The sequence below is a fragment of the Kosakonia sp. WA-90 genome (genome assembly GCF_039871955.1).
GTDB lineage: Bacteria > Pseudomonadota > Gammaproteobacteria > Enterobacterales > Enterobacteriaceae > Kosakonia > Kosakonia oryzendophytica.
Genome location: NZ_JBDPLJ010000003.1, coordinates 345237 through 460152, shown reverse-complemented (window position 1 = coordinate 460152; position 114916 = coordinate 345237). Strand labels below are relative to the sequence as shown.

At 55.2% G+C, this 114916-nt stretch carries 107 protein-coding genes and 2 pseudogenes (2 of these 109 only partly in view); 51 read left to right on the top strand and 58 right to left on the bottom strand.

The window, feature by feature from the left end:
- The 8 genes from damX to ABGA49_RS08595 form a co-directional block, all read right to left on the bottom strand.
- Positions 1-106 carry the 5' end (the start) of a cell division protein DamX gene (damX, locus tag ABGA49_RS08630; RefSeq protein ID WP_061492878.1) on the bottom strand. It extends 1175 nt beyond the left edge of the window, so only the first 106 of its 1281 coding nucleotides appear in the window; the start codon lies at positions 104-106; the stop codon falls past the left edge of the window.
- A 91-nt stretch (positions 107-197) separates the two neighbouring features.
- The gene (aroB, locus tag ABGA49_RS08625) at positions 198-1286 is read right to left on the bottom strand and encodes a 3-dehydroquinate synthase (protein ID WP_347665433.1); all 1089 of its coding nucleotides are present in this window, start codon (positions 1284-1286) and stop codon (positions 198-200) included.
- A 54-nt stretch (positions 1287-1340) separates the two neighbouring features.
- Positions 1341-1862, bottom strand: a complete 522-nt coding sequence (aroK, locus tag ABGA49_RS08620) for a shikimate kinase AroK (protein WP_061492876.1) — start codon at positions 1860-1862, stop codon at positions 1341-1343.
- A gap of 290 nt (positions 1863-2152) precedes the next feature.
- Positions 2153-3388 carry a DNA uptake porin HofQ gene (gene hofQ / locus ABGA49_RS08615; protein WP_347665432.1) on the bottom strand — a complete coding sequence of 412 codons (1236 nt, stop codon included), beginning with the start codon at positions 3386-3388 and terminating at the stop codon, positions 2153-2155.
- Entirely contained in the window at positions 3300-3701 is a 402-nt protein-coding gene (locus ABGA49_RS08610; RefSeq protein WP_071889837.1) for a HofP DNA utilization family protein, read from the bottom strand. The genes hofQ and ABGA49_RS08610 overlap by 89 nt, the downstream gene beginning before the upstream one ends.
- Positions 3691-4152: a hypothetical protein gene (locus tag ABGA49_RS08605; protein WP_347665431.1), complete on the bottom strand. Its 462-nt coding sequence runs from the start codon at positions 4150-4152 to the stop codon at positions 3691-3693. Before ABGA49_RS08605 ends, ABGA49_RS08610 begins: the two co-directional genes overlap by 11 nt.
- Positions 4142-4675: a PilN domain-containing protein gene (locus ABGA49_RS08600; RefSeq protein WP_347665430.1), complete on the bottom strand. Its 534-nt coding sequence runs from the start codon at positions 4673-4675 to the stop codon at positions 4142-4144. Before ABGA49_RS08600 ends, ABGA49_RS08605 begins: the two co-directional genes overlap by 11 nt.
- The gene (locus tag ABGA49_RS08595; protein ID WP_088236870.1) at positions 4675-5460 is read right to left on the bottom strand and encodes a DNA utilization protein HofM; all 786 of its coding nucleotides are present in this window, start codon (positions 5458-5460) and stop codon (positions 4675-4677) included. The genes ABGA49_RS08600 and ABGA49_RS08595 overlap by 1 nt, the downstream gene beginning before the upstream one ends.
- A 119-nt stretch (positions 5461-5579) precedes the next feature.
- Here ABGA49_RS08595 and mrcA point away from each other — a divergent pair, with 119 nt between their 5' ends.
- The gene (mrcA, locus tag ABGA49_RS08590; protein ID WP_167352678.1) at positions 5580-8132 is read left to right on the top strand and encodes a peptidoglycan glycosyltransferase/peptidoglycan DD-transpeptidase MrcA; all 2553 of its coding nucleotides are present in this window, start codon (positions 5580-5582) and stop codon (positions 8130-8132) included.
- An 83-nt stretch (positions 8133-8215) separates the two neighbouring features.
- On the opposite strand, the gene nudE is transcribed toward mrcA, so the two are convergent.
- On the bottom strand, positions 8216-8776 hold the full coding sequence (gene nudE / locus ABGA49_RS08585; RefSeq protein ID WP_061492870.1) for an ADP compounds hydrolase NudE: 561 nt from the start codon (positions 8774-8776) through the stop codon (positions 8216-8218).
- A 318-nt stretch (positions 8777-9094) separates the two neighbouring features.
- Between nudE and ABGA49_RS08580 the strand changes: the two genes are divergently transcribed.
- The 5 genes from ABGA49_RS08580 (at position 9095) to pckA (ending at position 15233) form a co-directional block, all read left to right on the top strand.
- The gene (locus ABGA49_RS08580) at positions 9095-11230 is read left to right on the top strand and encodes an intracellular growth attenuator family protein (RefSeq protein WP_061492869.1); all 2136 of its coding nucleotides are present in this window, start codon (positions 9095-9097) and stop codon (positions 11228-11230) included.
- Between the two features lie 65 nt (positions 11231-11295).
- A complete protein-coding gene (gene yrfG, locus ABGA49_RS08575; protein ID WP_088238371.1) occupies positions 11296-11973 on the top strand; it encodes a GMP/IMP nucleotidase in 678 nt (225 codons plus the stop codon).
- Complete coding sequence (gene hslR, locus ABGA49_RS08570; protein WP_061492867.1) at positions 11973-12374, top strand: ribosome-associated heat shock protein Hsp15; 402 nt, start codon at positions 11973-11975, stop codon at positions 12372-12374. The genes yrfG and hslR overlap by 1 nt, the downstream gene beginning before the upstream one ends.
- Positions 12375-12398: 24 nt before the next feature.
- On the top strand, positions 12399-13277 hold the full coding sequence (gene hslO, locus ABGA49_RS08565; protein WP_088238370.1) for an Hsp33 family molecular chaperone HslO: 879 nt from the start codon (positions 12399-12401) through the stop codon (positions 13275-13277).
- 336 nt (positions 13278-13613) lie between these two features.
- Positions 13614-15233, top strand: coding sequence for a phosphoenolpyruvate carboxykinase (ATP) (gene pckA, locus ABGA49_RS08560; protein WP_061492865.1), 1620 nt, complete (start codon positions 13614-13616; stop codon positions 15231-15233).
- Between the two features lie 48 nt (positions 15234-15281).
- Here pckA and envZ read toward each other — a convergent pair whose 3' ends face one another.
- Together envZ and ompR are read right to left on the bottom strand one after the other, a co-directional pair.
- Positions 15282-16634, bottom strand: coding sequence for a two-component system sensor histidine kinase EnvZ (envZ, locus tag ABGA49_RS08555; protein ID WP_061492864.1), 1353 nt, complete (start codon positions 16632-16634; stop codon positions 15282-15284).
- A complete protein-coding gene (ompR, locus tag ABGA49_RS08550) occupies positions 16631-17350 on the bottom strand; it encodes a two-component system response regulator OmpR (protein ID WP_001157751.1) in 720 nt (239 codons plus the stop codon). Before ompR ends, envZ begins: the two co-directional genes overlap by 4 nt.
- A gap of 217 nt (positions 17351-17567) precedes the next feature.
- Here ompR and greB point away from each other — a divergent pair, with 217 nt between their 5' ends.
- The 5 genes from greB (at position 17568) to feoC (ending at position 23818) form a co-directional block, all read left to right on the top strand.
- On the top strand, positions 17568-18041 hold the full coding sequence (gene greB / locus ABGA49_RS08545) for a transcription elongation factor GreB (protein ID WP_061492863.1): 474 nt from the start codon (positions 17568-17570) through the stop codon (positions 18039-18041).
- Between the two features lie 99 nt (positions 18042-18140).
- Positions 18141-20483 carry a Tex family protein gene (locus ABGA49_RS08540; RefSeq protein ID WP_347665429.1) on the top strand — a complete coding sequence of 781 codons (2343 nt, stop codon included), beginning with the start codon at positions 18141-18143 and terminating at the stop codon, positions 20481-20483.
- 507 nt (positions 20484-20990) lie between these two features.
- Positions 20991-21218: a ferrous iron transporter A gene (gene feoA / locus ABGA49_RS08535; RefSeq protein WP_017459530.1), complete on the top strand. Its 228-nt coding sequence runs from the start codon at positions 20991-20993 to the stop codon at positions 21216-21218.
- A 30-nt stretch (positions 21219-21248) separates the two neighbouring features.
- Positions 21249-23567: a Fe(2+) transporter permease subunit FeoB gene (gene feoB, locus ABGA49_RS08530; RefSeq protein ID WP_061492861.1), complete on the top strand. Its 2319-nt coding sequence runs from the start codon at positions 21249-21251 to the stop codon at positions 23565-23567.
- 11 nt (positions 23568-23578) lie between these two features.
- Complete coding sequence (feoC, locus tag ABGA49_RS08525; RefSeq protein WP_061492860.1) at positions 23579-23818, top strand: [Fe-S]-dependent transcriptional repressor FeoC; 240 nt, start codon at positions 23579-23581, stop codon at positions 23816-23818.
- 28 nt (positions 23819-23846) lie between these two features.
- Here feoC and bioH read toward each other — a convergent pair whose 3' ends face one another.
- A complete protein-coding gene (gene bioH / locus ABGA49_RS08520) occupies positions 23847-24617 on the bottom strand; it encodes a pimeloyl-ACP methyl ester esterase BioH (RefSeq protein WP_061492859.1) in 771 nt (256 codons plus the stop codon).
- 38 nt (positions 24618-24655) lie between these two features.
- Here bioH and gntX point away from each other — a divergent pair, with 38 nt between their 5' ends.
- From gntX to gntT, 3 genes are all read left to right on the top strand, one after another.
- On the top strand, positions 24656-25339 hold the full coding sequence (gene gntX / locus ABGA49_RS08515) for a DNA utilization protein GntX (RefSeq protein ID WP_061492858.1): 684 nt from the start codon (positions 24656-24658) through the stop codon (positions 25337-25339).
- Positions 25340-25397: 58 nt separating this feature from the next.
- Positions 25398-25973 carry a Fe-S biogenesis protein NfuA gene (nfuA, locus tag ABGA49_RS08510; RefSeq protein WP_061492857.1) on the top strand — a complete coding sequence of 192 codons (576 nt, stop codon included), beginning with the start codon at positions 25398-25400 and terminating at the stop codon, positions 25971-25973.
- A 411-nt stretch (positions 25974-26384) separates the two neighbouring features.
- Positions 26385-27701, top strand: a complete 1317-nt coding sequence (gene gntT, locus ABGA49_RS08505; RefSeq protein ID WP_061492856.1) for a gluconate transporter — start codon at positions 26385-26387, stop codon at positions 27699-27701.
- Positions 27702-27758: 57 nt separating this feature from the next.
- On the opposite strand, the gene malQ is transcribed toward gntT, so the two are convergent.
- Both malQ and malP read right to left on the bottom strand, forming a co-directional pair.
- Complete coding sequence (malQ, locus tag ABGA49_RS08500) at positions 27759-29843, bottom strand: 4-alpha-glucanotransferase (protein ID WP_347665428.1); 2085 nt, start codon at positions 29841-29843, stop codon at positions 27759-27761.
- 9 nt (positions 29844-29852) lie between these two features.
- Complete coding sequence (malP, locus tag ABGA49_RS08495; RefSeq protein WP_347665427.1) at positions 29853-32246, bottom strand: maltodextrin phosphorylase; 2394 nt, start codon at positions 32244-32246, stop codon at positions 29853-29855.
- A gap of 109 nt (positions 32247-32355) precedes the next feature.
- Between malP and ABGA49_RS08490 the strand changes: the two genes are divergently transcribed.
- A complete protein-coding gene (locus ABGA49_RS08490) occupies positions 32356-32727 on the top strand; it encodes a hypothetical protein (protein ID WP_061492853.1) in 372 nt (123 codons plus the stop codon).
- Between the two features lie 134 nt (positions 32728-32861).
- Complete coding sequence (gene malT, locus ABGA49_RS08485; RefSeq protein ID WP_061492852.1) at positions 32862-35567, top strand: HTH-type transcriptional regulator MalT; 2706 nt, start codon at positions 32862-32864, stop codon at positions 35565-35567.
- Between the two features lie 33 nt (positions 35568-35600).
- Here the strand turns inward: malT and ABGA49_RS08480 are convergent, their stop codons facing one another.
- The 3 genes from ABGA49_RS08480 to glpE are packed head-to-tail and all read right to left on the bottom strand — an operon-like array spanning position 35601 to position 37581.
- Positions 35601-36359 carry a DeoR/GlpR family transcriptional regulator gene (locus tag ABGA49_RS08480; RefSeq protein ID WP_061492851.1) on the bottom strand — a complete coding sequence of 253 codons (759 nt, stop codon included), beginning with the start codon at positions 36357-36359 and terminating at the stop codon, positions 35601-35603.
- A gap of 17 nt (positions 36360-36376) precedes the next feature.
- Positions 36377-37207, bottom strand: a complete 831-nt coding sequence (gene glpG, locus ABGA49_RS08475; RefSeq protein WP_347665426.1) for a rhomboid family intramembrane serine protease GlpG — start codon at positions 37205-37207, stop codon at positions 36377-36379.
- 44 nt (positions 37208-37251) lie between these two features.
- On the bottom strand, positions 37252-37581 hold the full coding sequence (gene glpE / locus ABGA49_RS08470) for a thiosulfate sulfurtransferase GlpE (RefSeq protein ID WP_061492849.1): 330 nt from the start codon (positions 37579-37581) through the stop codon (positions 37252-37254).
- A 189-nt stretch (positions 37582-37770) separates the two neighbouring features.
- Between glpE and glpD the strand changes: the two genes are divergently transcribed.
- Positions 37771-39276, top strand: a complete 1506-nt coding sequence (gene glpD / locus ABGA49_RS08465) for a glycerol-3-phosphate dehydrogenase (RefSeq protein ID WP_061492848.1) — start codon at positions 37771-37773, stop codon at positions 39274-39276.
- 76 nt (positions 39277-39352) lie between these two features.
- Here the strand turns inward: glpD and glgP are convergent, their stop codons facing one another.
- The 6 genes from glgP to asd all read right to left on the bottom strand — a co-directional run bounded on the left by glgP (position 39353) and on the right by asd (position 50177).
- The gene (glgP, locus tag ABGA49_RS08460; protein WP_061492847.1) at positions 39353-41800 is read right to left on the bottom strand and encodes a glycogen phosphorylase; all 2448 of its coding nucleotides are present in this window, start codon (positions 41798-41800) and stop codon (positions 39353-39355) included.
- A 19-nt stretch (positions 41801-41819) separates the two neighbouring features.
- The gene (glgA, locus tag ABGA49_RS08455) at positions 41820-43253 is read right to left on the bottom strand and encodes a glycogen synthase GlgA (protein ID WP_061492846.1); all 1434 of its coding nucleotides are present in this window, start codon (positions 43251-43253) and stop codon (positions 41820-41822) included.
- Between the two features lie 92 nt (positions 43254-43345).
- Positions 43346-44629, bottom strand: a complete 1284-nt coding sequence (gene glgC, locus ABGA49_RS08450) for a glucose-1-phosphate adenylyltransferase (RefSeq protein ID WP_061492845.1) — start codon at positions 44627-44629, stop codon at positions 43346-43348.
- 14 nt (positions 44630-44643) lie between these two features.
- Positions 44644-46620 (bottom strand): glycogen debranching protein GlgX, encoded by a 1977-nt coding sequence (gene glgX / locus ABGA49_RS08445; protein ID WP_061492844.1) that lies wholly within the window; start codon positions 46618-46620, stop codon positions 44644-44646.
- Positions 46617-48803 carry a 1,4-alpha-glucan branching enzyme gene (gene glgB, locus ABGA49_RS08440; protein WP_061492843.1) on the bottom strand — a complete coding sequence of 729 codons (2187 nt, stop codon included), beginning with the start codon at positions 48801-48803 and terminating at the stop codon, positions 46617-46619. Before glgB ends, glgX begins: the two co-directional genes overlap by 4 nt.
- Positions 48804-49070: 267 nt before the next feature.
- Positions 49071-50177, bottom strand: a complete 1107-nt coding sequence (gene asd, locus ABGA49_RS08435; protein WP_134319038.1) for an aspartate-semialdehyde dehydrogenase — start codon at positions 50175-50177, stop codon at positions 49071-49073.
- Between the two features lie 172 nt (positions 50178-50349).
- On the opposite strand from asd, the gene ABGA49_RS08430 reads away from it, so the two are divergent.
- Entirely contained in the window at positions 50350-50943 is a 594-nt protein-coding gene (locus ABGA49_RS08430; protein WP_061492841.1) for a YhgN family NAAT transporter, read from the top strand.
- A gap of 172 nt (positions 50944-51115) precedes the next feature.
- Here the strand turns inward: ABGA49_RS08430 and gntU are convergent, their stop codons facing one another.
- From gntU to ABGA49_RS08405, 5 genes are all read right to left on the bottom strand, one after another.
- Positions 51116-52456, bottom strand: a complete 1341-nt coding sequence (gene gntU, locus ABGA49_RS08425) for a gluconate transporter (protein ID WP_061492840.1) — start codon at positions 52454-52456, stop codon at positions 51116-51118.
- Positions 52453-52986 (bottom strand): gluconokinase, encoded by a 534-nt coding sequence (gntK, locus tag ABGA49_RS08420; protein WP_061492839.1) that lies wholly within the window; start codon positions 52984-52986, stop codon positions 52453-52455. Before gntK ends, gntU begins: the two co-directional genes overlap by 4 nt.
- A gap of 137 nt (positions 52987-53123) precedes the next feature.
- The gene (gene gntR / locus ABGA49_RS08415; RefSeq protein WP_347665425.1) at positions 53124-54119 is read right to left on the bottom strand and encodes a gluconate operon transcriptional repressor GntR; all 996 of its coding nucleotides are present in this window, start codon (positions 54117-54119) and stop codon (positions 53124-53126) included.
- A 102-nt stretch (positions 54120-54221) separates the two neighbouring features.
- On the bottom strand, positions 54222-54917 hold the full coding sequence (locus ABGA49_RS08410; RefSeq protein ID WP_061492837.1) for a pirin family protein: 696 nt from the start codon (positions 54915-54917) through the stop codon (positions 54222-54224).
- A gap of 123 nt (positions 54918-55040) precedes the next feature.
- The gene (locus ABGA49_RS08405; RefSeq protein WP_134319039.1) at positions 55041-56078 is read right to left on the bottom strand and encodes an oxidoreductase; all 1038 of its coding nucleotides are present in this window, start codon (positions 56076-56078) and stop codon (positions 55041-55043) included.
- Between the two features lie 311 nt (positions 56079-56389).
- Between ABGA49_RS08405 and yhhY the strand changes: the two genes are divergently transcribed.
- Positions 56390-56881, top strand: coding sequence for an N-acetyltransferase (gene yhhY / locus ABGA49_RS08400; RefSeq protein WP_088238361.1), 492 nt, complete (start codon positions 56390-56392; stop codon positions 56879-56881).
- Between the two features lie 35 nt (positions 56882-56916).
- Here yhhY and ggt read toward each other — a convergent pair whose 3' ends face one another.
- Complete coding sequence (gene ggt, locus ABGA49_RS08395; protein WP_347665424.1) at positions 56917-58671, bottom strand: gamma-glutamyltransferase; 1755 nt, start codon at positions 58669-58671, stop codon at positions 56917-56919.
- A gap of 121 nt (positions 58672-58792) precedes the next feature.
- Between ggt and ABGA49_RS08390 the strand changes: the two genes are divergently transcribed.
- Positions 58793-59287, top strand: coding sequence for a DUF2756 family protein (locus ABGA49_RS08390; protein WP_347665423.1), 495 nt, complete (start codon positions 58793-58795; stop codon positions 59285-59287).
- Here ABGA49_RS08390 and ugpQ read toward each other — a convergent pair.
- The 12 genes and pseudogenes from ugpQ to livK all read right to left on the bottom strand — a co-directional run bounded on the left by ugpQ (position 59284) and on the right by livK (position 69827).
- The gene (gene ugpQ / locus ABGA49_RS08385; protein ID WP_061492832.1) at positions 59284-60024 is read right to left on the bottom strand and encodes a glycerophosphodiester phosphodiesterase; all 741 of its coding nucleotides are present in this window, start codon (positions 60022-60024) and stop codon (positions 59284-59286) included. The two genes, ABGA49_RS08390 and ugpQ, sit on opposite strands and share 4 nt — an antisense overlap.
- The gene (locus ABGA49_RS08380) at positions 60021-61094 is read right to left on the bottom strand and encodes a sn-glycerol-3-phosphate import ATP-binding protein UgpC (protein ID WP_347665422.1); all 1074 of its coding nucleotides are present in this window, start codon (positions 61092-61094) and stop codon (positions 60021-60023) included. The genes ugpQ and ABGA49_RS08380 overlap by 4 nt, the downstream gene beginning before the upstream one ends.
- A gap of 1 nt (position 61095) precedes the next feature.
- Positions 61096-61941: a sn-glycerol-3-phosphate ABC transporter permease UgpE gene (gene ugpE, locus ABGA49_RS08375; RefSeq protein ID WP_061492830.1), complete on the bottom strand. Its 846-nt coding sequence runs from the start codon at positions 61939-61941 to the stop codon at positions 61096-61098.
- Positions 61938-62825, bottom strand: a complete 888-nt coding sequence (ugpA, locus tag ABGA49_RS08370; RefSeq protein WP_061492829.1) for a sn-glycerol-3-phosphate ABC transporter permease UgpA — start codon at positions 62823-62825, stop codon at positions 61938-61940. The genes ugpE and ugpA overlap by 4 nt, the downstream gene beginning before the upstream one ends.
- 107 nt (positions 62826-62932) lie before the next feature.
- Positions 62933-64249, bottom strand: coding sequence for a sn-glycerol-3-phosphate ABC transporter substrate-binding protein UgpB (ugpB, locus tag ABGA49_RS08365; RefSeq protein WP_061492828.1), 1317 nt, complete (start codon positions 64247-64249; stop codon positions 62933-62935).
- 292 nt (positions 64250-64541) lie between these two features.
- Positions 64542-64700: a type I toxin-antitoxin system Hok family toxin gene (locus ABGA49_RS08360; RefSeq protein WP_061492827.1), complete on the bottom strand. Its 159-nt coding sequence runs from the start codon at positions 64698-64700 to the stop codon at positions 64542-64544.
- Positions 64651-64758: pseudogene (locus ABGA49_RS08355) on the bottom strand (DUF5431 family protein); the annotation flags it as partial. The pseudogene ABGA49_RS08355 and the gene ABGA49_RS08360, both read right to left, overlap by 50 nt.
- Positions 64759-64968: 210 nt before the next feature.
- Positions 64969-65682, bottom strand: a complete 714-nt coding sequence (livF, locus tag ABGA49_RS08350; protein ID WP_061492826.1) for a high-affinity branched-chain amino acid ABC transporter ATP-binding protein LivF — start codon at positions 65680-65682, stop codon at positions 64969-64971.
- Positions 65683-65698: 16 nt separating this feature from the next.
- A complete protein-coding gene (gene livG, locus ABGA49_RS08345; protein ID WP_061492825.1) occupies positions 65699-66466 on the bottom strand; it encodes a high-affinity branched-chain amino acid ABC transporter ATP-binding protein LivG in 768 nt (255 codons plus the stop codon).
- A complete protein-coding gene (locus ABGA49_RS08340; RefSeq protein WP_061492824.1) occupies positions 66463-67740 on the bottom strand; it encodes a high-affinity branched-chain amino acid ABC transporter permease LivM in 1278 nt (425 codons plus the stop codon). Before ABGA49_RS08340 ends, livG begins: the two co-directional genes overlap by 4 nt.
- Positions 67737-68663 carry a high-affinity branched-chain amino acid ABC transporter permease LivH gene (gene livH / locus ABGA49_RS08335; RefSeq protein ID WP_061492823.1) on the bottom strand — a complete coding sequence of 309 codons (927 nt, stop codon included), beginning with the start codon at positions 68661-68663 and terminating at the stop codon, positions 67737-67739. The genes ABGA49_RS08340 and livH overlap by 4 nt, the downstream gene beginning before the upstream one ends.
- A 54-nt stretch (positions 68664-68717) precedes the next feature.
- Positions 68718-69827 carry a high-affinity branched-chain amino acid ABC transporter substrate-binding protein LivK gene (gene livK, locus ABGA49_RS08330; protein ID WP_061492822.1) on the bottom strand — a complete coding sequence of 370 codons (1110 nt, stop codon included), beginning with the start codon at positions 69825-69827 and terminating at the stop codon, positions 68718-68720.
- 430 nt (positions 69828-70257) lie between these two features.
- Here livK and panM point away from each other — a divergent pair, with 430 nt between their 5' ends.
- A complete protein-coding gene (panM, locus tag ABGA49_RS08325) occupies positions 70258-70641 on the top strand; it encodes an aspartate 1-decarboxylase autocleavage activator PanM (protein ID WP_061492821.1) in 384 nt (127 codons plus the stop codon).
- 169 nt (positions 70642-70810) lie between these two features.
- On the opposite strand, the gene ABGA49_RS08320 is transcribed toward panM, so the two are convergent.
- From ABGA49_RS08320 to ftsY, 6 genes are all read right to left on the bottom strand, one after another.
- Positions 70811-71914 carry a branched-chain amino acid ABC transporter substrate-binding protein gene (locus tag ABGA49_RS08320; protein WP_061492820.1) on the bottom strand — a complete coding sequence of 368 codons (1104 nt, stop codon included), beginning with the start codon at positions 71912-71914 and terminating at the stop codon, positions 70811-70813.
- A 242-nt stretch (positions 71915-72156) separates the two neighbouring features.
- Positions 72157-73422 (bottom strand): 4-aminobutyrate--2-oxoglutarate transaminase, encoded by a 1266-nt coding sequence (locus tag ABGA49_RS08315; protein ID WP_134319043.1) that lies wholly within the window; start codon positions 73420-73422, stop codon positions 72157-72159.
- Positions 73423-73679: 257 nt separating this feature from the next.
- Complete coding sequence (rpoH, locus tag ABGA49_RS08310) at positions 73680-74537, bottom strand: RNA polymerase sigma factor RpoH (protein ID WP_061492818.1); 858 nt, start codon at positions 74535-74537, stop codon at positions 73680-73682.
- A 265-nt stretch (positions 74538-74802) separates the two neighbouring features.
- Positions 74803-75861 carry a permease-like cell division protein FtsX gene (gene ftsX, locus ABGA49_RS08305; RefSeq protein WP_061499729.1) on the bottom strand — a complete coding sequence of 353 codons (1059 nt, stop codon included), beginning with the start codon at positions 75859-75861 and terminating at the stop codon, positions 74803-74805.
- Complete coding sequence (gene ftsE / locus ABGA49_RS08300) at positions 75854-76522, bottom strand: cell division ATP-binding protein FtsE (RefSeq protein ID WP_061492817.1); 669 nt, start codon at positions 76520-76522, stop codon at positions 75854-75856. The genes ftsX and ftsE overlap by 8 nt, the downstream gene beginning before the upstream one ends.
- Positions 76523-76524: 2 nt before the next feature.
- Positions 76525-77913 (bottom strand): signal recognition particle-docking protein FtsY, encoded by a 1389-nt coding sequence (gene ftsY / locus ABGA49_RS08295; protein ID WP_088238356.1) that lies wholly within the window; start codon positions 77911-77913, stop codon positions 76525-76527.
- Positions 77914-78102: 189 nt separating this feature from the next.
- On the opposite strand from ftsY, the gene rsmD reads away from it, so the two are divergent.
- The 4 genes from rsmD (at position 78103) to zntA (ending at position 82008) form a co-directional block, all read left to right on the top strand.
- Positions 78103-78705 carry a 16S rRNA (guanine(966)-N(2))-methyltransferase gene (rsmD, locus tag ABGA49_RS08290; RefSeq protein ID WP_061499726.1) on the top strand — a complete coding sequence of 201 codons (603 nt, stop codon included), beginning with the start codon at positions 78103-78105 and terminating at the stop codon, positions 78703-78705.
- The gene (locus ABGA49_RS08285; protein ID WP_170933847.1) at positions 78695-78964 is read left to right on the top strand and encodes a DUF1145 family protein; all 270 of its coding nucleotides are present in this window, start codon (positions 78695-78697) and stop codon (positions 78962-78964) included. The genes rsmD and ABGA49_RS08285 overlap by 11 nt, the downstream gene beginning before the upstream one ends.
- A gap of 122 nt (positions 78965-79086) precedes the next feature.
- Positions 79087-79713, top strand: a complete 627-nt coding sequence (locus ABGA49_RS08280) for a lysoplasmalogenase (protein WP_061492814.1) — start codon at positions 79087-79089, stop codon at positions 79711-79713.
- Positions 79714-79788: 75 nt separating this feature from the next.
- Positions 79789-82008: a Zn(II)/Cd(II)/Pb(II) translocating P-type ATPase ZntA gene (gene zntA, locus ABGA49_RS08275; RefSeq protein WP_347665421.1), complete on the top strand. Its 2220-nt coding sequence runs from the start codon at positions 79789-79791 to the stop codon at positions 82006-82008.
- On the opposite strand, the gene tusA is transcribed toward zntA, so the two are convergent.
- Entirely contained in the window at positions 82005-82250 is a 246-nt protein-coding gene (gene tusA, locus ABGA49_RS08270) for a sulfurtransferase TusA (protein ID WP_061499722.1), read from the bottom strand. The two genes, zntA and tusA, sit on opposite strands and share 4 nt — an antisense overlap.
- A gap of 187 nt (positions 82251-82437) precedes the next feature.
- Between tusA and ABGA49_RS08265 the strand changes: the two genes are divergently transcribed.
- The gene (locus tag ABGA49_RS08265) at positions 82438-83103 is read left to right on the top strand and encodes a 7-cyano-7-deazaguanine/7-aminomethyl-7-deazaguanine transporter (protein WP_061492812.1); all 666 of its coding nucleotides are present in this window, start codon (positions 82438-82440) and stop codon (positions 83101-83103) included.
- A 72-nt stretch (positions 83104-83175) separates the two neighbouring features.
- Positions 83176-83733: a DcrB family lipoprotein gene (locus ABGA49_RS08260; RefSeq protein WP_088238353.1), complete on the top strand. Its 558-nt coding sequence runs from the start codon at positions 83176-83178 to the stop codon at positions 83731-83733.
- 70 nt (positions 83734-83803) lie between these two features.
- On the opposite strand, the gene ABGA49_RS08255 is transcribed toward ABGA49_RS08260, so the two are convergent.
- Positions 83804-85036, bottom strand: a complete 1233-nt coding sequence (locus tag ABGA49_RS08255; protein ID WP_347665420.1) for an MFS transporter — start codon at positions 85034-85036, stop codon at positions 83804-83806.
- Between the two features lie 112 nt (positions 85037-85148).
- Here ABGA49_RS08255 and ABGA49_RS08250 point away from each other — a divergent pair, with 112 nt between their 5' ends.
- The 20 genes and pseudogenes from ABGA49_RS08250 to acpT all read left to right on the top strand — a co-directional run bounded on the left by ABGA49_RS08250 (position 85149) and on the right by acpT (position 102412).
- A complete protein-coding gene (locus ABGA49_RS08250) occupies positions 85149-86198 on the top strand; it encodes an AI-2E family transporter (protein ID WP_347665419.1) in 1050 nt (349 codons plus the stop codon).
- Positions 86199-86696: 498 nt separating this feature from the next.
- Complete coding sequence (locus ABGA49_RS08245; RefSeq protein WP_061492808.1) at positions 86697-87086, top strand: hypothetical protein; 390 nt, start codon at positions 86697-86699, stop codon at positions 87084-87086.
- Between the two features lie 72 nt (positions 87087-87158).
- A complete protein-coding gene (locus tag ABGA49_RS08240; protein ID WP_347665418.1) occupies positions 87159-88217 on the top strand; it encodes a class I SAM-dependent methyltransferase in 1059 nt (352 codons plus the stop codon).
- A gap of 78 nt (positions 88218-88295) precedes the next feature.
- Entirely contained in the window at positions 88296-89018 is a 723-nt protein-coding gene (locus tag ABGA49_RS08235; RefSeq protein WP_088238351.1) for a beta-ketoacyl synthase chain length factor, read from the top strand.
- Positions 88997-89829 (top strand): annotated as a pseudogene (locus ABGA49_RS08230) (lysophospholipid acyltransferase family protein). The gene ABGA49_RS08235 and the pseudogene ABGA49_RS08230 overlap by 22 nt, the downstream one beginning before the upstream one ends.
- Positions 89810-90067: a phosphopantetheine-binding protein gene (locus tag ABGA49_RS08225; protein ID WP_061492806.1), complete on the top strand. Its 258-nt coding sequence runs from the start codon at positions 89810-89812 to the stop codon at positions 90065-90067. The pseudogene ABGA49_RS08230 and the gene ABGA49_RS08225 overlap by 20 nt, the downstream one beginning before the upstream one ends.
- 13 nt (positions 90068-90080) lie before the next feature.
- A complete protein-coding gene (locus ABGA49_RS08220; protein ID WP_061492805.1) occupies positions 90081-90332 on the top strand; it encodes an acyl carrier protein in 252 nt (83 codons plus the stop codon).
- Positions 90333-90338: 6 nt separating this feature from the next.
- The gene (locus ABGA49_RS08215) at positions 90339-90920 is read left to right on the top strand and encodes a hypothetical protein (RefSeq protein WP_088238350.1); all 582 of its coding nucleotides are present in this window, start codon (positions 90339-90341) and stop codon (positions 90918-90920) included.
- The gene (locus ABGA49_RS08210) at positions 90917-92275 is read left to right on the top strand and encodes an AMP-binding protein (RefSeq protein ID WP_347665417.1); all 1359 of its coding nucleotides are present in this window, start codon (positions 90917-90919) and stop codon (positions 92273-92275) included. Before ABGA49_RS08215 ends, ABGA49_RS08210 begins: the two co-directional genes overlap by 4 nt.
- Complete coding sequence (locus tag ABGA49_RS08205; RefSeq protein WP_090269444.1) at positions 92262-92615, top strand: hydroxymyristoyl-ACP dehydratase; 354 nt, start codon at positions 92262-92264, stop codon at positions 92613-92615. Before ABGA49_RS08210 ends, ABGA49_RS08205 begins: the two co-directional genes overlap by 14 nt.
- Positions 92606-94309, top strand: a complete 1704-nt coding sequence (locus ABGA49_RS08200) for a glycosyltransferase (RefSeq protein WP_347665416.1) — start codon at positions 92606-92608, stop codon at positions 94307-94309. The genes ABGA49_RS08205 and ABGA49_RS08200 overlap by 10 nt, the downstream gene beginning before the upstream one ends.
- Positions 94310-94312: 3 nt before the next feature.
- Positions 94313-94735, top strand: coding sequence for a thioesterase family protein (locus tag ABGA49_RS08195; RefSeq protein ID WP_061492800.1), 423 nt, complete (start codon positions 94313-94315; stop codon positions 94733-94735).
- The gene (locus tag ABGA49_RS08190) at positions 94732-95337 is read left to right on the top strand and encodes an outer membrane lipoprotein carrier protein LolA (RefSeq protein ID WP_061492799.1); all 606 of its coding nucleotides are present in this window, start codon (positions 94732-94734) and stop codon (positions 95335-95337) included. Before ABGA49_RS08195 ends, ABGA49_RS08190 begins: the two co-directional genes overlap by 4 nt.
- Positions 95306-97627 carry an MMPL family transporter gene (locus tag ABGA49_RS08185; protein ID WP_347665415.1) on the top strand — a complete coding sequence of 774 codons (2322 nt, stop codon included), beginning with the start codon at positions 95306-95308 and terminating at the stop codon, positions 97625-97627. The genes ABGA49_RS08190 and ABGA49_RS08185 overlap by 32 nt, the downstream gene beginning before the upstream one ends.
- Positions 97624-98208 (top strand): DUF3261 domain-containing protein, encoded by a 585-nt coding sequence (locus ABGA49_RS08180; protein ID WP_347665414.1) that lies wholly within the window; start codon positions 97624-97626, stop codon positions 98206-98208. Before ABGA49_RS08185 ends, ABGA49_RS08180 begins: the two co-directional genes overlap by 4 nt.
- A 1-nt stretch (position 98209) precedes the next feature.
- A complete protein-coding gene (locus ABGA49_RS08175) occupies positions 98210-99379 on the top strand; it encodes a beta-ketoacyl-[acyl-carrier-protein] synthase family protein (RefSeq protein ID WP_347665413.1) in 1170 nt (389 codons plus the stop codon).
- The gene (locus ABGA49_RS08170; RefSeq protein WP_061492795.1) at positions 99376-99867 is read left to right on the top strand and encodes a hypothetical protein; all 492 of its coding nucleotides are present in this window, start codon (positions 99376-99378) and stop codon (positions 99865-99867) included. The genes ABGA49_RS08175 and ABGA49_RS08170 overlap by 4 nt, the downstream gene beginning before the upstream one ends.
- Complete coding sequence (locus ABGA49_RS08165; protein ID WP_061492794.1) at positions 99864-100595, top strand: 3-ketoacyl-ACP reductase FabG2; 732 nt, start codon at positions 99864-99866, stop codon at positions 100593-100595. Before ABGA49_RS08170 ends, ABGA49_RS08165 begins: the two co-directional genes overlap by 4 nt.
- Positions 100592-101821 carry a beta-ketoacyl-ACP synthase gene (locus tag ABGA49_RS08160; protein ID WP_061492793.1) on the top strand — a complete coding sequence of 410 codons (1230 nt, stop codon included), beginning with the start codon at positions 100592-100594 and terminating at the stop codon, positions 101819-101821. The genes ABGA49_RS08165 and ABGA49_RS08160 overlap by 4 nt, the downstream gene beginning before the upstream one ends.
- A gap of 3 nt (positions 101822-101824) precedes the next feature.
- Complete coding sequence (acpT, locus tag ABGA49_RS08155; RefSeq protein ID WP_347665412.1) at positions 101825-102412, top strand: 4'-phosphopantetheinyl transferase AcpT; 588 nt, start codon at positions 101825-101827, stop codon at positions 102410-102412.
- Here the strand turns inward: acpT and arnF are convergent.
- The 8 genes from arnF to ABGA49_RS08115 all read right to left on the bottom strand — a co-directional run bounded on the left by arnF (position 102366) and on the right by ABGA49_RS08115 (position 110688).
- Positions 102366-102767: a 4-amino-4-deoxy-L-arabinose-phosphoundecaprenol flippase subunit ArnF gene (gene arnF, locus ABGA49_RS08150; RefSeq protein WP_347665411.1), complete on the bottom strand. Its 402-nt coding sequence runs from the start codon at positions 102765-102767 to the stop codon at positions 102366-102368. The two genes, acpT and arnF, sit on opposite strands and share 47 nt — an antisense overlap.
- Entirely contained in the window at positions 102764-103102 is a 339-nt protein-coding gene (gene arnE / locus ABGA49_RS08145; protein ID WP_061492789.1) for a 4-amino-4-deoxy-L-arabinose-phosphoundecaprenol flippase subunit ArnE, read from the bottom strand. The genes arnF and arnE overlap by 4 nt, the downstream gene beginning before the upstream one ends.
- Positions 103099-104757, bottom strand: a complete 1659-nt coding sequence (arnT, locus tag ABGA49_RS08140; protein ID WP_347665410.1) for a lipid IV(A) 4-amino-4-deoxy-L-arabinosyltransferase — start codon at positions 104755-104757, stop codon at positions 103099-103101. Before arnT ends, arnE begins: the two co-directional genes overlap by 4 nt.
- Complete coding sequence (gene arnD / locus ABGA49_RS08135; protein ID WP_347665409.1) at positions 104757-105656, bottom strand: 4-deoxy-4-formamido-L-arabinose-phosphoundecaprenol deformylase; 900 nt, start codon at positions 105654-105656, stop codon at positions 104757-104759. Before arnD ends, arnT begins: the two co-directional genes overlap by 1 nt.
- Entirely contained in the window at positions 105653-107638 is a 1986-nt protein-coding gene (gene arnA / locus ABGA49_RS08130; protein ID WP_347665408.1) for a bifunctional UDP-4-amino-4-deoxy-L-arabinose formyltransferase/UDP-glucuronic acid oxidase ArnA, read from the bottom strand. The genes arnD and arnA overlap by 4 nt, the downstream gene beginning before the upstream one ends.
- The gene (gene arnC / locus ABGA49_RS08125; RefSeq protein ID WP_061492781.1) at positions 107635-108618 is read right to left on the bottom strand and encodes an undecaprenyl-phosphate 4-deoxy-4-formamido-L-arabinose transferase; all 984 of its coding nucleotides are present in this window, start codon (positions 108616-108618) and stop codon (positions 107635-107637) included. Before arnC ends, arnA begins: the two co-directional genes overlap by 4 nt.
- A 1-nt stretch (position 108619) precedes the next feature.
- Positions 108620-109756: a UDP-4-amino-4-deoxy-L-arabinose aminotransferase gene (gene arnB, locus ABGA49_RS08120; RefSeq protein ID WP_061492779.1), complete on the bottom strand. Its 1137-nt coding sequence runs from the start codon at positions 109754-109756 to the stop codon at positions 108620-108622.
- Between the two features lie 425 nt (positions 109757-110181).
- Positions 110182-110688 (bottom strand): phenolic acid decarboxylase, encoded by a 507-nt coding sequence (locus ABGA49_RS08115; protein ID WP_061492777.1) that lies wholly within the window; start codon positions 110686-110688, stop codon positions 110182-110184.
- Positions 110689-110787: 99 nt separating this feature from the next.
- On the opposite strand from ABGA49_RS08115, the gene ABGA49_RS08110 reads away from it, so the two are divergent.
- The 4 genes from ABGA49_RS08110 to ABGA49_RS08095 all read left to right on the top strand — a co-directional run bounded on the left by ABGA49_RS08110 (position 110788) and on the right by ABGA49_RS08095 (position 114574).
- Positions 110788-111648, top strand: a complete 861-nt coding sequence (locus tag ABGA49_RS08110; protein WP_061492774.1) for a LysR family transcriptional regulator — start codon at positions 110788-110790, stop codon at positions 111646-111648.
- Between the two features lie 136 nt (positions 111649-111784).
- Entirely contained in the window at positions 111785-112819 is a 1035-nt protein-coding gene (locus tag ABGA49_RS08105) for an ABC transporter substrate-binding protein (protein ID WP_134319172.1), read from the top strand.
- Positions 112806-113807: an iron ABC transporter permease gene (locus ABGA49_RS08100; protein WP_347665450.1), complete on the top strand. Its 1002-nt coding sequence runs from the start codon at positions 112806-112808 to the stop codon at positions 113805-113807. The genes ABGA49_RS08105 and ABGA49_RS08100 overlap by 14 nt, the downstream gene beginning before the upstream one ends.
- Entirely contained in the window at positions 113804-114574 is a 771-nt protein-coding gene (locus ABGA49_RS08095; RefSeq protein ID WP_134319056.1) for an ABC transporter ATP-binding protein, read from the top strand. Before ABGA49_RS08100 ends, ABGA49_RS08095 begins: the two co-directional genes overlap by 4 nt.
- On the opposite strand, the gene ABGA49_RS08090 is transcribed toward ABGA49_RS08095, so the two are convergent.
- A protein-coding gene (locus tag ABGA49_RS08090; RefSeq protein ID WP_347665407.1) for a substrate-binding domain-containing protein crosses the window boundary here: on the bottom strand, positions 114536-114916 show its 3' portion. Its footprint extends 351 nt past the window's final position; 381 of the gene's 732 nt are visible here — the last part of the coding sequence; the start codon falls outside the window, past its right edge; the stop codon is at positions 114536-114538. The two genes, ABGA49_RS08095 and ABGA49_RS08090, sit on opposite strands and share 39 nt — an antisense overlap.

Below are 114916 nucleotides of genomic sequence, written 5' to 3'. Positions count from 1 at the left end.
AGTTAATCTGCGGCTCATCGACGCGATCGGAAGATTGACGAGAACGACCAGCACGACGATCGCTGGGATCGGGTTTCAGCTCGTCTTCTGGTTTGAATTCATCCATTTAACACCCCACTCAAAGGCGCATGCTACGACCTGCATAGCGCCCGAAGTTAAACGTCACGGCTTACCCGTGACCAGACCTTTCTAATTAGTTACGCTTGCTGGCAATCAGCAATAGCGGCCAGAACTACGTCGTGCGGCACTCCGCCGCGCACTTCACTCTTCCCTATGGCCAACGGGAGCACCAGGCGCATCTCCCCCGCCAACACTTTTTTATCGCGCATCATATGCGGCAAGTAGGCCTGTGCAGACATGTCACGAGGACCGTGCACCGGCAATCCTGCGCGTTCAAGCAGGGCGATAATACGCTGTGTATCGGCCTTGCTGAACTGCCCCAGGCGCTCTGATGTACGTGCCGCCATCACCATGCCAGCCGCAACGGCTTCGCCATGCAACCAGTTGCCGTAGCCCATTTCCGCTTCGATGGCATGACCGAAGGTATGACCTAGATTTAGCAAAGCACGCAGGCCCGTTTCACGCTCATCGGCAGCCACGACTTCTGCTTTCAGTTCACAACAGCGACGAATACAGTACGCCATCGCCTGGCCATCAAGACGCAATAACGCGTCCATATTCTCTTCAAGCCATTCAAAGAACGCGCTATCAAGAATAATGCCGTATTTGATCACTTCTGCGAGACCGGAGGACAATTCGCGGGCAGGAAGGGTATCCAGACAATCGAGATCCACCACCACACATGCAGGTTGATAGAACGCACCGATCATGTTTTTACCGAGGGGATGGTTCACCGCCGTTTTACCGCCAACGGAGGAGTCAACCTGGGAGAGGAGCGTGGTCGGAACCTGAATAAAACGCACGCCCCGCTGGTAGCTTGCCGCCGCGAAGCCGGTTAAATCACCAATCACCCCGCCGCCAAGCGCGATCAGCGTGGTGTCGCGCCCATGAGGTTTTTGCAACAGTGCGGTGAAGACCGTATCCATTACTGCCAGACTTTTGTATTGCTCGCCGTCCGGCAAAATAACACTGTCGACCTTCACCCCAGCCTGCTCAAGCACACGGCGAACGTTATCAAGATAGAGCGGAGCCAGTGTTTCGTTGGTGACCAGCATAACCTGATCACCAGACTTCAGCGGCGCGAAGGAAGCTGGATCGTTAAACAAACCAGCCGCAATGGTGATAGGGTAACTACGTTCCCCGAGAGTGACGGTAATCCTCTCCATGACGCGACATCCACCTTAGTTGCTTAAACCCGCAGGCCTTGTATTAAGCCAGAATTAGTTGCCTTCCAGCATATGAATAATCTGGTTTGCGACCACTTTAGCGCTCTGATCGTCGGTACGAATGGTCACGTCCGCAATCTCTTCGTACAGCGGATTACGTTCGTTGGCCAGCGCTTCCAGCACTTCGCGCGGCGGTGCGTCCACTTGCAGAAGTGGGCGTTTTTTGTCACGTTGCGTGCGAGCCAATTGCTTTTCGATAGTGGTTTCCAGATAGACCACTACGCCACGGGCGGAGAGACGATTACGGGTTTCGCGAGATTTCACAGAACCGCCGCCGGTTGCCAGTACAATGCCCTGTTTTTCCGTGAGCTCATTGATGATTTTTTCTTCGCGATCGCGGAAACCTTCTTCACCTTCAACGTCGAAGACCCAGCCCACATCAGCTCCGGTGCGTTTCTCAATCTCTTGATCAGAATCGTAAAATTCCATATTGAGTTGTTGAGCTAACTGGCGCCCAATAGTGCTTTTGCCGGCACCCATAGGCCCAACCAGAAAGATATTGCGTTTCTCTGCCATTTTTTTGGTACTACTAAGACTATTCGTTGATGATAAACCCGCTGCGCAGACACCTGGCGTAGCAGGACATGAACTGAAACCTCATATGCGATAGTGCGAGAGTCAGATCGAAAATTATCTCAGTACTCCGGCTTGTTTGGCAACACATTAAATTACCAGTCGGGCGCGGATACCTGTTCAGGCGCGACGGAGACCACTGACGCTCAAATCGGTACTCCTTGTAAGCTAAATCATCCCTCACGTCAAACACCTGAACTAAGTTCCGTAGAAAAAGGGGGGTAACGGTGGGATTAATGTACCGATGCCAGTCGCGGTGTAATAAACACCACCAACTCGCGTCGTTCATTATCCTTTGCATCGTGGCGAAACAACCGCCCGAACCCTGGGATGGTGCCGACTCCGGGAATCCGGCTTTCGCCAGCGGTCTGCTTTTGCGAGAAAATGCCGCCCAGCGCCAGCGTATCACCGCTTTTCACCTCTACCTGCGTTTCAATTTCCTGTTTATCAATCGCCATCGTTTCACCACCGGCCTGTTGCAGGATCTGGCCTGGCATATTCTGACTAATGCGCAGCTTTAAGCGCACACGCTTATCAGGCAATACCGTGGGCGTGACGTCCATACCCAGCACCGCCTCCTTAAATTCCACTGACGTCCGTCCGCTTTCGCCGCTGGAGACCTGATAAGGGATTTCACTACCTTGCTTAATGCTGGCGGGCTGGCGATGTGATGCCAGAAGCCTTGGACTGGCAATGATCTCCAGTTGCTGCTTTTGTTCAAGCGCGGACAGTTCAAGCTCCAGCAAACGGGCGTTGATACTGCCAATATTAAATCCCACCCGGGTCGAAGCCGCCGGTACAGACAAATCGGCAGACAGCGCGCCAACCTGCCCACGTGCCGTCGATTCCGCCTGTGCTAACCCCCACTTCACCCCCAGCTCGCGCAGGCTTTTTTCATTAATGGTGACGATATGTGCCGCCAGTTCAACCTGCTCAACCGGCAAGTCCATTTGCGCCACCCATTTTTCCAGCGCCGTCACCCCTTCTTTATTATCACGCACCAATAAACGGTTAAGGCGCGTATCCACTGTGATTGTCCCTTGCGGGCTCAGCATCGCTCCCCCGGCCTTTGCCAGCTCTCCGGCATCAGCATAGCGCAACACCACGCTGCGGCTCAGGACAGGGGCATTCTGTTTACGCTTTGCCTGCGCTGCCTCCCGTTCCGCCTGCTGTTGCTGTTGCCGCGCCGCTGTGTGCGCCAGCCAAATATTCCCTTGTTGGCTCAACGTGAGTCCAGCACTGGCGGCGACAGTTTGCAGCGCCTGCCGCCAGGGAACATCCACCAGATGCAACGACAACGTGCCGTTAACGTCCGGTGGGATCACCAAATTTTGATTTTCCAGTGCGACCAGCGCCTGCAGCACTTGCGCGACGGGCGCGTCATCCACCGTCAGCGTCACCGGATTCGGTGTTTGTGCGCAGACGATCGGCAAACTGAAGCACGCGGCGCTGACTATCCATTTTTTCATCCTGATCTCCTTCTCGTTTCCAGCGCCATTCTGCTGGCACACAGTGTTCTCCCAGGGCTATTCGTATGCCATGTTCGTCGACAGCAATAACACGCCAGCCGGTTGGCAGCCTGTCTCCCTCGACGACCCGGCGCCATCGCCCGCCGTCATCACGTAAAATGCCGATGCTTTCCTCCCCCGCTACCACCCCATGAACACGCCAGCTTGCAAGCTGCCCCGCAAGGCAGGTATCCCGAGGAGGCTGAAAGGGATCGCGCATTCCGCTAAGCAGCAAACAAAGCCCTCCGGCGCAGAGCAGGCGTTTAGCGGTCATGATCATGCTCCAGCCCCAATGTAAAGCGCAGCCCATTTCCCTCAGTCACCAGCGAGAAAGACGGAACCCGCATGTCGCGCTGCGCCAACATCAGGAACGTCCCGGTAACCCGCGACCACTGTGTTTGCAGCACCATTTCCCCACCATTTTGCGCAGGCTGCCAACGGACCAACTGTCGTTCGTGGGTATGAAAATCCAGCGGAGTAAACGGAGACGATGCGACCTCGGTAGCGCTTTGCTGCGGAGGCGTGATATCGCGTACTTTACGCCACTGCGCACGCAGCGCACTTTCATGCGTCTCCTGCTGAATGAGCAGTTGCACTTGCCTGTCTTTTAAAGGGGAAACCGCCAGCCACCACGCCAGCATTAGCCCGCAACAGGCCCCAGTAAGCCAGCACGCAAAGCGCAAGCGTGGCGTCAAATCAAACCAAAAATCAGCGTTAAGGGGCACGAAGAGGCTCCTTACTCAATTGGTAATGAAATTGCCATCGCCCTTGTGCATCGCGCACCGTTGTCCCCGAGGGCTGTAGATGGAACCCCGGGATAGCCCGCAGCATCGTTTCAAGGTCGTTTAATGCGGCAAATACTCTCGCCAGGCCCGACAGTTCCAAACGCCCCTGCTGCCAGCGAAGCTGCGTCAACCAGGCTTCCTGCGGCAGATTTTCCGCCAGCGCAGAGAGCATTGGCTGCCAGTCCCGCGTCTGCTGTCTCCGCTGCGCCCGTGCTTGCGCCTGCTGCCATCGTTGTTGCCTGAGCAGCAGCGGCTTCTCTCCGGCGACCAGCGCCGCCAGGACGTTTTCGTCCGATTGTCGCCAGATTGACGCCTGTCGAAGATCGGCAGCAACACTCACGCGCCAGACTATACTGCCAGCGACCAACAGGAATACCGTGCTTGTGAAGGTTACCGCCCATAGCCGCGCAATGCGCTGCCGCCTGCGCCGTCGCCAGGGTAAAAAGTTGACCAATTGCGACATCAGCACCTCCCGGCAAGCGCCAGCCCGAGCGCAACGGCATAGCTGGCCCCGGCTTTGGGCAGCGGAGGCTGGCGCCACGGAATAACTGACCAACAATCGAATTCGCCTTCCGCCTCGCCGCAAAGCGCGATTTCGCCAGTGGTCAGCCCAAGCAGCGTGGCCAATTGCGCGACACTGTCAGCCTCTTCCAGACCCCGTCGCCCCCAGCTCTCTTTTGTGGCCCACAGCCATTGTCGTTCATCACGCCAGGCGAGGCAGCGAACAGGAGGAGTAAGCCAGGGTAAAAGCGGTTGTAGCGCGGCCGCATCGGGCGTAATAAAGGAAAGATTCAACGAGAGCGACTGCCCCAGGCTCAGTAATGCCGCGACGTCTTTATTTTGCGCGGCGGTCACGCCATAGACATTTCCGGGTTCGTCTTCAGTGAAGTCGAAGCAGAGATCGCTTTCCACCATTTCCAGTTCCCGCGCAACGGAATGCGAAACCCAGCCGGACAATTCCCGTTCGCGCAGTGAGATAGCCAGTCGCGGCAACTTTCTTTGCAACGTTTGCCCGGCTGGAAATGCCATACGTACGCAGTGCCGCTGCGGAAGCGCGTGACGCCAGGGGCGCAGTACAGTCAAAAGCTGTTCGGGGGATTTAATGCGCCCTTGCACAATCACGCCGTGAGGCAGCGGTAAATGCCACCAACGGCGTAGCGTCTGCCCGCGCCGGCCAGCGGCGATGGCGACGCTGAAGATGCCATCTTGTTGAATATGCAGACCAATCTTCCATTGCCTGAATGCCATAAATTACGATCTCCTTATCGTCTCTCTGGATGACGCTATATCAATGCATCAGGCTTGCCTTTATACTACCGCGCGGTTGTTTATAAACTGCCCAAATGACACTAAATGGGAAATCTCCAGTGAAGTTCGTAAAGTATTTATTCATCCTTGCAGTATGTTGCATTCTGCTGGGAGCAGGCTCGATCTACGGTCTGTACAAATATATTGAGCCACAGCTACCTGACGTTGCGACGCTCAGAGATGTGCGGCTACAGATTCCAATGCAGGTGTACAGCGCCGATGGCGAATTGATCGCGCAGTACGGCGAAAAGCGCCGTATCCCGTTATCCCTCAGTCAGATGCCACCGGAACTGGTGAAGGCATTTATCGCGACAGAAGACAGCCGTTTTTATGAGCACCACGGTGTCGATCCGGTCGGGATTTTCCGCGCCGCCAGCGTGGCGTTGTTTTCCGGCCATGCGTCACAGGGGGCGAGTACCATCACGCAGCAGTTGGCGCGTAACTTCTTCCTGAGCCCGGAACGCACGCTGATGCGTAAAATTAAAGAAGTGTTCCTGGCCATCCGTATTGAGCAACTGTTGAATAAAGATGAGATCCTTGAGCTCTATCTCAATAAGATCTACCTCGGTTACCGCGCCTATGGCGTGGGCGCAGCGGCACAGGTCTATTTCGGTAAATCTGTCGATCAGCTGACGTTGAGTGAAATGGCGGTGATAGCCGGTTTGCCTAAAGCACCGTCGACGTTTAACCCGCTCTATTCGCTTGATCGTGCAACAGCCCGCCGCAACGTGGTGCTGGCGCGTATGCAGAGCGAAGGCTATATCACCCAGGAAGAGTACGATCAGGCGCGCGGCGAGGCCATTGATGCCAATTACCACGCGCCGGAAATCGCCTTCTCCGCGCCCTACCTTTCCGAAATGGTACGCCAGGACCTGGTGGCGCAGTACGGCGATAAAGCCTACGAAGATGGCTATCGCGTTTACACCACCATCACCCGTAAAGTGCAGCAGGGTGCGCAGGATGCAGTGCGCAATAACGTGATGGATTACGATATGCGCCACGGCTATCGCGGCCCCTCCAATGTATTGTGGAAAGTGGGTGAAGCAGCATGGAACAGCAAAAAAATCACCGACTCGCTGAAAACGCTGCCGACATACGGACCACTTTTTCCGGCTGTTGTCACCAGCGCGAATCCGCAAGAAGCCACCGCGATGCTGGCAGATGGCACCTCCGTGTCGCTGCATATGGAAGGTGTGCGCTGGGCGCGCCCGTACCGTTCAGATACCCAGCAGGGTGCAACCCCGCGTAAAGTGACCGATGCGGTACAGGCCGGTCAGCAGATTTGGGTGCGTCAGGTAGATAACGCCTGGTGGCTGGCGCAGGTGCCGGATGTGAACTCGGCGCTGGTTTCCCTTAACCCGCATAACGGCGCAGTGCTGGCGTTAGTGGGGGGATTTGACTTTAACCAAAGCAAATTCAACCGTGCGACCCAGGCACTGCGTCAGGTAGGGTCGAACATCAAACCGTTCCTTTACACGGCAGCGATGGATAAAGGCCTGACGCTGGCAAGCATCCTCAATGACGTCCCGATTTCCCGTTGGGATGCCGGCGCAGGTTCCGACTGGCGTCCCAAAAACTCACCTGACGAATATGCCGGACCAATCCGTTTGCGTCAGGGTTTGGGGCAATCGAAAAACGTGGTGATGGTTCGTGCCATGCGCGCAATGGGCGTCGATTATGCAGCAGAGTACCTGCAGCGATTCGGTTTCCCTGCGCAAAATATTGTGCATACAGAATCACTGGCGCTCGGTTCGGCTTCGTTCACGCCGATGCAGGTTGCCAGAGGATATTCCGTGATGGCCAACGGCGGCTTCCTGATTGATCCTTATTACATTGCCAAAATCGAAAACGATCAGGGTAATGTGCTGTTTGAAGCGCACCCGAAAGTGGCCTGCGCAAATTGCGATATCCCGGTGATTTACGGTGAAACGCCGAAGTCAAACGTGCTGGAAAATAAGGACATGGAAAATGTAGCTATCTCGCAGGAGCAGCAGAATACTTCCGTGCCCATGCCGCAATTGGAACAGGCGAATCAGGCTCTGGTGCAGAGAAGCGGCGGCGAAGAGTATGCGCCGCATGTGATCAGCACTCCGCTGTCGTTTTTGATTAAGAGCGCATTGAACAGCAACATCTTCGGCGAACCCGGCTGGCAGGGTACCGGCTGGCGAGCGGGTCGCGATCTCAAACGTACTGACATCGGCGGAAAGACCGGCACCACCAACAGCTCAAAAGATGCCTGGTTCTCCGGTTACGGTCCTGGTGTGGTTACCTCTGTGTGGATCGGTTTTGACGATCATCGTCGCGATCTGGGGCGTACCACCGCTTCCGGGGCGATCAAAGATCAAATTTCCGGCTATGAAGGCGGTGCGAAAAGCGCCCAGCCAGCCTGGGATGCCTATATGAAAACGGTACTGGATGGCGTTGCGGAAGATCCGTTAACGCCACCGCCTGGCATTGTGACGGTGAACATTGATCGCAGTACCGGGCAGTTGTCGAACGGGGGCAGTAGCCGTCAGGAATATTTCATTGAAGGTACGCAGCCCACGCAGCAAGCTGTACATGAAGTGGGCACGACAATCATCGATAACGGCGAGACCCACGAACTGTTCTGATCCCTCACCACTTCCCTGAGGAGTGGTGTAAAAATGGCAACAAAAAAGGGCGCAAAAGCGCCCTTTTTAATTTGCTTAGGTCGTTACAGCCGCCCCTGCCCCTTTAGCCATTCACGGACCAGAAACAGTGCGCTGACGTTACGCGCTTCATTGAAATCGGGATCTTCCAGCAAATCCATTAAATGCTTCAGCGGCCAGCGAACCTGAGGCAGCGGCTCTGGCTCGTCGCCGGGCAAGGATTCCGGATAGAGATCTTCAGCAACGATGATATTCATCTTACTGGAGAAATAAGAGGGCGCCATGCTGAGTTTTTTCAGAAAAGTAAGCTCATTTGCACCAAATCCTACTTCTTCTTTTAGTTCCCGGTTCGCCGCTTCGTATATACTCTCACCAGGATCGATAAGACCTTTGGAAAATCCCAACTCGTAGGACTCGGTTCCCACTGCATATTCGCGGATCAGAATGAGATGGTCGTCGACAATAGGCACAATCATCACGGCTTCGTGTGTGGATGGACGCATGCGTTCGTAGACACGGCGCACACCGTTGCTAAATTCCAGATCCACACTTTCAACGTTAAACAGTCGTGAAGAAGCGACCGTTTCAACATTAAGAATAGTGGGTTTTTGCAATGAATCGCTCATTATTATCGGTCTTTGCAGAGAAACTTGCGTTATTGTGCGACACTACACACGGTTTGGGCAATGTCATTCGCCGCTAATTTACATTTTTGTAACCTATCAGAAATCAATCCCCAAATAAACCCAAAAGTCAATAGCTTGAAATAAAACTAAGAATTTGCTGATATTCCCGTTAGGGTGGTTTTGCTATTCTTGTGTGTGATGGTATGCGCTTAAAATTACTCAAGTTAATTTCCTGCTTGCAGCGGCGAACCACGACACATTATTTACGGGAAGGGTGCAACTGACTACACCTGTTAGGAAAAGTAAGATGGGGAAAGCATGAGCACCATTTTGATTTTTTTCGCTGCTATGCTGGCCTGCGCATTCCTCGCTGGATGGATTTTCAGGTTCAGGTCGCAACGTCGCTACAGGCTGCCTTATTTGCAGGCCTTCGCTGGCGCGACGACCCGTAAACTGTTGCCAGAAGAGCGCGAAACTGTCGAAAACTATCTGGAGTCGCTCTCCCGTACACAAAATATCCCAGGCCCAACCGGTGCAACAACCGCCCCGGTTTCCATCAAATTAAATGCCCAGAGCAATACGGTTCTGTTTGTGGCGCACTCCATTACGCGCTATGGCATTACTACCGACGCCCCCAATAAGTGGCGCTACTATCTTGATTCTGTCGAAGTGCATCTGCCGCCTTTTTGGGAGCAGTACATTACCGATGAGAACAACGTCGAACTGATCCGTACCGACTCACTGCCGCTGGTGATCTCACTGAATGGTCATACCCTCAGTGAATATATGAATGAAGAGCGCAGTGGCGAACTGGAGCGGGTTTCTGCGGCGCACTCTGCCATCCGTGGTGAAGAAACGGAGCAGATCGAACTGCTGAATATTCGCCGGGAAACACAGGAAGAGTTCGCCTTAAGCCGACCTGACGGCATGCGTGAAGCCCTGCTGGTATCCACCGCTTTCTTACTGTTCTTCTTCTGCCTGGTGGCTCCCGAAGTTTTCGTTCCATGGCTGGCGGGCGGCGCTGTTATGTTGCTTGCCGCTGGGTTATGGGGCCTGTATGCGCCGCCAGCCAAAAACACCCTGCGAGAAATTCACTGTCTGCGCGGTACGCCAAAACGTTGGGGTTTGTTCGGTGAAAATAATCAGGAGCAGATGAACAATATCTCTCTGGGCATTATCGATCTGATTTATCCACGCCACTGGCAGCCTTTTGTCACGCAGGATCTGGGGCAACAAACGGATATCGATATTTATCTCGATCGCCACGTTGTGCGCCAGGGGCGCTTTTTATCCCTGCACGATGAGGTGAAAAACTTCCCGTTGCAACACTGGGTACGCAGCGCGGTCATCTCCACCGGCTCGCTCGTGGTACTGGCGATGCTGCTGATTTGGGTGCCGCTGGATATGCCAATAAAATTCACCGTTTCGTGGATCAAAGGCGCACAAACCATTGAGGCCAGTAGCGTCAACCAACTCGAAGCTGCGGGGTTGCGCATAGGCGACACGTTGCGCCTCAGCGGCACCGGGATGTGCAACATTCATACTCAGAATAACTGGGCTTCGCGTCAGACATCACCGTTTACGCCATTCGACTGTTCGCAGATTATCTGGAATAACGCACCACCACTGCCCTTGCCGGAGTCCGCGACGGTGACCAAAGCCACGGCGCTTGCCCAGGCGGTTAGCCGCCAGTTACACCCTACTGCAGAAGATGATTCCCGCGTTAGCCCTGTGTTGCGTTCCGCCATTCAGAAATCTGGCATGGTCTTGTTGGATGACTTTGCCGACATCGTCCTGAAAACCCAGGATTTGTGCTCAGCTGAAGACGAATGTTTACGGCTGAAAAATGCGCTGGTTAACCTGGGTAACAGCAAAGACTGGGACACGCTGACCAAACGGGCAAGCGAAGGGAAACTCACCGGTGTGAACGTTCTGCTGCGCCCGGTAAGCGCGGAGTCGCTGGATAATTTGGTCACGACCTCCACCGCGCCCTTTATCATGCGTGAAACAACCCGCGCGGCGCAGGCGCTGAACAGCCCTGCTCCAGGAGGTTTCCTGATTGTCAGCGAAGAGGGCAACGAGCTTGTCGACCAGCCATGGCCACCGATCGCCCTGTATGACTATCCTGCGCAGGAACAGTGGAATGAATTCCAACGGCTGGCACAAATGCTGATGCAAACACCATTCAGCGCAGAAGGGATCATCACCAACATTTATACAGATGCCAACGGCACCAAGCACATCAGTCTGCACCGGATGCCGGACACTACGGGCCTGTGGCGCTATGCAGGCACCACACTGTTGCTGCTGACCATGATCATCAGTACCGTCTACAACGGTGTCCTTGCGCTGCGTCGTTACCAGCGTAATCGCACGCGCCTCGAAGAGATTCAGCAGTACTATCAAAGCTGCCTGAATCCACAACTGCTCCCCACGCAGGAAAGCCTCAGCTGATAACGACCCGCTGAACGAGCTGTGTTAACCTGTCGCGCAGGTTTTCATCTGGCTGGAGTTTTCCAATGCATCTTGATATCGCATGGCAGAATATCGATACCGTTCTGCTGGACATGGATGGCACGCTACTCGATCTCGCTTTCGACAATTTTTTCTGGCAAAAACTGGTGCCAGAAACCTTCGGTGCGAAACAAGGCTTAACCCCGGATGAAGCGCAGAACGTCCTCCGCCAGGAGTATCACGCCGTGCAGCATACGCTAAACTGGTATTGTCTGGATTACTGGAGCGAGCGACTCGGTCTCGATATCTGCGCGATGACCACCCAGCATGGGCCACAGGCCGTGCTACGTGAAGACACCGTGCCGTTTCTGGATGCGTTGAAAAAATGCGGAAAACGCCGCATTTTGCTGACCAATGCGCACCCGCATAACCTGGCCGTCAAACTTGAACACACCGGACTCGCGTCGCACCTTGATTTATTGCTTTCCACCCACACATTTGGTTATCCGAAAGAGGATCAGCGTTTGTGGCAAGCAGTTACGCAAGAAACTGGCTTAACCCCCGAACGAACGCTGTTTATTGACGACAGCGAACCTATTCTGGACGCAGCGACCAAATTTGGCATTGGTTACTGCCTTGGCGTCACGAACCCGGATTCCGGTCTGGCGGAAAAAAGTTATTTACGCCATCCGGGAATGAACGATTACCGTCGACTGATCCCTTCTCTTCTTAAGGAGGCTTAATGAAACAACAGCCTGCGCAAGATGTCCGACTGGATAAATGGCTGTGGGCAGCGCGTTTTTATAAAACCCGCGCCATTGCCCGCGAGATGATTGAAGGCGGCAAAGTGCATTACAACGGACAGCGCAGCAAGCCGAGTAAAATCGTTGAGCTGAATGCCACCTTAACGCTGCGTCAGGGAAACGATGAACGCACGGTCATCATTAAGGGCATCACTGAACAGCGCCGTCCGGCCGATGAAGCGGTAGCACTTTACGAAGAGACAGCGGAAAGCATCGAGAAGCGCGAGAAAATGACGCTTGCCCGCAAGCTCAATGCCCTGACCATGCCGCACCCCGATCGTCGCCCGGATAAGAAAGAACGTCGCGATCTGATGAAATTTAAATACGGTGATAGCGAGTAACGCTCACCCGCAAGAGAGATAATTATGGCCCATCAAGACCAATTACACCGCTATCTGTTTGAAAACTATGCCGTACGCGGCGAGCTGGTGACCGTATCCGAAACCTGGAAACAGGTGCTGGAAAACCACAACTATCCGTTACCGGTGAAAACCATCCTTGGGGAACTGCTGGTCGCAACCAGCTTACTCACCGCCACGCTGAAGTTTGCCGGTGATATCACCGTTCAACTGCAAGGGGATGGCCCGATGAGTCTGGCGGTGATCAATGGCAATAACCGCCAGCAGATGCGCGGTGTTGCCCGCGTGCAGGGCGATGTGCCGGAAAATGCCGATCTGAAAACGCTGGTCGGTAATGGCTATCTGGTGATTACGATTACGCCAGAAGAAGGCGAACGTTATCAGGGCGTTGTGGGTCTGGAAGGCGATACGCTGGCGGCCTGCCTGGAAGATTATTTCCTGCGCTCAGAACAGTTGCCGACGCGCCTGTTTATTCGTACCGGCGATGTCGATGGCCAGCCCGCTGCCGGCGGTATGCTGCTACAGGTACTGCCTGCCCAGGACACCCAGGCTGCAGATTTCGAACATCTGAGCGTGCTGACGGAAACCATCAAAGCAGAAGAGCTTTTCACGCTGAACGCCGAAGACGTGCTGTGGCGTTTGTACCATGAAGAAGAGGTCACGCTCTACGATCCGCAGGATGTGGAATTTAAATGCACCTGCTCTCGCGAGCGTTGCGCTGGCGCGCTGAAAACCCTGCCGGATGAAGAAGTCGATAGCATTCTTGCCGAAGAGGGTGAAATCGATATGCACTGCGACTACTGCGGTAATCATTATCTGTTTAACGCGATGGATATTGCTGAAATCCGCAATAATGCCTCTCCAGCCGATCCTCAGGTTCACTGACAGACTATTTCGCGCCGCCTTCGGGCGGCGTTTTTGCAAATCTTGTCACGTTTCCGCTACAATCCCGCCTGAAACTCTTACGTAACTTTCTTTCATGAAAGCGATTACAGTCACAAAGTGACGGTTTAAAATGTTGCGTTATGGTGTTTTAAGAACATTTTCCCGATCATTATGATGTAATTTGCCATAATCCGTTCCGTTGCGTGACGGGTGTCACAGCGTTTTCCGTTAGTTTGGGTTTGTCGAGATACGTAAATCTATGAGCGTCGTCCCGGTTAACAAATGAAGAACAACCCTACAATTTCAGGCAGTACATCTTGGCTAAGGAGTAGTGATATGCGTGTTAAGAGCTTAACCCCGCAAGATCTCAAGGCTTATGGTATCAACGATGTTCAGGATCTCGTCTACAACCCCGATTACGATACGCTGTATCAGGAAGAGCTCCGCCCAGACCTGGAGGGATATGAGCGTGGTGTGTTGACGAATTCTGGTGCTGTCGCCGTCGACACCGGTATTTTTACCGGCCGTTCGCCGAAAGATAAATACATTGTCCGTGACGACACTACCCGCGACACCGTGTGGTGGTCTGATAAAGGCAAAGGTAAAAACGACAACAAACCGCTCTCCCCTGAAATCTGGCAGCACCTGAAAGGTCTGGTCACGCAACAACTCTCCGGAAAGCGCCTGTTTATTATTGATGCCTTTTGCGGCGCCAACCCGGACACCCGTCTTGCCGTGCGCTTCATTACTGAAGTGGCCTGGCAGGCGCATTTCGTCAAAAACATGTTTATTCGCCCGACGGAAGAGGAACTGGCAAGCTTTACGCCGGATTTTATTGTGATGAACGGTGCGAAGTGCACCAACCCTCAGTGGCAGGAGCAAGGGCTGAACTCCGAGAACTTTGTGGCCTTTAACCTCACCGAACGCATCCAGTTAATTGGCGGTACCTGGTACGGCGGCGAGATGAAAAAAGGCATGTTCTCAATCATGAATTATCTGCTGCCGTTGCAAGGCATTGCGTCGATGCACTGCTCCGCAAACGTCGGCGAGAAAGGCGATGTCGCGGTGTTCTTTGGCCTTTCCGGTACCGGCAAAACCACCCTCTCCACCGATCCCAAGCGTCGTCTGATTGGCGATGATGAGCACGGTTGGGATGACGATGGCGTGTTTAACTTCGAAGGGGGTTGCTACGCCAAAACGATCCGTCTCTCTGAAGAAGCGGAACCGGATATCTTCCACGCCATCCGTCGGGATGCGCTGCTGGAAAACGTCAGCGTCCGCGCCGATGGCAGCATCGATTATGATGATGCCTCGAAAACGGAAAACACCCGCGTGTCGTATCCGATTTACCATATTCAGAATATCGTTAAACCGGTATCAAAAGCGGGTCACGCTACCAAGGTGATCTTCCTGACGGCGGATGCTTTTGGCGTACTGCCGCCGGTGTCACGCCTCACAGCAAGCCAGACGCAGTACCACTTCCTTTCCGGCTTTACCGCTAAACTGGCGGGTACTGAGCGCGGGGTAACAGAACCGACGCCGACCTTCTCCGCCTGTTTTGGTGCGGCGTTCCTGTCGCTGCACCCAACGCAGTACGCAGAAGTTCTGGTGAAACGCATGCAGGCATCCGGCGCGCAGGCTTATCTGGTCAATACCGGCTGGAATGGTACCGGCAAGCGTATTTCTATCAAAGATACCCGCGCCATCATCGACGCGATTCTGGATGGCTCGCTGGACGACGCCGAAACCTTCACCCTGCCGATGTTTAACCTGGCCATCCCCACAACGCTGCCCGGCGTGGATAGCCGGATTCTCGATCCACGCAACACCTACGCCTCGCCGGAACAATGGCAGGAGAAGGCCACGCAACTGGCCACGCTGTTTGTGGAAAACTTCGAGAAATACACGGATACCCCTGCTGGCGCCGCGCTGGTCAGCGCCGGGCCGAAACTGTAATCCGGCAACGCAAGAGAAACAAAACCCGCCAACTGGCGGGTTTTTTATTCAGGCGTCTTTCGTTGGCCCGCTCACGCGAGCAACAGGAACAGGTAGCCAGGCGCGAATAGATAACCCACCGCGCTCGCTGGTGCCCAGTTCCAGCAAACCGTTATGGTTATCGACAATACGCTGCACAATCGCCAGGCCAAGACCGGTGCCGCTGGTGCTACGGGCGCTATCGCCACGGACAAACGGCTGGAACAGATGCTTACGTTGCTCCGGCTTAATGCCCGGGCCGTCATCCTCCACCTGGAACCAGGCACGATTCAATTCGGTGCCGCTGCTGACTTTAATCCAGCCTTTGCCATAGCGTGCCGCATTCACCACCATGTTGGCGACTGCACGCTTAATCGAAAGCGGATGCATACGCACGAAGATCTCGCTGGCGTTTAATGCCGTCTCAATTTCCCGCTCATAGCCGCTTTCGGCTGCCACCACTTCGCCAAGCACCGCATTCAGTTCCGCCATTTCCATCGGCATCTCCTGACCGGTACGCAGATAATCAATAAACTGCTCGATAATGGCGTTGCACTCTTCAATGTCTTTATTAATCGACTCGGCAAGATAGCCATCTTCTTCCGCCATCATTTCCGTCGCCAGGCGGATACGCGTCAGTGGCGTGCGCAAATCATGGCTCACCCCGGCCATTAACAACGTGCGGTCATCCGCCAGTTGTTTCACCCCAGCGGCCATCTGGTTAAAGGCGCGAGTCACCGAACGCACTTCCGATGCGCCATATTCCCGCAACGGCGCCGGAATCTGCCCTTTCCCCACTTTGAGCGCGGCATGTTCCAGGTCAACAAGCGGTCGGTTCTGAATGCGGATAAACAGCCAGGCGCCGCCTATCGCCAGCAGCATAATCGCCAGCGTGTAACGGAACAGCGGAGAGAAGTCGCCCTGGTGAATTTCGGTCAACGGCACACGCACCCAGATATTGGGCGACAGCCAGGTCTTTAGCCACACGACTGGCGAACTTTTGTTCACCTCGACGCGCACCTCAGTCGGCCCGCCAAGCTGCTGCGCCATCTGCTGACTTAAGAACTCATAATGCTGAGCCCAACGCAGACCTGCGTCTTCCGCGGCCTCGTTGGAGTAGAGCGAAATCCCTAATTCCCGGTAGATTTCGCGACGAAACGCCGGTGGCACCACCAGTTGCGTACCATCCTCCAGTTGCAGTTTATCGGTCATCAACATACGTACTTCGTAGGCGAGAACCTTATTAAACTGCTGGAGGCTGGGCAAAATGGCGAAGTTCAGCACCACCAGGTAAGTTGTCACCAGGCTGACGAACAGCAAGGTGACAATGAGCAACAACGTGCGGGCAAATGAACTGCGCGGTGAGAAGCGCACTCGCTTCATGCTTTAGAGCCATCCGGCACAAATACGTAGCCCAGACCCCACACGGTCTGAATATAACGTGGATGAGCAGGATCCTCTTCCACCATGCGGCGCAGACGGGAAATCTGCACATCAATAGAACGTTCCATCGCCGAATATTCACGACCGCGCGCGAGGTTCATCAGCTTATCGCGCGATAGCGGCTCACGCGGGTGACTGACCAGCGCTTTCAGCACCGCAAACTCACCGCTGGTCAGCGGCATCGGTTCATCTTCGCGGAACATTTCACGGGTACCGAGGTTCAGTTTGAATTTACCAAAGGCAATGACCGCTTCTTCCTGAGAGGGTGCGCCCGGCAGTTCATTCGCCTGGCGGCGCAGTACCGCGCGAATACGCGCCAGCAGTTCACGCGGGTTAAACGGTTTGGGAATGTAGTCGTCAGCGCCAATTTCCAGACCAACGATACGGTCCACCTCTTCCCCTTTCGCCGTCACCATAATGATCGGCATCGGGTTGCTCTGGCTGCGCAGACGGCGGCAGATAGAGAGGCCATCTTCGCCGGGCAGCATCAGATCCAGCACCATCAGATGGAAAGATTCACGGGTTAACAAACGATCCATTTGTTCAGCGTTAGCGACGCTACGAACCTGGAAGCCTTGCTCGGTAAGATAACGCTCAAGTAATGCGCGCAGACGCATGTCGTCATCCACTACCAGAATCTTATAATTCTCTTGCATTGTTTATACTCCCAAAGGTTCCGACAATTATGAATCCGTATTCTAAAAAAGTGCGCGTTCACGACCAGCTAAATCTGGTATACATTCTAGTCGAAATTGTTACAAAGCATATTTAACAGCAAGTTATATGCATATTTCATCACAGAAAGCATGATTAATCCGCACCTTAGACATAACGATTTGTAAAGCATGTGCGAGACAGAGAAAAGGCAATTGCATGAAAACGCCCCTGATCACCCGTGAAGGTTACGACAAACTGAAGCAGGAACTCGATTTTCTCTGGCGTGAGGAGCGCCCGGAAGTCACCAAAAAAGTGACCTGGGCCGCGAGCCTGGGCGACCGCAGCGAAAACGCCGACTACCAGTACAATAAAAAACGCCTGCGTGAGATAGACCGCCGGGTACGTTATCTCACCAAATGTCTGGAAAACCTGAAAATTGTTGATTATTCACCACAGCAGGAAGGCAAAGTGTTCTTTGGCGCCTGGGTGGAAATTGAAAACGATGAGGGCGCAACCCTGCGTTTTCGCATCGTGGGTTATGACGAGATCTTTGGTCGTAAAGATTACATCTCAATCGACTCGCCGATGGCGCGCGCCTTGTTGAAGAAAGAAGCGGGAGATGTCGCCGTGGTGCAGACACCGGGCGGCGAAGCGACCTGGTACGTTAACGAAATTGAGTATGTGAAATAACCCATCCGGAACAGTCCGAGAGCAACCCATAGCGGCTGGCAATTTTCAGCGCCAGTCCGTATAACTACACGCTGTTTTTATGCAGAAGATGATAAAAAAATGATGAATGATTCGCTCTGCCGCATTATTGCGGGTGAACTTCAGGCCCGGGCCGAACAGGTGGAATCCGCCGTTCGCCTGCTTGATGAAGGGAACACAGTGCCGTTTATCGCGCGCTATCGTAAAGAGGTCACCGGCGGTCTGGACGACACGCAACTGCGTCAGCTCGAAACCCGTCTTGTCTACCTGCGCGAACTGGAAGAACGCCGTCAGGCGATCCTCAAATCCATTGGCGAGCAGGGCAAACTCAGCGACGAACTGGCCAAAGCCATTAACGGTACGCTGAGCAAAACCGAACTCGAAGATCTCTACCTGCCATACAAACCTAAACGCCGCACCCGCGGGCAGATTGCCATTGAAGCCGGTCTGGAGCCGCTGGCCGATGCGTTATGGACCGATCCTTCACAGGATCCGGACACCTTAGCCGCGACCTTTGTCGACGCCGGGAAAGGCGTCGCAGACAGCAAAGCCGCGCTGGATGGTGCACGTTATATCCTGATGGAACGCTTCGCCGAAGATGCCGCGCTGCTGGCAAAAGTGCGCGACTATCTGTGGAAAAACGCTCATCTGGTATCAACTGTCGTCAGTGGCAAAGAGGAAGAAGGCGCGAAATTCCGCGACTACTTCGATCATCATGAACCGATTGCCACCACCCCGTCTCACCGCGCACTGGCCATGTTCCGTGGGCGCAACGAAGGCGTGCTTCAGCTCTCGCTGAATGCCGACCCGCAATTTGACGAGCCGCCAAAAGAGAGCCACTGCGAGCAGATCATTATCGATCATCTCGGCCTGCGTCTTAACAATGCCCCGGCAGATAGCTGGCGCAAAGGCGTGGTGAGCTGGACCTGGCGCATCAAAGTGTTAATGCATCTGGAAACCGAGCTGATGGGCACGGTGCGTGAACGCGCAGAAGATGAAGCGATTAACGTTTTTGCCCGCAACCTGCACGATCTGTTGATGGCCGCACCGGCAGGACTGCGCGCCACCATGGGACTCGATCCGGGTCTGCGTACCGGCGTAAAAGTCGCGGTCGTGGATAGCACCGGCAAACTGGTGGCGACCGACACCATTTATCCGCATACCGGCCAGGCTGCGAAAGCGGCGGTTGCCGTGGCGACACTGTGTGAGAAGCATAACGTTGAGCTGGTCGCCATCGGTAACGGCACCGCGTCCCGCGAAACAGAACGTTTCTATCTCGATGTGCAAAAACAGTTCCCGAAAGTCACTGCGCAAAAAGTGATCGTCAGTGAAGCAGGCGCATCGGTCTACTCCGCATCTGAGCTTGCAGCGCTGGAGTTCCCGGATCTCGACGTTTCCCTGCGCGGTGCAGTCTCTATTGCCCGCCGTTTACAGGATCCCCTGGCTGAGCTGGTGAAAATTGATCCCAAATCCATCGGCGTCGGCCAATATCAGCACGATGTCAGCCAGACGCAGTTAGCACGTAAGCTGGATGCGGTCGTCGAAGACTGCGTGAACGCCGTCGGCGTTGACCTGAATACCGCCTCTGTTCCGCTGCTAACACGCGTGGCGGGCCTGACCCGCATGATGGCGCAGAATATCGTCACCTGGCGTGATGAAAATGGTCAGTTCCAGAATCGCCAGCAGTTACTCAAAGTTAGCCGTCTTGGGCCGAAAGCCTTTGAGCAGTGTGCAGGTTTCCTGCGTATCAACCACGGCGACAACCCGCTCGATGCCTCAACGGTCCACCCGGAAACGTACCCGGTGGTGGAGCGTATTCTGGCGGCAACCGCGCAATCCCTGCGCGATTTGATGGGCAACAGCAGCGAACTGCGCAAACTGAATGCCGCTGAATTTACCGATGAGCGCTTCGGTGTCCCAACGGTGACGGACATTATCAAAGAGCTGGAGAAACCGGGTCGCGACCCGCGTCCGGAGTTCAAAACTGCGACCTTTGCTGAAGGCGTTGAAACCCTCAACGACCTGCTGCCCGGCATGGTGCTGGAAGGTGCAGTCACCAACGTCACTAACTTCGGTGCGTTCGTTGACATCGGCGTGCATCAGGATGGCCTGGTCCATATCTCTTCGCTAGCGGACAAGTTCGTTGAAGATCCACATACGGTGGTCAAAGCAGGCGATATCGTCAAAGTGAAGGTGCTTGAAGTGGATCTCCCGCGCAAACGCATCGCGCTGACCATGCGTCTGGATGAACAACCCGGCGACAGCACCACCCGTCGCGGTAATGGCAACAGCAACGGGGGCAACCGCGATGCAGGCCGTAACAATGCGCGCCCGGCGAAAGCCCCGCGCGGCCGCGATGCACAACTCAGCGGCAACAGCGCAATGATGGATGCATTAGCGGCAGCAATGGGTAAGAAACGCTAAACGTCAACGATAGCCCTTCCGGAACAAGAGAAGGGCTATTTTTCCTCAAACTATTCGAAAATATAAGTATTGATCCGCACCGTTATTCGACGAAATAAAACTAACGCATTATTTTACATGCTAATTAGCGTTCAAAAATATTAATCAACCCTATCTATAATTAGCTCGCTTAATGCCCTGTATCCGCGCCTTATTTACGTTATCCACTTTTCATTCTTAATAAACGCTTAAGTCTGAAAAATGCCATTAACGATCTTTTTGTGTTTCTCTTTATCCAATGCAGCACGAAATGGATAACACAACAAAATGTTGAGCTACGTCAAAACAGGTCCAAATTAATATATTCGACTGCCTGCCAGCGCATTTTTATGATTGATGATAAAAACTATTCTCATTATCATTGTGTCATGTTGAGTATTTCTCTTTTTTCATTGGCCCTTTACCGGATGCCATGCGCCCGCACGACGCATGATAAATATTGGTTCACAGCGTACATAAGTAGGTTCTATGCAATTCTCTCCTGACAGCGCGTGGAAAATTACCGGCTTTTCACAAGAAATTAGCCCGGCATGGCGGCAAAAACTCCTCTCTTTAGGCATGTTGCCCGGTTCTTCTTTTAATGTGGTACGTGTGGCACCGTTAGGCGATCCCATTCATATCGAAACCCGACGCGTTAATTTGGTGTTACGAAAAAAAGATCTCGCCTTCCTTGAGCTGGAAGCAGTTTCACGTTAATGGTTCAGCCGTTACAGAGAGTTACGTAAAATGAAAAAAATAACCATTGGCTTAATTGGTAATCCTAATTCAGGCAAGACGACATTATTCAATCAGTTAACCGGTGCGCGCCAGCGTGTAGGTAACTGGGCTGGCGTTACCGTTGAACGCAAAGAGGGTTCATTCACCACCACAGATAAACAGGTTACGCTGGTCGACCTTCCTGGTACTTACTCCCTGACCACCATTTCTGCGCAAACCTCACTGGATGAACAGATTGCCTGCCACTACATTCTGAGCGGCGACGCAGACTTGCTGATTAACGTGGTAGATGCTTCCAACCTGGAGCGCAACCTCTACCTGACCTTACAACTACTGGAACTCGGCATTCCCTGCATTATCGCGCTGAATATGCTGGATATCGCCGAAAAGCAGAAAGTACGCATTGATGTCGATGCCCTTGCCGCGCGCCTTGGTTGCCCGGTAATCCCACTGGTTTCCACACGGGGCCGCGGCATAGAAGCCCTTAAGCTGGCGATCGACCGTCATCAGGCTAACGACAGCGTTGAACTGGTGCATTACGCTCAACCACTCGCACGAGAAGCTGACGCGCTGGCGCATTTGATGGGTGACGAGACGCCGTGGCAGCAACGCCGTTGGATGGGGCTGCAAATGCTGGAGGGCGATATCTACAGCCGCGCCAATTCAGGCATCAGCGCCCAGCACCTGGATACCAGCCTGTCTCGTTTGCAGGCCGAAATGGATGACCCGGCACTGCATATTGCCGATGCACGTTACCAATCCATCGCCGCCATTTGCGACGCGGTAAGCAACACGCTGACTGCCGAGCCCAGCCAGTTCACGGCCGCGGTCGACCGCGTGATCCTGAACCGCTTTTTGGGCCTGCCTGTCTTCCTGTTCGTGATGTACCTGATGTTCCTGTTCGCCATTAACATCGGTGGCGCGTTCGCACCTATTTTTGATGCCGGTTCAGTGGCAGTTTTCGTGCATGGCATTCAGTGGCTGGGTTATACGCTGCACTTCCCGGCATGGCTAACCGTGTTCCTTGCTCAGGGGCTGGGCGGTGGGGTGAATACCGTACTGCCGCTGGTTCCCCAGCTTGGCATGATGTACCTGTTTATGTCTTTCCTTGAAGATTCCGGGTATATGGCGCGCGCCGCCTTTGTGATGGATCGCCTGATGCAATCGCTGGGATTGCCGGGTAAATCCTTTGTGCCGTTGATTGTGGGCTTTGGCTGCAACGTGCCATCGGTGATGGGTGCGCGTACGCTCGATGCACCGCGTGAACGGTTGATCACCATGATGATGGCGCCGTTTATGTCCTGCGGTGCGCGTCTGGCGATCTTTGCCGTCTTTGCTGCGGCCTTCTTTGGTCAGCAAGGCGCGGTGACGGTCTTCTCACTGTATGTGCTTGGCATTGTAATGGCTATTCTGACCGGGCTGATGCTGAAGTTCACCCTGCTGCGCGGTGAAGCGACTCCGTTCGTTATGGAGCTGCCGGTTTATCATGTACCTCACCTGAAAAGCCTGTTGCTGCAAACCTGGCAACGTCTGAAAGGTTTTGTTATCCGTGCCGGTAAAGTGATTATCGTGGTCAGTATTTTCCTGAGCGCGATGAACAGCTTCTCGCTGGATGGCCGCACCGTCGACAAAATCGACGAGTCGGCGTTGGCTTCCATTAGCCGCGTCTTCACTCCCCTGTTAGAGCCGATTGGCGTGCATGGCGATCACTGGCAAGCGACGGTCGGGCTGTTCACCGGCGCGATGGCAAAAGAAGTGGTGGTGGGTACGCTGAATACGCTCTACACCGCCGAAAATATTCAGGAAGCGGCGTTTAATCCGGCGGAATTCAGCCTGACGGGCGAGTTAGCGGCAGCGCTGAGCGAAACCTGGAAAAGCCTGCAAGACACGTTCAGTCTGAGCGTGCTGGCCAACCCGATTGAAGCCAGCAAAGGCGAGGGTGAGATGGCCACTGGTACAATGGGCGTGATGAGTGAGAAATTCGGCAGTGCGGCAGCCGCTTACAGCTACCTGATTTTTGTGTTGCTTTACGTTCCCTGCATCACGGCAATGGGCGCTATCGCCCGTGAATCCAGCCGTGGCTGGATGGGGTTCTCGGTATTATGGGGACTGAACATCGCCTACTCGCTGTCGACCCTGTTCTACCAGACGGTGACGTTTAACCAGCACCCGGTTTACAGTTTGACCTGCATTCTGGCGGTACTCCTGTTCAACGTTGTGGTCATTGGCGCGCTGCGCCGTGCCAGAAGCCGGGTGAACGTCAACCTGCTGGCAACACGCAAAACCGTCGCCAGTTGCTGCGACAGCCCGGCGGGCGACTGCCACTAAGGAGCGACATGATGGCATCGTTAATTGACGTACGGGATTTACTGGCCTTGCGCGGGCGAATGGAAGCCAGCCAGCTCAGCGCGACACTGCACACGCCGCGAGCGCTGATCGATGCCATGCTCGCGCGCATGGAGGCCATGGGCAAAGCGGTTCGCATTCAGGAAGAGGCTACCGGGTGTTTGACCGGTAGCTGTAAACACTGCCCGGACGGGAAAGACGCCTGCTCACGCGAGTGGTGGGCGTTGCGATAATGGCACTCTCCTCCCCGATGGGAGGAGCTTAAAGCCGCGATTTAAGCGCCACCAGCGTGTCACAAAAAGCATCAGGATGTGAGATAAACGGCGCATGCGCGGCTTTCGGGAAGATCACTGATTCACTCTCCGGCCACATCTCATCCAGCAGCGGGACGATTTTGCGCGGCACCAGCCCATCAAGCCGGCCATACAAACGCAAAAACGGCATGGACAGCCCCGTTAACGCCTCACGCAAATCCACCGTTTTCAGGATCTCCAGTCCACCATTCAACACCTCTGCCGATGGCATATCCAGCGACAGCACCGCGCTTTTCAGCAATCGGGCATCCTGCTTTGCCGTTTCCGTTCCCAGTGTTTGTAGCGCCAGAAAACGTTCGACGGTGCGCTGGAAATCTTCACTGAGCTGGTGCTGAAACCCCGCCAGCACATCGGGCTTGATCCCGGCCCAGTCATCCTGCGCGCTAAAACAGGGCGACGAGGCTACCGTGACCAGTGCATTAACGCGTTCAGGAGCCAGTAACGCTGCCTGGCTTGCCACCAGCCCGCCGAGACTCCAGCCAAGCCATACTGCTTTTTCCGGTGCCTGAGACAATATGAGGTCCGTCATTTGCCGCAGTGTTAACGCAGTAAAACCACGGCTCCTGCCGTAGCCCGGCAAATCCACCAGATGCAGGGTAAAGTGCGTACTCAATTCCGGGGTGATGCAATCCCAGACCTGCGCATTCAGTCCCCATCCGTGCAGCAGCACAAGATGACAATCTCCTTCGCCTTTGGTTTGCCACCAGATGTCACTCATCAGTTATCGTTCTCTTTTTTCACACAGGGAGGTGCAATATGCTAACAGCGCCGGGGTTATGCTGGCTATGCCGGATGCCGCTCGCATGCAGCCACTGGGGAATCTGTTCGTTGTGCGCGCGTGTCATCCTCAGGCGTGGCAGCGTTTGCCCTTTGTGCGGTTTACCTGCCGCCCGCGACGATATTCACTGTGGGCGTTGCCTGCAAAAACCGCCACCCTGGCAGCGGCTTATCGCCGTCAGTGATTATGCACCACCGCTCAGTACGCTACTGCATCAGTTTAAGTTTGCACCGCGTCCGGAAGCAGCTAATGCGCTGTCCCGGCTGCTGTTATTAGCCGTACGTACCGCGCACCCGACCCGGAATCCGGCAAAACCCGATATGATCCTCAGCGTGCCACTGCATACCCGTCGCCAGTGGCGCAGAGGCTTTAATCAAAGCGATCTGTTATGTCAGAAGCTGGCGCATTGGTTACAATGCAGCGCTCCACGCGCCGCGCTGCGCCGCCTGCGGGCAACGCCGGTTCAGCATCATCTCAGCGCTCGTTTGCGCAAACAGAACCTGAAAAACGCCTTCCGACTTGAATTGCCGGTCGCTGGTCTCCATATCGTTGTGGTGGATGATGTCGTCACGACCGGCAGTACTGTTGCAGAAATCACCCGCCTGCTTTTACGCAGCGGCGCAGCGACTGTTCAGGTATGGTGCCTGTGTCGAACCTTGTAGACCCTCGATGATGGGCGTATTATAACCAAGTAAAATAGTCAACTATTAGGCCATTGCTATGATCCGTATCTCCGACGCAGCCCAGGCGCATTTTGTTAAACTGCTGGCAAATCAGGAAGAAGGGACACAAATCCGCGTATTTGTGATTAACCCGGGTACGCCAAACGCCGAGTGTGGCGTCTCCTATTGCCCACCGGACGCGGTTGAAGCAAGCGACACCGCACTGAAATTTGAGCAGTTGATCGCCTACGTCGACGAACTGAGCGCGCCGTATCTGGAAGATGCGGAAATCGATTTTGTTACCGACCAGTTGGGTTCCCAGCTCACGCTGAAAGCGCCGAATGCAAAAATGCGTAAGGTCTCTGACGACGCCCCGCTGATGGAACGCGTGGAGTATCTGCTGCAGTCGCAAATTAATCCTCAACTCGCCGGCCACGGCGGCCGTGTATCGCTGATGGAAATCACCGATGAAGGCTACGCCATTTTGCAATTTGGCGGCGGCTGTAACGGTTGTTCTATGGTCGACGTCACGCTGAAAGAGGGGATCGAGAAGCAGCTGCTGACCGAATTCCCGGAACTGAAAGGCGTGCGTGATCTGACCGAGCACCAACGCGGCGAGCACTCCTACTACTAAGCCTTACTCCCGTTGTCGCATACAGGCCCGGTGGCGCTTCGCTTACCGGGTCTTGCGCCAGATGCCCGTCCCCCGCCATCTGGCGATGCCTCCCCGGTTAAGTCATATACCCCTCGCTGTTACCCGTATCCTTGTCATCACAGATCGCTTTTTCATTGTGGTTAGTTTACTCGCGTTAATATGACGGATGTCTCAGTTCTCACATTTAGATCCGCCTGGTGATTCTCTTCCCATAGATGTTACCCGTATCATTTCAGTCAGCACCCACAAGACAACAACATCCAGCTACAATTTTGAGTTATGGATGTAAGCCGTAACGGTGCGGCAGCCCGCTGTTTCGTACCCTGGAGCATTAAGGGACTGCCAAAAAAGAATGACGTTACCCATAACAAATTAAAGGCCAGGTAAATCATGCCATTAGTCATTGTCGCTATCGGTGTCGCCCTTTTATTGCTGTTAATGATCCGTTTTAAACTCAACGGGTTTATTGCCCTGATCCTGGTGGCGCTCGCCGTCGGGATGATGCAGGGCATGCCGTTGGACGCGGTGATCAAATCCATTAAAGCCGGTGTCGGTGGAACGCTGGGCAGTCTTGCGCTGATCATGGGCTTCGGCGCCATGCTGGGTAAACTGCTGGCGGATTGCGGCGGCGCGCAGCGCATTGCCACGACGCTCATCGAGAAATTCGGCCGTAAACACATTCAGTGGGCCGTGGTGTTAACCGGTTTTACCGTCGGTTTCGCCCTGTTCTATGAAGTGGGCTTTGTACTGTTGCTGCCACTGGTATTCACGATTGCCGCGTCTGCACGTATTCCTCTGCTCTATATCGGTGTGCCCATGGCCGCTGCGCTGTCCGTCACGCATGGTTTCCTGCCACCGCACCCAGGCCCGACCGCCATTGCCACCATTTTCCATGCGGACATGGGGAAAACCCTGCTTTACGGTACGCTGCTCGGTATCCCGACGGTGATCCTCGCAGGCCCGGTGTATGCGCGCTTCCTGAAAAGCATTGATAAGCCGATTCCTGAAGGTCTGTACAACACCAAAACCTTTACCGAAGAAGAGATGCCAGGCTTTGGCGTCAGCGTCTGGACCTCTCTGGTACCGGTGATCCTGATGGCGCTGCGCGCGGTAGCGGAGATGGTGCTGCCGAAAGGTCACGCTATCCTTCCGTATGCCGAGTTCTTTGGCGACCCGGTGATGGCAACGATGATCGCCGTCCTGATTGCGGTCTTCACCTTTGGCCTGAACCGTGGTCGTTCAATGGACGACATTAACGACACCCTGACCAGCTCTATCAAAATCATCGCCATGATGCTGCTGATCATCGGCGGCGGCGGCGCGTTCAAGCAGGTTCTGGTCGATAGCGGCGTGGATAAATACATTGCCGCCATGATGCACTCCACCAACCTCTCCCCGCTGTTTATGGCGTGGTCTATCGCTGCCGTCCTGCGTATTGCGCTCGGATCTGCAACCGTGGCGGCGATCACCGCAGGCGGTATTGCCGCGCCGCTGATTGCCACCACCGGGGTAAGCCCGGAATTGATGGTGATTGCCGTGGGCTCCGGTAGCGTGATCTTCTCCCATGTGAACGATCCGGGTTTCTGGTTGTTCAAAGAGTATTTCAACCTGACTATCGGTGAGACCATGCGTTCCTGGTCCGCACTGGAAACCATTATCTCCGTGTGCGGCCTGGTAGGATGCTTGCTGCTGGGAATGGTGGTCTGATAAAACGCAGGTCCCTCCTGACAAGATGAAAATGCCCGGTCTGACCGGGCATTTTTATTAGCGTTTACCTGCTGCTTTGCGGCGACGATCGAGATCCTTAATCAGGCGGTTAACCTTCTCATCGGCAAACATCTTCTCCAGCGTAACCGCCAGCTTACGCCGCCAGTTCTTATACTGATAACTGGTGCCCGGAATGTTTACCGGCCCTGGCATATCGAGCCAGTCTTCCGGCTGTAATCCCAGTAACGCGCTGTTGCTATCCGCGATAAAACGCTGCATCCCACGATTAAGGATCGCCGTCATCGGCATGCGTGAGGCATTATGCCCGGCACGTTTTGGCAGGCACCCGGACTGATGCAACGCGTCCAGTAACCCCTGTTTTGCCCGTTCGCGATCCTGATACAGTCCACGCAATATCACTTCATCCGGGTAGAGCCCAAGGGTTTTACCGAGGGTTAAATCGCCGCTCTCCCAGTATCCCCGTAACGTCGGCAGATCATGCGTGGTGGCGACCGCCATCGACTGTGGCGGATAGGCCTGCGGCGTACGGAAGGTCTTTTCATGATCGCTTTCAAAATAGAGCACCTTGTACGAGTAAACGCCGCAACTGCGCAGCTTACCGACAATCTCCACCGGCACCGTACCCAGATCCTCACCAATCACCATGCACTGATGACGCTGACTTTCCAGCGCCAGAATAGCGAGCAGATCATCGACCGGATACTGCACATACGCCCCGTGGTCAGCGGTTTCACCGTAAGGGATCCACCATAAGCGCAGCATCGACATCACATGATCAATACGCAGCGCGCCACAGCTTTTCATATTGGCGCGTAGCAGATCGATAAACGGCGCATAACCACGAGCCTGCATAACATGCGGATCCATCGGCGGCAGCCCCCAGTTTTGCCCCAGCGGCCCCAGAATATCCGGTGGCGCGCCAACGGAGGCTTTCAGGCAATACAACTCGCGATCGCACCAGGTTTCCGCACCGCCTTCCGCCACGCCTACCGCCAAATCACGGTACAGGCCAATCGGCATACCGTTGTTCTGACTTGTCGCCCAGCATTCGGCAAACTGCGTATACGCCAGCCACTGAAGCCAGAGATAGAAATCCACCTCGTCGGCATGTTGCTGACAAAATGCTTTCACCTGCGGGCTTCGGATAGACTGATACCCTTCCGGCCATACGGGCCAGCCCCAGCGCAATTCATCCTCCTGCACCTGCCAGGCATGTAGCGCATCAAATGCCGCCTGCCAATACAGGCTTTCCCCCTCCTGCTGCACAAAATCCCGGAAGGCTAACGCTTGTTCGTCATCTGCGGCGCGCTGACGAAAGTGCTTCCATGCCATACGCAGCGCCGCCAGTTTCAACGCGGTCACCGTGGCGTAATCCACCCATTCGGCATCCCGCGCAGCACCTAGCGTTTGCTGCGTCGTGGGCAACGTCCACCATGCCTGCGCCTCTTCACTGTCGCGAAAGTCCGTCAGGGCATTAACATCGATATAGATAATATTCAGCCAGCGCCGGGATGACGGACTGTACGGACTGGCGCTCTCCGGGTTCGCCGGATAGAGCGCATGAATAGGGTTTAAACCTATAAACGCACCGCCGCGCTTTGCCACCTCGCCCAGCATCGCCTTCAGATCGCCAAAGTCGCCAATGCCCCAGTTACCCTGCGAACGCAGGGTGTAAAGCTGAACGCAAGCGCCCCACAGCTTTTTCCCCTCCAGCAATGCCTGCGGTTCGTAACAGCGTGCCGGAGCGATAATTAACCGGCACGGCCATTGCTGGCCTTCCTGCTCCAGCACCAGAGAGTGATAGCCGAGCGCCAGCCCGCCTGGCAACGCCAAGTTCGCACCGCCTCGCACCTCGCCTGTATGCTGTTTGCCCGCTTCCGTGGTCAGATGCCAGCGGAAATCGCCTTTGCCCTGCACCGGCAGTACCTTCTTTTTGCCGCGGATAAAAACCTGCACCGGTGGCACAGGTGAAACTGTGCCTGTCGCAGGAGCCGGATGCATGGCCTCCAGCAACCGCCGTTTGGTGAGCGCAGTAATGGACTGCGGTTTGCCGTGCGCATTGATGTAGTCAGGGCTGATCCCCGCCGCCAGCGCGGCATGCTCCAGACGTTTGCTTTCCATTGCGCTTCCTTAGCGTTTCGCCTGCCAGATACGGGTTTGATAATCACGAATCGAGCGATCGGAGCTGAACATACCGCAGCGGGCGGTATTGAGGATCGCAGCACGGCTCCAGGCCTCCTGATCGCGATACAGTGCATCGACACGTTTTTGCGCTGCCACATAGGCGCTGAAATCCGCCAGTACCAGGTACGGATCGCCGCCCTGTTTGCCAATGCTATGCAGCATTTGATCAAACGCATGCTTGTCGCCGCCGCTAAACTTCCCGCTCTCCAGCGCTTTCAGCACCGCATCCAGTTGCTTGTCTTTCTTGCGCCATTTCAGCGGATCGTAGCCTTTAGCTTTCAACGCTTTCACCTGCTCAACGGTATGGCCGAAGATAAAGATATTATCTTCGCCAACCTGCTCGGCAATCTCGACATTCGCGCCGTCCAGCGTCCCCACGGTGAGCGCGCCATTCAGCGCCAGCTTCATATTGCCGGTGCCGGAGGCTTCCTTACCGGCGGTAGAAATCTGTTCGGAAACATCCGCCGCCGGGATCAGTTTTTCCGCTGCCGACACACAATAATCCGGCAGGAACACCACCTTCAGTTTGTCGCCCACCTTCGCGTCGTTGTTGATCACCTCCGCCACTTTGTTAATGGCATAGATAATGTTTTTCGCCAGGTAATAACCCGGCGCGGCTTTCGCGCCAAACAGGAATACGCGCGGCACACGGTCGGCCTTCGGGTTTTCGCGGATCTCGTTATACAGCGCAATGATATGCAACAGACCGAGATGCTGGCGTTTGTACTCGTGAAGGCGTTTGATCTGAATATCAAATAGCGCCTGTGGGTTGATCTCAATACCGGTACGGGCTTTGACAAAGGCCGCCAGACGGATCTTGTTCTGCTGTTTGATCTCGCGATATTGCTGGCGGAACGCCGCATCATCAGCGTATTTCTCCAGATTAATCAGCTGATCGAGATCGTTAGCCCACTCTTTTTTCAGCGTTTTATCCAGCAACGCTGCCAGCAAGGGGTTGCACTGCTTAATCCAACGGCGTGGGGTAATACCGTTGGTCACATTGTGGAATTTACCCGGCCATAACTGGTGGTATTCCGGGAACAGATCTTTGACGACCAGGTCCGAATGCAGCGCTGCGACCCCGTTTACCGCAAACCCCCCGACCACGCACAAATTCGCCATTCGCACCTGTTTGTGATGCACCACCGCCAGCTTAGCCCATACCGCCTTGTCGCCAGGCCAGGTCTTCTCGACCAGTACCTTAAACTTGTCGTTGATCTGCTTAATTATCTGCATATGGCGCGGCAGCAGCGCTTTTACCAGAGTTTCGTCCCAGCACTCCAGCGCTTCCGGCATCAAGGTATGGTTGGTGTAAGCAAAGGTCCGGCTGGTGATCGCCCAGGCCTCATCCCAGCTCAGTTGATGCTCATCAAGCAACACGCGCAGCAGTTCCGGGATGGCAATGGTCGGGTGAGTGTCGTTTAACTGGATAACTTCAAAATCCGGCAGTTGCGCCAGTTTGCGTCCTGCCAGATGGTGGCGGCGCAGAATATCAGCCACCGAACAGGCGCACTGAAAATATTGCTGCATCAGGCGCAGTTTTTTCCCGGCCTGGTGGTTGTCATTGGGGTACAGCACCTTGGTGAGTTTTTCTGCGTCAATGCCGGTTTGCTCAGCACGCAGGAAATCACCGTCGTTAAATTTGGTCAGATCAAACGGATGAGCATGCGTCGCCTGCCACAGACGCAGCGGCTGCGTCACACTGTTGCGATAACCAATAACGGGCAGATCCCAGGCTTCGCCAACCAGGGTAAATGCCGGTTGCCACAGCCCCTCTTTGCTGACCTTACCGCCAATACCTACGTGCACGTCCAGCTGTTCGTTGTGGCTGAACCACGGGTAGCTGCGACGATGCCAGTCATCCGGCGCTTCATGTTGTTGGCCGTCGACAAAAGATTGACGGAACAGGCCATACTGGTAATTCAGCCCATAGCCTGTGGCGGATTGTCCCACCGTCGCCATTGAGTCCAGAAAACAAGCTGCCAGTCGCCCAAGCCCACCGTTGCCTAACGCCGGATCGATCTCCTCTTCCAGCAGATCGCTAAGATTTATCGCGTGCGTATCCAGCACCGCCGCCACATCCTGATACCACCCCAGATTAAGCAGATTGTTGCCCGTCAGGCGACCAATTAAAAACTCCATCGAGATGTAGTTAACATGGCGCTGCTTTTTCTCCGCTTTCGGCGCAGGCTGTGCTGCCAGCAGTTCCGCCAGCGCGCCGCTGACTGTGTGCCACCACTGACGGGTGGTCATTTCCGTTGCAGCCGCCAACCCCAAACGCTGCCACTGGCGAGTGAGGGCCGCTTCAAACTGCGCTTTATCAAACGTTGGCTTTGACATAAAGAATCCGGGTCCTTTTGTGAATTAAATCGACGTTAGCGCTAGTGTGCCAGGCTCAGTTTATGAGTTCCTCATCCTGCCTGGGATTAGCCGGGGAGGAGTAGCGGGGATGAGCGAAAATTGTGATCGCCGCCACTTAAAGGTAGCGTCTCTTTTGCACATTTTTCAAACAAAAAGCAGCAAAACGAGACGGAAAAATGCGCGCCGTTTTAACGAAGGGGAAAAAGGATATGAAATGTCGTTTCAGAAGAAATTGGTTTTGCTCATCTGTGAAAACCGGCAGATATTAAATTCATTTAAAATCTGGTTCGCACGATTTCGCTATTTGTGCGATTTAAGCCCGGCAGAGATAAATAGCTTTCCGGGACGCGGAACGTTAACAAACGCACCACGCGACAGACCGGGACAGCCCGCCAATTCTGACCCCACGACTTTTGTAACTATTGTTCTTAATTTATTCATTACGGAAATAAAAATGTGACATGGTGCAAATTCACAATCGTCAGATTTGGACATAACTTGCAATAAACTCACATCTGACCGACCTTATTAGTATTAATTACGAAGCGCAAAAAAAATCATCCCCCCAGTTTGCCTCACAGTGAAGTGATAACTATGTTGATTCCGTCAAAATTAAGTCGTCCGGTTCGTCTCGACCACACGGTGGTGCGTGAACGTTTGCTGGCGAAACTTTCCGGCGCCAACAATTATCGGCTTGTGCTGATCACAAGCCCTGCGGGTTACGGAAAAACAACGCTCATTTCCCAATGGGCGGCCGGTAAAAATGACATTGGCTGGTTCTCGCTGGACGAAGGAGATAACCAACAAGAACGTTTTGCCAGCTACTTTGTCGCCGCTATCCAGCAGGCGACAGGTGGTCACTGCGCAAGAAGCGAGGCGATGGCGCAAAAACGCCAGTACGCCAGCCTGGCCTCACTCTTTTCTCAACTGTTCGTGGAACTGACTGAATGGCAGCGGCCGTTGTATTTGGTGATTGACGATTACCATCTAATAACGAACCCGGTAATCCACGATGCCATGCGTTTCTTCCTGCGCCATCAACCGGAAAACCTGACGCTGTTTGTGCTATCACGCAACTTACCTCAGTTAGGCATTGCCAACCTGCGCGTGCGTGAACAGTTACTGGAAGTGGGCAGTCAGCAACTGGCCTTTACCCACCAGGAGGCCAAACAGTTTTTTGATTGTCGCCTGGCGTCACCTATCGAAGCCGCAGAAAGCGGCCGCCTGTGCGATGATGTCGCGGGCTGGGCCACCGCGCTCCAACTCATCGCGCTTTCCGCCCGGCAAAACCACAGTGCCCCACATCAGTCCGCGCGCCGTTTGTCAGGAATTAACGCCACCCATCTCTCCGACTACCTGGTGGATGAGGTGCTGGATAATGTTGATACCGATACCCGTAAGTTCCTGCTAAAAAGCGCGCTGCTACGCTCAATGAATGATGCCCTGATTGTCCGGGTGACCGGCGAAGAGAATGGGCAAATGCGCCTGGAGGAGATCGAACGCCAGGGGCTGTTCCTGCAACGTATGGATGATTCCGGCGAGTGGTTTAGTTATCACCCGCTGTTCGGCAGTTTCCTGCGCCAGCGCTGTCAATGGGAACTGGCGACCGAACTGCCGGATATCCACCGCGCAGCGGCGGAAAGCTGGATGGCGCAAGGCTTCCCAAGCGAAGCCATTCACCACGCACTGGCCGCTGGCGATGGCGTTATGCTGCGGGACATTCTGCTGCATCACGCCTGGGGACTCTTTAACCATAGCGAACTGAGCGTACTGGAAGAGTCGCTGAAAGCGCTGCCATGGGAAAGCCTGCTGGAGAACCCGCGTCTGGTGCTGTTACAGGCCTGGTTGATGCAGAGCCAGCATCGCTATGGTGAAGTGAATATGTTACTGGCCCGTGCTGAGCAAGAGATGACCACGCAGATGGACTCTTCATTGCACGGCGATTTCAATGCCCTGCGTGCTCAGGTCGCCATTAACCATGGCGATCCTGTTGAAGCGGAGCGGCTGGCAATGGTTGCGTTGGATGAGCTGCCGTTGGCGAACTACTACAGCCGTATTGTCGCCACCTCCGTGCATGGCGAAGTGTTGCACTGTAAAGGCGAGCTGACCAGTTCGCTGTCGGTGATGCAGCAAACCGAGCAGATGGCCCGCCGCCACGATGTCTGGCATTACGCGCTGTGGAGCCTGATCCAACAGAGCGAAATCCTCTTTGCGCAGGGCTTTTTGCAGGCCGCCTGGGAGATGCAGGAGAAAGGCTTTACGCTGATCCGCGAACAACACCTCGAACAACTGCCGATGCACGAATTCTTGTTACGCATTCGTGCGCAGCTTCTCTGGGCATGGGCGCGGCTGGATGAATCAGAAGCCGTGGCGCGTCAGGGGCTGGAAGTCCTGTCCGCATTGCAACCGCAACAGCAACTGCAATGCCTGGCGCTGGTGGTGCAAAATTCCCTGGCGCGCGGCGATCTGGATAATGCCCGCAGCCATTTGCACCGCCTGGAAAACCTGCTTGGCAACGGTCAGTACCACAGCGACTGGGTGTCGAACGCCGATAAAGTCCGGGTCATTTACTGGCAAATGACCAATGACAAGAAAGCCGCTGCGCAGTGGCTGCGCCAGACGCCAAAACCCGAGTTCGCCAATAACCATTTCCTGCAAAGCCAGTGGCGCAACATCGCCCGCGCACAGATCCTGTTGGGGGATTTCGACCCGGCGGAAATGGTGCTGGAAGAGCTGAATGAAAACGCGCGCAGCCTGCGACTGATGAGCGACGTCAACCGCAATCTGCTGTTGCTTAATCAACTTTACTGGCAAGCCGGGCGTAAAAACGATGCTCAGCGCGTACTGCTGGAGGCCTTGCAACTGGCTAACCGCACCGGGTTTATCAGCCACTTTGTGATTGAAGGCGAGGCGATGGCGCAGCAGTTGCGTCAGTTAATTCAGCTCAATACGCTGCCGGAGCTGGATCAGCACCGCGCCCAGCGTATTCTGCGCGAGATAAACCAGCACCACCGGCATAAATTCGCCCATTTCGATGAGAGTTTTGTTGAACGACTGCTGACCCACCCGGAAGTACCGGAACTGATCCGCACCAGTCCGTTAACCCAGCGTGAATGGCAGGTGCTTGGGCTTATCTACTCCGGTTACAGCAACGAACAGATTGCCGGGGAGCTGGCTGTCGCCGCGACCACCATCAAAACCCATATCCGCAATCTTTACCAAAAACTCGGCGTTGCTCACCGTCAGGATGCAGTCCAGCACGCGCAGCAGTTACTGAAAATCATGGGGTATGGCGTCTGACGGCGGCACGGTGCCGTCAGACATCGCACTCGGTCAGCACAGCTCAAGCTGAATATTGCTGTTAGTAATCACTTTCATCACGCCAGCAGGCGGCATGATATCGGTGTAGACCGCATCTACCATGCTGATGCTGCCCATATTGACCATCGCGTTGCGACCAAATTTCGAGTGATCGACCACCAGCATGACGTGGCGCGAATTTTCGATAATCGCGCGTTTGGTGCGCACTTCATGGTAATCAAATTCCAGCAGCGAACCATCGGCGTCAATGCCGCTGATGCCGAGGATGCCAAAATCGAGACGGAACTGAGAGATAAAATCGAGGGTCGCCTCCCCGACTATTCCGCCATCGCGGCTACGCAACTCCCCGCCCGCCAGAATGACGCGAAAATCATCTTTCTTCATTAAGGTATTGGCGACATTCAGGTTGTTGGTCACCACGCGCAAGTCGCTGTGATCGAGTAACGCATGGGCTACCGCTTCCGGCGTGGTGCCGATATCAATAAACAGCGTTGCGCCGTTGGGGATTTGCTCCGCGACTTTGCGCGCAATACGCTCTTTTTCTGCGGTCTGCGTCGATTTACGATCGTGCCAGGGGGTATTCACCGAACTGGACGGCAACGCCGCACCGCCATGATGACGTAAAATTTTATTTTGATCGGCCAGGTCGTTCAGATCGCGACGAATAGTCTGCGGGCTAACGGAAAATTGTTCGACCAGCTCTTCGGTACTGACATATCCCTGTTGTTTAACCAGTTCAATAATCGCGTCATGACGCTGTGTTTGTTTCATGAATTGTCCCTGAAGAATTATGTTCGTTTTCGCACATTCTGTGAGTCCACCAGCGCCATCGCCAACCCAATCAGCAGGCCGGCAGTATGCGCGCCGCTGGCGATGGCGAAGCCCGTCAGGCCAAACCACTCCGCCACCATCAATGCCACCGTAAAGATAAACAGCCCATTAGGCAGGGCGACCTGCGGTTGCGGATCGCGCACGCCATGCAGCCAGACATAGCCAATCAGCGCATAGACCACGCCGGATAAACCGCCAAACCAGGGTCCGGTTAGGTGGTACTGAACAAAACCGCTCAACAGCGCGCTGATCACGGTGATCACCAACAGTTTTCCGCTGCCCAGCCGCTTTTCCACCGCGCCGCCAAGATACCACCACCAAAAGAGGTTGAAGATGATGTGCACCAGGGAAAAATGCATTACTGCATGGGCGAAATAGCGCCATACTTCAAACTGCACGCTGTCATCCCACGGCCAGGCCAGCCACATCATCACCGTTTGGTCGCCAACAATATTCATCAATACAAACACGAATATGCTAAGCGCGGAAATGATCAGCGTTAAGGGACCGCTGCGTTCACGTATTGCCGCCTTCAACGGGAAACGGCGGTAATGCAGGCCACTGCCGGTTTGCCCGGATTGCCAGCTCGCCGCGAGATAACGCGGATCGGTGGGGTTTTCAATAAAACGCGCAAGTTCTGCTCGCACGCGCTCAAGCTGGCTCTCATCTGCGAGCCAGATGTCGCTTTGCACATGGTGTTGAATGGTCAGGATCACACCCTGGGTCTGCATATAATCAACAAACGCCTGGGCGACGCGAGGGTTAGCAAAAGAGGTAATCATCAACATGACAGGCGTCGCTTAATCCGTACAAAGAGAGACAGTATAGCGGTCTAAAGCGTGCCGTGTGCCACTTCAGCCGGGAAATGGCGATGCCAGGCATCGAAACCGCCGTCGACACTGTAAACCTGATCGTACCCCTGTTGCAGCAGATATTGCGCTGCGCCTTTACTGCTGTTGCCGTGGTAGCACATCACCATTACCGGCGTATCGAAGTCGTTTTCGCGCATAAACGCGCCCAGCGTGTCGTTGGTCAGGTGAAACGCCCCCGGCGTATGGCCCATGGCAAAGCTTTGCGGATCGCGGATATCCACCAGCACAGCCTGTTGCTGATGCAGTTTTTGATGGGTTTCTTCTACGTTAATGCACTCAAAGTGTTCCATGGCTTTCTCTTAATTGACACAGGGAATGGCTATTCTCCTGTCAAGTGTACGTCGTGACGGCAGGTAAACGCCATTATGTTATGCATATCACTCTAAATTGTTTTTTTGATGTTACCAATGGCGCGTTCATTTGCTATTATGAGCGATATCGAACATTTTTGAGCTTTAACGAAAGTGCATGAGGGTAGCATGGAAACCAAAGATCTGATTGTGATAGGCGGGGGCATCAACGGTGCCGGTATCGCGGCAGACGCCGCAGGGCGGGGTTTATCCGTGCTGATGCTGGAAGCCCAGGATTTAGCCTGCGCCACCTCCAGCGCCAGCTCCAAATTGATCCACGGCGGGCTGCGCTACCTTGAACACTATGAATTCCGTCTGGTGAGCGAAGCGCTCGCCGAACGCGAAGTATTATTGAAAATGGCGCCGCATATCGCTTTCCCGATGCGTTTCCGCCTGCCGCACCGCCCGCATTTACGTCCGGCATGGATGATCCGTATTGGTCTGTTTATGTACGATCACCTGGGCAAACGTACCAGCCTGCCGTCATCTACCGGTTTGCGTTTTGGCGCAGAATCGGTACTCAAACCGGAAATCGTGCGCGGTTTCGAATATTCTGACTGCTGGGTCGACGATGCGCGACTGGTGCTTGCCAATGCGCAGATGGTAGAGCGTAAAGGTGGCGACGTGTTAACCCGCACTCGCGCCACCCGCGCGCGTCGCGAAAATGGAATGTGGATTGTCGAAGCGGAAGATATCGACACCGGGGAAAAATATAGCTGGCAGGCACGCGGTCTGGTGAACGCAACGGGACCGTGGGTGAAACAGTTCTTTGACGACGGTATGCACTTGCCATCGCCGTATGGTATTCGCCTGATCAAAGGCAGCCACATTGTGGTGCCGCGCGTGCACTCGCAGAAACAGGCTTATATTCTGCAAAACGAAGATAAGCGCATTGTGTTTGTTATTCCGTGGATGGATGAGTTCTCTATTATCGGCACCACCGATGTCGAATATAAAGGCGATCCGAAACACGTGGAGATCGAAGAGAGCGAGATCAACTACCTGTTGAAAGTGTATAACGCCCACTTCCGGAAACAGCTGAGCCGCGAAGATATTGCCTGGACTTACTCTGGCGTGCGACCACTGTGTGACGACGAATCGGACTCACCGCAGGCCATCACGCGCGACTACACGCTGGATATCCATGATGATAACGGCCAGGCGCCGTTGTTGTCGGTCTTTGGCGGTAAGCTCACGACCTACCGTAAGCTGGCCGAACATGCGCTGGAAAAACTGACACCGTATTACAAAGGTATTGGCCCGGCCTGGACCAAAAACTGCGTTCTGCCAGGCGGGGAGATCGCTGGCGATCGTGATGATTACGCAGCAAAACTGCGTCGCCGTTACCCCTTTATTAGCGAGTCGCTGGCACGCCATTTCGCCCGTACCTACGGTAGCAACAGCGACCTTATTCTCGAGAATGCCAGCAGTCTTGAAGACCTGGGTGAGCATTTTGGTCACGAGCTCTATGAGGCGGAACTGCGCTACCTGGTAGAACATGAATGGGTTAAGCGCCTGGATGACGCCATCTGGCGTCGCACCAAACTCGGGATGTGGTTAAATGCGGAAGAGCAATCCCGCGTTGCACAGTGGTTAGCCCATCATCAGAAAGACGAGTTGTCGTTAGCCTCATAACGGTAGTCATGCAGGATGGCAGCTACGCGTATCCGGTCTGCGGACCGGATTTTCGCAGCGCCATCCTGACATCTCACTACAAACGCACCGGTTTGATATGCCAGATATTCTCCGCATATTCGAGGATGGTGCGATCAGACGAGAAATAGCCCATATTGGCGATATTATGCATCGCTCGCATCGTCCACTCTTCCGGATGCTGATACAACGCATCTACTTTGTCCTGGCAGTCGACATAGCTACGGTAATCCGCCAGCACCTGATAGTGGTCGCCAAAGTTAATGAGTGAATCCACCAGATCGCGGTATCGACCCGGTTCCTGCGGACTGAAGAGACCGGTCGCGATTTGTGTCAGCACCTGGTGCAACTCTTCATCTTTTTCATAGTATTCACGCGGTTTGTAGCCCTTGCGACGCAGCGCTTCCACTTCATCTGCCGTGTTACCGAAGATAAAGATATTTTCCTCGCCGACATGCTCGAGCATTTCCACATTCGCACCGTCCAACGTCCCGATAGTCAGCGCCCCGTTCAGCGCAAACTTCATATTGCTGGTCCCGGACGCTTCCGTCCCCGCCAGCGAGATCTGCTCTGACAGATCGGCCGCCGGAATGATCACTTGCGCCAGGCTCACGCTGTAGTTAGGGATAAACACCACTTTCAGCTTATCGCCAATCACCGGATCGTTATTGATCACCTGCGCAACATCGTTGATCAGATGAATAATGTGCTTCGCCATGTAATATGCGGACGCCGCTTTACCGGCAAAGATATTCACTCTCGGCACCCACTCTGCCGTCGGGTCGGCCTTGATGCGGTTATAACGGGTGATCACGTGCAGTACATTCATCAACTGGCGCTTATATTCGTGAATACGCTTGATCTGCACATCAAACAGCGCCTTCGGGTTCACCACTACATTTAACTGTTGGGCTATCACATTCGCCAGCCGCTTTTTATTCTCCAGCTTGGCCTGACGAACAGCCTGATTCACCATCGGATAGTCAATATGCTGCTCCAACTCACTCAACTGGCTCAGATCAGTACGCCAGGTGCGGCCGATATTTTCATCCAGCACGTCCGAGAGCGACGGGTTCGCCAGTGCCAGCCAGCGACGCGGCGTCACGCCGTTGGTGACATTGAGAAAACGCATCGGAAATATTTCGGCAAAATCAGCAAACAGCGACTGCACCATCAGGTTAGAGTGCAGCTCAGAAACGCCATTCACTTTATGACTGACCACCACCGCCAGCCAGGCCATACGCACACGACGCCCGCTGGCTTCATCAATAATTGACGTCCGGCCCAGCAACTCAATATCGTCAGGATGCTGTTCCTGCACCGTTTTCAGGAAATAGTCATTAATTTCAAAGATGATTTGCAAATGGCGCGGCAAAATCTTGCCGAGCATTTCCACCGGCCAGGTCTCCAGTGCCTCACTCATCAAGGTATGGTTGGTATACGAGAACACCTGGCAGGTCACTTCAAACGCGTCGTCCCATTCAAACTTATGTTCGTCAATCAACAGGCGCATCAGTTCCGGAATAGACAACACCGGGTGCGTATCATTGAGGTGAATGGCGATCTTATCCGCCAGATTCTCATACGTCTGATGCAACTGATAATGACGGCTCAGGATGTCCTGAATCGTCGCCGAGACAAGGAAATACTCCTGACGTAAACGCAATTCACGCCCGGAATAGGTCGAGTCATCCGGATAGAGGACGCGCGAAACGTTTTCGGAATGGTTTTTATCCTCTACCGCCGCGAAGTAATCCCCCTGGTTGAATTTACCCAGATTGATCTCGCTACTGGCCTGGGCATTCCACAGGCGCAGCGTATTGGTCGCGTCAGTATCATAGCCGGGGATAATCTGGTCATAGGCCACCGCGAGGATCTCTTCGGTTTCGACCCAGCGGCTCTTTCTTCCCTCCTGCTGAATACGACCACCAAAGCGCACTTTGTAGCGGGTATTGTGGCGCTTGAACTCCCACGGGTTACCGTATTCCAGCCAGTAATCGGGAGACTCTTTTTGCCGCCCGTCGACAATGTTCTGTTTAAACATGCCGTAGTCATAGCGGATGCCATAGCCGCGTCCGGGCAAGCCCAGCGTCGCCAGCGAATCAAGGAAGCAGGCCGCCAGTCGCCCGAGGCCGCCATTACCAAGGCCCGGGTCATTCTCTTCATCGATCAGCTCTTCGAGATCCAGTCCCATCTCCTCCAGCGCGCTTTTCACGTCATCATAAATGCCAAGCGAGAGCAGTGCGTTGGAGAGCGTGCGGCCAATCAGGAACTCCATCGACAAATAGTAAACCTGACGCACCTCTTGGGAGAGCTGCGCGCGAGTGGAGCGCAGCCAACGTTCTACCAGTCTGTCGCGCACAGCAAACAACGTGGCATTCAGCCATTCATGTTTGTTAGCGATAACCGGATCTTTACCGACGGTGAACATGAGTTTGTAGGCAATCGAGTGTTTTAATGCCTCAATACTTAATGTCGGTGCTGAATAAGTAAAAGGTGCATTCATAAGCGTGATTCCTGGAAATCTATTTCAACCGAAAATAAAGATCGCGGTACGACTGTGCTGCGACCTGCCAGCTAAAATCCATGGCCATTGCCTGCCGCTGGACAAAGCGCCAAAGCGAAGGCCGGGACCACAACACGAAAGCCCGCCTGATTGCTCTTAACAGCGCCCAGGCATTACTGTCCTCAAAAACAAAACCGCTGGCGATGCCATCGGCCAGGTTTTCCAGCGAACTGTCGGATACGGTATCCGCCAGCCCTCCGGTACGACGCACCAGCGGTAATGTCCCATACTTCAGGCCATACAATTGCGTTAAACCACATGGCTCAAAACGGCTCGGCACCAGAATCACATCTGCGCCGCCCATGATGCGATGCGAGAAGGCTTCGTGATAACCAATCTGTACCCCGACCTGCCCGGAATGTTCGGCGGCAGCAGCCAGGAACCCTTCCTGTAACACCGGATCGCCTGCACCGAGCAGCGCCAGTTGCCCACCTTGTTCAAGTAACCCCGGAAGCGCCTCCAGCACCAGGTCGAGGCCTTTCTGGCTGGTCAGTCGGCTAACCACCGCAAAAAGCGGAACTTTATCGTTAACCTTCAATCCCATAGCGATTTGTAGCTGGCGTTTGTTCTCCGCTTTCTCTTCCAGCGTATCCCGCGTATAACGCGCGCCAAGCAACAGATCGGTGGACGGGTCCCAAATTTTTTCATCCACACCGTTGAGTATGCCGCTCAATCGCCCTTCAAGCTGCCGCTGACGCAGCAGGCCTTCCATACCATACGCATACTGCGGTTCGGTGATCTCCCGTGCATAGGTCGGACTCACGGCAGTAATATGATCGGCATAATACAATCCCGCCTTCAAAAACGAGATCTGACCGTTAAATTCCAGACCATGCATGTTAAAGAACGACCATGGCAATTGGATGTCATCCATATGTTGTGCATAAAACATGCCTTGATAGGCGAGGTTATGCACGGTAAAGACGGATTTCGCCGGACGCCCGTTTGCCGCAAGGTAAGCGGGAACCAGGCCTGCATGCCAATCGTGAGCATGCACCACATCCGGGCGCCAGAATGGATCAAGCCCGGTGGCCATTTCGCTGCCCACCCAACCCAGCAGAGCGAAACGCAGTACGTTGTCAGGGTAAGCAAACTGGTTTGTGTCGTGGTAAGGACTACCGGGACGTTCGTAAAGGTGCGGCGCGTCGATCAGGTATATTCCCACACCGTTAAAATGCCCGAACAGCAGCGTAATACGCCCGGCGAAAGTGTCCCGACGGGACACCACATGTGCATCAGTCACACCCCGTCGAATATCGGGGAAAGCGGGCAGCAATACGCGGGTATCAACACCACCGGCAATCTGCGCCGCAGGCAACGCGCCAATCACGTCCGCCAGACCTCCGGTCTTCAGCAACGGAAACATCTCAGAACATACATGTAAAACCTGCATTATCGCTCCTGTTCAAAACCACCCGGTTAGCGAAGCCGTTAGCGGGAAAACAGCGCGCGGACCCCTTCCGCGCAAGGTTAAAATAAAGGCTTTCAGGCTTTCAGTTTGCGTAACATTTCACGCGTGACCAGTACAATCCCCTCTTCTGAACGGTAAAAGCGACGGGCGTCTTCCTCTGCGTTTTCGCCAATCACGGTACCTTCAGGGATTTCACAAGCTCTATCGATAATGCAGCGGCGCAGCCGACAGGAGCGCCCAACCCAGACATCAGGCAGCAGCACAGCCGAGTCGATATTGCAGAACGAATTCACGCGCACGCGATTGAACAACACCGACTGCACCACCACTGACCCGGAAATGACACAACCACCAGCCACCAACGAATTCAATGTCATGCCATGGCTACCGGAGCGGTCCTGCACGAATTTCGCGGGTGGAAGAGATTCATTATAGGTACGGATTGGCCAGCTTTGATCGTACATGTCCAGTTCCGGCACCACTGAGGCTAAATCGAGGTTCGCTTTCCAGTAAGCTTCCAGCGTTCCCACGTCCCGCCAGTAGGGCTCTGAATTCGGGTCAGACTGTACACAGGAGAGCGGGAAAGGGTGCGCATACGCCATGCCAGCCTTTACCACCTTCGGCAGGATATCTTTGCCGAAATCATGGCTTGAGTTTTCGTCTTTATCATCCTGCTCCAGCAAGCCGTACAGGTACTCCGCATCGAAAATGTAGATACCCATACTGGCCAGCGCCTTGCTGTCATCGCCAGGCATACTGGGCGGTTGCGCGGGTTTCTCGACGAAGTCGATCACTTTGTCCTGGTCATCAACAGCCATGACGCCGAACGCGGTCGCTTCATGAACGGGCACCGGCAAACAGGCAACGGTGCAGCGCGCGCCTTTCTCGACATGGTCGATAAGCATGCGCGAATAGTCCTGTTTGTAGATATGGTCTCCCGCCAGAATGACGATGTATTCCGCACCGTAGCGCCGAATAATATCGAGGTTCTGCGTCACCGCATCCGCCGTGCCGCGGTACCAGTGTTCTCCGTGCACGCGCTGTTGAGCAGGCAACAGATCGACAAACTCGTTCATCTCTTCATTGAAAAAGGCCCAGCCGCGTTGGATGTGTTGCACCAGCGTGTGGGATTGATATTGCGTTATTACGCCAATACGGCGAATACCGGAGTTAATGCAGTTAGACAGGGCGAAGTCGATAATGCGGAATTTACCGCCGAAGTGCACCGCAGGTTTGGCACGCTTGTTGGTTAAATCTTTCAGGCGCGTCCCGCGCCCTCCTGCCAGGATCAGGGCGACAGACTTTAATGGCAGCTGACGGGCCAACATTGTAGGGTCGTTCTTTTCTAATCTCACCATGACTGACTCCATTTTTATGACCGCTGAAATACACACACTCCGTGTGCTGGCCCATGCCAGACAGCCATTACGACCGGGTTGTCTTCTCCGGCAAAGGGAGGAATGGCGCGCCACTCCCCTTCGGGCAATATGATTTCCGCTACCTCAGGCGTGGCGTTAATCGCGATCAGCACATTGCCTGACAGCAGAATTTGTAAACGCTGCATCCCCTGTTGCCACTCCTGCGTAGTGAGTGGCGCTCCTTCGTTGTTTAACCAGACGACATGACCGTCGCCCTCCTCCCACCATGTATCGCGGGTCAATGCCGGAATTTGCTGACGCAGGTGGATCAACGCGGCGGTAAATGCAACCAGCCCGCTATCGGCTTGCGTCCAGTCGAGCCATGTCAGCGCATTGTCCTGACAATACGCATTATTGTTGCCGTGCTGGCTGTGCCCCTGTTCGTCACCAGCCAGCAGCATTGGCGTGCCTTGCGACAACAGCAGCGTCGTCAACAATGCATGTACGCTGGCGCGCCGCCGTTCAATCACATCCAGGTTGCCACCCAGCCCTTCAAACCCGTGATTGTTGCTGTGGTTATTATTTGTGCCATCGCGATTGTCTTCACCGTTAGCTTCGTTGTGCTTATGGTTGAAACAGACGCAATCCCGCAGCGTAAAACCATCATGGGCGGTGATCAGGTTGACCGACGCAGACGGCAAGCGGCCACCGCGTTTAAAGACATCGCTGGAGGCGGCAAAACGTCCGGCAAACTCCCCGAGGGGAAGCGATGTTTCAAGCCAGAAACGGCGCATCGCATCGCGGAAATGGTCGTTCCACTCGGCAAAGGGCGCAGGATAGTTACCAACCTGGTAGCCGTCAGGACCAATATCCCAGGGCTCCGCGATCAATTTCAGGTCGCGTAATACAGGATCGTTCTTGATCGCCATAAACAGCGGCGCCTGCTGGCTGAACGCTGGCGTACGCCCCATCACCGATGCGAGATCAAATCGAAAACCATCCACATGGAACGTCTCCACCCAGTAACGCAGACATGCATGGGCATACGCCACGACGCCAGGGTTACTCAGGTTCAGCGTGTTACCGCAGCCGGTCCAGTTGTGATAATCGCCATCCTCTCTAATCCAATAATAGCTACGGTTGTCAATTCCGCGCAGGGAGAGGGTCGGACCGTCGAGATCGATTTCGGCGGTGTGGTTAAGCACGATGTCGAGGATCACTTCGATTCCAGCCTGGTGCAGCGCTTTCACCGCCTCGCGAAATTCAACAATGGCCTGCCCCGGCGCACTGGCGTAACGTGGATTCAGCGCAAACAACGCCAGCGGGTTATAGCCCCAGTAGTTGCTTAATCCCAACCGCTGCAAACGCGGCTCGCTGGTGAAGTGGGCAACCGGCATTAACTCCAGCGCGGTAATGCCAAGATGTTTAAACCAGTTGATCATCACCGGATGCCCCAGCGCCTTGTAGGTGCCGCGAATGGCTTCCGGAATATCGGGATGGAGCCAGGTCAATCCTTTAACGTGCGCTTCATAAATAACGGTGTTACCCCAGGGAATACGCGGCGGGGCATCATGCTCCCAGTCGAAGACTTCATGCACCACAACGCTGCGCGGGGCAATAGCGGCATTATCGTGTGGATCGGGCTGCTCATCGCCGCCATGGAATAGCGGGTTATCCTGCACATCGCCTTCCACGCGCTGCGCGCAAGGATCGAGTAATAATTTCGCCGGGTTGAAACGGTGCCCTTGCGCAGGATCCCAGGGGCCATGCACCCGATAGCCGTATTGCAGACCAGCCCGACCGCCTTCCAGAAAACCGTGCCAGACATCCCCGGTACGGCCAGGCAAATCAACGCGCTGCTCATTGCCTTCATCATCAAACAGGCACAGTTCTACACGCTCCGCATGGGCGGAGAAGAGTGTAAAATTGACGCCATCATCCCGTAGATGCGCACCGGGTGGTGTGGCGTTACCGGCCGCCAGTCTCGTCATTCCCCCTCCCTGACCAGCCAGATGGTGCCCAGCGGTGGCAATGTCAGTAACAGCGAGTGTTCACGCCCACGATTGGCGATCGCATCACTGTGCAACACACCGCCGTTACCGGTATTGCTGCCGTGGTAATGCATAGAGTCGCTGTTCAGCTCTTCACGCCAGCGACCTGGCTGATTAATCCCCACGCGGTAATCGTAGCGCGGTACTGGCGTGAAATTGCTGGCGACAATGATTTCATTACCCTGCTTATCCCGGCGTACAAAAACAAATACCGAGGCTTCATGATCGTCCACCACCAGCCACTCAAAACCGTAGGGATCATAATCCAGCTCATGTAGCGCTTTATGATGGCGATAGGCGTGGTTCATATCGCGTACCAGCCGCTGAACACCGTGGTGCCAGTTATCACCGCCCTCCAGCAAATGCCAGTCAAGGCTGCTATCGTGATTCCACTCGCGCCCCTGGGCGAATTCGTTACCCATAAAAATCAGTTTCTTGCCGGGAAAAGCCCACATCCAGGCGTAGTAAGCGCGCAGGTTGGCGAACTTCTGCCAGGCATCGCCGGGCATCCTGTCGAGGATCGATTTCTTGCCATGCACCACTTCGTCATGGGATAGCGGCAGAATAAAGTTTTCGGTGTAGTTATAGAGCATGCCGAAAGTGAGTTTGTCGTGGTGGAACTTGCGGTACACCGGATCAAGCTTCATGTAGTCCAGCGTGTCGTGCATCCACCCCAGATTCCACTTGAACCAAAAACCCAGTCCCCCCATCGAAGCCGGGCGTGACACGCCGGCAAAATCCGTAGACTCTTCCGCCATACTGACCGCTCCGGGAGCCTGCTCACCGAGGATACGGTTGGTATTGCGTAAAAACTCAATTGCCTCGAGGTTTTCGCGCCCGCCATATTCATTGGGGATCCACTCCCCTTCTTTGCGGCTGTAATCGCGGTATATCATCGATGCCACCGCATCCACACGCAGCGCATCAATGCCAAAACGTTCGATCCAGTACAGCGCATTGCCGACCAGGTAGTTGCTCACTTCCCGACGGCCATAGTTGTAGATCAGCGTGTTCCAGTCCTGGTGAAAACCTTCACGTGGATCGTTATGTTCGTAGAGTTTGGTGCCATCGAAATCCGCCAGACCAAAATCATCAGAGGGGAAATGTCCCGGAACCCAATCGAGGATCACACTAAGGCCGGCGGCATGTGCAGTATGGATAAAATGCAGGAAGTCATCGCGGGTGCCAAAACGGCGAGTCGGCGCATAAAGCCCGGTTGGCTGATAGCCCCAGCTCCCGTCGAAGGGGTGTTCGTTAATCGGCATCAGCTCCAGATGGGTGAATCCCATCCATTTGGCGTAGGGCACCAGTTGATCCGCTAATTCCCGGTAACTCAGCCAGAAATTGTTGTCGGCATGTCGACGCCAGGAGCCCAGGTGCACTTCATAGATAGAGATAGGCGCATCAAACTGATTTGCTTTTTTGCGCTCTTCACTCTGTGTTTTCTTGCCTGGCAGGCCGCAAATCAGCGATGCGCTGTCCGGACGCATCTGGGATTCAAACGCGTAAGGATCGGCTTTGATCCGCAGTTTGCCTTGTGCATCTATCATCTCAAATTTATACAGTTGCCCGTTCAGCGCTCCGGGGATAAACAGCTCCCAGATCCCGCTTTCACGACGCAGGCGCATGGGGTGGCGACGACCATCCCAGTAGTTAAACTGCCCAACTACGGAGACGCGCTGCGCATTAGGCGCCCAGACGGAAAAACGTGTCCCCACCACGCCCTCCATTGTATCGGCATGCGCGCCAAGCGTTTCGTACGGCCGCATATGCGTGCCTTCACTCAGCAGCCAGGCATCAACATCCTGCAACAGAGGGCCGAAGCGATAAGGGTCATCAATCAGGTTCTCCTGTCCGTGCCAGACAACGGCAAACTGATAATAGAAAGGATTTTTGCGGCGCTGCATCACGCCACAGAAAAAGCCCCGCGAGTCGAGACACTCCAGCTTGCCGACTTTGCGTCCGGTTTTCGGTTCGATAACCCAGACTTCCGTGGCATCGGGCAACAGGGCACGAACCTCAAGACCTGCGTCGGTGGAATGCATTCCCAATACGGAAAAAGGATCGGCAAAATGACCGGCGATTAGCGCGTCAATCACGTTTTTATCAACATCAACGGACATGGTTCTCATCCTGTTGTAATGGTATCGCACCTTCCACCGTGGTTACGTCCGGTTGCGATACTTATGTGATCTGAACGGTGCAGCCCCTCGGGAATCTGCTCAGCACCGTCCCATTTCAGGCAAAATATGAAAATACCCAATCTTAAGCATAGCCAACGTGCTCAGACTCTTGAGAAAATAAAAACATCACTTTTTATTTGCGGAAAATTTGCGGAAAAAAAGCATAAAAAAAGGGGTGCCGAAGCACCCCCTGATTCTTTTTTATGCTTACGCCAGTTGGCGCAACATACGACGCAGCGGCTCGGCTGCCCCCCACAAAAGCTGGTCACCTACGGTGAAAGCGGAGAGGAACTCCGGCCCCATATTCAGCTTACGCAGACGGCCCACAGGCGTGGTCAGCGTGCCAGTGACTGCGGCAGGTGTCAGTTCGCGCATGCTGATCTCACGATCGTTTGGCACCACTTTCGCCCACGGGTTATGCGCCGCCAGCAGTTCTTCCACGGTCGGAATTGAGACATCTTTTTTCAGTTTGATGGTGAAAGCCTGGCTGTGGCAGCGCAGCGCGCCGATACGTACGCAAAGGCCATCAACCGGAATGATGCTGGAGGTGTTGAGGATTTTGTTGGTTTCCGCCTGGCCTTTCCACTCTTCACGGCTCTGACCGTTATCAAGCTGTTTGTCGATCCACGGGATCAGGCTTCCCGCCAGCGGTACACCAAAGTTATCGACCGGCAGCTCGCCACTGCGGGTCAACGCGGTGACTTTGCGTTCGATGTCGAGAATAGCGGAAGCCGGATCCGCCAGTTCCGCCGCAACGTGGTTGTGCAACTGACCCATTTGCGTCAGCAGCTCGCGCATGTGGCGCGCGCCGCCACCGGATGCCGCCTGATAGGTGGCGACAGAAACCCACTCCACCAGATCGTTGGCGAAGAGCCCGCCGAGGGACATCAGCATCAGGCTGACGGTACAGTTGCCGCCGACAAAGGTTTTCACGCCATTGTTCAGCCCGTCGTTAATCACAGCCTGGTTGACCGGGTCGAGAATAATAATGGCGTCATCTTTCATGCGCAGCGAAGAGGCTGCGTCAATCCAATAACCCTGCCAGCCGCTTTCCCGGAGCTTTGGATAGATTTCGTTGGTATAATCGCCGCCCTGGCAGGTGACAATGATGTCGAGTGCCTTCAGCGCTTCCAGATCGAACGCATCCTGAAGTGTGCCCGCTGCCTGGCCGCTGAATGCGGGAGCAGCTTGCCCAAACTGGGAAGTGGAAAAGAAGACAGGGCGAATGGCGTCAAAATCGCGCTCTTCAACCATGCGTTGCATGAGTACAGAGCCGACCATTCCGCGCCAGCCGATAAAACCAACATTTTTCATAGCGAAGTTCCTGCAGAGGTGTGTGCTGTTGTGCGAGCCAGTGTCCAACTGGGGTATGACCACATTACAAAATGCTGCCAAAGTCGCAAGTGAAATTAATCAATGATCGCGAATGTATCAGAAACGCAGCTAATTACTGCAATTATGTGGCAAGTGTCAGGGATAATAATGAATGAGTGAGATCATCTCCGCAACCGTGTTGCTGATCCTGATTATGGATCCGTTGGGCAACCTGCCTATCTTTATGTCGGTATTAAAACATACCGAGCCCAAGCGCCGCCGGGCCATCATGATCCGCGAACTGCTGATCGCCCTGCTGGTGATGTTTATCTTCTTGTTTGCTGGTGAAAAGATCCTCGCGTTGCTGAACTTACGCGCCGAGACGGTCTCCATTTCCGGCGGCATTATTCTGTTTCTGATCGCCATTAAGATGATTTTTCCCAGTGAGTCTGGCGGCAGCAGTGGTCTTCCCGCCGGTGAAGAACCCTTTATTGTGCCACTGGCAATCCCGTTGGTTGCAGGCCCGACTTTGCTGGCAACGTTGATGCTGTTGTCGCACCAATACCCGAATCAGATGGGGCATCTGGTGATTGCGCTGCTGATTGCCTGGGGCGGTACGGTGGCCATTCTGCTGCAATCATCGTTGTTTCTGCGTCTGCTCGGTGAGAAAGGCGTCAATGCGCTGGAACGCCTGATGGGGCTAATTCTGGTAATGCTCGCCACCCAAATGTTCCTCGATGGGATAAGAGTGTGGATGAAGGGATAGCCTACTCCTCTTCAATTTTTATCTGTCTGTCCCGGCTGCGGAGGGACTTTGAGGTAAGCAACAGCGTTTGATATCACCTTGCCAGACGCGGGTAAAAAAACACCACGTTAAACAACGTGGTGTTTTTCAACGCCAGATGGCGGTTTTGCCTTATCAACCAGGCATACAAACCTTAGCTCAGCAGTGTAAAGGCAATCATGCCAATAATCGCGCCGGTGGTGCCGAGGATGGTCTCCATCATCGTCCAGGTCTTCAGGGTTTGCGCTTCCGTCGCACCGGTAAAGCGACCATACAGCCAGAAACCGGCGTCGTTCACGTGGCTCACCACGATGGATCCCCCCGCGATGCAAATAGAGAGTGCTGCCATCTGCGCGCCGTTGAAGTGCAGTTGCTCAATCACGGGCATCACCAGACCGACCGCAGTCAGGCAAGCCACCGTGGCGGAACCCTGAATAATGCGCACCGCCGCCGCCAGCACAAAGCACGTGATCGCGATAGGCAGTCCCATTCCGGTCAGTGCTTCGCCCAGTGCCGGGCCGACGCCTGAGTCAACCAGCACCTGCTTGAACACGCCGCCCGCACCGATCACCAGCAAAATAATGCCAGCCGGCTGCAACGCATGACCGCAAATTTCCATCACGCGATCTTTCGCCATGCCCTGACGTATTGCCAGGCCGTAAATCGCCACCAGGCACGCCACAAGGATCGCGGTGAACGGGTGACCGATAAATTCCAGCCAGTCATACAGGCTGCTGCCTTCGGTCACGAAGCGCGCAGCGATGGTTTTCATCCCGACCAGCACCAGCGGCAGCAGGATCAGCGACAGACTGAAAGCAAATGACGGCATTTTGCCTTCGCCCAGATGCGGCTCGCTAACATCGTCCGGAATATGCAGTTGCACATGGCGACTAATAAAGTTGCCCCACAGCGGACCCGCAATCAGCATGCCTGGGATTGCCGCACACAGGCCAATCAGGATCATCCAGCCAAAATCCGCATGCATCTGCGAAGCCAGCAGCATTGGCGCGGGCCCCGGTAGCAGGAACGCCGCGGCCGCCGCAACACCGGCAAACAACGGGATCACCAGTTTGACCAAGTTAGTGCCGGTGTGGCGCGCCATTGAGAACGCAACACTAATCAGCAACACAATCGCCACTTCAAAGAACAGCGGTAATGCGCAAATCAACCCTGCCAGACCAATCGCATAATGTGCGCGATTGTGACCAAAAGATTTGAGCATCTTGACGGCGATTTGATCCACCGCGCCGGTCTCATGAAGAATTTTGCCGAACATCGCGCCGAGCGCCACCACAATGGCGAGGAAACCCAGCGTACCGCCCATGCCTTTTTCCATGGTCTGCGCGATCTTAATCAACGGCATTCCGGAAAAAAGCCCTGCACCAATAGACACCACCATCAAAGCCATGAAAGCATGCATACGCGCTTTCATCACTAAAAACAGCAGCAGTAAAACCGACCCTACTGCTGTTAAAACAAGCGTTAATGTACTCACTGCGCACTGCCTTTATTAATGACTGCAATCGTGCTGGCGACCACGTCGTCCAGCGGTTGATCGATATCAACGATCAGCACATCACGCTCATCTGCGCCCGGCTCTTCCAGCGTGTCAAACTGGGTTACCAGCATCTGCGTTTTGAAGAAATGGCCTTTACGCGCTTTCAGACGGCTTTCGATGACATCAAAATCGCCTTTCAGATAGATAAATGAGAGGTTCGGGTTACCGTCGCGCAGCTGATCGCGGTAATGCTTTTTCAGCGCCGAGCAGACAATTAGCGACACTTTATTGGTGCGTTGCATGGCAAACGCGGCGTCGTTCAGCGCCTGTAGCCACGGCTTACGGTCATCGTCGTTCAGCGGTTCACCGGACGCCATTTTAGTGATGTTGCTGCGCGGATGAAGGAAGTCACCGTCAAGAAACGCGGCATGCAGCTGATGCGCCACTTCGCTGGCGACGGCAGATTTACCACTGCCGGAAACGCCCATCAGGACATAAACGTGGTGATCAAGATTAGTCGTGCTCAAAGGGAGGCCCCCACTGGTGCAAGAGTGAATTGTTACGGGTAACTGTTATCGGTAACATTGTCCTGCCGGGGTAACGGAGAAGCAATATCCATTCGTGCCAGAGATAAATAAGTGTGAGCTACTTCAAATTTGTCAGACTAAATAGATCCACCCGGTGACAAAGTGAAACCTAAATCTAACATTTTCGGCGTAACTGCTTCACCACGAATGCGCGCCAGCAGACGTTCGGCTCCGATACGCCCCATACGTTCACGCGGCGTGAGCACGCTCGCCAGACGCGGCTCCATTACCTGGCCAATGTCGTGACCGTGGAACCCGGCGATCGCCATATCATCAGGAATTCTCAGCCCCAGGCGCTGGCACTCAAACGCGGCACCTACCGCCAGGTCATCGTTGGTACAGAAAATTCCGTCCAGTTGCGGGTACTCGCGACGCGCCTGACGCATCAGTTCAATACCGGCGGTGTAAGAGGAGGACTGTTCCACCATCACACTGTACGGCGTGAGCCCGGCATCCAGCATCGCCAGCTCGTAACCCTTCTGTTTGATGATAGTACGTTCATCCAGACGTGCGCCGAGATAGGCAACGCCGCGATGACCGCGTTCAATAATCGCGGCGGTCATCTGCCGCGCCGCTTCGAAGTTATCGAAACCGACGGCGATATCCAGGCAGGGAGATTTGCTGTCCATTAATTCCACGACCGGAATGCCCGCCACTTCAATCATTTTCAGCGTACGTGGCGTATGTGTGCGTTCGGTGAGGATCAGGCCGTCAATGTTCCAGGAGAGCATCGATTCCAGACGCTCTTCTTCCATTTCGGCTTTATAACCGTAGTGCGCCAGCATGGTTTGATAGCCGTGCGCATCCGTTACGCTTTCAATACCGCGCAACACTTCAGCGAACACCTGGTTGGTCAGCGACGGAAGCAATACGCCAATAGCGCGGCTGGTGGCGTTAGAGAGAATATCGGGAGCGCGATTGGGAATGTAACCCAGCTCATCAAGCGCAGCAGCGATTTTGCCACGTAACGCAACGGACACCTGTTCCGGGTTACGCAAAAAACGGCTGACCGTCATTTTGGTCACGCCAACGCGATCGGCCACATCCTGAAGTACGGGTCTTTTCTTTTTCATCGTCCTGACATTTTAAACAGAGAGAGATTTTCTCAGTTTATCACGGACAACGCGCAACCTTCCGGCCAAAACCAGAAGGTTGCGTCATTTATTTAAGCCACATCAAACTGGCGGCAGGTCAAACAGCAGAATTTCACTGTCGCTATCGGCATGAACCGAGATAGCCTGCTCATCCCAGATTGCCAGACCATCGCTGGTGGTGGCTTTGGTGCCGTTAATGGTGACATCCCCTTTTACCACCTGGATCCACACGCGGCGATCCGCGGCGATCTGGTGTACCGACTGCTCATCTTTCAACAGTGCCCAGCGGTAAAGTTCCATATCCTGGTGCACTTTCAGAGACCCATTGCGTGCGTCCGGCGACAGCACCAGTTGTTTACCCTGCGCAGCATCAAAGCGGCGCTGCTCGTAGCGCGGCGTGATGCCGTTCGTTTCCGGAATGATCCAGATTTGGTACAGGCGCAGACGCTCAGTATCGCTTGGGTTGTACTCAGAGTGACGTACCCCGGTCCCGGCGCTCATAATCTGGAATTCACCCGCAGGCACCTGCTCTTTGTTGCCCATACTGTCCTGGTGCTCAACGGCCCCTTCCAGCACATAGGTCAGGATTTCCATGTCTTTGTGCGGATGGGTGCCGAAACCCTGCCCCGGATCGATCACGTCGTCGTTAATGACGCGAAGCGCCGAGAAGCCCATAAAATTCGGATCATAATAGTTGGCGAAAGAGAACGTGTGCCAGGAATCCAGCCAGCCATGATTTGCGTGGCCACGGTCGTTTGCTTTGCGTAAGAAGATCATGTTTTTTACCCCCGTATGTTTTCGATGGGGTAAGTGTGGACGCAATCGGTCGGGGATCATAGAGGGTGAAAATTGACTCCTCTGTTCAAAAAATGTGAACAAGTTGTGAGGAGTCTTTTCAGGCTATTTTGCGAGGGTTACCGTGGCAGGTGACGCCTGCTCAAAGGCACGCTCCAGCAGTTCAAGGTTGGTGAGAACTTCAGATTCCTTGACGTAATTTGGCGCGCCATTCACCAGCGTTTCATACAACGCATCGTAGACGCGGCCATAATCGCCTTTTTCCGGCGCGATCTCTTCCCGCACCGTCTCGCCCGCTGCATTCACATACTCAAGCACGCCAATGCTATCGTCTGCGGCAAATCCGGCCTCACCCGGCATGATATTGGCTTTCAGGCTGGTTTCCTGTTGATCGATACCGTATTTGATAAACGAACCTTTGGTGCCATGAACAATAAATTTGGGGTAGTCGATCTTCACCAGGTGGCTGGTTTTGACGATGGCTTTCAAATCGCCATAAAAGAGTTGTGCTTCGAAGGTATCGTCCGGATTGGCCTTATTACGCAGACTACGGATGTCATACGCGGCATGATCCGGTCGGCCAAACAGAGAGATAATTTGGTCCATGGTATGAACGCCCAGACCGTAAAAGGATCCCTCCTGCGGCAAGCCGGGTTTGGTTTCCGCCACCGGGCGGTAATAATCAAAATGGCTTTCGATTTCAACGATATTGCCAAGCTTACCGCTTTCAATCGCCTTTTTGGTAGTCAGGAAGCAGGCGTCAAAACGGCGATTCTGATACGGCGTGACCGTCAGACCTTTGCGTTTCGCCAGTTCAAACAGGGTGATCGCTTCCGCCATCGTTGGCGTAAACGGCTTTTCCACCAGCACATTTTTACCCGCTTCCAGCGCTCGCTTTGCATAGTCGAAGTGGCTGTCAGCGTGGGTGCAGACGATCACCAGTTTGACCTGCGGATCATTAAAGATGTCATCAATATCGCTGGTAAAGTGAATATGTTGATACTGCGGATGCTGCTCTTCTGGTTTAGGGTGACGCCGGAAAATATGCGCCACATGCCAGCTCGCTTTGCGGTTGAGTACGTAGGGAAGATGATAGCGAGTGGTGCTTTTGCCAAATCCAATGAATGCGCAATGTAAGGTCATGTTCCAGTCCTTGTTAAGGTGACTGCCATTACCATAGCGCAATCTTGCGGAAGTTGTCCCTGCATGGGGTCTTAAAAGACCGGCATGCTTGCGGCAAAAAAAAAGCCAGCACCCGGCTGGCTAAGAAAATACTGGAAGCAATGTGAGCAATGTCGTGCTTTCAGGATTACCGCTACGGTTTCCCTGAACGCATAGCAATAATAATCATTATCATTCGCACTTGTCTACTGATTTTTGCAAAAATTGGCAGTTGACGCTGCATCACAAAGCCAGGAATGTGTAAGGCACCCCCACAAACCAGGAGAAGCAGGATGAGTAAGATAGTGATACGCCATGCCGAAGCGCGCGATGCAGAAGCTCTACGCCAGTTTTATGCGCAACCTGAGGTGTATCACAACCTGCTACAGCTACCTCACCCGCCTGCTGAGCTGTGGGAAGATCGTCTGAAACCGCAGCCAGGCCGCCGCCAGTTGGTCGCCTGTATTGATGAACAGGTCGTCGGAAACCTGACGCTGATGTTGGAACAAAATCAGCGACGTAGCCATGTGGCCTTTTTTGGCATGGCGGTTTCGTCAGCGTTTCACAATCGCGGCGTCGCCAGTGCACTTATGCAGGAGATGATCAACCTGTGCGATAACTGGTTGCGCATCGAACGCATTGAATTGACGGTGTTTATCGATAACGCGCCCGCGCTGGCCGTGTACCGCAAATTCGGCTTTGAGATCGAGGGCACAGCTAAGCGTTACGCACTGCGCAATGGCGAGTATGTGGATTCTTACTTTATGGCACGCGTGAAGGGTTAAACGGAAACCTCTCCCCGGGTGGGGAGAGGTTTAAATCAATAACCGGCCGTTAAATCATCCACCGAACGCGGGTCAGACGCGCCATACAGCGTGCCATCCGGCCCGACCATAATGCTCTGCGTACTGCCCATCGCCTCTTTCACCACCACTTTCTGCCCGCGTTGCTCGAGCAGTTTTAGCGTGTCCGGGCTGAAGCCTTTTTCCACGCGCAACTCATCCGGCAACCACTGATGATGAAAGCGCGGCGCATTGCTCGCTTCGGCGACGTTCATCCCAAAATCGATGCTGTTAACCACCATTTGCAGCACTGTTGTGATAATACGACTACCGCCGGGACTACCGGTGACCAGCCAGGTTTTGCCGTCTTTCACCACAATAGTTGGCGACATGGAAGAGAGCGGACGTTTGCCGGGGCCGACCGCGTTGGCGTCACCACCAACCAGTCCGTAGACATTCGGTACGCCGGGTTTTGCGGAGAAGTCATCCATCTCATTATTCAGCAAAATGCCGCTATTCCCCGCGACAATCCCGGTCCCGAACGTGGTGTTCAGTGTATAGGTCACCGAAACCGCATTACCGTCTTTGTCCACCACGGAGAAGTGCGTGGTTTGGTTACTCTCATACGGCTCCAGCTTACCGGGGCGGATCTGGCTGGAGGGCCGGGCTTTGTTAACGTCAATTTTTTCCGCAATGGATTTGGCATACGCTTTATCGGTGAGTGCCTGCCACGGCACTTTCACAAAGTCCGGATCGCCCAGATATTCAGAGCGATCGGCATAGGCGTACTTTTCGGCTTCCGCCATCACCTGCATTGCATCGGCGCTGCCAAAGCCATATTTCGCCATGTCGAAGTTTTCAAGAATATTGAGGATTTGCACAATATGGATACCGCCCGATGACGGCGGCGGCATGGAGTAAACCTGGTAACCACGATAATCACCGCTGATGGGCGTACGCTCTACGGCTTTATAATTTGCCAGATCCTCTTTGCTGATAAGCCCGCCGTTCTTACTCATCTCTTGCACGATCTGGCTGGCAATCTCGCCTTTATAGAAAGCATCCGGCCCTTTCTCCGCAATCAGTTCCAGGCTTTTGGCGAGATTGCTCTGCACCAGTTTGTCGCCTTTTTTCAGCGGTTCGTCGTTTTTCCAGAAAATCGCTTTACTGTTTTCGTGGTTTGGCAACACTTCACTGCCGTAGGTTTTCAGGTCGTCCGCCAGCGCATCATTCACCGTGATCCCTTGTCTGGCCAGCTTAATCGCAGGTTGAATGACTTTGTTCAATGGCAGAGTGCCGTACTTCTCCAGCGCCAGCGAGAACCCCGCAACCGTGCCGGGCGTACCGGAAGCCAGATGCGATGTCAGTGATTTTTTACTGTCCGGGTTGCCTTGATCGTCAAGAAACATATCGCGTGTGGCCGCGGCGGGTGCCATTTCTCGGAAATCGATAGCAGTAACCTTGCCATCTTTGGTGCGGATCATCATAAACCCGCCGCCGCCCAGGTTCCCGGCCTGGGGATGGGTGACTGCCAGCGCATAGCCCACCGCGACGGCAGCATCCACGGCGTTCCCCCCCTGTTTCAGGATATCCACGCCGACACGGGTTGCGGTCTCATCCACGGATGCCACCATGCCCTGCTTCGCCCGCACAGGATGGAAGACATCGGCTTCAACGCCGTATGAGACGGGCGCAGGTGCTTGCGTCGGTGGCGGCGCAGCGCCCGCGCTAAAACATCCTCCCGCGGTCAGCGCGGCGATGGTCACCCAGCGCGCAAACGTCTGTTTCATCATCGTTGTTCTCCGAATAGAAGGGCTACAGTTCCCGATTAAGCCTGGTTCACAACTCCTAAAAAATCATCGTCATGAATGAAACGAGGTAAACTTAGGAGAAGCCTCAAAGGAGGAAAGGACGATGAAACGATTACTGTTTGTGGCGGCACTGCTGCCTTTTGCCGCATTTGCACAGCCACTGAATACCACTAATAATCCCAACCAGCCGGGTTATGTGATCCCCAGCCAGCAGCGCATGGAAACGCGGATGCTTAATCAGCAACAACAACAGCAAGGAATGCTGAATCAACAGCTACAGACGCAAGCCCGTCAACAACAACAACACCTGCAGACCCAGTTAAATAACGACGCGCAACGCGTAAGGCAGGCCCAGCCGGGGGAGCTCGATCCCAGCCGCCAGCAACTGCTCCCCAATACTAACGGCGGCATGCTCAGCCAGGGGATCGGTAATGGTGGCAGGGTGAATATGCAGCAGCATATGTTGCCGCAGAATCAGAACGGCAATCAGCTCAGCAACGGAACAAATAATGCTGATACTGGAACACAGCAGCACATGTTGCCGCAAAATCAGAATGGCGGCCTGCTGCGTGACACGCCGTCATCCACAACGCCTTAAAACGTAAAATCAGGGCCGATCTCGTCGATTTTATCGGTGCAGATACAATCTACGCCCCAGCGCAGCAACTCTCCCGCGCGTTGGGGTTCATTGACGGTATAAACCAGAATGCGTAAACCCGCTGCACGCAGCATCCGCGTGCGGGCTTCGTCCAGCAGACGATGATTCAGGTGAATTGATACGCACCCTAACCGGGTAGTCAGCGCCTGCCAGTCATCACGCCATTCATCCAGCAATAGCCCGCGCGGCAGTTCAGGCGCAGCCTGTTGCGCCGCTTCCAGTGCATCAATCTCAAAGGAAGAGAGCAGCGGGGGCGTCATGTCTGCCCAGAGTTCTCGCGCCGCCAGCGCCACCACTTTGCCCGTCAGCGGCCCGGTGCCGGTGGTGGGTTTGATTTCGATATTGGCCATCATGCCGTGCAGACGGCAGCGCTCCGCCACCTGAGAGAGCAGCGGCAACGGCTCACCTTTAAATTTCCCGCCGTACCAGCCGCCCGCATCCACTTTCAGCAAATCATTCCATGCCAGCTCGCCCGCCACGCCCCAGCCATTGCTGGTGCGCTCGAGGTTGTCGTCATGCAGTAGGAAAATTTGCCCATCTTTTGACAGCTTGGCGTCGAACTCAATCATCGTGTGACCGTAGCGAGCGCCGACATCAATCGCCGCCAGCGTATTTTCCGGCGCCAGTTTACCGCCGCCACGATGCGCGACGATGTGGGGATATGGCCAGTTACTCATACTCGTTGTCCTGTTTCACCATCAAATAAGTGGAGGTGATTTTCCGGCAGAGAGAGCCACAACGTGCTGCCTGCCGCCGGGCGCTCCTGATGCGCAAGACGCACCACCAGCTTCTGCTCTCCCCAGCGCCCATGCGCCAGGTTATCTGCGCCGAGCATCTCCAGCGTATCCATCACCAGCGGGATACCGCCGGCGGATTGTGAGCTTAACGCAATATGTTCCGGGCGGATACCCAGCGTCATTTTACGCCCGGCGTAACCGTGATAGTACCCATTGATGGGCAGCGCCATACCGCTGTCCAGTTCAAAGTGGGTGCCGGCGCTACTGATACGACCATCAAGCAGGTTCATGGCCGGGCTGCCAATAAAACTGGCAACGAAACGGCTGGCGGGTTTTTCATACACCTCAACCGGCGTACCAATCTGTTCCGCCACACCTTTGTTCATCACCATCACCCGCTGTGCCAGCGTCATCGCTTCCACCTGGTCGTGTGTCACATACAACGAGGTGGTGTTCAGGCGACGGTGCAACTGTTGCAGTTCCAGGCGCATCTGTACACGCAGTTTGGCGTCGAGATTCGAGAGCGGTTCATCAAACAGGAATACCGCCGGATCGCGCACAATCGCACGCCCCATCGCGACACGCTGACGCTGACCGCCAGAAAGCTCGCGCGGGCGGCGTTTTAACAGCCCATCCAGTTCGAGAATACGTGCTGCTTCCGCCACGCGCCCGGCGATATGCTCCTTGCCCATACCGCGGATCTTCAGCCCCCACGCCATGTTCTCCTCCACACTCATGTGCGGGTAGAGCGCGTAGTTCTGAAACACCATCGCAATTCCGCGATCTTTGGGTTCCATTTCCGTAACACGCTGGGTATCGATCCAGATATCGCCGCTGGAGACACGCTCCAGCCCGGCGACCATGCGCAGCAGGGTGGATTTCCCACAACCGGATGGCCCAACCATAACAATAAATTCGCCGTCGGCGACATCCAGCGTCAGTGGCTGGATCACCTTGGTTTTACCATTGTCCCAACTCTTCGTAACCGCTTGTAATTTTAATCCTGCCATCTTATTTCTCACTGTCGACCAGGCCGCGTACAAAGGCGCGCTGCATGGCTAAAACGATAACGACCGGGGGGATCAGCGTCAGCAACATGGCTGCCATTACCTGGTTCCATTGCGTGGTGCCTTCGCCGCTGGCAATCATGCCCTTCACGCCCGCCACGGCGGTGCCAAGGTTCACATCGCTGATAATCAGCAGCGGCCACAGATACTGGTTCCAGCCGTAGATAAAGGTGATAACAAATAACGCCGCAAGGTTGGTTTTGGAGAGCGGCAGCACGATGTCGCGGAAAAAGCGCATCGGTGAGGCACCATCAATGCGCGCCGCTTCCATCAGTTCGTCCGGCAGCGTCATAAAGAACTGGCGGAACAGGAATGTTGCGGTGGCCGAGGCCATCAGTGGCAGCGTCAGGCCGGTGTAGCTGTCGAGCATTTTCAGGTTGGCGATCACTTCCACCGTCGGAAAAATGCGCACTTCCACGGGCAGCATTAACGTACTGAAGATCATCCAGAAAAACAGGTTACGCAGCGGGAAACGGAACCAGACGATGGCAAACGCCGACAGGATCGACACGGCGATTTTCCCGATGGTGATCACCAGCGCCATAATGAAACTGTTGGTCAGCATCAACCAGAAAGGCGCGCTGTTCACGCCGATACCGTTTATCCAGATATTGCGCAGGTTTTCCCACAGGTGCGTCCCGGGGATTAAGGTCATCGGGGTGTCATAGACCGCCTTGATATCCAGCGTTGCCGTCACAAAGGCGACATACAGCGGAAACAGCACCACCGCGATGCCGAGAATAAGCATGATATGGCTGAACAGGGTCAGGCCAGGGCGATTCTCAATCATTGGTAGCGCACCTTACTTTCAACATAGCGGAACTGAACGACCGTCAGCACAATCACCAGCACCATCAGCACCACCGACTGCGCCGCAGAAGCGGAGAGATCCAGCCCGGCAAAACCTTCACGGTAGATTTTGTAGATAAGCGTGGTGGTCGCCTGTACCGGTCCACCAGCAGTGGCAGCATCAATAACCGGGAAAGTGTCGAAGAAGGCATACACCAGGTTCACCACCAGCAGGAAAAAACTGACCGGTGCGATTAACGGTAGCGACAATGTGAAGAACCGGCGAACAGGCCCTGCGCCATCAATGGCGGCCGCTTCCACCAGCGAACGGGGGATCGACTGTAACGCCGCAAAAAAGAACAGAAAGTTGTAGCTTATTTGCTTCCACACCGAGGCGAACACCACCAGGAACATGGCCTGGCCGCTATGTTGTGCATGGTTCCAGTCATAGCCAAAGTGTTCCAAAAAGTGGGTGATCAGCCCGCGCCCGGGATTGAAGAGGAAGATCCACAACACTGCGGCAACAGCAGGAGCAACGGCATAGGGCAGCAGCATCAGCGTTTGGTAAATCCGACTGCCGCGCACCACGTTATCCACCAGAGCGGCAAAAAACAGCGACACGAGCAGACCGCTGAACGTCACCAGTGCGCTAAACCGGATAGTCGTCCAGAAAGCATCCAGATAATAGCTGTCGTGAAACAACGCCACGAAGTTATCCAGCCCAACGAACTGGCTGGAAAGCCCGAACGGATCGACGCTCTGCACCGAGTACCACAGCGCTTCGCCCGCAGGCCAGATAAAGAAAATAACCGTGATCGCCAGTTGCGGCGCAACCAGAAGGTAAGGTAGCCAGCGTGAACGAAACACCGGACGGGATGAGGACATAAATTAGCTCTGCTTGTGTTTGCCTCTCCCCTGCCCCTCTCCACCAGGGGCAAAGAGAAAAACACCCTCTCCCGGGTAGAGAGAGGGCCGGAGAGAGGGTGAGAAGATTAAGACTTAGTGGACTGCTCGAAGCGGCGCAGCAGTTGGTTACCACGCTCTACGGCCGCATCCAGCGCCTGCTGCGGGGTTTTCTTGCCGGTCCATACGCTTTCCAGCTCTTCATCAACAATGGTGCGGATCTGCGGCATGTTGCCCAGACGCAGACCTTTGGTGAAAGCCAGAGGCGGCTTGTTCAACATCTGACGGGTAGCGATATCCGCACCGGGGTTTTTGTCATAGAACCCTTGCTGGCGCGTCAGGTCGTAAGCGGCGGTAGTAATCGGCAGATAACCGGTTTTCTGGTGCCATTCGGCTGCGTTTTCCGGTTTCGTCAGGAAGTCGAGGAATTGCGCAACACCTTTGTAGGTTGCCTCGTCTTTGCCCTGCATGACCCACAGGCTCGCTCCACCGATAATGGCGTTCTGCGGCGCACCTTTCACCGTGGCATCGTAAGGCATCATGCCGACGCCATAGTTAAATTTGGCGTAGTGACGAATATCTGCCAGCGACCCAGAAGACGCGGTAGTGATAGCGCAATCGCCGTTATAGAACTTCTCAGTGGACTCATCTTTACGTCCAAAGTAGCTGAATTCACCTTTCTTGTTCAGTGCTTCCAGCATGGCGATATGTTTCACCTGCTCCGGTTTGTTAAATTCCAGTACGGCGTCCGTACCGTCAAAACCGTTGTTTTTGGTCGCCACCGGCAAACCATGCCAGGCGCTGAAGTTTTCAATCTGGATCCAGCCCTGCCAGCCGCTGGCGTAGCCGCATTTCATGCCTGCAGCTTTCAGCTTCGCGGTGTATTCGGCGAGATCCTGCCAGGTTTTCGGCGGCTGGTCCGGGTTCAGACCGGCTTTTTTGAAAGCGTCTTTGTTGTAATAGAGCACCGGCGTGGAGCTGTTAAACGGCTGAGAGAGCAAATGGCCGGTTTTAGAGTCGGTGTAATAGCCGGAAACCGTCGGAACGAACTGGCTTTCATCAAACTTGATGCCTGCGTCCTGGAAGACCTGGTACACCGGCTTGATCGCTTTTGATGCCATCATGGTCGCGGTGCCCACTTCGTATACCTGCAAAATCGCCGGCGCGTTGCCAGTACGGAAGGCAGCGATACCTGCGCTCAGGCTCTGCTCATAGTTGCCTTTGTACACCGGTACGATTTTGTAATCCGGATGGGTGTCATTGAAACGTTGCGCCAGGGAGTCAACTTCTTTACCTAACTCCCCTTCCATCGAATGCCAGAATGGAATGGTGGTTGCGGCCAGGGCGTTGCCTGCAAAAACGAATCCCAGCGCCAGACCCAAAGCTGTATGTCGTAACGTTGTCATTATGCTCTCTCTTGTTATACGGGATGCGCGATATCACGCGTTTTGTGCTCGCGAGGTAACATGACATGCTCGAATGACAGAAAAATAATCTTTTAATTACAAATAAATGACAACCAGGCGTCAGGGAAATGTCGGTGGGATGATAGTAACGTGAAGGAAAAATGGCGGATTGCCAGAGGATAAGGGAAAGGGCTTCCCTGCTCGCAAAGAAGCCCTTTATAAAGGCGCTCAGAGGCGATGCCGGCAACTGTCGCTCCTGAAAAGGCAGGGATTGCTCCCTGCCTCCAGGTTGCTACTTACCGGATTCGTAAGCCATGAAAGCCGCCACCTCCCTGTCGCTATCCCTGTAGCGGATCTCGCACAGTGATTTTCGTGTCAGCCAGGTGAATATCACGAGTGTGAAACACACCATAAATACGCACCAGAGAAGAGTGTTTCGCGGAATTTTCATGGTTCACGCCTCCTTGCCTTGCGGCGGGTAAGAGGCTATCCTGATGTTGTTCAGGCATTCGGATGGCCTCGTGGTGGTTAATCAACATTAACTTACTACGGGGCTTTCTTCTTTCTGCCGCACAACTTTCTACCGTCATGAGGCAAAAAGCCTCAAGCGCCGCCCGCATCATATCCCATCAAATCCGCAGGCAGCATCCCGGCATGGCACTTTTCAGATAATAAAAAACCGGCCACTCGCGACCGGTTCAGATGTTTTACGCGAACGTTTAACCGCCCAGATAAGCACTGCGCACCGCTTCATTCGCCAGCAGCGCTTCACCGGTATCTTCCAGCACCACGTGACCATTCTCCAGCACATAGCCGCGATCGGCGAGCTTCAGCGCCTGGTTGGCGTTCTGCTCCACAAGGAAGATGGTCATCCCTTCTTCACGCAGTTGCTCAATGGTATCGAAGATTTGCTGAATAATGATAGGTGCCAGTCCAAGCGACGGCTCGTCCAGCAACAGCAAACGCGGCTGGCTCATCAATGCACGGCCAATGGCCAGCATCTGCTGCTCACCACCGGACATGGTGCCCGCACGCTGAAGACGGCGCTCATGCAGACGCGGGAACAGCTCATACACCCGCTTAATGCGGGTTTGATACTGCTCGCTGTCGGCAAAGAAACCGCCCATCGCCAGATTTTCCTCAACGGTCATACGCGAAAAGACACGACGCCCTTCCGGGACAATCGCCACCGCTTCACGCATGATCTTCGCGGTTTGCCAGTCGGTAATATCTTTACCATCAAACACAACACGCCCACTGGTGGCGCGCGGATCGCCGCACAGCGTCCCAAGCAGCGTGGTTTTACCCGCACCGTTCGCGCCAATCAGGGTCACGATTTCCCCCTGATTAATATGCAGACTGACATCGTGCAGTGCCTGGATTTTGCCGTAGTGGGCGCTTACTTTGTCAAACGACAACATGACTTTTTCCATCTTAGCCTCACCCACCTTATGCTTCGCCCAAATAGGCGCGGATCACGTCCGGATTGTTACGAATTTCTTCCGGTGTTCCGTTCGCCAGCGGCGTCCCCTGGTTCACCACATAAATACGATCGGAAATGCCCATCACCAGTTTCATATCGTGCTCAATCAGCAGAATGGTGGTGTTGTGGTTATTGCGCAGCTCAACAATCAGCTCATCCAGTTCTTTCGTCTCTTTCGGGTTCAGACCGGCGGCTGGTTCGTCGAGCATCAGGATCTCTGGCTGCGTCACCATGCAACGCACGATTTCCAGACGACGCTGGTCGCCGTAGGCAAGGTTGCTCGCCTGGCGGTTAGCGTGCGCTAACAAACCAATACGATCCAGCCAGGTGGCGGCGCGATCCAGCGCTTCACTCTGCGCCCGGCGAAACGACGGGGTTTTCAGCAGACCAGAAAAGACCCCGGTCTTTAATTGCTGATGCTGTGCCACCAGCAGGTTTTCGATCACCGTCATTTCACGGAACAAGCGCACATGCTGGAAGGTGCGCACCACGCCCATCCGGGCGATTTCCTGACCCGGCAGCCCTTCCAGGTGCTGGTCACGCAGCATAATGGTACCGCCTGTCGGTTTATAGAAACCGGTGAGACAGTTGAACACCGTGGTTTTACCTGCACCATTCGGACCAATCAGCGAAACGATCTCTTGTGCCTTCAGCTCCAGCGCCACGTTGTTAACGGCGAGCAGGCCGCCGAAGCGCATCATCAGGCCGTTTACGGATAATAATGGCTGACTCATGCCTGCTCTCCTTTTACTTGCCCGTTTTTCAGTTTCAACTGCGGACGGGTCATCGGCAGCAAGCCTTGCGGACGCCAGATCATCATCAGTACCATCAAACCACCCAGCATCAACATGCTGTATTCATTAAAGTCACGCATCAGTTCACGGGAGACCACCAGCAGGATAGCGGCGAGGATAACCGCAAATTGCGACCCCATCCCCCCCAGCACCACGATCGCCAGTACAAATGCAGACTCGGCGAAGGTGAAGGATTCCGGACTGACAAACCCCTGGCGCGCAGCAAACAGCGTCCCGGCAAAACCGGCAAACGCCGCACTGATGGTAAACGCCGTCAGCTTGATGCGGGTCGGGCTAAGACCCAACGAACGGCAGGCGATCTCATCTTCGCGCAGCGCTTCCCACGCTCTGCCCAGCGGCATGCGCAGCAGACGGTTGATCACAAACAGCGTCACCACCACCAGCAGCAGCGCCACCAGGTAGAGGAACACGACACGATCGCCGGGATCGTATTGCACATTAAAGAAGTTGCTGAAGGTATCCCAACCGCCTTCACGCGCCGTCCGGCTGAACTCCAGACCAAACAGCGTCGGTTTCGGGATCTGGCTAATGCCGTTCGGGCCACCCGTAACTTCAGTATTGTTCAACAGCAGAATACGGACGATTTCCCCAAAACCCAGCGTCACAATCGCCAGATAGTCGCCACGCAGACGCAGCACCGGGAAACCAAGCAGGAAACCCGCGGCGGCGGAGACCAGACCGGCCAGCGGCAGGCAAGTCCAGAAACCGAGACCGTAATAGTGGTTCAGCAACGCAAAGGTATACGCGCCAATCGCGTAGAAACCACCGTAGCCCAGCACCAGCAGGCCAGAGAGACCCACCACTACGTTCAGGCCCAGACCGAGAATGATATAAATCATTGTCATGGTGGCGATATCCACCGTACCGCGCGACACCACAAACGGCCACGCCACGGCAATCACCAGCAGCGCCAACAGGAACAGCTTCTGTTTTACCGTTGAGCCATCAATAGCTGGCAGAATAAACTTCGGCCCGGAGACACCCTTCAGTGATTTCTGGAACATCGGGCGCAACAACTGGAAGAAAAAGACCACCGCCGTGCCGATAAATACCCACTGCCAGCGAATATGCGCAGCGGTGTTCACCACCAGTTTGGTCCCGTCCAGTTCCAGTTGGACGCCCATAAAGACGCTCGCCAGGATGAAGAACAGCGCAGCAGAAAGCAGCGCCATCGCAAAATGCATCGGTTTCATACTTTTTCAACCTCCGGGCGGCCAAGGATACCGGTCGGCATCACCAGCAACACCATGATCAACAGCGCAAACGACACCACATCTTTATATTCGGTACTCAGATACGCCGAAGAGAGGGATTCCGCCACACCGAGGATCAGCCCGCCGATCATAGCGCCAGGAATACTGCCGATACCGCCGAGCACTGCCGCGGTAAACGCCTTCATCCCCGCCATAAAACCAATGTAAGGGTTAATAACGCCATAGAACTGGCCCAGCAGCACACCCGCCACCGCCGCCATTGCTGCGCCGATCACAAAGGTCAGCGCAATCACGCGGTCAGTATTGATGCCCAGCAGGCTTGCCATTTTTAAGTCTTCCGAACAGGCGCGGCAAGCGCGCCCCATGCGGGAATAGCGGATGAACAATGTCAGCGCCAGCATGGAGATAAACGTCACGATCCAGATAACCAACTGCATGGTGGTGATGCTGGCAGAAAAGTTTTCACTGTGACCGACTACCCACTGGCCGTTAAACAGGCTTGGCAACGCCACATCACGGGAACCTTCGGTCAGGCTGACGTAGTTTTGCAGGAATATCGACATACCGATGGCGGAGATGAGCGCAATCAGGCGTTTGGAGTTACGCACCGGGCGATAGGCCACCCGTTCAATGCTCCAGCCGTAAGCGCTGGCTATCACAATCGCCCCGACGAAACCGGCCGCCACCAGCAACCAGCTGGAGTCGATACCCATCATCATCAGTGCAGCGATAATCATAAAAGAGACATAGCTACCGATCATGTACACCTCGCCATGGGCGAAGTTGATCATACCGATAATGCCGTAAACCATGGTGTAACCAATGGCGATCAATGCATAGGTGCTTCCCAGCGTGACGCCGTTAAACATCTGCTGCAAGAAGTAAAGAAACTGCTCGGACATAACATAACCTTCTTAAATCTCTCCAGACGTTGCGCCCGGAGAGAGGGATGACAGTTATTTCGCCACGGACGACGAACCATCGGCGTGCCATTGGAAAACGCCAAAATCAAATCCCTTCAGATCGCCTTTTTCATCCCAGTTCAGCGGCCCAATCACGGTTTTAGCCCCGTTGGCTTTTAAATCTTTGATCAGCGCCAGCGGCTCGGCGCTGCTGCTCCGCTCAAGCGCGGTCGCCAGCGACTGTACGGCGGCATAGGTAATCCACACATACGGACCGCTCGGATCTTTTTTCTCTGCTTTCAGCGCATCGACGATGCCCTGATTCGCAGGATCCTGGTCATAGCGTTTCGGCATGGTAACCAGCATGCCTTCCGCTGCATCCCCCGCGATGTTGGACAGCGACGCGTTGCCCACACCTTCCGGTCCCATAAACCGGGTTTTCAGGCCGTTGGCGCGAGCCTGACGCAGCATCTGCCCCATCTCAGGGTAGTAACCACCGTAGTAGACAAAGTCGATGTTTTCTTTTTTCAGGCGTGCAATCAGCGCAGAAAAGTCTTTTTCACCGGCGGTAATACCGTCGAAGAACACCACATTCGCTCCGCCCGCTTTCAGCCCGTCCTGAACGGAACGTGCGAGGCCTTCGCCGTACTGCTGTTTATCATGGATGATGGCGATGCGTTGCGGCTTCACCGTATTCAGGATGTATTTTGCAGCAGTCGGCCCTTGCGAGGAGTCCAGCCCGGCGGTACGCATAATGTGCTGATAACCGCGCTGGGTCAGTTCCGGATTGGTCGCGCCAGGCGTGATCATCAGAATGCCTTCGTCTTCATAGATATCGGAAGCAGGCTGCGTTGATGAGGAACAGAGGTGACCAATGACATATTTCACGCCGTCGTTAACGATTTTGTTAGCGACAGCAACCGCTTGTTTCGGATCACAGGCATCGTCATATTCCATCGCAACCAGTTTGTCGCCTTTGATCCCGCCTTTAGCGTTGATATCGTGGATTGCCTGCCGCGCACCGTTAAACTCCATGTCGCCCCACTGCGCAACAGGACCGGACATCGCACCTACAACCGCGACTTTAATCTCTGCCGCCATGGCCGCGTGAGACATCGCAAGTGCAACCATCCCCGCGATCGCTGTCTTCGCGTTCCTTCTCATTCTTTTAAATCCCCACTTGTCGTGATGTTGTGTAAATATTTTGTTTTTTTATGGTTAAAAAGCATTCTGTACTTTTAATGTACAACGCTATTTTTACCAGTGCCTTTAATGGTTTAGCGCAGTCTTTTGGCAAAAACCAGACTAAATCCTCTATTTTTCAGGCGATTAAGCAGAGATAATATTCTGTATTTAATCGGAGATAAACAAAAAAAGGCCAGGCTTCAGCATAAAATAATGGTACAAAGAGCGGAATAAATCACTACTGATCAGGTTAAAATCCTGTCTGTTTTTCGATCTCCAATGTTTCACGCTACCCCGAAGGCTGCGGCAAAATTATTCGCCTGTTAGATGAAAAATAAAAAACTAACAGACCCGGCCAAACGAAATTGTTTACACTCACACTATCTTTTGCATTTTGGACAAGCTGTACATGAAATTGACTATCATCCGACTGGTGAACTTTACCGAGCAGGATCATATTGATTTAGCGAAAGTCTGGCCGGAATACTCCCCCGCGTCGCTCGACGTGGACGACACGCACCGCATCTATGCGGCGCGCTTTAATGACAGGTTGCTGGCCGCCGTACGCGTGACATTACGCGGTACCGAAGGCGCACTGGATTCACTTCGCGTGCGCGATATCACTCGCCGTCGCGGTATCGGGCAATATCTGGTCGAAGAAGTGATGCGCGATAATCCGGCGATAACCAGTTGGTGGATAGTGGATATTGGTGTGGAAGACAGGGCCGTGATGGCCGCCTTTACCCAAACACTGGGCTTCACCGCACAAGAAAACGGCTGGGAAAAACGCTAAAAAAAGCCGGATGGGAAGATCTCCATCCGGCTTAGAAGAACGCCTTGCCCGGGAATATGGCGTCTCAGGCAGGTTGCTGCTCTCCCCGGATACCTACACAGATAAGTAAACGGGGTAAGCGAGCGCAGCCAGTGCGCCTGCGGCACGAAAGGCTGCGGTCAGTTCAGGCTTATTTCGCGTCGGTTGCTGTGCCGTTAGCATGCCAGGTGAAGACACCGAACTCAAAACCTTTCAGATCGCCCTTCTCATCCCAGGACAGCGGCCCCATTACGGTATCCACTGAGTGCCCTTTCAGCCAGGTTGCGATAGCTGCCGGATCGGCAGACTGATTCAGGCCAGCAGCCAGCGACTGCAGCGCCGCGTAGGTGGTCCATACGAACGCGCCGCTCGGATCCTGTTTCTTGCCTTTGATCGCGTCCACAATCGGTTTGTTTGCCGGGATCTGATCGTAGTTCTTCGGCTTGGTCACCAGCATGCCTTCCGCAGAGTCGCCTGCAATATTAGACAGGGAAACGTTGGCGACCCCCTCCGGGCCCATGAATTTGGTTTGCAGACCTGCTGCGCGTGACTGACGCAGGATCTGACCCATTTCCGGGTGATAACCGCCGTAGTAGACGAAATCGATATTTTCTTTCTTCAGGCGCGCCACCAGCGTAGAGAAGTCTTTCTCACCCGCGGTGATACCGTCAAAGAACACCACGTTCGCGCCGCCTTTTTTCAGCCCGTCCTGCACAGCGCGCGCCAGGCCTTCGCCATATTGCTGCTTATCATGAATAACCGCGATACGCTGCGGTTTCACGCTCTGCAGAATGTATTTCGCGGCGGTCGGCCCCTGATCGGAGTCCAGACCGGTGGTGCGCAGCGTCAGTTTGTAACCACGGCTGGTCAGCTCTGGTGCCGTCGCTGCAGGCGTAATCATCAGAATGCCTTCATCTTCGTAGATATCAGACGCTGGCTGAGTGGAGGAGGAGCACAGGTGACCGATTACGTATTTGATCCCGTCGTTAACCACTTTGTTGGCAACCGCTACCGCTTGTTTCGGGTCGCAGGCATCGTCATATTTCACCGCAACCAGTTTGTCGCCTTTGATCCCACCCTTCGCGTTGATATCGGCAATTGCCTGCTCAGCGCCGGTAAATTCCTGGTCACCGTACTGCGCAACCGGACCGGACATTGCACCCACAACGGCAACTTTAATATCTTTGGCGAATGCCACGTTGCTCATTGCTAACGCAATACATCCCGCCAGTAACGCTTTGCCCTTCATTTTCATCCTGAGATTCCCCATTGTTATGGTGATTGCTATTTGTTGTGATGTTGTTGTTTGACACATTATTTTGCTTATACACATAAGCAAAGAATATGATAGTAGTTATTAGCGATTCTGCCCGTGCACTGGCAGCATACTCTGCTAAAACATACCCCAATTTTCAGAATATGGAATAACAATTTTGAAGGTTGTGCGACAGCGTGATGACAGTTTGTGGAAAAGCCGCCCATAAGGCGGCTAAATAATTAGTGCGTCAGCGACTGCTGGAGAATATCCAGCGCTTTACGGAACTGGACTTCCGGAATGGTCAATGGATAGAGGAAACGGATCACGTTGCCGTAAACGCCGCAGGTCAGCAGTAACAGCCCTGCCGCCAGCGCCTTATCCTGCACCTGCTTCGTAAATTCTGCCGACGGTGCGCCGGTGTTCGGATCGTTAAACTCCACCGCCACCATCGACCCCTGCGCACGAATCTCCGCGATATAGGGGCACTGCGTTTTGGCGTTGTTCAACACTTCCACCAGATGTTTACCCAGGTGATTAGCGCGTTCGCACAAATCCTCTTCTTCGATAACATCCAGCACCGCATGCGCTGCCGCCACCGCCAGCGGGTTACCTGCATAGGTGCCGCCCAGCCCGCCAGGTGCAGGAGCGTCCATGACCTCCGCGCGTCCCGCAACCGCCGACAGCGGCAAGCCGCCCGCCAGACTCTTCGCCATGGTGATCAGGTCAGGTTTGACGTCGTAATACTCCGAGGCAAAGAGTTTGCCGGTACGGGCAAACCCGCTCTGGACTTCATCGACAATCAATAAAATACCGTGGCTATCACACAACTTACGCAGCGCTTGCATAAAGTCCGCAGGTGCGACATTAAAGCCCCCTTCGCCCTGTACCGGTTCCAGCAGGATAGCGGCAACCTGATCCGGTGCGATATCGGCTTTAAAAATGCGTTCCAGGCTTTTCAGCGCATCGTCCGTGCTCACGCCGTGCAAGGTGTTTGGGTACTGCGCGTGGTAAATCGAACCCGGGAACGGACCAAAGCCGATTTTATAAGGGGCGACTTTGCCAGTCAGGGCCATGGTCATAAAGGTTCGGCCATGGAAACCGCCGCCGAAGGTGATAACACCCGGGCGCCGGGTATATGCACGGGCGATTTTCACCGCGTTTTCCACCGCTTCCGCCCCCGTTGAGAAGAACGCTGTTTTGGCCGGGCCAGTGACCGGCACGCGCGCATTGATGCGCTCCGCCAGTGACACATAGCTTTCGTAAGGCACGATTTGGTAGGCAGTATGCGTAAATGCCTGCAGCTGTTTTTCTACCGCTGCCATCACTTTCGGATGGCGATGTCCGGTATTCAGCACTGCAATACCGGCGGCAAAATCGATCACTTCGTTGCCTTCCACATCCCACAGCGTGGCGTTCTCCGCTTTTTCGGCGTAAAACCCGCACATCACCCCAATTCCACGCGGCGTCGCCTGTAAACGGCGTTGATGTAATTCGTTATTTTTCACCTTGATGTCCCCTGTCTGTGTATGCCCGCTTACCAAGTATATAGCGCCTTTAGCAATGCGATATTTCACTCAGTTTCGCGCAAGCGATGGAACACCGACAGGACAGCTTTTATGTTGCGATGTGACAGAAACAAGAAGTGGTGAATGACGGGACGAAACGGCGGGATAACATGGGATGAAGGCGAAGACAGGAACAAACAGACAACAAAAAGCCGGGAGAGGCTGACGCCGTCCCGGCTTGTTTCACTGCAATTCGCTTACGCTTCGATAGCGGCGCGCAGTTTTTTCATCGCGTTCTTTTCTAACTGACGCACACGCTCGGCAGACACGCCATAACGGTCGGCCAGCTCCTGCAACGTGGACTTATTCTCTTCGTCCAGCCAGCGGGCGCGAATAATCTGCTGGCTACGTTCGTCCAGCCCCTGCATCGCATCGACCAGTTTGTTAGCGGCCTGCTCTTCCCAGTTATCGTCTTCAATGCCGTCGGCAAAGTTAGACGATTTATCCTGCAGATAAAGCACCGGTGCCATTGGCTGGCTGTCTTGCGCATCGTCATCAGGCGACATATCAAAGGTCATGTCCTGGGCGGCCATACGCGATTCCATTTCACGCACGTCTTTGCTGGTTACGCCCAGCTCACGGGCAACCATTTCCACTTCATCCTGATTGAACCAACCCAGACGCTGCTTGGTTTTACGCAGGTTAAAGAACAGCTTACGCTGTGCTTTTGTGGTGGCGACCTTCACGATACGCCAGTTGCGCAATACGTACTCGTGGATCTCAGCTTTAATCCAGTGTACGGCGAAGGAGACCAGGCGCACGCCCACTTCCGGGTTGAAACGACGCACGGCTTTCATCAGGCCGATATTACCTTCCTGGATCAGATCCGCCTGCGGCAGACCATAGCCCGAGTAATTACGAGCAATATGAACAACAAAGCGCAGGTGAGACAGAATCAGCTTTTTCGCTGCTTCCAGATCGCCCTGGTAATGCAGCTTTTCAGCCAATGCCCGCTCTTCATCAGCCGTCAACATCGGCCATGCGTTAGCGGCCCGGATATACGACTCCAGGTTACCAACAGGGGCTAAAGCTAAAGTTTGCATTTCTTTGGTCATTCAAATCCTCTCAATTCACTTTCAACTGGCGGCGGTCAGTCCCCATCAGGCAACAAACATGCCAGCGTTTTTGAGCAACGAGAATAGCACTCACAGTTTTATCAGACAGTGATTTTATCCACAAGTTCCCTGTAGGGTTGTGAATAAATTACGCACAAATTGTGACATCGGGATGAAAAAACCGTGGCAAGGAAGATCAAAGGAATCCGTATCCTTCCCGGCAACGGAATTCTGCATTGCCGGGAAAGAGTATACCAAAATTTTTCTAATCCGGAGTAAAGTGACGTAAATGTTGCACTGTCGCCAGCCAGGCCGCGACCCAGCCAATCATAGAGCACACCAGCAGCAACAGCAGGCACTCATCGAACGACAAACCGCTCAATTCAAACTGGGTGCCAAAGACTTTCGCCACTTCGGTCACCGCCGATGACAAACGCATCACCAGGATTTCCGACAGGATCAACGACAGGAACGCGCCGGAGAAGCCGAGCAGCGCACCGCCATACAGGAACGGGCGCAGAATAAAGCCATCCGTTGCGCCAATCAGTTTCTGCACGTTGATAGTGTCGCGGCGGGCGAAGATACTCAACCGCACGCTGTTGCCAATCACCAGGAAGACAGCCGCCACCATCAATACGCCAATCATTGCCGACACGCGCCCCACCAGCCCGGTGAGTGACGCCAGGCGCGCAAACCAACTATCATCCATGCGTACTTCATCAATGCCGTGGATACGGGAAATGCGGTCACGCAAGGTGTTAAGCGAATCGGGCGTCTGGAAATCAAGTTTCGGCACCACGACCGCCACCGCAGGCAAGGGGTTCTCTTCCAGCATATCCAGTGCGCCACCGAAACCGGACCAGTTGCGGAACTCGCCAAGTGCATCCTCGCGGGAGAGGTAGTTAACCTTTTCAACTCCCTGCTCCGACTGCAACTGCCCTACCACCTGCTGAGCAGCGTTATCATCCAGCGCCTTGTCGAAGTAAACGGTGATCTGCGGAGACGGATAGTACTGCGAGGCCGCCTGGTTGACGTTTTTGTACACCATGTAGCAAACGCTGGGCAGCGTCAGAGAGATGGCGATAACCATTACCGTCAGGAAGGTTGCCAGCGGTTTACTTTTCAGATCCTGCAAAGCGCCGTGCCAGGCGTAGCGCACCTGCTCGTTAAACACATTGCTCTTACGCGATGGCGCTTTGTTCGCCGCTTTGCCACGACGCGGCGCATTGCGGTTGCTGTCGCCAGAAGAACCAGACGCTTTACGGAAACGGTCAAGCTTGCTGCCAAACTGCCGGATCTGGTTTAGTGCATCACGCTTATTCACCCGCATGGCCTCCGTGCAAATGACCGTCGCTCAGGCTCAGCATGCGATACGAACGCCGGGAAATCAGTCCCAGATCGTGCGTCGCCATCAGCACTGTCACCCCAACGCGGTTAAATTCCTCGAACAGACGTAAGATTCCTTCCGACAGCGCGTCATCCAGGTTGCCGGTCGGTTCATCCGCCAGCAGCACGGCAGGCTTATTCACCACTGCACGGGCAATCCCCACGCGCTGTTGTTCACCACCGGAAAGCTGAATCGGAAAGCTTTTCGCTTTGTCGAGCAGACCCACTTTATCCAGCGCCGCAGAGACGCGACGACGAATATCATCGCCGCTGGCGCCAGCAATGATCAGCGGGATCGCCACATTGTCGAATACCGTACGATCCATCAACAGATGGTGATCCTGAAAAATCATGCCGATTTGGCGGCGCAAAAACGGCACTTCGCGGTTCTTCAGACGGGTAATATCATGGCCGCCGAAAAGGATTTTCCCGGCGCTGGGCCGCTCAATCCCGCAGATAAGCTTCAGCAGGGTGCTTTTCCCCGCACCGGAATGCCCGGTCAGAAAGGCCATCTCGCCCGGCTGCAGGTGAAAGGTCACCCCCTGCAGCGCTTGTCTCCCACCGAGATAGGCTTTGCTGACGTGTTCAAAGCGAATCATTGTTAATCCTCTCGGGCAAAAAGTGCCTCAATAAAATCGCCCGCATTAAACGGACGCAGATCCTCAATACGCTCGCCGACACCAATGTAACGGATAGGAATGCCAAACTGATCCGCCACCGAGAAGATCACGCCCCCCTTGGCCGTACCATCAAGCTTGGTCAACGTAATCCCCGTTAACCCTACCGCTTCGTGGAACAGTTTGGCCTGGCTGATGGCATTTTGCCCGGTGCTGGCGTCAATCGTCAGCATCACTTCGTGCGGCGCATCTTCGTCCAGTTTTTTCATCACGCGGACGATTTTCTTCAGTTCTTCCATCAGGTGCGATTTGTTCTGCAAACGCCCTGCGGTATCGGCAATCAGCACATCCACATTACGCGCCTTCGCCGCCTGGATAGCGTCAAAAATCACCGAGGCGGAATCCGCGCCGGTATGCTGAGCAATCACCGGAATATTATTGCGCTGGCCCCACACCTGGAGCTGTTCCACCGCTGCCGCACGGAAGGTATCCCCCGCCGCCAGCATGACCGATTTGCCCTGTTGCTCAAACTGACGCGCCAGCTTGCCGATGGTGGTGGTTTTCCCCACACCATTCACGCCAACCATCAGGATAACAAACGGCGTTTTGCCTTCGACACTGAGCGGCTCATCCACTTTTGCAAGGATCCCGCTCATCTCATCTTTCAGCAAACCATACAGTGCTTCGGCGTCGCGCAGTTGTTTGCGGCTGGCGCCTTCTGTCAGATTGGTGATGATTTTACGCGTGGTTTCCACGCCCACATCCGCAATCAGCAGTTGCTCTTCCAGCTCTTCAAACAGATCATCGTCGATCTTTTTCCCGCGGAACAGACTGATAAATCCGGATCCGAGATTCTCTTTTGTTTTCAGCAGGCTGCGTTTAAGACGCGCAAAGAAACCCTCTTTCGTCGGTTTCTCCTGTTCAATCGCCGTCTCGTCCACCGGCACCACCACAACCGCTTCTTCAGCCGCCTGCGCCGCCAGCGCCTGGGCTTCCAGCTCTTCGTCGCTCAGCGGTGCGTCGTTGTCTTCAGCATCAACGTGCGCTTCCGCGTGTGGTTCAGCTTCCGACAGCCACTCTTCAGCGCCGCTCTCCTGCTCAACCACCTCTTCCGGCAGCGGCAGCTCTTCGTGTTCAAGCTGCGCGCGCGTCTCTTCCGCTACCGGTTCCGGAGACGGTGCTTCGTGGCTGAGCGTTTCGCTTACCGCTACGACCTCTTCGGCGAATTTTTCACTGTCGGCAGGCTCAGCTACCGGCGTCTCGTCAACCGGCTGCTCAGTGACAGGCTGTTGTTCGGTTTGCGCCTCATCGGCCTGCTCTTTCTGCCCAAAGCCAAGCCAGGAAAAAAAGCCACGTTTCTTCTCATTTGCCATTGGCGACCACACTCCTCGCGATTGATTCATGGCGCAGCCCGTCTGCACGACCAGGACTGAAAACATTTGTTAATTAGTCGGATAGTCTACCACTTTCCTGAACTCGCATCACGACTTGAGGATTAGGGTTTAACGTCCTTCTCCGGGCCGCTAGAATAGCAGGCCGAAATGATGAGCAAAGCGAAAACCATGAAGAAACCCAACCGTGCCGCCAGCGGCCAGATACGCATTATCGGCGGGCAGTGGCGAGGCCGAAAACTGCCGGTGCCCGACAGCCCCGGCCTGCGCCCGACCACCGACCGCGTGCGTGAAACATTGTTTAACTGGCTGGCACCCTCAATGGTAGACGCCCACTGTCTCGACTGCTTCGCCGGAAGCGGCGCGCTGGGGCTGGAGGCACTGTCGCGCTACGCTGCCCGTGCCACCCTGCTGGAGATGGAGCGCAGCGTCGCGCAACAATTGCAACAGAATCTGGCTACGCTGAAAGCAACGAATGCAACCGTCGTTAACACCAATACGCTGAGCTTTTTAGCCGCGCCGGGCACCCCGCACAATATTGTGTTTATCGATCCACCCTTTCGTAAAGGCATGCTGGAAGAGACGCTACGCTTGCTGGAAAACAACGGCTGGCTCGCTGATGACGCGTTAATCTATATAGAAAGCGAAGTGGAAAATGGGCAACCGCCGGTGCCTGCGCACTGGCAACTGTATCGGGAAAAAGTCGCGGGTCAGGTGGCTTACCGTCTCTATCACCGCGCAGTACAAGGAGAGAAGCATGCCGCTGCTGATTAATTTGGGCCGTCTGTTGATGCTGTGCATCTGGGCCTTTTTGCTGTGGAACTTAATTAAACCCTTTCCGCGCCCACTGAATATTTTTGTCAACGTCGCGCTGGTATTCACCGTGTTTATGCACGCTTTGCAGGCTACTATGCTGAAAAGTGCACTGCCGAAAGACGGTCCGCAGATGAGCAAAGCAGAACAGATCCGTATCTTCCTGTTCGGCGTTTTCGAGCTGTTGATCTGGCAAGAAAGGCTCAAAGCGAAGAAATAAGCCGGTCAGAAAAAGCGGAATTACGTCCATAGTGGGGGAGTCAGCATTGTCATCCCCCTTTCCCCGCCACTACACTGAGTAAGAGAGATTCACGCAACGCTAAAAGATACAGGGACTTAATTATGCTGTGGTCATTTATTGCTGTCTGTTTATCCGCCTGGTTGTATGTCGACGCCTCCTACCGCGGCCCGGCCTGGCAGCGTTGGGTTTTCAAACCCGTTACCTTACTTCTCCTGTTGTTGCTGGCCTGGCAAGCCCCGATGTTCGATGCCATCAGCTACCTTGTGCTGGCGGGTCTGTGCGCTTCACTGGTCGGGGATGCGCTGACGCTTCTGCCACGGCAAAAAATGCTCTACGCCATTGGGGCATTTTTCCTTGCTCATCTGCTTTATACCATCTACTTCGCCAGCCAAATGACGCTTTCCTTCTTCTGGCCATTGCCGCTGGTGTTGCTGGTGATTGGCGCACTGCTGGTGGCGGTGATTTGGACGCGGCTGGAAGAGTTGCGCCTACCGGTGCTCACCTTTATTGCCATGACGTTAGTGATGGTCTGGCTGGCGGGTGAACTGTGGTTCTTCCGTCCGACAAGCCCTGCGCTGTCTGCATTTGTTGGTGCCACGCTGCTGCTGCTCGGCAATGTGGTCTGGCTGGGCAGCCACTACCGTAAGCGCTTTAGCGCCGATAACGCTATTGCGTCCGCTTGCTACTTCGCCGGGCATTTTCTGATCGTTCGCTCTCTGTATATTTAAAAAGCTTGACTCTGGAGTCGACTCCAGAGTGCATACTCTGGTTAATGAGAAAATTATCATTAACCGGAGGATGCAATGCCGACCCCCACACCGCAGCCTGAACCGAAAAAAGCCCCGCAGTTCGCGGCGGTCAAACTGCGCCCGATGCCGGAAAAACCGCAACCGTGTTGTGCCGACGAAACCTGCGAAAACACCGTTGCTGCCCCGGTGAGCGCCGAAGGTGAGCGTTATAGCTGGCAGGTCTCCGGTATGGATTGTGCCGCCTGTGCCCGTAAAGTGGAAAACGCCGTACGCCAGCTTGATGGCATCGGCCTGGTGCAGGTTGCCTTCGCCACAGAAAAACTCACTGTCGTGGCTAACCGTGATGTACGTACACAGGTCGAACAGGCGGTACAGCAGGCGGGTTATCAGTTGCGAGGCGAACACAGTGCGCCGGAAGCGCCTCCTTCGAGCCTGCGCGAAAACCTGCCGCTGCTCCTGTTGATCGTCATGATGGCAATAAGCTGGTTGCTGGAGCAGTTCAACCATCCGCTCGGCCAGGCCGCATTTATCGCCACTACGCTTGTTGGCCTGTGGCCTATCGCCCGTCAGGCGCTGCGCTTGATGAAAAGCGGTTCCTGGTTCGCCATCGAAACGTTAATGAGCGTCGCCGCCATCGGTGCGCTGTTTATTGGTGCCACTGCCGAAGCCGCCATGGTGCTGATGCTGTTTTTAATTGGCGAGCGCCTTGAAGGCTGGGCTGCCAGCCGCGCACGCCGTGGCGTCAGCGCATTGATGGCGCTGAAACCGGACACCGCAACCCGCCTGCGCAACGGTGAACGTCAGACGGTGGCAGCCAGCGAACTGCAACCCGGCGATACGATTGAAGTCCCTGCTGGTGGTCGTTTACCGGCGGATGGCCGTTTGCTGTCTTCGTTTGCCAGCTTTGATGAAAGCGCACTCACCGGTGAATCCGTACCGGTTGAACGCGCCAGCGGCGAGGCGGTTCCCGCCGGGGCGACCAGCGTTGATCGGCTGGTCACGCTGGAAGTGGTTTCCCGACCCGGTGAAAGCGCCATTGACCGTATCCTGAAACTGATTGAAGAAGCGGAAGAGCGTCGCGCGCCGATTGAACGCTTTATCGATCGCTTTAGTCGCCTCTACACGCCTGTGATAATGGGAGTTGCACTGCTGGTCGCCCTCCTGCCTCCGTTACTGTTTTCCGCACCCTGGCTGGAGTGGATCTACAAAAGTCTGGCGCTGTTGCTGATTGGCTGCCCCTGCGCACTGGTGATCTCCACCCCGGCGGCGATTACCTCCGGCCTTGCAGCAGCGGCTCGACGCGGTGCACTGATCAAAGGCGGCGCAGCGCTGGAGCAACTGGGCAGCATCCGCCAGATTGCTTTTGATAAGACCGGTACGCTGACCATCGGGAAACCGCAGGTCGCCGTGTTAAACCCGCTGAGCGGGTGCAGCGAAGAGGAACTGTTAACACTGAGCGCCGCTGTTGAACAAGGCTCCACCCACCCGCTGGCGCAGGCCATCGTGCAGGAAGCTCAGCGTCGCCAGCTCGCCATTCCCGATGCGCAGGCGCAGCGAGCTCTGGCCGGGAAAGGTATTGAGGCCGAAGTAAACGGGCGCACCATCCACATCAGCGCGCCGGACAAACTCGCCGCAGGCATGCTGGACAGCGCGTTACTGGCGCAGATTAATCACCAGGAAAGCCACGGTCAGACGGTGGTTGTGGTACAGCGTGACGGAGAAGTGATAGGGACGCTGGCGTTGCAGGATACGCTGCGTGACGACGCCAAAGAAGCCATAGCCGCGCTCCATGCGTTAGGGGTACAAGGCGTGATCCTCACCGGCGATAACCCGCGTGCAGCGGCGGCGATTGCCGGGGAATTGGCACTGGATTTCCGCGCCGGGCTGCTGCCGGAAGATAAAGTCAGCGCCGTACAAACATTAAACCAGCATGCGCCGCTGGCGATGGTGGGCGATGGTATTAACGACGCGCCGGCAATGAAAGCCGCCACCATTGGCATTGCAATGGGTAGCGGTACAGACGTCGCACTGGAAACTGCCGATGCAGCATTAACCCATAACCGATTGACCGGTCTTGGTCAGATGATCCGCCTGGCGCGCGCCACACACAGCAATATCCGGCAGAACATCGCCATGGCGCTGGGACTGAAGGCCATATTCCTGGTGACGACGCTGCTGGGAATAACGGGATTGTGGCTGGCGGTGCTGGCGGATACGGGCGCGACGGTGCTGGTGACCGCCAACGCCCTGCGCCTGTTGCGCCGCAAAGATTAGTGGCTTTTACGCACTACATAGCGGTACGGCAGCGTCTCGGTTTGCCCGGCGACCAGCTCATGTTCCATAAAACGGCAAAAGCCGGGAATATCGCGGGTGGTTGCCGGATCGTCGGCAATAATCAGTAATGTTTCGCCAACCTGCATGTTGCGTACGGTTTTGCGCACCATCATTACCGGCTCCGGACAGCGCAGGCCCTGAGCGTCCAGCGTATGGTCGGCAGTGGTAAACGGATCGGTCATTTTCATCTCACAACGGAAAAAACCGCATTAGTTTACGCTGCCTTTTTTGTGACGCAAGCAAGGTTAACGATTGCGTTAAAAATAGCCATTGCATCCGGTGATGATTGCAGTATCATGCGGCGGCTCTGTTTGACAGAGCATAAAAAGTACTGGGTTCCCTCACCCCATTTACCAAAAAGGTCACAATATGACGCAATTTTCGCACTCGCAGCGCATGAAGGCGCTGTTCTGGCTTTCGCTTTTTCACCTGCTGGTGATCATCTCCAGTAACTATCTGGTCCAGTTGCCGGTTGCCATTTTTGGTTTCCACACCACCTGGGGCGCATTCAGTTTCCCGTTTATCTTCCTGGCGACGGATTTAACCGTACGCATTTTCGGCGCGCCCCTCGCACGGCGGATTATCTTCGCAGTGATGGTTCCGGCGTTGCTGGCTTCGTATGTGATCTCCTCCCTGTTCTATATGGGTTCCTGGCAGGGCTTTGGTGCACTCGCCCACTTCAATCTGTTTGTGGCGCGTATCGCCACCGCCAGTTTTATGGCCTATGCGCTGGGTCAGATTCTTGATGTACACGTATTTAACCGCCTGCGTCAGAACCGCCGCTGGTGGTTGGCGCCTGCCGCATCAACCGTTTTTGGCAACGCCAGCGACACCGTTGCATTCTTCTTTATTGCCTTCTGGCACAGCCCGGATACGTTTATGGCGCAGCACTGGATGGAAATCGCGCTGGTGGACTACGGCTTCAAAGTGATTATCAGCATCGCGTTCTTCCTGCCGATGTACGGTGTGCTTTTGAATATGTTGCTGAAAAGACTGGCAGACAAATCTGAAATTCCCGCATTACAGGCCAGCTAAAGGTACGGCTTATCAGTTATGATAAGATGCACTGATGAGCCGTTATGGCTGTTTATTGAAAGGATGAAGTCAATGCGCAATCTGGTGAAATATGTCGGTATTGGCCTGCTGGTAATGGGGCTGGCGGCCTGTGATAACAGCGACAGCAAAAAACCTGTTCAGGGCGCCGCCGCTGAAAGCAACGCCAACGGTCAGCCCGTCACGCTGCTCGACGGCAAACTCAGCTTCTCGCTTCCGGCAGATATGACCGATCAGAGTGGCAAACTGGGTACACAGGCTAACAATATGCACGTCTACTCCGACGCTACCGGGCAAAAAGCCGTGATTGTGATTGTGGGCGACAACACGCAGGAAGATCTCGCCGCACTGGCGAAACGCCTGGAAGATCAGCAGCGCAGCCGCGATCCGCAACTGCAAGTGGTGACCAATAAATCCATTGAGTTGAAAGGCCAGACCCTGCAACAGCTCGATAGCATTATCTCCGCCAAAGGTCAGACTGCATGGTCTTCTGTGGTACTGGGTAAGGTCGATAATAAACTGCTGACCCTGCAGGTGACGCTGCCGGCGGACAACCAGCAGCAAGCGCAAACCGCGGCAGAAAACATTATCAATACCATCGTGGTGAATTAACACCGCGCCAGAAATGAAAAAAGGAACCTTCGGGTTCCTTTTTTATTGCGGCTCTCCGTGATACCAGGCATTACTCCAATGTTGGACGTAACTTCAATCGCCACGCCAGCAGTAGCGCTATCGCCACCAGTCCAGCCGCCGCCTGATAAATCATTGAGACCCCGGACCAGGCCATCAACAACCCTGCCAGCGGCCCGGTAATACCGAGCGACAAATCCATAAACACCGTATAGGTGGCCAGTGCAGAACCCTGGTTATGCTGCGGTACGGCTTTCACCGCCACCACACCAAGTGCAGGGAAGACCAGTGAGAAACCCGCGCCAGCAAGGAAGACGCCAAGCTTCGCCATCCACGGATCCGCCGCCAGCCCTACCAGCACCAGGCCGATGGTTTCCACCGCAAAGCAGATCATCGCCACATTCAACCCGCCGAAGCGGTTAATGCCGTTCGGAAACAGCAGACGTGTGCCCACAAACGCAACACTGAACAGTGTCAGGGCGAAGGCCGCCCCTTCCCAGCCCTGCGCATCGTAATAAAGGGTAATAAAAGTGGCGATAACACCGAAGCCCGCAGAGCCCAGCGCCAATGCCAGGCCATACACCCACACGCGGCCCAGTACGGCGCGAAACGGCAACGGTTTGCCTTTACTGGCTTTCACTGCCGGGCGCGGCAGCGCCAGCAAAATCGCCAACAGCGCCACCCCCATAATGGTGAGTGATAACCCGGCTAAACCACCATAGCGATAACAGAGCACCCCCAGCGGAGCACCAAGCGCCATCGCACCGTACGTCGCAATGCCATTCCAGGAAATAACGCGCCCAATATGTACAGAGCCAACCACACCGACGCCCCACAAAGTGGCTCCGGTTCCGGCAAAGCTCTGGCCGATCCCCAAAATGACACGCCCGAGGCACAGCAACACCAGGCTAAGGATACCGGCATGGCTGCTACCCATCCCCGCTAACATGTAGCTCAGTCCACTCAGAAACGCGCCGCACAGGCCAAACACCACCACCTTTTTCGGCCCCAGCGCATCGGCATAACGCCCGGCATGCGGTCGGCTAAGCAGCGTAGCGAAGTATTGTAAACTGATGACCAAACCGGCCCAGAAGGCGCTATACCCCATAACATCATGGACATAGCCAGGCAACACGGCCAGCGGCAGGCCGATAGTGAGGTAGCTTGCGAAGTTAAAAATAACGACGGACAAAATCCGCAGATTAAGACGCCATCCGCTAAGCGCCGATTCAGCGGCGTTTTCAGGCATGAGAGTGAAATCCAGATATTTACAACAGTGTTTCACTATTACCACGTCAGCGCACAGAAATCAGCATTCACTTTAAGAATATCGTCGTCAGGCGAAGACCTTACAAGGCACTACACTTGAACAGGCAAAATGACATAAGGACGTACACATGACATATCCTCAGCCTGATCAGGCGAGTTTACATATTCTCTTAAAACTGGCTGCGCTGGTGGTGATCCTCGCCGGTATCCATGCTGCCGCCGATATTATCGTGCAACTTTTACTGGCGCTCTTTTTTGCCATCGTACTCAACCCGTTAGTCCGCTGGTTTATCCGCCGGAAACTGTCGCGCCCGGTCGCTATCGCCATCGTCGTTCTGGTTATGCTGATCGTCCTCACCGCGCTGGTCGGCGTGCTGGCCGCGTCGATAAACGACTTTATGACCCTGTTGCCAAAATATAACCGCGAATTAACGCGCAAATTCCTCGATCTGCAGCAAATGGTACCGTTCCTCAACCTGCATATGTCGCCGGAACGCATGCTGCAACGAATGGATTCCGATCGCGTGATGACGTTTGCCACCACGATGATGACCCAACTCTCCAACGCCATGGCCAGCATCCTCCTGCTGGTAATGACCGTCGTATTTATGCTCTTTGAAGTCCGCCATGTGCCTTATAAACTGCGTTTCGCGCTGCACAACCCGCAGATCCACATTGCCGGACTGCACCGGGCGCTGAAGGGCGTGTCGCACTATCTGGCACTGAAAACCTTGCTCAGTTTATGGACCGGGGTCATTGTCTGGCTGGGTTTGGTACTGCTGGATGTGCAATTCGCATTGATGTGGGGAGTACTGGCGTTTTTACTCAACTATGTTCCCAATATTGGCTCCGTGATCTCCGCTATTCCGCCCATGCTCCAGGCATTACTCTTTAATGGCGTTTACGAATGCCTGCTGGTGGGTGCGCTCTTTCTGGTCGTGCATATGATCATCGGCAATATCCTGGAGCCCCGTATGATGGGCCACCGCCTTGGCATGTCGACGCTGGTGGTATTTTTATCATTATTAATCTGGGGCTGGCTGCTCGGCCCGGTAGGAATGCTGTTGTCGGTTCCCCTCACCAGCGTATGTAAAATCTGGATGGAGACCACCACCGGGGGGAGCAAACTGGCTATTTTGCTCGGGCCAGGCAGACCTAAAAGCCGCTTGCCAGGATAAATGACCTACCAACGGGGGTAGTTTTATATTTATCTTATTAACGTTAAAGTAAAGAAAATAATTGCGCCTGCTTTATTGCAGGCGTTTTAACGATAAACAATGCACCACTTAAAACGCCTGAAATTTACCTTAAGCTAATTAAATAAATATAACAATTTTATAACCAGAATAATTACCCGCATCAGAATCAAGCTAACAGCCTGTAATACATACGATTAGTAATATATAACCATTGATATCCTCTTATCATTATGGTTGCACTGTACACAATGATATTTTATTATCCGCCCACCCCGGCTGACTCCACAAAATTTGGCAATATGCTTATAAAAAGCCGGGCAGCAGTATCACTCACTTTAAAAACACCCAATATTCGCAAACAAAAATGGCAATCTGCACCGTTTTTATTGGCAGTATTTTCCATTTTCATCATGGCGTTGGATTAATTCCAGAAAGTAAGTGTGTCTTCAATCTTAAATTATTTGATACGGAGTTCTCATGAAGAAGATTGTTCAATTCCTGGCTGTGATTGCCGTAGCCGGAGCACTGGCAGGTTGTGCGCGTACCGCTATTGTGCAAAATATCGACGCCCCGGTCAGCGCAGGTCACACTCAGTCTCAGGTGCGCGCCGCTATTCTGAAAGCGGGTCAACAACGTCAATGGGTTATGAACGATGCTGGCCCAGGCGTTATCACAGGTCGTCTGGATAACCGCGGCCACGTTGCCGAAATTCGTATTACTTACGCTGCAGACAGCTACTCCATTAACTACGCAAACAGCCTGAACCTGAAAGCGTCTGATGGTCGAATCCATAAAAAATACAACACTTGGGTGAACACCCTCGATAAACAAATTCAGCAGAATTTGGCTTCAGGCGCCGCGCTTTAATTGCCATCCTGTCTAAAGTCGGGCCGGTAACGGTCCGATAATCCTGATGCATTTAATAAGGTTGTATACGCCATGTATGAACAGGATCCGTTCAGCGCGCTCGAAGCAATAGCGGAAGCGCAGCGTATTGCTTTTGCCCCGATGCTATTCCAGACGGCAGTTTGTCTGCGTAAGTTTGGGTTGCTGGATTTTCTCGATAAGCAAGGAAATCAGGGCGCAACCCTTGATGAAATTGTTCTCGGGAGCGAAGCCGATGAATATGCCGCGAGTGTATTACTCGACATGGCGCTTAGTGGACGAATTATCACGCGCAGTGCAGATCGTTTTTATCTTGCCAAAGTCGGACACTTCCTGCTCCATGATACAATGACGCGTGTGAATATGGATTTTTCGCAGGATGTTTGTTATCAGGGACTCTATTTCCTTGACGAGGCGCTAAAACAGGGAAAACCTGCAGGGCTGCGCGTGTTTGGCGAATGGCCGACCATTTACCCGGCATTATCGCAATTACCGAACCCGGCACGGGAAAGTTGGTTTGCTTTTGACCATTACTATTCCGATGCGGCGTTTAACGCAGCGTTACCGCATATATTCGCCAGCCAGCCGGCAAATCTGTACGATATAGGCGGTAATACCGGAAAGTGGGCAATCAGTTGCTGCAAATATGACGAAAACGTCGCGGTAACCTTGCTGGATCTGCCTGAGCAAATCGCCCTGGCGCAGCAAAACGTCAACACAGCGGGACTCGCTTCGCGGATCGGCTTCCATGCAATTGATATGCTGGGTGACGCGCCGCTGCCCAACGCAGCGGATATCTGGTGGATGAGCCAGTTCCTGGACTGCTTCTCCCCGGAACAGATTGTTGGCATCTTAAGTAAGATAGCCCAGGTCATGAAACCGGATGCCAGACTGTGTGTGATGGAACTGTTCTGGGATGCGCAAAAATTTGATGCTGCGGCATTCAGTTTAAACGCAACGTCGTTGTACTTTACCTGTATGGCGAATGGCAACAGCCGTTTTTACAGCGCGGAGAATTTCCTGCGCTATCTCGACATGGCGGGCTTCGGCGTTGAAAAGCGCCTCGATAACCTCGGGGTGGGGCATACCTTATTGATATGTCATAAAAAATAAGAAAGGGCGGCGCCCGCGCCGCCATGATGCCCGAAACGGCATCACTGGATATCACGTTTTTTCGCGGACGCGCGTTTGATGAAATTTGCACTCAAGATTACCGACTGGCAGGCTCGTGCGCCGGGATTAAGTGAAGCGGCGCAGTGGCGGGAATGGTCACAAAACCTCGACGCTATCGATCCGGCGTTACCCCAGGCAAAATTGACCGCACTGCCCATGATGACCGCGCGTCGTCTCAGCTCAGGCAGTCGGCTGGCCGTTGAATGCGGCATCACGCTGCTGCGCCAGCATCAGGTAGAGGCCGTGGTCTTTACCAGCCGCCACGGTGAGCTGGAGCGTAACTTCCGCATTCTGCAAGCGCTGGCGACGGGGCAGGATCTCTCGCCGACCGATTTCGCGATGTCGGTGCACAACTCGGCTGTGGGGAACCTCACTATTGCTGCCCAACAACCTATCGTCTCCTCTTCGCTTTCCGCCGGGCTGGATACCTTCCAGCAGGGGCTATGTGAAGTCATCTGCTTTTTGCAGGCGGGTTATCAGCGCGTACTGATGGTGGATTTCGATGGCGCGCTCCCGGCGTTTTATCACCCCGGATTGCACCCGGATATGCCAACCTGGGCCTATGCCGTCGCGCTGGTCTTTGAAGCCGGTGAAGACCTGCAATGCACCAGTGAAGCGGCAATCTGTGAAGGTGAGCCACGGCTACCCCAAAGCGTGCAATTTTTACAGCATTATCTGCGCGAAGAGCGTGAATTCATGATTCCCGGCGAGCGTTTGAACTGGCACTGGAGCCGCGCATGAAACGTCTCGCCTCTCGCCTGAATTGGTTCTGGCGCTTGCTGATGACCGGCTTGTGCTTTGCGCTGTTTGGCATCGGTGGGCTGTTGCTGTCGCTGGTGTGGTTTAACCTGTTGCTGATTGCCGTGCGCGACAAAGCAACGCGCCGCCGCCTCGCACGCCGCAGTATTGCCGCCAGTTTCCGTCTGTTTTTAAACACCGCGAAAGCAACAGGCGCACTGGATTACCGCATCCACGGCGTAGAAACCCTGCGTCATGAACGCGGTTGTCTGGTGGTGGCCAACCACCCTACGCTTATTGATTATGTTCTGCTGGCATCAGTGATGCCGGAAACCGACTGCCTGGTTAAAAGTGCGCTGCTGCGCAATCCCTTTCTTGGCGGCGTGGTAAAAGCGGCGGACTACCTGATTAACAGTCAGGCGGATGCCCTGCTTCCCACCTGTGAGCAGCGCCTGCAACAGGGCGATACGATTCTCATCTTCCCGGAAGGTACGCGAACACGCCCGGGAGAGGCAATGACACTGCAACGCGGCGCGGCGAATATTGCTGTGCGCTGCGGTTGTGATCTACGCATCGTGGTCATCCACTGTAGTGAACATCTGCTGGATAAACACAGCCGATGGTATGACGTCCCACCCCGTAAGCCCATGTTTACCGTGGAAGTACGCGAACGGGTGGCAATAAAACAATTTTTTGATGCGGAATCGCAAGAACCGGCGCTGGCGGCAAGACAGTTGAACCGGCATCTTCTGCATCAATTAACACCGGGTTTTGCACCTTTTTAGGAATGAATGATGCAACAGCTTTATCTTGAAATTAAAAATCTCATCATCAACACACTGAATCTGGATGAACTAAGCGCCGATGACATCGACACCGATGTGGCGCTGTTTGGGGATGGTCTGGGTCTGGATTCTATTGACGCGCTGGAATTAGGTCTGGCGATTAAAAACCAGTACGCCGTGGTCTTGTCGGCCGAAAGCGAAGAGATGCGTCAGCACTTCTACTCTGTCGCCACGCTGGCGTCATTTATCCAGGCTCAACGCGCATAAGGGTGGGTTCGCTATGATCGAGAAAAATGAAATTTACCAGGAAGTCTCCACCCTTCTTACCAAACTGTTTGAAATCGACCCGCAGGATATCTCCCCGGAATCCCGGCTGTATGAAGACCTGGAGCTGGACAGCATCGACGCCGTCGACATGATTGTGCACCTGCAGAAGAAAACCGGTAAGAAAATCAAGCCGGAAGAGTTCAAGGCCGTGCGCACCGTACAGGATGTTGTCGACGCGGTAGAACGTTTACTGCAAGAAGAGTAAACCACGATGCGCGGATCCCGCCTCCAATCGGGACTCAGGCTGGTCGCTGCCCTGTTAATGCTCAGTTGGCCATTTGTGATCTGGTTTGGCCTGACACATAACAGTCTGCACTGGCTGCTGCCCCTGATGGCACTAATGCTGCTTTTCCGTTTACGGCAAGCCCGGCAGGCGATAGCACCACTGCGCGCTGTCAGTGGCGGCGTGGCGGTCGTGGGCATCGCGCTGTGCGCGGCAAGCTGGCTGCTAAAAACCCACCAGTTGCTGCTGTACTACCCGGTGGCGGTCAATCTCATCATGCTGGCGGTGTTTGGCGGTTCACTCACAACGGCGATGCCGCTGGTGGAACGACTGGCGCGCCTGCGTGAGCCGCAGTTACCCGCCGCCGCCGTACGTTATACCCGCCGCGTAACGCAGATCTGGTGCATCTTTTTTGTGCTGAACGGCGGCATTGCACTGTTTACCGCCCTGTACGGCGATATGCGTCTGTGGACAGCCTGGAACGGGATGATCGCCTATCTGCTGATGGGCGCACTCATGGTGGGAGAGTGGCTGGTGCGCCGCCAGGTGATTAAACGAGAGACAACATGAAGACCCTTCCTTTCGCCGCCTGGCTAAACAGCCCGCGTACTGCCGAAACGCCGATTGCCTGGCTTGGCGATCAAACATGGACGCTGGGACATTTACGTCATGACGTTTCACAATGCGTGGCGCAATTAACGCAGCAACCTGGCAAACGCTGGGCACTCTGTTTCGAAAATAGCTACCTGTTTATTGTGGCGCTGTTAGCCTCGCTGCACGCGGGTAAAACCCCGGTCATCCCTGGTCATAGCCGGGTATCGCTGCTGGCAGAGCAACAATCCTTGTTCGACGGGGTGCTAAGCGACCGGCCGCTGAACTGGGAAGGGCCACACTATGTAGTGGCGTCCGACAACAGGCAGGCCGCAGATGTGCCCACCTTTCCCGCACTGCGCGAAGATGCCTATGTTGAGCTTTTTACCTCCGGCTCCACCGGTCAGCCGCGTCGGGTTATCAAACCCATCGCCTGTCTGGACAAAGAAGCCGCGTTACTGGCTGCGCGCTTTGCCGATCGCCTGGCCGGGTGCCGTGTTGTCGCCTCCGTGGTGCCGCAGCATCTGTACGGTCTGACGTTTCGTATCTTTCTGCCAATGTCGCTCGGGTTGCCGCTGCATGCCGCCATGCTCTATTACGCTGAGCAACTTGCTGCGCTCGACGGGCAGCACCGTTATGCGTTTATCAGCAGTCCGGCATTTTTAAAACGTCTCGATCCCCGGCTCTCGCCTCCGCCCGTGTCGCTTATCCTCTCGGCGGGCGGCATGCTGCCCTGGCGCGATGTTCAGGAAACGGCGAACTGGCTGGGCGTCTGGCCGGATGAAATCTATGGCAGCACTGAAACCGGGATCCTAGCCTGGCGCTATCGCCAGCAGGATAACATCTCATGGCTGCCGTTCCCCGGCGTGACCATCGAACAAGAAGCGGAGAGCTTTCGCGCGCATTCACCACTCATTCCCGAACCCGATGGCTTGTTGCTGGACGATGAGCTGATTTTTGATGCCAGCGGCACATTCCTGATTGCCGGTCGCCGTGGTCGGGTGGTCAAAATCGAAGAGAAGCGCATTTCACTTAGCGAGATCGAACGCCGCGTTCTGGCGCTGGGCGGTATACGTGAAGCGGCGGCGCTACCGGTCTCCCGTGGCGGTCGTCAGGGTGTGGGTGTTCTGCTGGTGCTGGACGATGAGATGCGCACGCAATGGCAACACAGCGACAGTAAAGCCCTTGAGCTGTCGTGGCGGCGGGCGCTTATCCCATGGCTGGAGCCGGTGGCAGTGCCGCGCTACTGGCGAATTCTTGATGAGATCCCGGTCAACAGTATGAACAAGCGGGTTTATGCGCAACTACAGGAGTTATTTCATGAAACCCCATGAAATTGAACGCCATCAGGCGCAACCACAACACGCGGAAATCGTGATCCAACTGGAGCCGGAACTGTTCTGGTTTCGTGGTCACTTTGCCATTCAGCCTCTGCTTCCCGGCGTTGCACAACTCGACTGGGCGATGCACTACGCCACCACCCTGCTGGCGCCGGAGCACCGTTTTCACAGCATTCAAAGCGTGAAGTTCCAGGCGCCTCTACTGCCGGACAATGTCGTCACGCTGGTGCTCGACTGGCACGAAGAAAAACAGCAATTGACCTTCAGCTATCATCGCCATGAAGGTGAAGTGCGCCACCTCTGCAGCAGCGGGAAAATTCGCCTATGTCGTTAACGTTTACCCCTTGTGTGGTGATCCCTTGTTATAACCACGGCGCAACCATGTCCAACGTATTGACTCGCTTACAGCCTGCGGGCCTGCGGGTTTTCGTGGTGGATGATGGTAGCACTGACGATACGCCAATCATTCTGGAAGCGCTGGCGCGTGGCGACAGCAACCTGACGCTGATCCGCCTGCCGCAGAACGCCGGAAAAGGCGAAGCGGTGATCCGTGGCTTGCGTGAAGCCGCACAAGCGGGCTTCACGCATGCGGTGCAGGTGGATGCCGACGGGCAGCATGCCATTGAAGATATCCCGGCGTTACTGGCGCTGGCGGAGCAACACCCGCAGGCGCTGATTTCCGGCCAACCGCTCTATGACGACTCCATTCCACGTTCGCGTCTGTATGGTCGCTGGATCACCCATGTCTGGGTATGGATTGAAACCCTGTCGCTGCAACTGAAAGACAGCATGTGCGGTTTTCGCGTTTACCCGATTGCCCCCACGCTGCAGCTCGCCAGCCGGGTGACGTTGGGCAAACGTATGGATTTCGACACCGAAGTGATGGTGCGACTTTACTGGCAGGGCAATGACAGCTACTTCGTGCCGACGCGCGTGACCTACCCGCTGGATGGCCTGTCGCATTTTGACGCCCTGAAAGATAACGTGCGCATCTCACTGATGCATACCCGCCTGTTCTTCGGCATGCTGCCGCGTATTCCGTCTCTGCTGTTTCGCCGCAATGCCACGCACTGGGCGCAGCAAAAAGAGGTGCAAGGCCTGTGGGGTATGCGCTTTATGCTACTGGTCTGGCGCGTATTAGGTCGCCGCGCTTTCTCGCTGCTGCTTTATCCGGTGGTCGCCGTCTACTGGCTCCTCGCCCGTGATGCGCGTCGGGCCTCGAAAAACTGGCTGGCGCGGGTGCGCACCACGCTGGCGGCCCGCCATCTTCCGCTGCCTGCCGGGTTAAACAGCTACCGCCACTTTTTGCGCTTCGGCGAAGCAATGCTGGATAAAGTCGCGGGCTGGCGTGGCGAGTTGCACTTTGGCCGCGATGTGGAATTTGCCCCCGGTGCGGAAGAAGCACTCGGACTGCACGATGGCAAAGGCAAACTGCTACTGGCGTCGCATCTGGGTGATGTGGAAGCCAGCCGGGCGCTGGCGCAGATCAACGAGAGCAAGATCATTCATGCGCTGGTGTTTCATGAAAATGCCCTGCGCTTTAAGCAGATTATGCAAAAGATGGCACCGGAGGCGGGCGTTAACCTCATCCCGGTGAAGCACATCGGCCCGGATACCGCGATGTTGCTGAAAGAGAAGCTTGATCGCGGGGAATGGGTGGCGATCGTCGGCGATCGGCTGGCGGTTAACCCACAACGCGGCGGCGACTGGCGGGTGAACTGGAGCGAATTTATGGGCCACCCTGCGCCCTTCCCGCAGGGACCGTTTATTCTCGCTGCGGCGTTACGCTGCCCGGTACTGCTGATGTTTGCATTGCGCCAGCAGGGCAAATTGCGCCTGCACTGTGAAGTCTTCGCCGATCCACTGCCCATGCCGCGCGCCGCAAGGCAGGCCGCTCTGCGCGAGGCAACAGACCGCTATGCTGCGCGCCTTGAGCACTACGCCCTGCAATCACCGCTCGACTGGTTTAACTTTTTTGATTTCTGGCGGCTGCCCGATCATGCACCGCAATCCACGGACAAGGAGTAACAGGTGTTAAACGATCCGCGTTTTACCGCCGAAGTAGAACTGACCGTTCCCTTCCACGACGTCGATATGATGGGTGTGGTATGGCACGGTAACTACTTCCGCTACTTTGAGATTGCCCGCGAGGCGCTACTGAATCAGTTTGATTATGGCTACCGTCAGATGAAAGCCTCCGGCTATGTCTGGCCGGTGGTGGACACCCGGGTGAAATACCGCGATGTGCTGACTTTTGAGCAGCATTTTCGTGTACGCGCCCGACTGGAAGAGTTCGAAAACCGCCTGAAAATCGCTTACGACATCTTTGATGCCGCCAGCGGTAAACGCACCACCACCGGTTACACCATTCAGGTCGCGGTGGACGAAAAAAGCCGCGAGATGTGCTTTGTCAGCCCGGCAGTGTTGTTTGAACGTATGGGGGTAACACCATGAAATACTGGCCTTTGCTGGCGCTGTTGCTCAGCCCCTTCGTTGGCGCGATCACGCTGGACACGCTGCAACAACGTTTTACCGAACAACCGATAGTACGGGCGCATTTCACCCAGACCCGCACCATTAAAGATCTGCCGCAGCCTTTACGCTCGCAGGGCGAGATGTTGATCGCACGTGACCAGGGCTTGCTGTGGGATCAAAAAGTGCCGTTCCCGATGGCACTCATGCTTGATGACTCGCGGATGGTGCAAATCATCAATGGTCAGCCGCCACAGGTGATCACCGCCGAAAACAACCCGCAGATGTTCCAGTTTAATCACCTGCTGCGCGCACTGTTTCAGGCCGATCGCGCGGTACTGGAGCAAAACTTCCGTATCGATTTTCAAGATATGGGCGCAGGACGCTGGACCCTGAAACTGACGCCGATCACCACGCCGCTGGATAAGATTTTCACCTCTATCGAGCTTGCCGGTCAGCAGTATCTGGACAGCATCCGCCTGAACGACAAACAGGGCGATCTCACCGATATCGCTTTTTCCCAACACCGACTGACGCCCACCACGCTGACCGATGACGAACGCCAACGCTTTGCCGCGCACTAACTCCCCGCGTCCGGCGCTACTCTGGGGACTGCTCTGCCTGCTGTTGCTCGGCATGCTGTTGATGCTGCTGCCAAAAGCGCGCATGAACAGCAGTGTGCTGGCGATGCTGCCCGCTCAGACGATGGGTACGCTTCCCCCGGCACTGAACGACGGCTTTATGCAGCGCCTCGACAAACAGTTGGTCTGGCTGATCAGCCCCGGCAAACAGGCCAATCCTGAGGCGGCGAAATACTGGCTTTCCTTGCTCAGCCAGTCGCAGGCGGTGAACAACCTGAAAGGGCCGATGGATGCGCAAAGCCAGCAAGCCTGGGGCACATTCTTCTGGCAGCATCGTAACGCCCTGCTCGACAGCACCACGCGCACGCGTCTGCAAAACGGCGGCGAGGCACAGGCACAATGGGTGCTGACGCAGCTCTACTCGGCGTTTTCCGGCGTGAGCGGTAAAGAGCTGCAAAACGATCCGTTGATGCTGATGCGCGGCGCACAGCTTGCGATGGCGCAGAACAGCCAGAAGCTGCGGTTGATGGATGGCTGGCTGGTGACGCAGGACGATAAAGGTAACGACTGGTATCTGCTGCACGGTGAACTGGCGGGTTCTTCATTCGATATGCAGCAAACGCACCAGTTTGTTAACACACTGGCATCACTGGAAGCGCAACTGAAAGCCCGATTCCCGCAGGCACAGCTGCTATCACGCGGCACAGTGTTCTACAGCGATTACGCCAGCCAGCAGGCCAAACGCGACGTCTCCACGCTGGGCATCGCCACCCTTCTTGGGGTGATTGCGCTGATTGTCGCCGTGTTCCGCTCCCTGCGTCCCCTGCTGCTGTGCCTGATTTCAATTGCGATTGGCGCGCTGGCGGGCACCGTCGCTACACTGCTCCTGTTCGGCGAACTGCATCTGATGACGCTGGTGATGAGCCTGAGCATCATTGGGATTTCAGCAGATTACACACTTTATTACCTGACCGAACGGATGGTGCATGGCGCAGAGGCATCGCCATGGCAAAGTCTCGCCAAAGTGCGTAATGCGTTGTTGCTGGCGCTGGCCACCACCGTTGTCGCCTACCTGATCATGATGCTGGCCCCCTTCCCTGGCATCCGCCAGATGGCGATTTTCGCCGCCGTCGGCCTTAGCGCCTCCTGTCTGACGGTGATCTTCTGGCATCCGTGGCTATGCCGCGGTTTACCGGTGCGTCCGGTGCCCGCCATGGTGCTGCTTCTGCGCTGGCTGGCAGCCTGGCGGCGCAATAAAAAACTCGCTATTGGCCTGCCAGTAGCGCTGGCGTTGTTCTCTCTCGCCGGTCTCGCTACGTTGCGCATTAATGACGATATCAGCCAGTTACAGGCGCTGCCGCAAGGGATCCTGGCGCAGGAGAAAGCCATCACGGCGCTGACCGGGCAAAGCGTCGATCAGAAATGGTTTGTGATTTATGGCGATACGCCGCAGCAAACGCTGGAGCGGCTAGAAGCGTTTACGCCGCAACTGGATCACGCGCGCAAACAAGGGATGATTGCGGGTTTTCGCACCCTCCCGATTAACTCACTGGCGCGACAACAGCAGGATCTTGAACTGCTGAAAAACGCGACGCCTGCCGTGACGCGCACACTCCACGCCGCGGGAATGGCAAGTGTTGCGCCAGACCTCAGCCCGATGAGCGTTACCGTTGAACAGTGGCTTGCCAGCCCGGCCAGTGAAGGCTGGCGGTTACTGTGGTTAACGCTGCCCGACGGGCAAAGCGGCGTGCTGGCCCCGGTCGACGGTGTTAAAGACAGTGCAGCGCTTAGCGCACTGGCAAAAACACAACCGGGCATCGCCTGGGTAGATCGCAAAAGCGCGTTTGATGAGCTGTTTGCGCTGTACCGACTGGTGTTAACCGGGTTGCTGTTCGTTGCGTTGGCGGTGATTGCCGCAGGCGCGGTGCTGCGTCTGGGCTGGAAAAAAGGGCTGATAAGCCTTGTGCCATCAGTGCTGTCGCTCGGTTGCGGGCTGGCGGTGTTATCACTGAGCGGTCACGCAGTAAATCTGTTTTCCCTGCTGGCGTTGGTGCTGGTGCTGGGGATCGGCATCAACTACACGCTGTTTTTCAGCAATCCGCGCGGCACGCCGCTCACGTCGTTGCTGGCCATCACGCTGGCCATGATAACCACGTTACTCACCCTGGGGATGCTGATATTCAGCGCCACTCAGGCTATCAGCAGTTTCGGCATTGTGCTGGTCAGCGGTATTTTTACCGCCTTCCTGCTTTCCCCCCTCGCAATGCCAGCGAAAAAAGAGAGAAAACGATGATTCGCCCCCTCTGCACTGGCGTCGCGCTTGCCGCCGCCCTGCTGCTCACCGGATGCAGCCACTCAACCCATTCTCCTGACGGCAGCCGTCCGCAAGCGTGGCTGGAGCCGGGGACCCGCGTAACGCTGCCTGCGCCGGGGATCGCGCCGGCGGTGAACTCCCAGCAGTTGTTAACCGGCAGTTTTAACGGGCAAACCCAGTCATTGCTGGTGATGATGACCGCCGACGACAAAAAGATCACCCTTGCCGGGCTCTCATCGGTGGGGATCCGTTTATTCCTCGTCACCTATGATGAACGCGGAATTCATACCGAGCAGTCGATCGTCGTGCCGCAACTGCCGCCCACCAGCCAGGTACTGGCGGACGTGATGATCAGCCATTGGCCGATTGCCGCCTGGCAGCCGCAGTTACCCAAAGGCTGGACACTGACCGATCACGACGATAAGCGCGAACTGCGTAACGCGCACGGCAAGCTGGTGACGGAAATCACCTACCTGCAACGCAAAGGCAAACGTGAGCCGATCAGCATCGAGCAGCATGTTTTTAAATACCACATCACCATTCAGTATTTGGGTGACTGAGATGATCTACATTTCTGCCATCGGCATGGTGAACGCGCTGGGGCGCACCCTGGATGAGATAGCCGCCAACCTGACGCGCGGCCATGCGCCAGGGATGCACACCCGTACAGGCTGGCTGCAGGGGCACACGGAGGTGGTACTCGGCAGCGTGGACGGCGAACTGCCCGCCATTCCGCCGCAAATGGATGCCCACCGCAGCCGCAATAATCAACTGCTACTGGCGGCGCTGGAACACATCCAGCCAACGGTGGATGAGGCGATTACCCGCTATGGCCGCGACCGCGTGGCTGTGGTGCTGGGCACCAGTACTTCCGGGCTGGATGAAGGGGATCTGCACGTCCGACTTTCGCTCAACGGGGAAGAGAGCCTTGCATGGCGCTACCCACAGCAGGAACTGGGCGATCCATCGCGCTTTTTAAGTCGCTGGCTGGCGCTGGAAGGCCCGTCGTTTACCGTTTCCACCGCGTGCTCTTCCAGCGCGCGCGCCATTATCAATGGTCACCGCCTGATTGAAGCCGGTCTGGCAGATGTGGCGATTGTAGGCGGCGCAGACTCCCTGAGCCGAATGCCGGTCAACGGGTTTAATAGCCTGGAGTCCTTCTCCACGACGCTGTGCCAGCCGTTTGGCCGTGACCGCTGCGGCATTACGATTGGCGAGGCATCGGCACTGATGGTGCTGACCCGTGAGCCGCAGCCGTTGGCGCTACTTGGCACCGGCGAATCCAGTGATGCATGGCATATTTCCGCACCGCATCCACAGGGGGAAGGCGCTATCCGCGCCATCAATATGGCGCTGGCGCAAGCCAGGCTCACGCCGGCCGATGTGGGGTATATCAATCTGCATGGCACCGCCACGCCGCTCAACGATCAGATTGAATCAGCGGTCGTGCACACACTGTTTGGTGAGGGTGTGCCGTGCAGTTCCACCAAACACTTAACCGGACACACGCTGGGCGCGGCGGGGATTACGGAAGCGGCGCTGAGCGCGCTGATCCTGCAACGCGACTTACCACTACCGCCTCAGGATTTTAGCCGTGGGCCTATCGATCCAACGCTCCCGGCCTGCGGCCTGTTGTTGGCTGCAGAGCCACTGGCGCGTCCGGTCATTTTATCTAACTCCTTCGCCTTCGGCGGAAACAACGCCAGTATTTTGCTGGGGAGAGTGACATGATTCAGTACCTTACGGCGGGGGAATATCTGCCCCATGACACGCCGATGATCCTGCTGGAAGACGTTATTTCGGTAACGGATGACGATGCCCACTGCCGGGTGAGCGTGAATAAGGGGGGCGTGCTGTCGCCCTTTATGGATGCGCAAGGCAACCTGCCCGGTTGGTATGCGCTGGAGCTGATGGCGCAATGCATTGGCGTCTGGTCCGGCTGGCACCGCCTGCAACGCGGCGAAGAGAGCATTGCGTTGGGTATGGTGCTCGGCGCGCGCGAGCTGACCTGCGCCGCAGGCTCATTGCCCGCAGGCGCAGTGCTGGATATCCACGCCAAACTGCTGATGCAGGATACGCGTTTCGGCAGCTTCGACTGCACGATCCAGATTGGCGCAGACACCGTTTCTGTCGGGCGCATCAACACTTTCCAGCCAACAAAAGACGAGCTTAGTGCGCTGTTTCATCAACCACACACATCGAAAGGGGCAGAAGCATGAATCGTTCCGTTCTGGTTACCGGAGCCAGTAAAGGCATCGGCCGCGCCATTGCCCAACACCTTGCCGCCGATGGCTTTACCGTTGGCGTGCACTATCATCGTGACGAAAACGGCGCGCAGGAAACGCTACGCGCCATTGAGCAGGCGGGCGGCGCGGGCCGTCTGCTGAGTTTTGATGTCGGCAACCGCGAACAGTGTCGCCGTGTTCTGGAACAGGATATTGAGCAGCACGGTGCCTGGTATGGCGTGGTCAGCAATGCAGGTATCACCCGTGACGCGGCGTTCCCGGCACTGAGCGATGATGACTGGGATGCGGTGATCCACACCAATCTCGACAGCTTCTACAACGTGATTCAGCCCTGCATCATGCCGATGATTGGCCTGCGCAAAGGCGGACGCATCATTACCCTCTCGTCGGTTTCCGGGGTGATGGGCAATCGTGGCCAGGTTAACTACAGTGCGGCAAAAGCCGGTATTATCGGCGCCACAAAAGCACTGGCGATTGAGCTGGCGAAACGCAAAATCACCGTCAACTGCATCGCACCGGGGCTGATTGATACCGGCATGATTGAAATGGAAGAGGCCGCGCTGAAAGAAGCGATGGCGATCATCCCGATGAAACGTATGGGCCAGGCACAAGAAGTGGCCGGGCTTGCCAGCTATTTAATGTCAGATATTGCGGGTTACGTGACCCGCCAGGTTATTTCCATCAACGGGGGAATGTTATGACACGTCGCGTCGTCATTACCGGCATGGGCGGCGTGACCGCCTTTGGCCAGAGCTGGCAGGATGTGTCAAAACGTCTGCTGACCTATGAAAACGCCGTCCGCAAAATGCCGGAGTGGCAAATTTACGACGGTCTGCATACCCTGCTTGGCGCGCCGATTGATGATTTCACGTTGCCGGATCACTACACTCGCAAACGCATCCGTGCAATGGGCCGCGTATCGCTGCTCTCCACCCGCGCCAGCGAACTGGCGCTGGAACAGGCCGGGTTGATTGACGATCCGGTATTAACCAGCGGCAATACCGGCATTGCTTACGGCTCCTCGACCGGCAGTACCGGACCGGTGAGCGAGTTCGCCACCATGTTGACCGAAAAACACACCAACAATATCACCGGCACAACCTATGTGCAGATGATGCCGCACACCACGGCGGTGAACACCGGGCTGTTTTTCGGCCTGCGCGGACGCGTTATCCCCACCTCCAGTGCCTGTACTTCCGGAAGCCAGGCCATTGGTTATGCCTGGGAAGCGATTCGTCACGGTTATCAGGACGTTATGGTCGCGGGCGGCGCAGAAGAGCTGTGCCCATCGGAAGCGGCGGTGTTTGATACCTTGTTTGCCACCAGCCAGCGCAACGATGAACCGAAAACCACGCCCTCCCCGTTCGATGCCAGCCGCGACGGTCTGGTGATCGGTGAAGGTGCGGGCACGCTGATTCTGGAAGAACTGGAACATGCGAAGGCGCGCGGTGCGACCATTTTCGGTGAAATCGTCGGCTTTGCGACCAACTGCGACGCGGCACATATCACCCAGCCACAGCGGGAAACCATGCAAATCTGTATGGAGCAGGCGCTGAAAATTGCCGGACTCAGCCCGCTGGATATTGGCTATATCTCCGCACACGGCACGGCCACCGATCGCGGCGATATCGCAGAAAGTCAGGCGACGGCGGCCATCTTTGGCGATAATGTTCCCATCTCGTCGCTGAAAAGCTACTTCGGTCATACCCTTGGGGCATGCGGCGCGCTGGAGGCCTGGATGAGCCTGCAAATGATGCGTGAAGGCTGGTTTGCGCCAACGCTCAACCTGACCACCCCGGATGAACAGTGCGGCGCACTGGATTACATCAAAGGTGAAGCGCGCCGGATCGATTGCGAATACCTGCAAAGCAATAACTTCGCTTTTGGCGGCATTAACACCTCCATCATTATTAAACGCTGGGCATAACGTATGTATCGGGTAGTACTGGGTCATATCTCCGCACTGAGCGCTGGCAACATTCCGCCCGCACTCAGACAACAAGCGCCGCAGGGCAAACGCCGGGAGAGCTGGCTTGCCGGGCGGGCATTACTGGCGCGCGAGTGTTCTCCGCTACCTGATATTGTCTACGGCGAGCAAGGCAAACCGGCATTCGCCAACGGGACGCCGCTGTGGTTCAACCTGAGTCACAGTGGCGATCGTATTGCGCTCCTGTTGAGCGATGAAGGTGAAGTGGGTTGTGATATTGAAGTGATACGCCCGCGCGCCAACTGGCGCACGCTGGCTAATGCGGTATTCAGTCAGGCGGAACATGATGAACTTGAGCAATGGTGCCCGGATCACCAGTTGACGGCGTTCTGGGAAATCTGGACACGCAAAGAAGCCATTATCAAGCAGCGTGGCGGCAGCGCCTGGCAAATTGTCAGCGTTGACAGCCGCAACACGCCCAATCTCAATGTTAGCCACTGCCAGGTTGGCGAGGTGAGCCTGTCAGTCTGCACGCCGACGCCGTTTACGCTTTCGGCCGATCTGCTCGCGACGCTCCCGGCAGAAAGATAACCAGCACGCCTGCCACAATCACCAGCACCCCCAGCGCGCCGCGCCACGAAAACGGTTCGTGCCAGCCGGGAAGCCAGATGGCGGCAACCCACACCAGAATATAACTCAGGCTGAGCAGAGCATACGCTTTGCTCAGCGGCAGGCGATGCAGGGCAAAAAACCAGCATCCCATCGACGCGACATACCCCAGCAGGCCAGACAGCAGCATAAGCGTCCCTTTCTGCGGTTGCAGTACGGCGCTGATAAACTCCCAGGAGGGCGCAACCGGCGGCAGTACCTGCATTGCTGAGCGCAGCAGTAACTGCGCGACGCTGACCAGCAACACACTCATCAGCGCCCAGACCACGCCTTTCATAGCGAACTCCCCAACAGCACAATGCCGATAATGATCAGTAGCACGCCAACGGCATGACGGGCGGTCACCCGCTCACGCCAGACGAAACGCGCCGCCAGCGTGACCCACACGAAATTGAGGCTTAGCATTGGGTACGCGACGCCCACAGGAAGACGCTGCAACACCAGCAACCACAGCGCCATGCCCGCGCCCAGCGCGGCCAACGCCAGACCCAGCCACAGGCCAACGTGCCTGCCGCGATGCCCGGGCGTTGCCGGGCGTGTCGCCTGTTTCTGGCACAGTTGCCCGGCGCAGCTCAACAGGCTTGCCAGTGCGAGCAGCAACCAGCTCATCATTGCGGATAATACTGAATAAAGACCATACGCCCCTGTACATAGACGTTATCCGGCTTCGGGATCGGCAGCCGGGTAAAGTCATCCGGGTTAGATTGATGCAGCACCAGCGACACAACCCCCTGCTGACGGCGTTGCGCCAGCCAGTCGCTGAAGTTGTCTTCCTCCACAAAGCGATCTTTCGCATCCGGGTAGGCCAGGCCATAGGTCAGCTCTCCGCGCGAGCCGAACATAATGATATCGGAACGCTTCAGTTCCCAGGCCAGTCCCGCCGCTACGCCCACATTGTCCGTCAGCACGTAACGACTTGGCTTCAGCGCTTCATTAACAAAGTTGATGAGAAATTGCGGCTGTTTGGAATCCATTACCTTGTCCGGGATCACCGTCCCCACTACCAGCGCCAGCCCCAACGGGCAGAGCGCGGCGAGCGGCCAGCGCTGTTCGCTGGTTTTCAGCGCCAGCCAGCCAAACAGCGCCCATACGCCCAAGGCAAAAGCCGCCAGCCAGGCTTTATACAGCTCAATGGGCGCCCACACCGGGTGTTTCAGGAATCCCCACGGCGAGACGACAATCGCGGCGATAAGACCGACCAGACCAAAGACGATATTGATCCACGCATTAATACGCAATGCCCGTCCACCTGTCTGTGCGAGAGTCAGCGCATAGCGCGCCATCAGGATCGCCAGCGGCGCAAAACAGGGCAGGATATAGGTTGGCAGCTTACCCTTCGCGATGCTGAAAAACAGCAGTGGCATCACCACCCAACCGAACAGGTAAAACGCCTCTTGCAGAACAGACTTACGCGCCAACCAGCCCGTTTTCAGTGCGCCGGGCAGCAACGCCAGCCACGGCAAACTGCCGGCAATCAGGAACGGAATGTAATACCAGAACGGCGCTTTATGCTGCGCATCCTGCTGGGCAAACCGTTGAATATGCTCGACCCAGAAGAAGTAGCGCCAAAAGTCCGCTTCACGCGTGGCAATCGCCAGCCCCCAAGGCAGTACCGTCAGTACGCAGCAGAGAATGGCCAACCAGCCCCACAACAGCACCTCTTTCCAGCGCTTTTGCGTGATCACCCACGGCAGCACGCCCAGCACCGGCACAGCCAGCGCCAGAAAACCTTTGGTCATCACCCCCATGCCGCAGGCAATGCCCAACAGCGTATAACCGGCGAATTTGCCGCCGCGCGTTTGCGCCTGCGCTGCCAGCCAGAAGCTGTACATCGCCAGCGTCATCCACAGCGTAATCATCGGGTCCAGCACCGCATAGGTACCGATACCGTACACCAGAAACGCCGTCAGAAAGATAACGCCAGAAAGCACGGCAACGGCTTTGTCGCGCCACATGTTCCACGCCTGCGCCGCAACCAGTAGTGCCGACACGGTAATGGAAAAGACAGAGCCAAAACGCACTGCAAAATTGTTATGTCCAAACAGCCACTGACCGAGGCTGTTGATCCAATAACCCGCGATGGGTTTTTCAAAATAACGCAGTCCCAGAAAATGAGGTACCACCCAGTCACCGCTATTAAGCATCTCCCGGCTGATCTCCGCATAGCGGGTTTCATCCGGTTGCCAGAGCAGCCGGTACTCAAGGGGAACAAGGTAATAGAGAACAAATAGTGCAACCAGACCCAACACAGCGTTAGTGGATTTCATTACCTGGCACTCAACAGTTGTTGGCAACCCAGCCAGCCTTCCCGGCCAGCCACTTGTCCGCGCACCACTTTCCCCACCGGTAGCGTGCTGACATCCGTCGGCAATAGCTGACTCAGAGGGCAAAAGGCGATCTCTTCGCGCGCGGCCATACTCAGCAATTCATCAAAACCGTCTGCGCCGATAATGCCTTCCACTTCAGCATGGATGGTATAAACCGGCGTACCGTTATCCCGGTGGATACAGTCAAGAATAAAACGGTTGTAGTTCGCCGCATCGACGCGCGTTCCCACCACCTCATCCCAGGTCGGCAGCGTCACAGGGATCTGCGGGACAGCGCACTCCTCTTCTGTGAGCTGCGGCCGGAAAGGTCGGGTGCCGCGGCAGTCGCTGTTATAGCGAAAATTAAACGCATTTTTGGCTTTCACGACACGCTGATCCGCACGCCAGCCCGCCACGGCGGAACAGGTCACGGCCCGCCCGATGATCATTTCCAGCGCCAACAGGCCCCGTTCGATCTCGGCCTCCAGCTTCGGCTGATCCCATACGCCGCTCCAGCATTGCCAGCCATGATGATCCCAGGCGTGCAGGCCGACTTCATGCACTTGTGCAGTAGCGCGAATCACTTCTGCATTGGCTTCGCCGATGATCTTACCCGGCCACGCCGTACCAGCCAGCAGGATATCCCACCCGTAGAGGGATGCTGCGCGCGAGCGCAGCATCTTCCACAGAAATTGCGGCTTAAGCAGGCGCCAGATATGGCGCCCCATGTTGTCCGGCCCGACGCTGAAGAAAAAGCTCGCCTGAATATTGTGCTTTTTCAACAACGTCAGCAGACGCGGCACACCGTCGCGAGTGCCGCGAAAGGTGTCGACATCAATGCGTAAGCCGACTGACTTCATGCGTTTTTCTCATCCGAGAGTTCTACGGTACGCAGGAAGAAATCCAGCGTCTCATCAATGGTCTGGCGCATATCGACTTTCGGCTCCCAGTGCAGGCAGCGTTTCGCGTTACGAATGCTCGGCTTACGGTGCTCCACGTCCTGATACCCTTTGCCGTAGTAACTGCTGCTCTCTACTTCGCGGAAACCGGCGAACGGCGGGAAGCGGTCGCGCAGCGGGTGCTTCTCGAAGCTGGCCAGCAGCATTTCCGCCAGTTCTTTAATACTGGCCTCGTTCTCCGGGTTACCAATGTTGATGATCTGCCCGTCGCAACGCCCTTCTTTGTTCTCAATAATGCGGAACAGCGCTTCGATGCCGTCGCTGATATCGGTAAAGCAACGTTTTTGCTTGCCGCCCTCGATCAACTTGATCGGCGACCCTTCCACCAGGTTGAGGATCAATTGGGTGATCGCACGCGAGCTGCCGATACGCGCCGCATTGAGGTTATCCAGGCGCGGCCCCATCCAGTTAAACGGACGGAACAGCGTAAAGCGCAGGCCCTCTTTCTCGCCATACGCCCAAATCACCCGGTCCAGAAGCTGTTTTGACACTGAATAGATCCAGCGCTGTTTGTTGATCGGGCCAACTACCAGATTGGAGTTGTCTTCGTCGAACACTTTGTCGGTGCACATGCCGTACACTTCTGAAGTGGACGGGAAAATGATGCGTTTATTGTATTTCACGCAATCACGGATGATTTTCAGGTTCTCTTCAAAATCAAGTTCAAATACGCGCAGCGGGTTGCGGGTGTATTCGATTGGCGTTGCGATCGCCACCAGCGGCAGCACCACATCGCATTTCTTGATGTGGTACTCGATCCACTCAGAGTGAATGCTGATATCGCCTTCTACAAAGTGGAAACGCGGGCAGTCGAGGAAACGGCTGATGGCATCTGAACCAATATCAAGACCATAAATTTCGTAGTTATCGTCATTCAGCAGGCGTTCGGTCAGATGGTTACCGATAAAGCCGTTCACGCCGAGGATCAATACGCGCGTGCGGCGTTTCACCGCAACCACCGGCTTGCTGGTTAACAGCGCACCGGCCACCAGACCCAGAGACTGCGCCAGTTGCCCGCCCTGCATATAGACACCGTTGTCCACCTGCCCGGTAAGGATTTCCAGCGCGCCTTCAGCACAGGCGACCACCAGTGGAGAGACAGACAGCACCGTACCGGCTCTGGCCGCCGCAATGTCATTACGCACGCGGGATTTCCAGACGATAAATTTGTGTGTCCCGGCAAAACTGTATGCGCCCGGCCACGGGTCGGACACTGCGCGCACCAGGTTGTGCAGGGTTTGCGCCGGCAACTCCCAGTCGAGACGCCCATCTTCCGGGGTACGACGGCCATAGTAGCTGGCTTTGCTGTCATCCTGTGCGGTTTCCGTGAAGGTCTGCGCTTTGATGGTCGGCAGCGTGCTACGCAGCAGAGTTTGCGCGGCTTCGCTCAGTTTGCGGTGCAGCGACATCGCATCATCACTGTCGGCAATGGCGACTTTCTGCTGCGCCACAATTGCGCCCGCATCGGCACGCGCCACCATCCGGTGCAGCGTTACGCCTGTTTCCGTTTCCCCGTTCACCAGTACCCAGTTCAGCGGCGCACGTCCACGGTAAGCCGGCAGCAGGGAGCCGTGCAGATTGAATGCGCCAAGACGCGCGCTGTTGAGGATCTTGTCGCACAGTAAATTGCGATAGTAGAACGAGAAGATCACATCCGCGTTGAGATCGCGAATGCGATCGACCCACAGCGGGTGGTTAACATCTTCCGGAGCATACACCGGAATACCGCGTTCTGCGGCAATGCGCGCGACGGAACCGAAAAAGTGGTTTTCATTGGCGCTGTCCGGGTGGGTAAAAATCGCCGCAACCTCAAACCCGGCATCCAACAACGCCTGAGTGCCGACACAACCCATATCGTGATAGGCAAAGACAACAGCTTTCATTGATTATTTTCCTCTTGCGGAGCGTCGTGCTCCTGACGAACAACACGTTGAATAAAATAGCGTGGACGGGCGCGAACATCGTTGTAGATACGGCCGATGTACTCCCCAAGGAGTCCCATACCGATAAACTGTGCGCCGATAAACGTGAACAGGATGGCAAAGAGCATAAACACCCCTTCGCCTGCCCACTGCGGCCCAAACGTCAGACGCAGAACCACCAGTAACACCGCCAGCGAAAAGCCCGCCAGGGCAATCACGCTGCCCACAACGCTGAGCAAGCGCAGCGGCGTAGTGGTCAGGCAGGTCACCAGGTCGTACATCAGGTTGATCAGACGCAGAAAGCTGTATTTCGAATCGCCAAACTCGCGCTCGGCATGCTGCACCGGGATCTCCACCGCTTTACGGGCAAAGGTATTGGCGAGGATCGGAATGAAGGTACTGCGCTCATGGCAGTGCAGCATGGCATCGACGATATGGCGGCGATACGCACGCAACATGCAGCCATAATCCCCCATCGCTTTACCGGTGGTCCGTTGGATCAACCGGTTAACGGTGCGTGACGCCAGTTTGCGGAACAGACTGTCCTGCCGATGCTGGCGCACGGTGCCCACCACGTCGTAACCTTCGTTCGCCTTCGCCACCAGGCGCGGAATCTCTTCCGGCGGGTTTTGCAGGTCGGCATCCAGCGTGATGATCAAATCGCCAGTGACATGGCTGAAGCCCGCCATGATTGCGGAGTGCTGACCGTAGTTCCGGTTCAACAGCACGGCCACAATATGGCTGCCGGGCTGCTCTGCCGCGGTCGTGAGGATCTGCGCGGAGTTGTCGCTGCTGCCGTCATCCACCAGCAGAATTTCATAGTCGATACCGAGGCTGTCGCAACTGCCGGTCGTACGACGGATCAGCTCAGGTAAGCTCTCCTCTTCGTTAAAAACCGGGATCACCACGGAGACTTTTTCAACGGGAGGCAGGGTAAACATATCAGCGTCCTGCAATGCGATGGAGCGCGTCAATGACGCGGGTTGTGTCGTCATGGGTCATGTCCGGGAACAGGGGGATAGAGCAAATGCGCGCACTGTTCCACTCGGTATTCGGTAACGAGACAGGAAAGTGTTCGCGGTAATACTTCTGCGTATGCGCAGCGCGGAAATGCAGGCCAGTGCCGATGCCTTGCGCTTTTAGCGTTTCCATTAATGCATCGCGGGTGATGCCGCAACGCTGTTCATCAACACGCAGAATAAACAGGTGCCAGGCATGCTGGTGCGGCCATGACGGTAGCGCCAGCGGCTGGAACGGCGTATCGGCGAGTTCGCGCAAGTAGCGCTGCGCAATCTCGTGGCGGCGGGCGTTCGCCGTTTTCAGCTTGCCAAGCTGCACCAGGGCGATGGCGGCATTAATATCGGCAAGGTTATATTTGAAACCCGGCGAGATAACTTCCGCCTGCGGCGCGCGACCGTGCGTCTGACGATCGTAGGCATCCACGCCGAGGCCGTGGAATTTGAGGCTGCGAATGCGGTTGGCCAGTTGCTCATCGTCCGTCACCACCAACCCGCCTTCGGCGCAGGTCATATTTTTGATGGCATGGAAGGAGAAAATCGCGGTTCCTTTGCCGCCAACGTGCTGTTCTTTGTAGTACGTACCGGCAGCATGCGCAGCGTCTTCAATCACCGCAATGCCGTGTTTTTCACCCACCGCGCGGATAGGGTCAATATCCGCCGGGGCTCCGGCGTAGTGCACCGGAATAATCGCCCGGGTGCGCGGCGTGATGGCCGCATCAATCGCTTCCGGCGTAACCATCAGCGTATCTTTGTCGACATCAATCATTACCGGCGTCGCGCCCAGCAGCACGATCATATTGAGCGTGGACACCCAGGTCATTGATGGCGTAATGACTTCATCCCCCGGCCCAATGCCCAACGCCATCAGCGTCACGTGCATCCCTGCCGTCGCCGAGCTCACGGCAATGGCATGGCGGTTACCGGTTAACGTACAGAAAGCCTCTTCCAGAGCCTGATTTTTCGGGCCGGTCGTGATCCAACCCGATGCCAGCACTTGCTGGATAGCGGCGAGTTCTTCCTCCCCCATCGAGGGACGCGAGAACGGTAGAAAATCACTCATCTTTTTTTCCCTGCGTCACAGACGCGTTAAAGGACCCCACAAAGACACTTTGCGGCTATTGAGTAAAATGGCGGATGGAAGTTAAACCGAAATATAATGAACGTCCGGTTGTCCCAATTATCATTCATCACAGCTTATTTCTGAATATTATCAATTGAATATTAGGACAAGATTAAGAAAAGAGGGAAATAAGAAATATAAAATCATTGAAATTATAAATAAAAACAACAGCTTAATTAACATTTATGCATTCAACGGGTGTGATCAGTGTCAAATAAATGTAACAATCCACGCCCTGCACTGTACACAAGGGCGTGGATACACTTATTTAAACAACACAGCAACAAAATCAAAAAAAATAATACTGTTATGCAATTAATTATTTCAATCGTAACCGTTGAAATATATTAAATAGCGTTAATAAATTACGAAAGATTCTGCGGGAAGCCGGCTGGCAATTCGCTGGCGGCGCAGGCAATGACGCTGTCATTGTTGGCGCCGCAGTCGCGCACATAAGTAATCGTGGCAAATTCATCAATCACTTCTGTCGGGTAAGCCGGGCCTGCTGCGCGGTACGACTCCATCAGCGGAATATGATCGTTCTGGAAGCAGACCGTTTTTTCCGGGTTGTTGATGACCCAGCGCGGAAAGAAAATGGTCCCGTGGAACAGGCGATCACCAAGGTTCACAATCAGGCTGACATCGGTACCGGTTGGCTCTGTCCAGGAAATTTTATAGATACTTTCGCCTACGCGAACGATAAATGCTTTTTGATCTTTCACCCAGCGATTCGCCACAATGCCGCTGTGAATACGGTAGTCGAGCGTGGTGTCATTTTTCACGTAAATCTCGTAATTCCAGCCGTTATCGTAGGTATAAACCAGATGTTTGCCGACGAAACCGCTCAAATCGTGTTTATCAAAGGTGCTCATTTTTTCTCTCCTCTGTTGGAATAGCACCATCGTACGCCTGCAAAAAATCAATAAAAAACGCTATATTTGCATCACATTCATTCAATTTTTAGATGAGTCATGCACAAGACCACGCTGGAACAATGGGCGCTACTGCAAAAAGTGGTAGAGCTAGGCAGCTTTGCGAAAGCCGCTGAAGAGACGCACCGCAGCCAGTCTTCGGTGAGCTATAACCTGGCGCTATTGCAGGAGAGACTGGGCGTAGCATTACTGATGCAGGAGGGGCGGCGCGCGGTGCTGACACCTGCTGGCGAGCTGTTGCTGAAGCAGGTCAAACCACTGCTGAAAGCTTTTGACTGGGTGGAAACCCGCGCGGCCACACTGCGTAACGGCATGCGTACGCGTCTGGATCTGGTGGTGGACAGCATTTTTCCGCGCTCACGGTTATTCGCCATTTTGCGCCAGTTTCAGCAATGCTACCCACAAACGCAGGTGCGCCTGACAGAAGTGCTGGAAACCGCCTCTGCCGACCTGCCGGTGCATGCACAGGCGGATGTGATGATTTTGACCCGTCGCCAGGATATGACCGGGCGCGGCGAATGGCTGATGAATATCGATTTTGTCGCCGTGGCGCACCGCGATCACCCCCTCTGTGCCGCCGAAGAGGTGAGCGAAGCGATGCTCGCCGCCTGGCCGTTGATCCGCATTGCCGAAGGTGACGATCGGCAAAGCCCGGTGGCGCAGGCCTCGTGGACCTTTTCTACCATTGATGCGGCCGTCGAAGCCGTGCAGTATCAGGTAGGCTACGGCTGGCTACCGGAAGAGCGGATCCAGCCCTTGCTGGCTAACGACACGCTGCGCATCCTGCCGCTCAGCCACGGTGTACGGCGCGCCACGCCGCTGCATCTGATTGTGAAAAAAGATCTCGCCCCACTGGATGAGCAGGTGGAAAGGCTGTTGCAGCTCTTTAAAGAGGCGTAAGCGCACTCAACAAACGTAGTCTGCTGTATGCCCCTGAATTTCCTGCGAGAAATGTTTGCAGGTGCATTCGTTATATAATTTAATATATATCGCCAACTCCTTTATGAGCGATACCATGTCAAAAATCACATCATTGATGCTGGGCTTTACGCTGGCCTGCGCCAGCCTGTTTGCCCACGCAGAACGCACCCTCACCGATCAACTGGGACGCCAGGTCACCCTGCCGGACCATGTCACCCGCGCAGTGGTGCTACAACACCAGACCCTCAACCTGCTGGTGCAGCTCAACGCCACAGACGATGTTGTTGGCGTCCTCAGTAGCTGGAAGAAGCAGCTTGGTCCGGGCTTCGCCCGCTTTATGCCGACGATTAAAACGCTCCCGACACCGGGCGATCTGACCCAGGTGAACATTGAAAGCCTGCTGGCGCTACACCCGCAGGTGGTATTTATCGCCAACTATGCGCCAGCCGATATGATCCAGCAGATCGAACAGGCTGGGATTCCGGTGGTCGCCGTGTCGCTGCGTGAAGATGCCGCCGGGGAGAAAAACAAAATGAACCCCACCATGGACGATGAAGAGAGAGCCTACAACGAGGGGTTGAAGCAAGGGATCCGCCTGATCGCAGACGTGGTGGATCGCAAACAACAAGCGGAAGATCTGATCCATTACACCTTTGCCGCGCGCGAAAAAGCGAACGCCCCTGTGGCGAAGGTTGCCGAAGCAGACAAAATCCGCGTCTATATGGCCAACCCGGATCTGAATACCTATGGCTCCGGTAAATATACCGGCTTGATGATGGAGCACGCTGGCGCGAAAAACGTGGCTGCCGCGACCATCAAAGGCGCGCATCAGGTGTCGCTGGAACAGGTGATCCAGTGGAATCCGCAGGTCATTTTTGTGCAGGATCGTTACCCGGAAGTGGTGACCGCTATTGAGAACGATCCAGGCTGGAAAAACATCGATGCCGTGAAAAACCACCGTGTCTGGTTGATGCCGGAATACGTCAAAGCCTGGGGCTATCCGATGCCGGAAGCGCTGGCTATCGGCGAGCTGTGGATGGCGAAAAAACTCTACCCGGCACGTTATGCAGCGGTGAATGTCGACGCCGAAGCGCAGAAATATTACCAGCGCTTCTACCGTGTTGACTGGCACGCGAATGCAGGCCACTAACCGCTACCCGCTGCTGCATGGCGGGTTTATTGTCCTGACACTGTGCCTGGCGCTGGCCTCACTCTGTCTGGGCCAGTACCGGCTGGGGCTGAGCGAGGTGATGCAACAGATCGTCTCCTTTCCGGGTGATGGCACCGCCGGGCAGATTGTCTGGTCGGTGCGTTTGCCGCGTATTCTGCTGGCTCTGCTGGCGGGCGGCGGGCTCGCGCTGTGTGGTGCGGTGTTACAGGGTGTGTTCCAGAACCCATTAGTGGATCCGCATATTATTGGTGTGACCTCCGGCTCCGCGTTTGGCGGAACACTGGCCATTTTGCTTGGCGTCAGCCCGCTCATCATGATGGTCTCCACCTTTGGTTTTGGCCTTGGTGCGCTGATTCTGGTCTGGCTTATTGCCGCCTTACAGCAGCGGGAAAACACCCTGATGCTGATCCTCTCCGGCATTATCATCAGCGGTTTTTTTGCCGCACTGGTGAGCCTGATGCAGTACCTGGCTGACAGCGAAGAGACCCTGCCCAATATCGTGTTCTGGCTACTGGGCAGTTTTGCCACGGCCAACTGGCATAAAGTCGCTATGCTGGCCATTCCGGTCTCGTTCGTCACCGTGGTGCTGTTTCAGTTGCGCTGGCGCATTAATCTGCTGGCGCTGGAAGAGAAAGATGCGTTGGCGCTGGGCGTGCCGCTGAAAATGCTGCGTCGCAGCGTGCTGATCTGCTGCGCGGTGCTGGTTTCGTCGCAAGTGGCGGTCAGCGGCAGCATTGCCTGGGTCGGCCTGGTTATCCCGCATCTGGCGCGTTTGCTGGTTGGGGCGGATCACCGCCACCTGTTGCCCGTCGCCTTCTGGCTTGGTGGCAGCTTTATGATTGTGGTGGATGATCTGGCGCGTACCCTGACGCAGGCGGAGATCCCTATCGGTATAATCACTGCGCTGCTTGGCGCACCGATGTTCGCGGTACTGCTTTTCCACACCACCCGCAGGAGCACGCAATGACACAACCCGCGTTAACGGTTGAAGGACTGGTTTTCGGTCGCGGCCAACCGCTCTTTTCACCGCTCAGCTTTTGTTGCAAGCCGGGGGAAATCTGGGCAGTCCTGGGGGCGAATGGCCTGGGGAAAAGTACCCTGCTGGATACGCTCACCGGTGTGCTGCCGGCGCTGGCGGGCCATTTTACCGTGCAGGGCGGTATCAGTATTGTGCCGCAATCTTTTCGCCCAGCCTTTGACTGGAGCGTGCATGATGTGGTGCTGATGGGCCGCGCCCGCCATGTGGGGCTGCTCTCAATGCCCTCGAAACAGGACAATAGGCATGTCGACAATGCCCTGCGTCGGCTCAATCTGCACACTCTGGCCCGCAGTACCTTTCTGACGCTCTCCGGCGGGCAGCAACAACTGGTGATGATTGCCCGCGCGCTGGTCAGCGGAAATCGCACCCTCCTGCTGGATGAACCCTGCTCGGCGCTCGATCTGGCGAACCAGCAAATCGTCTTACAGCTGATTGCCACCCTGGCTCATCGTGAAGCACGCAGCGTGGTGTTCACCACCCACGATCCTACCCATGCCTGGCAGGTTGCCGACAACACACTGCTGCTATTGCCGGATCAGCAATGGCTCGCCGGAAAGACGCACACCCTGCTGAGCGAAGAGAACCTGCAACGCGCCTACGGTATACCGGTACGCCGCATCCAGCTTGATGACGCACACGGTGCGGCGCTGGTGCCACTATTCGATCTGCGGCGGCAAGAACCCGGCGGCCTGTAACCACGTCTGCCCCTGCGAAGAGAGAATAAAGTGCATCAGCGGCGTCGCCTGTGCCTCCAGCAGCGCCAGTTGATAGTCGCAGCGAATATTGTCGGCCTCCGGGATCGTCACCACCCGCAGATCCGCCTCTTCTGACAGGCGCCGGGTATAGTGTTGATAGCCAATAAACATATCCGCCCATCCCTGACGCAACAGCCACGCGCTGGCAATCTCGCCTGGCGGCACGCCTAAGGTTTCACGTCCGCCCACCAGCGGCAACGCGCGCTGCATCAATTGCTGCCCAAGACCGGGGCGCAGGGTGTCGATATGGGCAAACAACTGCCAGGTGTAGTCGCCGGAAGG

What these genes read in the sequence shown, in the direction of transcription:
- ABGA49_RS08105 (WP_134319172.1), top strand. Translation starts at nt 111,785, where the DNA reads ATGCTGGGCTTTACGCTGGCCTGCGCCAGCCTGTTTGCCCACGCAGAA.
- ABGA49_RS08540 (WP_347665429.1), top strand. Translation starts at nt 18,141, where the DNA reads ATGATGAATGATTCGCTCTGCCGCATTATTGCGGGTGAACTTCAGGCC.
- yhhY (WP_088238361.1), top strand. Translation starts at nt 56,390, where the DNA reads ATGAGTAAGATAGTGATACGCCATGCCGAAGCGCGCGATGCAGAAGCT.
- ABGA49_RS08100 (WP_347665450.1), top strand. Translation starts at nt 112,806, where the DNA reads ATGCAGGCCACTAACCGCTACCCGCTGCTGCATGGCGGGTTTATTGTC.
- panM (WP_061492821.1), top strand. Translation starts at nt 70,258, where the DNA reads ATGAAATTGACTATCATCCGACTGGTGAACTTTACCGAGCAGGATCAT.
- feoB (WP_061492861.1), top strand. Translation starts at nt 21,249, where the DNA reads ATGAAAAAAATAACCATTGGCTTAATTGGTAATCCTAATTCAGGCAAG.
- hofQ (WP_347665432.1), bottom strand. Translation starts at nt 3,388, where the DNA reads ATGAAAAAATGGATAGTCAGCGCCGCGTGCTTCAGTTTGCCGATCGTC.
- ggt (WP_347665424.1), bottom strand. Translation starts at nt 58,671, where the DNA reads ATGATGAAACAGACGTTTGCGCGCTGGGTGACCATCGCCGCGCTGACC.
- glgX (WP_061492844.1), bottom strand. Translation starts at nt 46,620, where the DNA reads ATGACGAGACTGGCGGCCGGTAACGCCACACCACCCGGTGCGCATCTA.
- hslR (WP_061492867.1), top strand. Translation starts at nt 11,973, where the DNA reads ATGAAACAACAGCCTGCGCAAGATGTCCGACTGGATAAATGGCTGTGG.
- ABGA49_RS08185 (WP_347665415.1), top strand. Translation starts at nt 95,306, where the DNA reads ATGACGAACGCCAACGCTTTGCCGCGCACTAACTCCCCGCGTCCGGCG.
- ABGA49_RS08380 (WP_347665422.1), bottom strand. Translation starts at nt 61,094, where the DNA reads ATGGCAGGATTAAAATTACAAGCGGTTACGAAGAGTTGGGACAATGGT.
- glpD (WP_061492848.1), top strand. Translation starts at nt 37,771, where the DNA reads ATGGAAACCAAAGATCTGATTGTGATAGGCGGGGGCATCAACGGTGCC.
- feoC (WP_061492860.1), top strand. Translation starts at nt 23,579, where the DNA reads ATGGCATCGTTAATTGACGTACGGGATTTACTGGCCTTGCGCGGGCGA.
- ABGA49_RS08250 (WP_347665419.1), top strand. Translation starts at nt 85,149, where the DNA reads ATGACATATCCTCAGCCTGATCAGGCGAGTTTACATATTCTCTTAAAA.
- glgC (WP_061492845.1), bottom strand. Translation starts at nt 44,629, where the DNA reads ATGGTGAGATTAGAAAAGAACGACCCTACAATGTTGGCCCGTCAGCTG.
- arnT (WP_347665410.1), bottom strand. Translation starts at nt 104,757, where the DNA reads ATGAAATCCACTAACGCTGTGTTGGGTCTGGTTGCACTATTTGTTCTC.
- glgA (WP_061492846.1), bottom strand. Translation starts at nt 43,253, where the DNA reads ATGCAGGTTTTACATGTATGTTCTGAGATGTTTCCGTTGCTGAAGACC.
- ABGA49_RS08260 (WP_088238353.1), top strand. Translation starts at nt 83,176, where the DNA reads ATGCGCAATCTGGTGAAATATGTCGGTATTGGCCTGCTGGTAATGGGG.
- ABGA49_RS08235 (WP_088238351.1), top strand. Translation starts at nt 88,296, where the DNA reads ATGAAATTTGCACTCAAGATTACCGACTGGCAGGCTCGTGCGCCGGGA.
- livF (WP_061492826.1), bottom strand. Translation starts at nt 65,682, where the DNA reads ATGGAAAAAGTCATGTTGTCGTTTGACAAAGTAAGCGCCCACTACGGC.
- ABGA49_RS08170 (WP_061492795.1), top strand. Translation starts at nt 99,376, where the DNA reads ATGATTCAGTACCTTACGGCGGGGGAATATCTGCCCCATGACACGCCG.
- envZ (WP_061492864.1), bottom strand. Translation starts at nt 16,634, where the DNA reads ATGAAGCGAGTGCGCTTCTCACCGCGCAGTTCATTTGCCCGCACGTTG.
- ABGA49_RS08225 (WP_061492806.1), top strand. Translation starts at nt 89,810, where the DNA reads ATGCAACAGCTTTATCTTGAAATTAAAAATCTCATCATCAACACACTG.
- gntT (WP_061492856.1), top strand. Translation starts at nt 26,385, where the DNA reads ATGCCATTAGTCATTGTCGCTATCGGTGTCGCCCTTTTATTGCTGTTA.
- ABGA49_RS08320 (WP_061492820.1), bottom strand. Translation starts at nt 71,914, where the DNA reads ATGAAAATGAAGGGCAAAGCGTTACTGGCGGGATGTATTGCGTTAGCA.
- bioH (WP_061492859.1), bottom strand. Translation starts at nt 24,617, where the DNA reads ATGAGTGACATCTGGTGGCAAACCAAAGGCGAAGGAGATTGTCATCTT.
- pckA (WP_061492865.1), top strand. Translation starts at nt 13,614, where the DNA reads ATGCGTGTTAAGAGCTTAACCCCGCAAGATCTCAAGGCTTATGGTATC.
- ABGA49_RS08190 (WP_061492799.1), top strand. Translation starts at nt 94,732, where the DNA reads ATGAAATACTGGCCTTTGCTGGCGCTGTTGCTCAGCCCCTTCGTTGGC.
- glpE (WP_061492849.1), bottom strand. Translation starts at nt 37,581, where the DNA reads ATGGAACACTTTGAGTGCATTAACGTAGAAGAAACCCATCAAAAACTG.
- aroB (WP_347665433.1), bottom strand. Translation starts at nt 1,286, where the DNA reads ATGGAGAGGATTACCGTCACTCTCGGGGAACGTAGTTACCCTATCACC.
- ugpQ (WP_061492832.1), bottom strand. Translation starts at nt 60,024, where the DNA reads ATGAGTAACTGGCCATATCCCCACATCGTCGCGCATCGTGGCGGCGGT.
- livH (WP_061492823.1), bottom strand. Translation starts at nt 68,663, where the DNA reads ATGTCCGAGCAGTTTCTTTACTTCTTGCAGCAGATGTTTAACGGCGTC.
- ABGA49_RS08110 (WP_061492774.1), top strand. Translation starts at nt 110,788, where the DNA reads ATGCACAAGACCACGCTGGAACAATGGGCGCTACTGCAAAAAGTGGTA.
- ABGA49_RS08245 (WP_061492808.1), top strand. Translation starts at nt 86,697, where the DNA reads ATGAAGAAGATTGTTCAATTCCTGGCTGTGATTGCCGTAGCCGGAGCA.
- rpoH (WP_061492818.1), bottom strand. Translation starts at nt 74,537, where the DNA reads ATGACCAAAGAAATGCAAACTTTAGCTTTAGCCCCTGTTGGTAACCTG.
- gntX (WP_061492858.1), top strand. Translation starts at nt 24,656, where the DNA reads ATGCTAACAGCGCCGGGGTTATGCTGGCTATGCCGGATGCCGCTCGCA.
- ABGA49_RS08240 (WP_347665418.1), top strand. Translation starts at nt 87,159, where the DNA reads ATGTATGAACAGGATCCGTTCAGCGCGCTCGAAGCAATAGCGGAAGCG.
- ABGA49_RS08610 (WP_071889837.1), bottom strand. Translation starts at nt 3,701, where the DNA reads ATGACCGCTAAACGCCTGCTCTGCGCCGGAGGGCTTTGTTTGCTGCTT.
- nudE (WP_061492870.1), bottom strand. Translation starts at nt 8,776, where the DNA reads ATGAGCGATTCATTGCAAAAACCCACTATTCTTAATGTTGAAACGGTC.
- arnA (WP_347665408.1), bottom strand. Translation starts at nt 107,638, where the DNA reads ATGAAAGCTGTTGTCTTTGCCTATCACGATATGGGTTGTGTCGGCACT.
- livK (WP_061492822.1), bottom strand. Translation starts at nt 69,827, where the DNA reads ATGAGAAGGAACGCGAAGACAGCGATCGCGGGGATGGTTGCACTTGCG.
- ABGA49_RS08215 (WP_088238350.1), top strand. Translation starts at nt 90,339, where the DNA reads ATGCGCGGATCCCGCCTCCAATCGGGACTCAGGCTGGTCGCTGCCCTG.
- glgB (WP_061492843.1), bottom strand. Translation starts at nt 48,803, where the DNA reads ATGTCCGTTGATGTTGATAAAAACGTGATTGACGCGCTAATCGCCGGT.
- gntR (WP_347665425.1), bottom strand. Translation starts at nt 54,119, where the DNA reads ATGAAAAAGAAAAGACCCGTACTTCAGGATGTGGCCGATCGCGTTGGC.
- ABGA49_RS08430 (WP_061492841.1), top strand. Translation starts at nt 50,350, where the DNA reads ATGAGTGAGATCATCTCCGCAACCGTGTTGCTGATCCTGATTATGGAT.
- glpG (WP_347665426.1), bottom strand. Translation starts at nt 37,207, where the DNA reads ATGTTGATGATTACCTCTTTTGCTAACCCTCGCGTCGCCCAGGCGTTT.
- tusA (WP_061499722.1), bottom strand. Translation starts at nt 82,250, where the DNA reads ATGACCGATCCGTTTACCACTGCCGACCATACGCTGGACGCTCAGGGC.
- feoA (WP_017459530.1), top strand. Translation starts at nt 20,991, where the DNA reads ATGCAATTCTCTCCTGACAGCGCGTGGAAAATTACCGGCTTTTCACAA.
- malP (WP_347665427.1), bottom strand. Translation starts at nt 32,246, where the DNA reads ATGTCAAAGCCAACGTTTGATAAAGCGCAGTTTGAAGCGGCCCTCACT.
- ABGA49_RS08220 (WP_061492805.1), top strand. Translation starts at nt 90,081, where the DNA reads ATGATCGAGAAAAATGAAATTTACCAGGAAGTCTCCACCCTTCTTACC.
- nfuA (WP_061492857.1), top strand. Translation starts at nt 25,398, where the DNA reads ATGATCCGTATCTCCGACGCAGCCCAGGCGCATTTTGTTAAACTGCTG.
- ABGA49_RS08580 (WP_061492869.1), top strand. Translation starts at nt 9,095, where the DNA reads ATGAGCACCATTTTGATTTTTTTCGCTGCTATGCTGGCCTGCGCATTC.
- ABGA49_RS08210 (WP_347665417.1), top strand. Translation starts at nt 90,917, where the DNA reads ATGAAGACCCTTCCTTTCGCCGCCTGGCTAAACAGCCCGCGTACTGCC.
- zntA (WP_347665421.1), top strand. Translation starts at nt 79,789, where the DNA reads ATGCCGACCCCCACACCGCAGCCTGAACCGAAAAAAGCCCCGCAGTTC.
- ABGA49_RS08390 (WP_347665423.1), top strand. Translation starts at nt 58,793, where the DNA reads ATGAAACGATTACTGTTTGTGGCGGCACTGCTGCCTTTTGCCGCATTT.
- ABGA49_RS08280 (WP_061492814.1), top strand. Translation starts at nt 79,087, where the DNA reads ATGCTGTGGTCATTTATTGCTGTCTGTTTATCCGCCTGGTTGTATGTC.
- glgP (WP_061492847.1), bottom strand. Translation starts at nt 41,800, where the DNA reads ATGAATGCACCTTTTACTTATTCAGCACCGACATTAAGTATTGAGGCA.
- arnB (WP_061492779.1), bottom strand. Translation starts at nt 109,756, where the DNA reads ATGAGTGATTTTCTACCGTTCTCGCGTCCCTCGATGGGGGAGGAAGAA.
- ABGA49_RS08160 (WP_061492793.1), top strand. Translation starts at nt 100,592, where the DNA reads ATGACACGTCGCGTCGTCATTACCGGCATGGGCGGCGTGACCGCCTTT.
- ABGA49_RS08480 (WP_061492851.1), bottom strand. Translation starts at nt 36,359, where the DNA reads ATGAAACAAACACAGCGTCATGACGCGATTATTGAACTGGTTAAACAA.
- ABGA49_RS08200 (WP_347665416.1), top strand. Translation starts at nt 92,606, where the DNA reads ATGTCGTTAACGTTTACCCCTTGTGTGGTGATCCCTTGTTATAACCAC.
- arnD (WP_347665409.1), bottom strand. Translation starts at nt 105,656, where the DNA reads ATGAAGTCAGTCGGCTTACGCATTGATGTCGACACCTTTCGCGGCACT.
- ABGA49_RS08175 (WP_347665413.1), top strand. Translation starts at nt 98,210, where the DNA reads ATGATCTACATTTCTGCCATCGGCATGGTGAACGCGCTGGGGCGCACC.
- asd (WP_134319038.1), bottom strand. Translation starts at nt 50,177, where the DNA reads ATGAAAAATGTTGGTTTTATCGGCTGGCGCGGAATGGTCGGCTCTGTA.
- arnE (WP_061492789.1), bottom strand. Translation starts at nt 103,102, where the DNA reads ATGATGAGCTGGTTGCTGCTCGCACTGGCAAGCCTGTTGAGCTGCGCC.
- ABGA49_RS08410 (WP_061492837.1), bottom strand. Translation starts at nt 54,917, where the DNA reads ATGATCTTCTTACGCAAAGCAAACGACCGTGGCCACGCAAATCATGGC.
- ftsY (WP_088238356.1), bottom strand. Translation starts at nt 77,913, where the DNA reads ATGGCAAATGAGAAGAAACGTGGCTTTTTTTCCTGGCTTGGCTTTGGG.
- aroK (WP_061492876.1), bottom strand. Translation starts at nt 1,862, where the DNA reads ATGGCAGAGAAACGCAATATCTTTCTGGTTGGGCCTATGGGTGCCGGC.
- ABGA49_RS08490 (WP_061492853.1), top strand. Translation starts at nt 32,356, where the DNA reads ATGAGCGAAAATTGTGATCGCCGCCACTTAAAGGTAGCGTCTCTTTTG.
- ABGA49_RS08405 (WP_134319039.1), bottom strand. Translation starts at nt 56,078, where the DNA reads ATGACCTTACATTGCGCATTCATTGGATTTGGCAAAAGCACCACTCGC.
- ugpA (WP_061492829.1), bottom strand. Translation starts at nt 62,825, where the DNA reads ATGTCCTCATCCCGTCCGGTGTTTCGTTCACGCTGGCTACCTTACCTT.
- ABGA49_RS08595 (WP_088236870.1), bottom strand. Translation starts at nt 5,460, where the DNA reads ATGGCATTCAGGCAATGGAAGATTGGTCTGCATATTCAACAAGATGGC.
- arnF (WP_347665411.1), bottom strand. Translation starts at nt 102,767, where the DNA reads ATGAAAGGCGTGGTCTGGGCGCTGATGAGTGTGTTGCTGGTCAGCGTC.
- rsmD (WP_061499726.1), top strand. Translation starts at nt 78,103, where the DNA reads ATGAAGAAACCCAACCGTGCCGCCAGCGGCCAGATACGCATTATCGGC.
- ABGA49_RS08180 (WP_347665414.1), top strand. Translation starts at nt 97,624, where the DNA reads ATGATTCGCCCCCTCTGCACTGGCGTCGCGCTTGCCGCCGCCCTGCTG.
- ABGA49_RS08360 (WP_061492827.1), bottom strand. Translation starts at nt 64,700, where the DNA reads ATGAAAATTCCGCGAAACACTCTTCTCTGGTGCGTATTTATGGTGTGT.
- greB (WP_061492863.1), top strand. Translation starts at nt 17,568, where the DNA reads ATGAAAACGCCCCTGATCACCCGTGAAGGTTACGACAAACTGAAGCAG.
- malT (WP_061492852.1), top strand. Translation starts at nt 32,862, where the DNA reads ATGTTGATTCCGTCAAAATTAAGTCGTCCGGTTCGTCTCGACCACACG.
- livG (WP_061492825.1), bottom strand. Translation starts at nt 66,466, where the DNA reads ATGAGTCAGCCATTATTATCCGTAAACGGCCTGATGATGCGCTTCGGC.
- ABGA49_RS08205 (WP_090269444.1), top strand. Translation starts at nt 92,262, where the DNA reads ATGAAACCCCATGAAATTGAACGCCATCAGGCGCAACCACAACACGCG.
- arnC (WP_061492781.1), bottom strand. Translation starts at nt 108,618, where the DNA reads ATGTTTACCCTGCCTCCCGTTGAAAAAGTCTCCGTGGTGATCCCGGTT.
- ABGA49_RS08265 (WP_061492812.1), top strand. Translation starts at nt 82,438, where the DNA reads ATGACGCAATTTTCGCACTCGCAGCGCATGAAGGCGCTGTTCTGGCTT.
- ugpB (WP_061492828.1), bottom strand. Translation starts at nt 64,249, where the DNA reads ATGACAACGTTACGACATACAGCTTTGGGTCTGGCGCTGGGATTCGTT.
- ABGA49_RS08600 (WP_347665430.1), bottom strand. Translation starts at nt 4,675, where the DNA reads ATGTCGCAATTGGTCAACTTTTTACCCTGGCGACGGCGCAGGCGGCAG.
- ABGA49_RS08095 (WP_134319056.1), top strand. Translation starts at nt 113,804, where the DNA reads ATGACACAACCCGCGTTAACGGTTGAAGGACTGGTTTTCGGTCGCGGC.
- ftsE (WP_061492817.1), bottom strand. Translation starts at nt 76,522, where the DNA reads ATGATTCGCTTTGAACACGTCAGCAAAGCCTATCTCGGTGGGAGACAA.
- yrfG (WP_088238371.1), top strand. Translation starts at nt 11,296, where the DNA reads ATGCATCTTGATATCGCATGGCAGAATATCGATACCGTTCTGCTGGAC.
- acpT (WP_347665412.1), top strand. Translation starts at nt 101,825, where the DNA reads ATGTATCGGGTAGTACTGGGTCATATCTCCGCACTGAGCGCTGGCAAC.
- ABGA49_RS08165 (WP_061492794.1), top strand. Translation starts at nt 99,864, where the DNA reads ATGAATCGTTCCGTTCTGGTTACCGGAGCCAGTAAAGGCATCGGCCGC.
- ugpE (WP_061492830.1), bottom strand. Translation starts at nt 61,941, where the DNA reads ATGATTGAGAATCGCCCTGGCCTGACCCTGTTCAGCCATATCATGCTT.
- ompR (WP_001157751.1), bottom strand. Translation starts at nt 17,350, where the DNA reads ATGCAAGAGAATTATAAGATTCTGGTAGTGGATGACGACATGCGTCTG.
- hslO (WP_088238370.1), top strand. Translation starts at nt 12,399, where the DNA reads ATGGCCCATCAAGACCAATTACACCGCTATCTGTTTGAAAACTATGCC.
- ABGA49_RS08340 (WP_061492824.1), bottom strand. Translation starts at nt 67,740, where the DNA reads ATGAAACCGATGCATTTTGCGATGGCGCTGCTTTCTGCTGCGCTGTTC.
- malQ (WP_347665428.1), bottom strand. Translation starts at nt 29,843, where the DNA reads ATGGAAAGCAAACGTCTGGAGCATGCCGCGCTGGCGGCGGGGATCAGC.
- ABGA49_RS08115 (WP_061492777.1), bottom strand. Translation starts at nt 110,688, where the DNA reads ATGAGCACCTTTGATAAACACGATTTGAGCGGTTTCGTCGGCAAACAT.